Origin of the sequence: Sedimentibacter sp. (genome assembly GCF_032080165.1) — a bacterium.
Classification (GTDB): domain Bacteria; phylum Bacillota; class Clostridia; order Tissierellales; family Sedimentibacteraceae; genus Sedimentibacter.
In genome coordinates, this window is the sequence record NZ_DAMASY010000008.1 from 57,672 (window position 1) to 164,900 (window position 107,229).

Here is a 107,229-nt window from a genome sequence, read left to right on the forward strand (position 1 = left end):
AATTAATTATTCGGTCTAAATCCAATTTTGCATCCATTGCTGCTTTTAGACCATTCTCATAGCTGCCTATATTATCTTTTATATGAGAATCGCTGTTTATAACGAATTTAACGTTATATTTAGAAGCGATTTTTATTTCTTCCGCATTCAAATGACCGTGACTGTTATTTATTTCTAAAATTGTCTCGGTTTCCTCTGCTGCCTTAGCAACAATATCTATATTGCAGGGTATTTTATCTCCCGGATGCGTCAAAATATTTATATTGTATTTCTTCATCGCATTTGCTAAAGCTTTAGAATTTTCATCAGCCATATTTGTACTGAATTTATTTTTTACGGTAAATTTCAGAGCATCCTTAACGGAAGAAAACAATGCACCTATATGATAACCGCACAAAATTATATCACAGTGCTTTATTACATTTGCTGAAATGTCCGTTGTTCCGTCATAGCTTAGTATGTTGGCTTCTACACCGTACAGTATCTTGATTTGCGGAAATTTCTTGCGCATTTGTAATACCTTTTCTTTTGCTTCGGGAATTCTTTCTTCTTCTATCCCATACAAATAATGCTTAGGTCCGTGATCTGTTATGGCAATTTCCTTAAGGTTAAGCTCTACCGCTCTTTCCACAATTTCTTCAATTGTTGATTTTCCGTGATTCCGTCTTGAATATGTTGAATGTATATGATAGTCTGCTATTGTTTTCATAATTTCGTTCCTACTATTTTAACTTCCGGCTCAAGCTTTATGCCGAATTTATCATTTACGGTGCTTACAACAATTCGCATCAGTTCCAGCACATCTTCACAACTTGCATTGTCTATATTAACTATAAAGCCGCAGTGTTTATCTGAAACCATAGCCCCTTTATGAATTAAGCCTTTTAAACCGGCATCTTCAATAAGCTTTGATGCATATCCGTTTTCAGGTCTTTTAAATGTGCTTCCCGCACTTGGCAGATGAAGCGGTTGTTTAGAAATTCTTCTTTCGTTCAAATCTTTAATAACAGCAGCAATTTCATCCTTATTTCCGGGTGTCAGCCCTAATTCGGCTTCAATAACAATATATTCCGAATCACTAATCTTACTATGTCTGTAAGCGAAGTCCATTTCCTCATTTGAAAAATTATGTATATTGCCGTCTAAATCCATGCATTTAACGCTTTTCACAACCTGTTTCATTTCTCCGCCATAGGCACCTGCATTCATATATACGGCACCTCCTAAATATCCGGGAATGCCGCTGGCAAATTCAAACCCTGCAAGCCCTTCTCTTGCTAAATATTTAGCAAGTATTGAAAGCAAAACTCCCGCTCCTGCTGTAACTACATTATTTTCTCTGTGAAAATAATTAAACTTTTCTCCTATTTTTACTACAATGCCATTATAACCGCAGTCTGAAACAAGCAAATTAGTACCATTACCCATAATAAAGCAGTTTACTTCATGCTTTTTTATTAAGCTTAATACTGTTTTTAAGTCTTCTGTATCTTCAGGCTCTGCAAATATTGCCGCAGGACCGCCTATTTTAAAATATGTGTGATTTTTTAAAGGTTCATCTTTAAGAATATTTCCACGTGTACAGGAAGTTAAATTTTTATATAGTCCATTCATTTTTAATTGGTATTCCATTATTTCACCCTTTCCGAATCATCTGAATATATTTTAACATTTCTTATATATTTTTGAAAGATTTATTTTGCAAATTAATAAACACTTAAGATGATTGACAATGCTTATTGCCAATGTTAGTATAAAAAAAAGTAAATTAGAGGAGGACATATGAAAGAAAAGGTATTAAATTTAATTAATCAACTTACTCCTGAGCTTAATGAATTGAGCTTAGAAATTTACAAAAATCCTGAATTAGGATACGAAGAATTTATTGCATGTAAGCTTCATACAAATCTTTTGTTAAAATACGGGTTTAACGTTGAAAAGAATTTTTCAGGTGTTGAAACAGGATTCAAAGCGGTTTATAAAGGTGAAAAGCCCGGACCTGTCATCTCATACATGGCAGAATATGATGCACTGCCGGGAATCGGTCACGGATGCGGCCATAATCTGTTAGGAACAGTAAGTACAGGTGCGGGAATAATACTGAAACAAATAATAGATGAAATCGGCGGAACTGTTATAATTTTCGGTACTCCGGCCGAAGAAACAAGCGGAGCAAAGGTTACATATGTAGAAAACCACGAATTCGATGATGTTGATATAGCAATGGTGGCTCACCCGTTTAATGAATATATAAAAAGCGGAACATCACTTGCATTAGAGCCGGTACAATTTGAATTTTTCGGCAAAGCAGCTCATGCGGCATCGGCACCCCAAAAAGGAATTAACGCTTTAGACGCTGCTATACAAACATTTAACAGTATCAACGCTTTACGAGAACATATTAATAGCGATTCAAGAGTTCACGGTGTTATTTTAGACGGCGGAAAGGCAGCTAATGTAGTACCTGATTACACAAAATCACAATTTTATGTTCGTTCAACATCAAAAATATATAATTTAGAATTGTTGGAAAAGATTAAAAACTGCGCAAGAGGTGCAGCCCTTGCAACCGGATGCGAATTAAAAATAACTAAGTATGAATTCAATTATGATAATTTAGTAACCAATCAGACACTGTCCAGAGTATTCAGTGATAAAATTTTTGAATTAACAGGTATAGTAATGAGTCCGCCGAATAAAGGTGCCGGCTCCTTGGATGCAGGACAGGTAAGTCAGGTATGTCCAACCATTCATCCTTATTTTGATATAACAAAAGATACTAATATTGCAGCACACACAAGAGAAATGGCAGACAGTACAATTACCGATTATGCCAAGGAGCAAATGAAAAACACTATTGCTGCTTTAGTATTGACAGCTATTGATATAATTGAAAATCCAAAATTATTGGAAGAAATAAAATACGAATTTAACAACACTGTAAAATAGCAAGCGCCGGAGGCCGGGCAACCGCAGCGTACTTAAACATACGTGAGGATTGACCGGCCGAAGGGCAACGAAGCAGACGGCGTTTTAATATTGAAAATTTTCAAGCCAAATTTTTCCTTTATTTATTTGTCTCTGTACCTCTGTTGGTGCAGTTCCTCCATAGGAAGACCTTCCGTTTACGCAACCCTCCATGCTTAAATCCGGCAGCATCGCTTTATTTAATCTTTTATCGATTTTTTGCAAATCCTCATCTGTCAGCTCTTCAAGCTGCTTATGATTATTTTCGGAGTATTTAACCATTTTCCCCACTAATTCGTGAGCTTCTCTGAAAGGAATATTTATTTTTACGAAATTTTCCGCTATATCCGTAGCATTCAAAAATCCGCTGTTTAAATGCTTTTGTATATTTTCAATGATAAATTCAGTTTTTTCAAGCATTTTAGCCAAAATTAAAATACTGCTTTTTAATGTGTCAAGCGTATCAAACAAGCCCTCCTTGTCTTCCTGAAAATCTTTATTGTAAGCAAGAGGCGTAGCTTTCATGACTGTCAGCAGCTGTATTAAGTTAGCATATATCCTGCCGACCTTACCTCTTAACAGCTCCGCCATATCGGGATTTTTCTTTTGAGGCATAATGCTGCTGCCCGTGCAAAATCCGTCATCAATGGATATATAACTAAATTCTTGCGAATTCCAATATACAAACTCCTCTGCCATTCTGCTTATATGCATCATACAAATTGATCCGGCACTCATAAACTCTAATATATAGTCTCTGTCACTCACCGAATCCATTGCATTTTCGGTTACATTCTTAAATCCTAACAGTTCGGCTGTTCTGTGCCTGTCTATAGGAATTGTGGTTCCCGCAAGGGCACACGAGCCGAGAGGATTGTAATCTGTTCTATCGAGACATTGAACGAACCTTTCCATATCCCTTTTAAACATCTGGAAATATGCCATTAAATGAAATCCGACAGTTACAGGCTGCGCATGCTGCATGTGTGTAAAACCAACCATTATTTTATCATAGTATTTTTCTGATTTTTCCAAAAGAACATTTTCTAAATAATTTAACATATCTAATATGTTTTTTATTTCCTTTTTTACATATAGCCTCGTATCAACTGCAACCTGATCGTTTCTGCTTCTTGCTGTATGAAGCTTTTTCCCTGTATCTCCAAGGCGTTTAATTAATATTCCTTCAATGGCCATGTGTATATCCTCATCATGAACGCTGAATTCTATTTCGCCTCTTTTTATTTTCTCTTTTATGTTGTTTAATTCGGCGATTATTTTATTTTTTTCATCTACCGTAACAATTCCTTGTTCACAAAGCATTGTTATGTGAGCTATACTTCCTTCTATATCACATTCGTACAGCCTATTATCAAAAAAAATTGAAGCGTTGAACTCTTCAACAATTTTATCCATACCTTTTTCAAATCTTCCACTCCATAAATTAGCCATATATCTACCTCTTTAATTAAATATGCAATAATTTGTTTATTTATTATAGCACACTTAAGCAATATTGCAAGCAAAAATACGAAACGTCAGATTGTTGCTTATTATAAAGGCATAAATCCAAAATAATCTAATATACCTCTATAAATACCGTATGCTATATTCCATTGCTGGTCTCTTATAATCGCCGCATCACGAGGATTCGTCAAGTATCCCATTTCAACAAGCACTGCAGGCATATTAGTTCTGCGAAGAACATAAAGGGATGGATTTGTTCTTATACCATTGTCTGTAAGATCAGTAAAATTCAATAACCCGTTCATTATATGCTGAGCAAGCCAGTTAGCTTGAGTATTATAGCTGTAAATGTACATTTCAGCACCGCTAATATTTGGATTTACGTTAGCATTGGCATGTATACTTATAAAATAATTTGCCGGCCACTCATTTGCTAAGCGAACTCTCTCAGCTAAGCTTGTTGCATTGTTAGTGCCTAATACTGTTGTAGGGGTTGGCCGTGACAACCTAACTTCAAATCTTGGATCATTACTAAGCATACTTGCTAAATATTGTCCTACCTGATACGTAATATCCTCCTCTATCAAACCATGTCCTCTTGCACCTGTATTGTGAAATCCCGTGGGATTATGTCCCTGATCAATAAATATTTTTATTGCCATAATATCACTTCCTCTATATCAATAATAATTATATTATTCTACGTATAGGGATTTGTTACTTACTGTAACTGCACAAAAACAATAAAGGCAGAATTTAATGAATTCTGCCTTATAAAATAATAATTTTATCGTCAAATCAGAAAGTTACTGAAAAAGTTCGCCCTGCAAGGAAAGCGTATTAATATGCTTTTGTATACAGTTCAAAATGCGCTTGCGGATGATCACATACAGGACATACCTTTGGAGCTTCACTGCCACGATGTACGTGACCGCAGTTATCACAAATCCAAACTGTATCATTTTCTCTTTTAAATACTTTTCCTGTTTTTAAGTTATCAAGCAATGCCAAATACCTTTCTTCATGGCCTTTTTCTATTTTTCCTACTGCTTCAAATAAATGCGCTATTTTATTAAACCCTTCTTCTTTAGCATCTTTTGCGAAGTTAGCATACATATCAGTCCACTCATAATTTTCGCCTGCAGCTGCATCTGCTAAATTGAATTCGGTATCTTGAATTCCGTCATGCAACAGCTTGAACCAGATTTTTGCGTGCTCTCTTTCATTTCTTGCAGTTTCTTCAAAATATTTGCTGATTTGCACATAACCGTCTTTTTTTGCTTTGTTCTGATAATATGTGTACTTTACGTGTGCCTGTGATTCACCTGCAAAAGCAGTCAATAGATTTTGTTCTGTCTTTGTTCCTTTTAAATTCATCTTTCCACCTCATAAATAATATTTTAATGGCATTGCCATTTACTGACTTATTTCATCTCGACGATTTATATATACCCAAAAATATTATCTTTAATCATTTATTATGCTATACATTTCTTTATATGCGTCCTTGACAACATGCTCTAAAACCTGTTCCACTTTTATTTTCATGGGTTTTGTTCCAAAAATGATTTCTATTTCATCTCCGGTGTCCACTTCAGTCCCTGGTTTTGCCGTCTTGCCGTTAACTAATACTCTTCCCTGTTCACAAGCTTCTTTAGCAACAGTTCTTCTTTTAATTATACGGGCATTCTTTAAATATTTATCTATTCTCATGTCTACTCCGAAACTTTATTTAATTTTTCCGCCTGATCGGAGGTTAACAAAGCTTCAATCATTTCCGCTATATCTCCGTCTATAAATGAGTCTAACTTGTAAAGAGTAAGTCCGATTCTATGGTCTGTTACTCTTCCCTGAGGGAAATTATATGTCCTGATTCTTTCGCTTCTGTCTCCTGAGCCGACCTGACTTTTTCTTTCCTGAGCAAGCTCATCATTCTGCTCCTGCATGTATTTGTCATACAACCTTGCTTTAAGAACCTTAAATGCTTTATCTTTGTTTTTAAGCTGGGATTTCTCATCCTGACACGAAATTACTATACCTGTAGGTATGTGTGTAAGACGAACCGCAGAGTCTGTAGTATTAACGCACTGACCACCGTTACCTGACGAACGGAAAACATCCACTCTTACATCATTCGGATTGATTTCAATATCAATGTCGTCTGCTTCAGGAAGCACTGCAACAGTTGCTGATGATGTGTGTATACGTCCGCTTGATTCTGTATCAGGAACACGCTGCACTCTATGAACACCGCTTTCATATTTTAGTTTTGAATATGCTCCCTTACCTTTTATAGAAAATATTACTTCCTTATATCCGCCTATACCTTGGTCGTTAACAGATATAAATTCCGTTTTCCAGCCTTTTCTTTCAGCATATCTTAAATACATTCTTAAAAGGTCTCCGGCAAATAAACCTGCTTCGTCTCCTCCAACGCCTGCTCTTATTTCGACAATTACGTCCTTGTCATCATTAGGGTCTTTCGGTAAAAGCAATATTTTAATTTCCTGCATCAATTCTTCTTCATTTGCAGTAAGCTCCTTAATTTCTTCCTTTACCATTTCTTTAAAATCTTCGTCTAACTTTTCCTTAAGCATTTCTTTAGAATCATTTAACTGTGTAAATACTTCCATATACTCGTTGTATTTAGTTACTATCGGCTCAAGCTGAGCTTGTTCCTTCATAAATTTTTGTAATTTTTGTGAATCGCTCAATATTTCAGGATCTGAAATTTTTTCGCTTAATTCTATATATTTATTTTTTAAATCCTCTAATTTTTCTAACATTTTATACCTCTCTCTATCGTACATAACCGGTGATTACGCGGTCGTTGCCGCCGTAATCCTTATCGCATTCTATTCTATTAAATATTTTTGCATTATTAAATATTTCAGTCACAGCTTCTCTTTGATTATATCCTATTTCTACCGCAAGAACTGAATCTTCTTTGCAGATATCCTTAAACACTTTTACCATCTGCCTGTAATAATTTAATCCGTCATCTCCTCCGTCAAGAGCAAGCTTCGGCTCATATGTTGACACCTCTATGGGAAGCTCTTTTATTACATCCTTTTCAATATAAGGCGGATTTGAAACTACTATATCATATTTTTCATTATTAAAGTTATAATTAAAAATATCGGTTTTTATTGGCCATACATTGGTTAAGCTGTGTTTGACGATATTTGCTTCTGTCGTTTTCAATGCGATATCGCTTATATCCATCGCTGTAACTACCGAATTTTTTAAATAGTATCCAAGCGAAACAGCTATGGCTCCGCTGCCGGTGCCGATATCCAAAATGTTAATTTTTCTCTCATATTTACCTGCTATTTTTATAATTTTTCCAACTAAAATTTCCGTATCAGGTCTCGGTACAAGCACGCCTTCCTGAACATAAAAATTCAAACCCATAAACTCCTGAGAATTAGTCATATATTGCAGAGGGTATCCCTCATTTCTTTTTCTCGCCATTTCATAGAATTTCGCTGCAATATCATTATCAACTTCATTCTTTCTATGAATATGTAAATACATCTTATCCTTTAAAAGCAAATGGGATAAGATTAATTGCACATCAAGATGAGGATTGTTGTAATCCCTTTTTTTTATAATGTCAATACCATCCTTTAACAATTTTTCAATTGTTACCATGTATCATCTACTCCATCTCGTGGAATAACTCTTTCCATTGCCTTAATAGCTACCTCAATCATAGCATCGTCCGGCTCAGCTGTAGTTATCTTTTGTATTTGAAAACCCGGATAGGTGATTATTTTCGTAATAATATTTTCTTCGTTGCATTTTCCTACATATTTGTTTAGCTCATATGATAAGCCCGCAATAACAGGCAGCATAGCCAACCTTATAGCTAACCTCATTAACGGATTAGGCCATCCGAAAAATGAAAAAACGAGTATGCTTATAATCATTACATTAATCATGAAGCTGGTTCCGCACCTCGGGTGAAGTGTGGTATATTTTCTTACATTTTCAACCGTAAGCTCTTCATTATTCTCGTAGCAGTATATGGTTTTATGCTCTGCTCCGTGATACATAAACACTCTTTTTATATCGTTTAATTTTGCTATAAAATATACATATAAAACAAATACGCAAACTCTTATTATTCCTTCAACTAAATTTAAAATCAAGTTGTTATCAACTAAGTTTTTTAATACATTTGTCAAAAGAGTAGGTCCTAATATGAATATACCTATTGAAAATAACAGTGCGATTATTACGGAAACGTAGACAATCGCTGTGTCTGCTTTATCCTTAAAAACCTTTTTAAGAAATTTATCTAAAGCGTCTTCTTCGTAATCGTCTCCGTAAAATTCAGCCGAATACATCAGCTCTTTTACACCTGTAACCAAGGAATCTATAAGAACGAAGCTTCCTCTTATGATTGGCAGTTTAAAAAATTTATGCTTAAATATTTGATTGATTTCACTTTCTTTAACAACTATTTCTCCATCCGGCTTTCTGACTGCTGTTGCAATTTTTTCAGGTCCTTTCATCATAATTCCTTCGATGAGTGCCTGACCGCCTATAGTGGTTTTTTTAACTTCTTTTTTTTCTATATTACTCATTTCGTCCCCTTTACAATTGTCATTTTACTGATATTCCTGTAAAATGAGCACACTCAAAGTTATTATACAATTATTACATAAAATCTTCAAGCATTAAAAAATATTAAGCTTTGCAATTATTTTAAATCACAAAGCTTAATCAAATCTTTGGCTAATTAACTTTAAGGATTTCATATTTAACAACACCGCCCGGCGAATTAACGCTTACGGTAACACCCTTTTTCTTTCCTAAAAGTGCCGATCCAAGTGGTGACACATTTGAGATTTTTCCCGTAACAGGATCTGCTTCTGTAGCACCAACAATAGAAAATTCAAGAATTTCATCAAATTCCAAATCCTTGATTTCCACCTGACTTCCTATCTGAATTGTGTCTTTCTTCTTTTCATTATGCTTAACTATTTTTGTATATTTTAAAGTATGTTCAAGAACAATTATCCTTGATTCATTTTTATTTTGTTCTTCCTTAGATTCATGATATTCGGCGTTTTCACTTAAATCGCCTTCCTTCATTGCATTTTTTATTCTTTCGGAAATTTCTTTTCTTAATTTTGTTTTTCTGTATTCTAATTCATCGACAAGTTCCTTATAACCTGCTTCGGTTACTAAAATTTCTTTGTTATTGTCCATAATTCCACCTACTGTTTGATTATTTATATATTATAACCCAATAATCTCAAAATTCAAACATTTTATTCAAAAATCTTGGTCCGGTCCTTGCATCACGCATTGTTGACTGTATATATGCAATGGATTCCTCCATCTTCCTTGTTTCCCATTCATTTAATTCCACAGGAAGCTTCTTCAATACACCCTCACGCCCGATAATACATGGCATGCTCAAAGCCACATCGCCGTCATGCCCGTACTGTCCTCTCAAGGTTATACATGCGGGGTAAACACTTTTTTCGTCCAGCAGCACCGCTCTTGCCATAGTAACAGCCGCCTGGGCAACACCCGCGTTTGTCCAGCCCTTGTTGTTGAGTACATTGTATGCCGAGTTCACAACAAGTGCCTTAACATTTTCGGGCTCGCTGATTTCTTCCGTATTTTCAAAATACTGCCCCAGTCGTCCATATGGTATGCCCGCAACATTCAGGTTGCTTAAAACGGGAAATGCCGTAACACCGTGCTCTCCCATCATATATCCCGTAACAGATTTCGGATCTACTCCGCATGCATCCGCTATTATTTTACGAAGACGCGCAGAATCAAGCATTGTTCCCGTTCCGAAAATACGTCCTGCCGGATACCCAAATTCATTTTCCGCAATATAAACCATCGTATCCAACGGATTCGTAATAAGAATTATTATTGCCTCCGTGGTATAGCTTGTAATCCCCACCATCACCTCACGGATTACTTTGCAATTTGTCCTTGTAAGCAATGTGCGGTCCGGCTTTGCATTGGGGTTATTCGTATCCGGTATAACACTTGGTCCTGCAGCCACGATTATAACGTCCGCATCGGCACACTGCTCATATCCTCCGCTTTTTACATCCACATTGTTCATATATGTCAATGACGTAGCCTGAGTCTGATCGAGGGCCTCTCCAAACGAAACATTTTTCAAAATATCAATCAAGCCTATTTCAGCAAACAGTCCCGTCTTCATCGCATCTGCCAGAACATACGAGCCTACGTGCCCCACTCCCACAACAACTAATTTATTTTTGTGCATAATTACCTCCGGATAATTAGGCATTCCTCTGAATATGCCTGTCGTTTTTAAAATTGAAACCATAATATCATATCTTTAATTCTATATCAATATTTAATTAACGCTTACGTCAACTTATAATAAAAGCAGCATATGGAATACTGTCCATACACCGCTTTTATTTATAACAACACCATTCCCCTTGACATTAGGAAATTTATTGTTTTATTACTATTTTACCTTATAAACCCATCCTTCCGGAGCGTCAACGTCTCCCATTTGGATGCCGTATAATGTTTCATATAATTTTTTAGTTACAGGACCGACTTCTTCTTCACTGTAGAATACATGGAAATTACCTTTATGTTCAATTCCCCCGATTGGAGTAATAACGGCTGCTGTTCCGCAAGCGCCTGCTTCAGCGAACATATCTAATTTATCGATATAAACTTCAGTTTCAATTGCTTCCATTCTTAAATAATCTTTAGCTACCTGCATTAAAGAAATTCTTGTTATACTTGGAAGAATTGAAGATGAATGAGGGGTTATAAATTTATTGTCCTTAGTTATACCAAAGAAGTTTGCAGCACCAACTTCATCTATTTTTGTATGAGTTAACGGATCAAGATATATACAATCTGCGAATCCTCTTTCTACTGCCTCGTGATGCGATTGTAAGCTTGCAGCATAGTTACCGCCAACCTTAGCTTTACCTGTTCCATGTGGTGCAGCTCTGTCTGCATCAGTTGTTGTAAAGTTAACAGGATTCATGCCGCCTTTAAAGTAAGGTCCTACAGGCATTCCGAATACTCCAAATATATATTCAGGAGCCGGTCTAACTCCAATATTATCTCCAACACCTATAACAAACGGTCTCAGATAGAATGTTGCACCTGAGCCATATGGTGGTACCCACGCTTCGTTTGCTTTTACTACCTGCATACAAGCATCTATAAATTTTTCTACAGGAACTGCAGGCATCAATACTCTTGCACAGCTTTTTTGCATACGCTTAGCATTTTCATCAGGTCTGAATAACTGGATTCCTCCGTCTTTAGTACTGTAAGCTTTTAAACCTTCAAAGCATTCTTGTCCGTAATGTAAACAAGTTGAACCCTCATTAACCGGAATCATATTATCTTCTACAAGCTGTCCGTCGTCCCATTTACCGTCTTTCCAGCGTGATATGTATCTTTTGTCGGTTTTAATGTAACTAAATCCTAATTCAGACCATTTTATGTCTTTCTTTTGCATTTGATCCTCCTAAATAATATATTTTTCACAACAATAGTATAACCTTTTTATATTTTTTTTGCAAGTTATACTGTATTTTAAAAATTTCTTATCTTTTTCTACAAAATATTACCCGGGCAATTAAAGACCTAAGTCCTCTTTTGCTTCTTTGAATGATTTAATTGCAAAATCCAAATCCTCCTTTGAATGAGCCGCGGATATTTGAGTTCTTATTCTTGCTTTTCCCTTTGGAACTACCGGGAAATAGAACCCGATTACGTAGACGCCTTTTTCCAAAAGCTTTTCTGCCATTTTCTGTGATAATACCGCATCACCAAGCATAATAGGCACTATAGGATGCTCACTCTCTATAATGGTAAGTCCTATTTTCTTGATTTCTTCTCTGAAATATTTTGTATTTTCTTCTAATTTATCTCTGTATTTTGTACTTCCCTCAAGCATTTCAAGAACCTTAAGTGAAGCGCCCGCTATAGCCGGAGCCAATGTATTTGAGAATAGATAAGGTCTTGAGCGCTGTCTTAACAAATCTATTATTTCTTTTCTTCCGCTTGTGTAACCACCGCTGGCACCACCTAACGCCTTGCCTAATGTGCCTGTAATTATATCTACTCTGTCCATTACATTTCTGTATTCGTGCGTTCCTCTGCCTGTCTTTCCGACAAATCCAACGGCATGGCTGTCATCAACCATAACAAGTGCATTATATTTATCAGCTAAATTACAGATACCCTCTAAATCCGCAATTATACCATCCATTGAAAATACACCGTCTGTTGCGATTATTTTGATTCTTGCACCTTCCTTATCAGCTGAAATTAACTGTTCTTCCAGTGCGGCCATATCATTGTTTTTATATCTGTATTTTTTTGCCTTGGCTAATCTTACACCGTCGATGATGCTTGCATGATTTAATTCATCACTTATAATTGCATCATTTTCAGTCGTAATAGTTTCAAATAACCCGCCGTTGGCATCAAATGCCGATGAATATAAAATAGTATCCTCTGTATGTAAAAATTTACTAAGCTTTTGTTCAAGCTGCTTATGAATTTCTTGTGTTCCGCAGATGAATCTAACGGATGAAAGACCATATCCCCACGTATCATAAGCTTTTTTAGCTGCTTCAATAACCTCACCATTATCTGACAAACCTAAGTAGTTATTAGCACACATATTTAGTACACCGTTAACCATGGTCGTATTAATCCTGCTTCTTTGGGGAGTAGTAATTATTCTTTCATTTTTCCAAAGACCGCTTTCCTTGATTTCCTTTAATATATCTTCATAAATATGTTTAGAATTTTCGTACATTTTAACCCTCCTATTTCTTGGTAGTCCAATCCAATATTACTTTCCCGGATTTTCCGCTCATCATTACCTCAAATCCTTTTTCAAATTCGGTATAGTGATATCTGTGGGTTATAACCGGGGTGATATCGAGACCCGCCTTTATCATTGCCTGCATTTTATACCAGGTTTCAAACATTTCCCTTCCGTATATTCCTTTAATAAACAGACCGTTAAATACCACCTTGTTCCAGTCAATACGGGTGTCTGCATCCTGTATACCTAACATTGCGATTTTGCCGCCGTGAGACATATGATTAATCATGTCGTTAAAAGCAATGCCGTTGCCGGACATTTCCATGCCTACGTCAAAGCCTTCTTTCATTCCTAATTCGTTCATTACTTCTTTTAAGGATTCTCGTTTTGTGTTTACCGTTCTAAAATTACCCATCTTTTTTGCAAGCTCTAATCTGTAATCATTAATATCGGTAATAACTACATACCTTGCTCCTGAAAATTTAGCAATTGCCGCTGCCATAATACCTATTGGGCCTGCTCCTGTTATAAGAACATCTTCTCCCAAAACTTCAAAAGATAGTGCTGTGTGAGCTGCATTTCCGTATGGATCAAAAATACTGTATAATTCTTCCGGCAATGATTTGTCGCAAAGCCAGATGTTTGAAACAGGAAGCGCCACATATTCGGAAAATATACCTGTTCTATTTACACCGACACCTTTAGTGTCTTTACACAGATGTCTTCTTCCGGCAAGACAGTTTCTGCATTTTCCGCATACTATGTGTCCTTCACCCGATACTAAATCTCCAACCTTCAAATCCTTAACGCCTTTTCCTAATTCCACAATCTCGCCCACAAATTCGTGTCCGATGGTCATAGGAACAGGAATGGTTTCTTGAGCCCACTTATTCCAATCGTAAATATGTACATCAGTACCACATATGGAAGTTTTACGAATTTTGATTAAAACTTCTCCTTCTTGAGGAACAGGTACATCCACTTGTTCAAGCCACAATCCGGACTCTTTGTATTTCTTTACTAATGTATCCATTTTAGCCAATAATATCACCATCCTTAATATATAAAACTAATTCGAATAAAATATGTTCCCTTGAAGTGAATTAGTTAATACTGTTTTCCTCTGTCACGGACAAATATTTGTCCGTTTAAATAAGCAGACGACCCAAATTTTATATTTGGTGTCGGTCGCTTATGCTGTAAGTGAAATAAAAACAGTATCAAACGTTTCCCATAAAAATATGATACTTTATTACTGTTTCTGTGTCAAGAGCCAATTACGCATAGTGTTCACATTTCATATACAGACTCTTTACATTATTCTCTTCAGTTTAAAATCCATATAATCGCTTGAAACACAATGAAATTGTATTTGTTCAATCAAGCCTTCCTTAACATTTTTATGCCCGTCTTCTCCGTGAAGGTGTCCGTAAATACAAATATCCGTTTTAAACTCCTTCAATATTTGAAAAAATTCATTAGGCAGTCCAACTGAGTTAAAAGGAGGGTAATGGAGCATCACTATTATTTTATTGCCGTTTCTTTCCGCACATTCAATAGAAATTCTTAACCTGTTCAATTCTCTTAAGTAAATTTTTTCATTTGATTTTACATCCGTATGCTCCTCCATGGTATCCCATCCCCTTGTTCCGCATACAGATACACCGTTAAACTCATAGCTGTTATTTTTCAAAAATTTGATAGTCCTCAAATTAAGTTTATCCAATTTGTTGGATGTTGACCACCAGTAGTCATGATTTCCCTTTCCTATAATTTTAATACCGGGAAGTTTATCTATTTTCAACAAATCTTCAATTACCTCATTTAGCTTAACAGCCCATGAAATATCTCCGGGAACTAAAACCAAATCGTCTTCGCTCACGACTCTTTTCCAATTTTCTATTATTTTTTCCTCATGGTTTATCCAATTGTCGCCGAATACATTCATAGGCTTTTCTTTTTGACTGTCGAAATGCAAATCGGCTATAGCAAATATTTTCATAGGTCTTCCTTCTGGCAGGCTGTTGAAAAAGTTCATCCTGCAAGGCGCCGGAAGCCGGGCAACCGCAGCGTATTATACATACGTGAGGATTGACCGGCTGAACGGCAACGACGCAGGGGGGTTTTTTCAGCAGCCTACAGTTTAATATAATTAAATTTAATGTTTAAGCTTTTGGCAAACTCTGCTTCCCTTTCCTGACAGGTAAATAATATAACTTGCCTTCTTTCACTTTCCTTTGCCAGCATTTCCAATGAATTTCTTAATCTTTTACCATCGTACTGTACAAAGCTGTCATCAAAAATTAAAGGAATATTTTGATTTCCGCTTAGTATACTGCTGAGTCCTATCCTTAAAGACAAATAAAGCTGGTCTAATGTACCTCCGCTTAAGCTTTCCAATTCAATGTTTCTTTGCTTATTCACTTCTTCGGCAACCGTAATATTCATATCCTCGTCTATTATAACATCGCTGTACCTTCTGCTTGTCAGATATGAAAAATTGTCGCTTATTGATTTTTTTAGAAGGGGCATAAAATCTCCCTTTATGGAATCAGATATTTTTCGGATTTTCTCTGATGTAATTTCAGCAATCTTTATTTTATTTTTGAATGCAAAAGTTTTATTTTCATAAAAATCTATTTCTTCTTCTATTTCAGCCAATGTCCTGTTGCTGTTTTCTATTTCTTGAATTTCTTTTAAAATATTATTGATATCTTCCGATAACCTTGTTTTTTCTTCGTTCAGCTTATATATTTTTAAGCTGTATTCCTGCTTATCTACCGGCTTTACCTCACTGAGTTCAAAATTGCTTAATTTTTGAGCCAATTCATCAAAATTATATTCACCTAAAATATTTTGAAGCATATTTTCTTTGTAATTTCTGTCATTAATAAGCTCAGCGTACTCTTTATTTATTTCAACCGATTTTTTAAAGCTGTCCAGATCCTCAAAATCATTGCTTTTTAAAATCATGTTTAATCTTTTTTCTTCGAAGCTTATTTCTTTGTCTAATTTAGATATTTCATTCTTTAACTGCTCAATGTCCTTGCTTAATTTATCAATTTGATCCTTAACTGCATCTTTTCTTATGTATGCTTCATTTGCCGTATTTATATTTTCATCGCTAATTCTGTCCAAATTTAACGATAACATGCTTTTCTTCAAATTATTTATTATTTCATTGTTTTCATTAGTTAAAGCATCCAAAGAATCTTCATCATAATGAATCAGCTTCATTTTTTCTTCATACAGCTTCTTTTCTGTTACCATCCTGCCGAACATTTCCGTCATTTCATCGAAGCTTTCACAACCGGATTTTTTTATTATTTCATCCTTGGAATTATTTAAATTTCTTAAATTGATTGTGTGATCAGCAAACTCGCATTCCATACTTTCAATTTCATTTTTTGCACTTTTAGCTTTTGTTAAAAATGGCTTTATTATTATTAAAATCATAATACCGATAACGGCAGTTATAGAACCGGCTATTATATTTTCTGTCCAAGGTACTTGATAATATGTATTTATATAACCGGTAATTAATAATTTATACCACCACGTTCCAAAGGCTGCTCCGGCACCTGTTATCACCCATAAAAAACCACTTAAAATCTGAGCTCTTCTGAAGCTCTTCATTTTATTATAGTTTTTATCATCTAAGAAAATATTTACTGTTTCCGTCTTTCTGTTTATATCTTCTACATCATTATAGCTGTCAATAAGTTTATCTATTTCATCTGCGTTTGTATTCTTTATATTTTCTTGCCCTGCTGCTATTTTCTCTTTCAGTTCATTAATCTTTGCATTGTTTTCTTTATAAACGTTGTAATCAGCATTTATTCTATCAATGTCAAATTCGTTGCCTATTTTGTTGCTTATATCATTTATTGAGTTGAAAAGTTCATCCTCTTTCTCTTCTGTTGCATCAGAAAGTGTTCTGACCTGTTTGTACATTGATTTTAATGTATTTTCAATGGCTACGGCTTCTTTATAATCGCCCTCCGAATACTTAATAATATCTTCTTCTTTAAAGCTTAAAAGTTTTTTGTTAAGCTCCTCTATTTCCTTTTTAATTGGTTCTGCTTTTAATAATATTTCTTTTTCTTTAGAATATTCATAATCAGACAGTTCTTTTTTCAGTTCATCTATTCTTATGTTTATTTCCTGTATTTTATTTTTAATTTTTTTCTTTTCCATTGCTAAAAACATTACCTGTCTTTTGGCATTGATAGAATTTTCCCTTGCCTCATTCAGCTCTTTAAGGCGCAATGAATACTGCCCTAAAAGGGTTTTATCATCGTTTTCGTTTCCGGCTTCTTCCTTAATGCTGTTTAGTCTTTGAAAAATTCTGTCTATTGAAATTGATTCATCCCGTGTCTTACTCAGGTTTATGATTTTATTTTTAAGTTCCGCTGCAAGCTCTTTTTCGGTTTTATTTCCAAGCTGCCTAACACTTACCGTATTGCTGAAGGAAATTTTATTCATATTAAAAAAATGCTCGCCCGGATTTAATATTTCCTCTTCCTTTACTTCCTGATCATCAGATACATTGAAGAAAACCTGTGATGTGCCCAGCAAAAAATCCTTTGATATCAGGTATTTTTCGTCATTTGTATCTTTTAAACCGAGAGTACCCTTGTATAAGTTGCTGTTCCAGGGCTTATATTTATTAAATCTCTGTTCACCCTCTTCAGTGTCATCAAATCCATAAAGCATCGCTTCCATAAAATTATGCACGGTACTTTTTCCGGCTTCGTTTTCTCCGTATACTATATTAAATTTATTTTCAAAGTATATTTTTTTATGTATGAATTTACCAAAGCTTCTCAAATGTAATTTGCTGATATACATATTATTTTACCACCTTTTCTTTACGGAGAACTTCAAGACCCAATTTAAATGCCTGTTGTTCAAATTTGTCCTGATTGTTTTCAAATTGAAGCTTGTAGCTTTCAATTATGTTAAAATCATTATGGTCGTAAACTTTATCCTTTGAATTCATATATGAATAGTTTTCTTCAAATTCGATATAGTAAAAAAATTGCTTTGCTTCATTTTCAACTTCTTCCATGGACACATCCGTATTGACTGTACCATTTAAATTGATTCTTACATAATCTTTAATATTGGAGAAAGTATCTCCCGAAAATTTAATAAGATCAAGAATTTTATTGAAGCTGTAGCTTATTTCCAAATCTATATTGCGGGTTATAAATTTTCTTTTTGCCAGATGCAAAAATGTATATTCTACATATTTTTTATCCAATGTTCCGGTAATAATACCATGTTCATTGTCTTCTTCAAAATTAAGCGGCTCAGGAGTACCTGAATATACGATATGTCTTTGTACCTTTTCAAGATTATGCCTGCCGCCTAAGGCACAATAATCAAATTTATTTTTTATTAAATCAATATTAACAGGAAGCTTGTCTGATTCCGAATTAATATCGCAGTATAAAAGCAATACATTTATTTTACTGTCATCAACAGAAATATCATAAATTGCTTGTGTTTTATTATTGCTGAATCCGTTGTCCCAGCTCATTGAATGAACGCACAGGTTGTCATCCGTAAAATTCAGTTTTTCAACATAATCCGTATTTTTAACAATATACACATTACGCGGCCATTCTATATATTCATATAGATTATTGATATTGTAAGGGTCGCTTTTTCCGCACGCAATTACTACCTTGGTATCCGTAATAGTTTTAAATTTTTGAGCCGCTTTAACCAATGTATTAAAATTAATATATTCAATATCAGCTAAATCGCCGGCAATAAAAAGATATCGGATTTCTTCTTTCTTTGCCGTCTTAATTATTTCGTCAAAGGTATCCCATATTTCCTGTCTTCTTTTTTCACGCTCTTTTAAACTGAAATTTTTTATATCAAATTTCTTATCCAAATGTATATCTGATGTATGTATAAATTTTATACTCATAAACGCTCCCCTAAGCCAAAAAACAATAATTTTTATTATTTTATTGTATCATATAATGCATTTGCCTTCAATATTAATCAGCCAATTCTTTTAGCCTTTCGATATTTTTTATTTTTATTGTGGAACGATATACATCTATAATCCCTTCCTGCTGCATGTTTGACAATTCTCTTGAAAGAGAAGGTCTTTTAACGTTTAAAAATTCGGCCAGTTCCTGTCTTTTCATGGGCATATCAAAAATAAACGAATTTGTTTTTTTATGAAGAGATAATAAATACACCGAGATTCTGCCCTTTAAGGTTTCAGCGTTCAAAATATTCATTTTATTGTTAAGCATTACAATTTTATCAGATAGTATCGCAAGCATATTGCTTATAAGCGTTTTATGAAAATCACACATTTCTCTGCACATTGTAAAAAATATGCTGTAGGGAATAATTAACGCCTTACTGTTTCCTGAGCTCACCAAATCATAAGGTGATTCCTGAAGAGTAGAAAAAGCCAATGCTTCACCGAATAAATCGTTTTTCTCCAAGGTTGTTACTATAACCCTTGTACCGTTATATTTTTGAGAAACCAAATTAAACTGACCTTCTATAACAATCCCCATTTTTTTAATTTTATCATCCTTTTCAAAAATTACCTGATTGTCATGAAAATCCGAAACTACTGCCTTACAGCAATTCAAAACTTTTTTAATTTCATCTTCAGTCATATTTGCAAACAATTTATTATCTTTTATTAAATCTATTATATTTTCCATTGAATCCTCCATATTACCAGTTTGCAATTCGTAACATTTGTTACATACAATTCGTTTTAATTTTATTATAATTTTTTTCAAAAGTAAAGTTATATTTTGAAAGGGGAAAAAATGAAAAGAAAAATCGTTAAGATACATGAAGATAGATGTAACGGATGCGGGCTGTGCGTTAATGCCTGTCATGAGGGTGCCTTAGAAATTATAAACGGAAAAGCGGTTCTTCTTTCTGATGTATATTGTGACGGACTTGGAGATTGCCTTCCAAATTGCCCTGTTGATGCAATAGAAATTATCGAAAGAGAAGCTGAAGGGTTTGACAAGGAATTAGTGGAAAAAAGAATGGAAGAAAGAAAGCAAAAGAAAGAACAGCCATGTGGCTGCCCGGGACAACGTGCAAAAGAAATTAAGGATAAGAAAATTGAAACAAAAGAAGAAATTGTATTGAACAGCGAATTGAGACAATGGCCGGTACAGCTGAAATTAGTTTCACCTATGGCTCCATATTTTAATGAGTCACACGTACTTGTTGCTGCTGATTGTACCGCTTACGCTTATGCAAATATTCATAATGATTTCATGAAGGGTAAAATAACTTTAATCGGATGTCCTAAATTAGATGATGCGGACTATTCTGAAAAATTGACTGAAATATTAAAATACAACGATGTTAAAAGCATAACTGTATTAAGGATGGAAGTTCCTTGCTGTTCAGGCATAGTGAACTCCGTAAAAAAAGCAATTATTAATTCAGGCAAGTTAATACCATGGGGATATAAGGTTATAGCAACCGACGGTACCTTAATAGAGTCATAACAGAATAATATTTTCCATATAAAAGAGAGAATCCTTCAAACATACGGGATTCTCTCCTTTTAATTTTCCAGAAAATACAGCATCAGAGTTACAGCCAATAAATCAGCACATCCTCCGGGGCTTAAGTTTTTTTCGATAAACTGATTGTCTAAATCCATTATTTCAGCAATGCTTATATTTTCAATTCCTTTTTTGTTAATTAAATTATTTATCTGAAATTGTACTTCCTTTAGTGTTTCAATACTTGATCTTGCAATTATATTGGTATCCTTTACGTTTGCAATTAAATTCAGTAAGGTCAGAGCACCTGCTTGATTTAAAGAATAACCTTTTTTGATTAAAATCTTCAACACAGGGAGACCATAATTTTTAACCGAAGCAAATCCGCTTGCCGCCTCGCCTCTGATTCCTGCTATACCGTAGGCTGCATATAGCTTTTCTCCGAAGGTTTTAGCACTTTTTTCTGTTATTCCGTTAAAGTCATCATTTATTCCCGATGTCATTTCTCTTGAAATTTTAAGGATATTATAGGTATTAACAGCTTCTTCGTTTTTATATAAATATCCTGATGAGGCACATATGATTCCTAATGAAAAAATTAGACCTTTATGAGTATTAATATTGTTTGTTGCAGCAAACATACAGTCCTCTGCAAGCATTCCAAGATATCTGATTCTTTCAAATACTTCTTTAGGTTTTTCACTATAAAATTTAATACCTGATAATACAATATCTCTGAAATATGGAATCAATTCAGAAGTACTGTCAATAAAGGTATAAATATCCATGTCCTTGTGAGAACCGTTATTATTTCTGTCCACCAGACCCGGTTTAGGGGTGATGCACACCTCGTATAAAAGAGCACGTCCGGCACACGCAGCACAATTATCGGCAAATTGATTAAAGAAATAATTCTCCATTATTTCTTTAGCCTTTTTTTGAAGATCCTCTATAGGATGTTTTCTGCTTCTTGAACACGCATGTCCGATATCATTACATATCAAACAGCTTCTTTCAGCAATATTCAAATCACTTCTTGAAATTTTATTGCCTTCATCGCCTAATACATCAATATCAAAAATTCTTCCTAATTCACATGAGTTTTCTATGTCTGTCATTAATCTTTTAATTATTATCGGCTGCTCTTTTACAACGAAAAAACTTTCATATCCCGTTTTTACTTTATTTTCAGTTTGATAAATTATGGGTATACCGTACCTGCGCAAGCTGTTTGTAATTAACTTAACGGCTTCATTATGAGCCTTTATGCATAACGGAAATATCTTTAAATTTCCCGGAATATTGAGCATGAATGATATGAGGGTTCCCTTATATCTCTCAATTATTTCCCTTTGCATTTTGACTCTGTTTTCTCTTGCATCAAGCATATCACCTAAAGTAACTTCCCTATTTAAATCATTTAGCAAATCATTGACTCCTTAGTTTTTCTCTAATCTTATTTCCTTCATCTGATATTAAAAAATCATAGGTTGTCTTTGGAACCATGTTTTTAATTTTTTCATAATCGCCTTCAGCCAACAATTTTCTTACTAATGATGCACTGATTGCTGCATTGTTCGTTTCAAGCCGTTGAATTTCAACAACCTCTATATTATATTCATATAAAACTCTTTTCATCTCTATATTATATTCGGCGGTCACCTTGTCAAAGGGTTCTGTACCGACAAAACGCTTCTTAATATTTAAAATACCGGCAAAATATTCGCAAAATATTTTTAAATCCAATAAACAATTTATATTACCTGCCTTAAACTTATCCTTTATAAAATATGTTGGAAATGTGGCTGAAGAAATTAAATAATCTGAAGTAGTATGCACAACTACGTTATTTAAGTGCTTGACTCCATTTTTGACCAAATCATATCTCACCTCAGATGGAAATATACTCTTATCCTCGGAAACTACAAACAGGTGCAAAAATTCGCATTGTTTTGATGCTGTTTCAATCAAATAAAGGTGTCCGTTGGTAAAGGGATTGCAATTTAAAACTATCGCCCCTGTATCTGCATATGTAATTCGGGGTTTCAGAGAATTAACATACTCTGAAATCCCGTTCTTTATGTTTTCCATTAAGGCAGCATCTTTAGTTTTCGCAATAAGGTAAAAGCCTAAATCATTGAAAATATTTATGTTATCCGGCTTTGTAAATAAAAACAAATGGCTATATCCCTTTGATAAAGCTTGGGAAATTAATATTGTTACTATTTTTGCAGCTAATCCTTCCCCTTGAAAGGAATCCGATACAGCTATGCATTTCAATATTTTTCCCTCCAATGAACCGGTTGCGGCAATTTTTCCCTTTGAATCAACAAGATTGACGGTAAATTCTATGCCTTCGTCATATGTCAGCTGTTCCCCACTAAGAAAACTTATTAATTTTTGCAGCTTGTTACCCATCATCGGGTAGCCGAATTCTTCATAGAAAACTTCATAGCTCATTTTAAAGGTATCCTTTCTAATCGGGGACATTCCTCTGAGCTTACTCCATAGACTTTCCCTTCTCAGAGGTGTGTCCCCATTCCTATTCCACCGATTTTATCCTGTCTATTATAGTACCGTCACGATATATAACATTACCCACTACCTTGTCGCCTAATTCGATATCTTTTGGTATTCCTGTTATTTTTTCAGCTATATTTTTTAATTCGTTTATATCTATTATAGGAAGTTTGGCTTCCTTTAATTTTGTAACTAAATCGTCACGCAATGGATTAACTGCAATACCTCTTTGCGTAACCAGTACGTCCACTGTTTTTCCCGGAGTAGAAATACAAAGAACTCTGTCTGCTATCAGTGACAATCTTGCCCGGGTAAGAGGTGCAACAATCATCGTAAGCTTAGCTCCCGCCGCTGTATCGCTATGCCCTCCTGAACCGCCCATAATGTATCCGTTAGAATCCGTATGAACATTTACATTGAAATTTGTATCTATTTGGGTAGCACCTAAAATAACGACGTCTAAATTATTAACTATGGCACTTTTTGCTGTCGGACTTGCATAATGAGATGCCGTAACCTCTCTGTGTCTTTTGTTTTCTCTTATGGATTCCACAGCTTTCAGATCAAAGCACTGAACATCCATAAGTGTTTCAAAGCAGCCTGCTTCAAGCATATCCACTAAGTAACCTGTGATGCCTCCCATTCCAAAGCTTCCCTTAATGTTTTCCTTAAGCATTAATTCTTTTAAATACTTGGCAACTGCTAATGAAGCACCTCCTGCACCGGTCTGAAATGAAAAACCGTTTTGCAATAAACCGGAATACTGTATAACTTTTGTAGCATAAGATGCCATCATCAAGCCAACGGGATCTCTCGTAATTTTTGTAGTTCCTGAAACAATTCCTGTGGGATCTCCTATCTTATCTACAGATACTACATAATCCACATACGTTTCAGATATTGAAAAATCATATAGAGGGTAATCAACTAAGTTGTCGGTTATTACAACCACCTTTTTAGCATGCATAGCATCAGCAAATGCATAACCTAATGAACCGCATGCTGATGTTCCGTACTTTCCTGAGCAATTACCCATATTGTCTGAGGCAGGAGCAGCTATGAAGGCAATATCTATCGGAGTTTTTCCTGATTCTATGTCGCTGGGCCTTCCTCCGTGACTTCTGAAATCAACAGGCTTATTCAATATTCCTTTTGAAATTTCTCTTCCTACAACAGCACCCATATAATTAACCTCAAGGGCTGTAACTACATTGTTTTTGATATGATTTATGATAGGAGCATGTATGTCAAAGACCGAGCTTGCGTTAACAGTAATATCCTTATAACCCATACCAGCAATTTCATCTAAAACCATATTGATTACATGGTCTCCATTTCTTAAATGATGATGAAAGGATATCCTCATCCCTTCCTTTAAACCGCAAAGCTTGATTACTTCCTTTAAGGTATTTACAACCTTACTCATTAAACACACCTCCTAATTGCTCAGCCATTTCCAATGTCTGTCTTGCTCTTGTAACAATCGGTGCATCAATCATTTTTCCATGAAGAGAAATTGCACCCTTGCCTTGTTCTTCAGCAACTTTGATTATATCCATAACTTCTCTTGCATATTCTATTTCTTCGATTGTAGGACTGAATACCTCATTTATAGTTATAAGATGTCTTGGTGATATGGCTGCCTTACCTGTAAAACCGAGAGATTTAGCAAATAAAGCATCCTCTCTTAAGCCCTCTTCATCCTCTACATCTGTAAATGGTGTGTCATAAACATCTATGTTTGCAGCTCTTGCAGCTGTTACTAACCTTCCTCTGCTGTAGAAAATTTCATCTCCCTTTTTTGTTCTCTTGCATCTTAAATCTGCCGTTAAATCTTCTGCACCTAAGAAAATTGCTTTCACTCTGTCAGAGGATTTTGCTATCTCAAATGCATTTTCAACTCCAAGAGCTGTTTCAATCAGGGGGATAATATATGTTGAATTATCAATGTTATGTTTTTCTTCTATCTCTTTTATGTAATCAGCAACAATTTGAACATCCTTGGCAGAGTTAATCTTTGGAGGCATAATCATGTGAGGCCTCAATGGAATAATTTCCTGCAGGTCGCTCTTCCAGAACTCTGTATCGATTGAATTGATTCTGATAATTATTTCACAATTGCTGTAATTAAGATATTTTAGCGCATTTCTTACTAATATTCGGGCCGAATCCTTTTCCGCCGGTGAAACAGCGTCCTCCAAATCCAAAATTATACTATCGGCTCCCAGTGCATCAGCATTTAATAGCATTCCTGCCGAATTGCCGGGCATAAAAAGCATACTTCTTCTCATTAACTATTTACACCTCCCGCTCTTTTTAAGGCAGTTTCGACTCTTGCGCGTATTGCGCATTCAACGGCCCCTCTGTCCTTCAGTTGAATTTTTATATTTTCAACGCTAAAATCATTTAATACATCTCTTACGGTTTTTTCAATTTCTTCGCTGAATTGATTATAAACGATTGATTCAAGATGTAACTCGATACCCCTTTCGTTGGGTTCCACCACCACATAAATATCGCTGGATTCTATCGTTCCTGCCGCAGCTTTATTCTTAATTTCCATTTATCACCGCTCCTTTTCTATTCTTTCATTCTTTCTCTAAATAATGGTTTTATACCACCTGCTTCAAGAATACTCATTGCGTATTCACCTATTTTATCTGCCTGCAATATTTCCCCTGTTTTTAGAATTTTTACGGTTCCTTCAACGATATCAACCTCTATTTCGTCACCGTCAGCCAAAACCTTACTTATTCCCTTGCATACCAATAAAGGTAATCCCAAGTTAATAGAATTGCGGAAAAAGATACGGGCAAATGAATCTGCAAGCACCAAGCCTGCGCCCATATTAAGAAGTGCAATCGGTGCGTGCTCTCTGCTTGAACCACATCCGAAATTTGTTCCTGCTACAACTATGTCGCCCTTTCTGAAATTCTTTGCTATATTTTCATCTACGCCGTATAAACAATAAGTTCCTATTTCCTGCGGGTTAACAATCTCTAAAAATCTGCCGGGATAAATTTGGTCCGTATCAATATTGTTGTCTAATACTATAACTTTTCCTTTTATAATTGTTTCCATATACATCTCCTTCAATAAGGGCCTTTGCCCGTCGTTCAACTATCATAAATCACATGGATTTGTCAGATACCCTGTCAGTGCTGAAGCTGCCACTGTGGCAGGCGATGCCAAATATATCTTCGATTTGTTGCTTCCCATACGTCCCGGAAAATTACGATTCGAAGCTGTTACACACACCTCGCCCGGTGCCAAGACCCCTTCATGAGCACTTAAGCACGGTCCGCATCCGGGAGTTGAAATTGTTGCACCTGCATCAATGAAATCCTGTATATAGCCCTTAACGATTGCTTCCTGCATAACCTCTGCCGATGCAGGTATGATTATTAATCTTACATCCTTATTTATTTTCTTTCCTCTTATAATATCCGCACCTGCTTTTAAATCATCTAACCTTCCGCCTGTACAGGTTCCGATAAAACCTTGGTCTATTTTTACCCTCTTAATATCATTTAAAGGAAATACATTATCAACGCTGTGAGGAACCGCAACCTGCACCGCCAGATTTGATACATCGAAATAATAGCTTTCGCTGTATTGGAAATCCTCATCAGTATATTGTACTTCAAATGGTCTCACAGCTCTTTCTTCAACATATTGCAAAACTTTTTCGTTTGGCTGCATGTATGCCGTCTTGGCTCCCATTTCAACAGCCATGTTGCACAATACCATTCTTTCTGAAACATCCAAATTATCAATGTAGCTTCCCGTAAAATCAATAGCTTTATATACCGCACCGTCTGCCCTCATCTGTCCCATTATATATAGAATTACATCCTTTGGCATAATCCCCCGATGAGGAGTACCGTCTATACGTATTTCAATTATTTCAGGAACCCTGAACCATAACTCTCCGGATATCAATATTGTTGCCATATCGGTGGCACCAACACCTGTTCCCATTGCTCCAAGAGCTCCGTGGGTTGTTGTATGAGAGTCGGTGGCAACTATAATTGCTCCCGGGTAAATTAAGCCGGCTTCCGTTAAAACCTGATGACACACTCCGGCATTTACATCAAAGTGATACGTTAATTCATTTTGTCCGGCAAACTCCCTCATTTCTTTATGAATTTGTGCTGAGTTAATTGTAGGAGCAGGTGCATAATGGTCAAAAACGAATGCCACCCTATCCTTATCCCAAACATTTTTGCCGTTCATTTCTCTGAACGAATATATCGTCTGAAGGTACAAATCATTGACCTGTGCAAAATCAACCTTTGCCGTTACTATTTCACCGGTTCTTACAGATTTTCTACCACTGTTTTTAGCGAGTATTTTTTCAATAGCATGCATAATATTTCTCCTTTATTATGACAAGGCTCACCTTTTAGGGTGAGCCCAGATTATTGACAAAGTCATCAGGATGACAGATTTATTTTTCACTTACAGCATAAGCGACTGACAGCTGTTAACCGAAAAATATAGGTACGATAACCGAAGCAAGGAAAATAATAAATGCTCCGCCCAACCTTGAAGAAATTTGAGCAAACGGCATTAATTCCATTCTGTTTGCTGCGGTTAATACCGCAACATCACCGGTACCACCCATATTAGCCATACAAAGACCTGCAGTTATAGCTGCTTCTATAGGATAGAATCCAACTAATTTTCCTACTACTGCAGTTCCTATTACTGCTCCTAATACAACCAAGAAGCAAAGTATCAAATATACAGGTGTAAAAGCTGAAATTACCTGACCTAAGTCAGTGTAAGCAATACCTATACCCATCAACAACGCAGGTGTCCAGTTTGATGCAACAAATTGATACCATTTGGCACATGATTTTTCATATTTAGCCGGTAAAATATTTAAAGCTTTGGCAACAGCAACGGATAAAATCATCCAGGCATATGAATGAATATCTATACCAACAAAATTTTTCATTGCATATGCTACAATATTACCAAATGCAAAGAATGTTGTTGCAATGGCTATACCTATACCAAAATCACTCAATGCAAAAGGTTCATTTTCTTCTTTTGCTTTAAGCTCATCTTGCCCGATTTCCATCAACTTTCCGTCTCCGCTTAGTTTAGGGTATTTTTTCCCTACTCTGTCTAAAATACCACCGAACACAATTGCAACAGCGTTTCCTAAAGCAACTGCAGGAACTAATCTTGATAGAATTTGTTCTGTTGGAATTCCTAACCCTTTAGAAAATACATCAGCTATTGGAACAGCACCTGCTCCCATTCCGCCTCCCATTATAGGAATACCTATATATGCAATCGCTTCTGCCGGTGTATGACCAAAAAGTAAGCCCCCTATAGAAACAAACGCCATAGCTACCGCAAGACCACCTAATATACATGGAAAATATCTTATGGCTGCTTTAATGAGAAGCTTCTTATTCATACCGAGTATTGAGCCTGTTATAAGAGCAGCTATATAGAAGTCAAGAAACCCGCCGCCCTTCATAAATGTATCTACATTATTTGTAACTGCTTCAGGCAATATTTTAAAATATACAAGTGCTGCTGAACCAAATATAATAACTATCGGTCCGCCACCAAAGAAAGTTTTTACAATTGGCGTATTATTACCTATTACATCAAGTAATGCACCAACTATCATCATAAAAGCAAAGGCACCAATCATGCCTCCGGGCAAAACATTTAAAAAGATTGCAACAATTATTACTGCCAGTAATGCGAAATAAACCGGTAAGGTTAATCCCATTATTTTTAATTCTTTCATTTTCTATCCTCCAAGTTATTTATAATTATATTATTTGATAAAAATTAATATTATAACCTTGCTACACCTGATTTTTTTGCTGCTTCCTCTATCGCTTCAGCAACCGCACTTGCTACGCCCTTATCCAAAGCACTCGGGATTATGTTGTTTTCATTTAATTCATTGGCATCAATATAATTTGCTATGGCATAAGCTGCTGCTATCTTCATATTCAGATTGATTTCTTTAGCTCTTACATTCAGCGCACCTCTGAATACACCCGGGAAAACCAATACATTATTTATTTGATTTGGAAAATCCGAACGTCCTGTTCCTATAACTCTTGCTCCCGCAGCTATTGCAATATCAGGCATAATTTCAGGAGTGGGATTAGCCATTGCTAAAATAACAGCATCGCCAGCCATCGACTCAACCATTTCTGCCTTAACAACATCGGCAGCAGATACTCCGATAAATACATCTGCATTTTTTATAACATCAGCTAAAGAACCTTTTTCGCTATTAGGATTTGTTACCTTAGCCAATTCACTTTTTGCATCATTCATATTTGGCATACCTGCATACAAAGCGCCTGATTTGTCACAAGCTATTATATTTTTGGCTCCTGCAGCAGTTAATAAATTAGCAATTGCCGTTCCTGCAGCACCGGCTCCGTTAATAATTATCTTTATGTCTTCTATTTTTTTATTTACTATTTTCAATGCATTTATTAATCCGGCCAATACTACAATGGCAGTTCCATGCTGATCATCATGAAAAACCGGAATATCAAGCTCTTTTTTCAGCCTCTCTTCTATCTCAAAGCATCTCGGAGCTCCTATGTCCTCTAAGTTTATTCCTCCAAGTCCCGGAGCAATCAGCTTCACGGTCTTAACTATGTCATCAACATTTTTTGAATCTATACATATCGGAAATGCATCAACATCAGCAAATTCCTTGAAAAGAATAGATTTTCCCTCCATTACCGGCAACGCAGCCTTTGGCCCAATATCCCCCAGGCCGAGAACTGCCGTTCCGTCTGTTACTACAGCAACAATATTGCCTTTTGATGTATACTTATATACTTCATCTTCATTCTGATGAATTTTTCTGCATGGCTCAGCAACTCCGGGAGTATAAGCCAAACTTAAATCATCCCTTGTTTCTACCTTAATTTTAGAAATTATTTCAATTTTACCTTTGCTCTTTTCATGCAATTTTAAACTTTCTTCAAAATAATTCAAAGCGTTTTCCTTCCTTCTATAATATTTTCGTGTAAATGCATATTAACATTACATATGGTTAATGTAAATATTGTGTAAATTTAAAATACTTTTGGTTATTAAGAATATTTTGTCATTTTTTTATCAAAAATATGCATAAAAAAAGCCTAAACTATGTTAGACTTTTTTATGTTTCAGCTGCCTGCTCTTTTGTATTTGTGCTGAGGTCTCCCTATCTTCCCATATTCAATTATCTTGTCAACCTTACCTTCTTTCAGCATAAATTCAAGATATTTGCGTACGGTAACTCTGGCTACTCCCGATTTTTCAGAAATTTCTTCTGCAGTTTTATATTCATCAACTAATTTTTCAACTTCCCTCCAAATTACCTTATACGTATACTTATTGATTCCTTTTTCCAAATCATTATCCAAATTTTCGTATTCATTATTCAAAGCATTTTTTATTATATATTTGTCTAAATCACTTTGTTCAATTGTGTCAAGCTTCTTTATACCGTAATATCTTTCTTTATAATTATCCAATGCCTCTTTAAATCTATTAAAAGTAAACGGTTTTATAAGATAATCAACTGCTCCGTAACGAAAAGCTTCCTGTATCATGTTACTTGTTTTATCAGCAGTAATTAAAATAACATCTGTTTCAAATTCTTCTTTTCTTAACCACTTTAAGAAATCTATTCCGTTTTCCTTGGGCAGGTATATATCTAATAATATTAAATCCACCCTTTTTTGAAACAATAATTCCTGTGCTTCTTTTATGCTTGAAACCGGCTTAATCAGCTTAAAATTCGGCAGTTTTCCTAAAAATCTTGAATTAATTTCTCTAACCATCGGATCATCTTCTAAAATCATAACATGTATCATATATTATCACCGCTTTTCATAGGAATTTCTATATGCCATGCCGTTCCATTGTCTAAAGACAAGGTAATTTTCCCGTTGGCATTTTCTATTATATTCTTTACGATATACATACCGTATCCGTGATGTTCTGTTTTAGTACTGAAATTTCGTTCAAATATTTTAGCTTTGATATCATCCGTAATTCCGGGTCCGTTGTCTTTCACCTCAATAATCAAGACATTTTCAGTCTGAGATATTTTAAAATATACTTTTCCTGTACCGTCAACATTAACTGCCTCTAAAGCATTTTCAATTAAATTCCCGATAACGGAACCTAAATCATCACCGCTTATCAAATCAGGAAGTGTGGCTAAACCGGAATTCTTGTCTATTTCAAATTTAATTCTTAACTCTTCCGCCTTATAATACTTTGCCAAAAGCAAAGCCGCAATATTCAAATTCTTAATTTTGCCCGTTATTATACCCGTTATATCATTTCCGCTGTTTGCTGTTTTAGAAATATATTTTATTGCTTCATCATATTCTTCTAACTGTATCAAACCGGATATTGTGTGCAATTTGTTCATAAATTCATGATTTTGAGCCCTCAATGACCATGCCATTTTTTGTATTCCTGTTAATTCTTCGGACATCTTTTTAACTTCAGATAAATCTCTGAAATTTATTACGTGTCCTATTATTTGTTTTTTATCATTTTTCAAAATATTATATTTGCATAAAATAGTTACACCGGGTCTGACATTGACCTCAAAATCATTGTTTGTCTCAAGGTTTTTTAAATCCGGTATTATTTTATTTATTTTAGCTAATTCATCAATGTTAATGTTAATATCATTACCGGTTAATCCTAAAATTCTTGATGCCTCTCTGTTATACTGTATAAGCTCTCCGTTTTCGTTTAAGGTTATTATTCCTTCCTTAACATTATCAAGTATGGTTTCTTTTTCCTTTAAGAGCAAGGTGATTTCCCTTGGCTCCAACCCTAATATTTCATCCTTTATGGTTGCTGCCAGTACAACAGCACAGTAACTGCCCAAAAACAAACCTATAAATATAAATGGTATAAATTGTTGAGCTTTTATTAATATTTCCTTGCTTATTTCTACTACCGTGCTTCCTACACAGACTGCACCTAACTGTCTGCCTTCGTAAATAATCGGTACGAAGGCTCTTAATGATATACCTAAAGTTCCCCGTGCCTGAGATATATACTTCTCAGCTTCTTTGAGGACCCTTATTTCATCTCCGCCTTCAAATTTCCGACCGATGTTTTCTTTCACGGGATGAGTGAGACGAACGCTGTCCATATTAAATACAACTATAAAATCTACATTTGTTTCTGCTCTGATTTTTTCTATATGCACATTTAATTCAGGTATTTTACTGCTATCCTTAAATGCCTCCTTTACCTTATAATCCTCGGAAGCATATGTCGCAATATTCATTAGCTTATCTTTTAACTGAGCGGTAAGAATGTCTCTCATCTGATAGTAAGAAAGTAACGTCATACTTCCCAATGAAAACACCAAAATCAAAATAATATAAATATTAATTCTTGTACTGAGCTTCATAAAAAAATTCCTTTTCACATGCTAATATTCAACATCTTTTAAAAAAAGTGCTTTCGGCGGCACCATAGGACCGGCTTCAGCTCTTTTTTTCGCAGCTAAAATATTTTCTATATCTGTTATATCAAGCTTACCTGTACCTGCTTCAATTAATGTACCTATTATAATCCTGACCATGTTCCATAAAAATCCGTTTCCGTTTACCTCAACTTCTATTATATTATCCTTCTCTTCAATATTAATATAATTAATAGTCCTTACAGTTGATTTAGTTTTGGATTTTAATGTTGTAAAGCTTTGAAAATCGTGTGTCCCAACCAACGACTGCGAGCATTGCCTCATTTTATTCAGATTCAGACGTTCATTTACTCTATGTACATATTTTCTGTCAAACACATTCTTTGTCTGGCTGTTACTGATTCTAAATAAATAGGTCTTTGATAATATATTATACCTTGCATGAAATCTTTCGCTTGCATTTTTTAATGACAATAAAGCAATATCTTCAGGAAGATTATCATTTATATATTTTGACATATCATCAACATTCATCTTTGAATTTGTATGAAAATTGGCGGTATAATTTAATGCATGAACACCTGCATCAGTTCTGCCGCAGCCAACAAGTGTTACTTCCTCACCTGTCATGTTACTTAAAATATTTTCTAACCTTCCTTGTACGGTGTTAACATTTTCATTCTGCTTCTGCCAGCCCTTGTACCGTGTACCGTCATATTGAATTATCATTTTTATATTCCTCATGATACTATTGATTAGCAATTGACCTGCGATTGAACAGCAATTGACTGGCAATTGATTATAATTAATCAGCAATCGAAGTAAATGCTTCCTCCTTAATTAAATTTATAAAACAATTATATATATGGTCATTAAAAAAAACAAGGAAAGATTATCCTTCCTTATTTCTCCATTGTTAATCTATTGCTGATCCATCGCCTATCCATTGCCTTTCAATGGTTAAACCGCTTCAGCAAATGAACTGTAATTACGTGAATTATATATATCCATCAGGTCCTTCTCGGTTATTTGACCATTTCTTACATCTAACACTATACTTCCCCTGTCAAGCATTATAATTCTATCCGAAAATTTTATAGCGTCCTTAACATTGTGAGATATCATCATGGTTGTTATTGATTGGGTTTTTATAAGCTCTCTCGTTTTTTCCATTATCAGTCTTGATGTCTTTGGGTCAAGAGCTGCCGTATGCTCGTCTAAAAGTAATAATTCCGGTTTATTGATTGTCGCCATTAATAATGACAGCGACTGTCTTTGCCCTCCCGATAAAAATTTGACCTCGGTGTCTAATTTATTCTCTAATCCTAAATCAAGTGTTTGTAATATTTCTTTATAGAATTCTATCTTATTTTTATTTATTAACTTTCTTAGAGAGAATTTCTTACACTTCTTATCTGACAATGATATATTTTCTAAAATAGTAAGTGATGGGGACACTCCCTTTGAAGGGTCCTGATGTACTCTTCCTATAAACTGTGCTCTTTCATTTTCTTTTAGATTGTTCATCTTTTTACCGTTTAATAGTATTTCTCCGCTTTCCGTTGTTATAACTCCGCTTATTATATTAAATAATGTGCTTTTCCCACAGCCGTTTGCTCCTAATACGGCTGTGCATTCACTCTTTTTTATGTGAAGATTGAAATTTTTAAATATATTTACTTCGTTTTCTGTTCCTATATTAAAGCTTTTAGATAAATTATTAATTGTCAGCATATACTCCCGCTCCTTTTTTTATGCTTGCCTTTTTTAATTCCGGTCCGAATGTATTGTAACTTAAAAAGCAAATTACTATTATTGCATTTATTGCCTTTAAATCTGTTGGCGTAAGTCCTAAATCTATTGCAAGGTTACCGATAAACTTATATATTAACGCCCCTGCCACTGCTCTTGTTGTATTTTTTATTTTTTTATTGTTATTAATTATTGTATCCCCGATTATTATTGAGGCAATTGCAACAACTATAATTCCGGTTCCCATTGTTATTTCCGCAAATCCCTGATACTGTGCCATCAATGCCCCACTTAACGAAACAAGTCCGTTTGAAAGCATTAAACCTATTAATTTGTATTTATTTGAATTCTCCCCCAAGGATTTTACTAATGTCTCATTGTCTCCTGTTGCTATAAGTAAATATCCTATTTCTGTTTTTAAAAATAAGTCCATTAATATTTTTATTGCCGCTACTATTGCCACTAAGACTACTATTGTTGAAAAGCCTTGAAATATGGAATCATAGCTAAAAAGTCCTATGTTCGATTTTCCGTTTAATCTTAAATTCACCGAGTATAAAATTGTCATGGTAAGTATTCCGGATAAAAGCGCTCTGATTTTTAACTTTATATTGAGTGTATAAGTTAACAGCCCTGCAAATGTTCCGAATACAAATGCCAATAAAGTACTTGTTACAGGACTTAATCCCGAGGTTATAAATCTTGCAAATATGAATGCCCCCATGGGAAATGTTCCTTCTACGGACAAATCTGCAAAGTCAAGTATTTTATATGTTATTGTAACCCCTATAGCAAGGACTGCAAATATCAGTCCCTGCTCTGTTGATGTCATTATTAATGAGTTCATAAATATCCTCCAATTATCAATTGATTAGCAATTAATCAATAAATTCTGCTCCTTCGAAGGCTTTATTGTCTTTTGTAAGCCCTAATGCTTCCATAGCCTTGACATTAACCTTCTTATCTAAATTATCTAATGTTCGGACAGGAATTTCTGATATATCCTTTTTATCAACCAATATCTGCTTAGCCATAATTGCTGATTCTCTGCCTAATTCATAGTAGCTGATCCCCCTTGAAAGCAATATACCTTCCTTAACTTGAGAGGCGTCTGCCGCAACGGTCAATAGATCCTTTTCCTGAGAAAGCGTAGCTACAAGCGAAATGGATGAAGCAACCATATTATCCGTAACTATATATAATCCTTCGGCCTTTTTAGAAATAGTATCTATTGCCTGCGGAATATCATTGACAGATGCAATACCTAATGCTTCTATTTGTAATCCAATACCTTCAGCTATTTCCTTTGATTTATTAACCTGAATTTCAGAATTCGATTCACCTATGTTGTAAATTATACCGATAGTTTTAATATCCTCTTTTAACTCTTTAAACAATTCTAAATTTTCTTTTATAGGTGCGGCATTTGAAGTACCGGTAATATTGTTGTCTGTAACGTTAAAGTCAGTCACTAACTGAGAAAATACAGGTTCGGCTACTGCCGTAAAAACCAACGGTATATCTGTTCCGTTAATTGCCTGCTTTGCTGCCTGTGCAGTTGCAGTTGCAATTGCAAAAATTAAATCTACATCATCCCTAACAAATTTCTGTGCAATCATAAGTGCATTGTTTGTGTCTCCCTGTGCATTCTGATCAAGAAATTCCACATTTATAGCTTGATTTTTAAGTTCATCTATAAAGCCCTGCTTTGAGTCATCCAGAGCAGGATGATCGGCTAACTGTGAAATCCCTATAACAAATTTTTCTGTATCTGATGTATCGGCCGCACCTTGTGCGCATCCGGATAAAATCATTGGTATTAATATTAATGTTACTATTAATTTTTTTAATTTCATAATAAGCTCCTTTGAATTTAGAAATTTTTAATTTAACATTTAATTTATATTTAACTTGGCCAAGTTAATATCGTTACTTATTGAAACGTTTAAGGGTTCGCAGGGGAATGCATCAAAATCGGATCAAGTCATAGCAGGCTTTATCACCAATATATTTGCTCCCGTTGGTCGCATACATTGGGATATGCTGCATCTGACCTTCCGCTGTTTTTTCTGCGCTGTCACTTGAAAAAACAGGGATAGGTCATGAAAAAAGTCCCAATAAACACAAATGTGTTTATTGGGACGAAAGATTCCGCGGTACCACCCATATTATGATATATAAATATCATCGCTCATCAAGGTCTAACAACCTCTAACCCTGTAACGTGGGTTAACGTGTTTGCCTACTGAAATTCAACAAACCTGCTCGGCAGTGTATATTATATTCCTCAGTCATTGGCTCTCAGCACCACCAATTCTCTGTAAACCTCTGAAATACTTTTCTCTGCTTCAACGCATTAAATATTAATACACATATTAATCTATAAATATAAACTTGTCAACAACTTTTTTATAAAATTTTAAAATAAACTTTCTATGCTATTGATTCTTCTTTTATTTTAGAAAGATTAGATTTTAATTCATTTAATTCCTTATATAATTCAGCAGGAACTCTGCTGCCTATTTTATTATAGAATTCTTCTATGCTTCTTACATCTTCCATCCATGAAAAACTGTCAATCGTTAATAAGTCCTTTAATACATCTTCTGTTATGTCAAGTCCTTGTGTGTTAATATCCTCTACGCATGGAATATATCCGATTGCAGCTTCTTCAGCTCCCACTTTGTTTTCACATCTGTTAATTATCCATTCTAATACTCTGAAATTATCTCCAAAGCCGGGCCATATAAATTCTCCTGAAGCATTAGTTCTAAACCAGTTTACATGAAATATCTCGGGCGGATTACTTGCTTTTCTGCCCATTTCAAGCCAGTGTCCGAAATAATCTCCTGCATTATATCCAATAAAAGGAAGCATTGCCATAGGATCTCTTCTTACTACTCCAACCTTTCCCACAGCTGCTGCAGTTGTTTCCGATGCAAGCGTAGAACCAACGAATACCCCGTGCTGCCAGTTTCTTGATTGATATACTAACGGTGCTGTCTTTGCTCTTCTTCCGCCAAAAATTATTGCTGATATGGGAACTCCATCAGGTGATTCCCATTCCTTAGAAATACAAGGACAATTTTTAGCAGGCGCTGTGAATCTTGAATTTGGATGAGCACCCTTTTCCTTTAATTTCTTTCCGTTCCATGGATTGCCTTGCCAATCAAGTGCATTTTCGGGCGGATTGTTATCAAATCTTTCCCACCATACCGTATCATCATCTAAATTGTAAACAACATTTGTAAAAATAGCATTTTTCTTTGTTGACATCAATGCATTGGGATTTGATTTATCATTAGTTCCCGGTGCTACTCCGAAGAATCCGGCCTCAGGATTGATTGCCCATAACTTACCGTCTTCTTTAATTCTCAGCCACGCAATATCATCACCGACAGTCCAAACCTTATATCCCTTTTTCTTGTATAATTCCGGTGGTATAAGCATTGCCAGATTTGTTTTTCCGCATGCCGACGGGAATGCTGCCGCTATATATTTAACTTCTCCATTTGGATTTTCAATACCAAGTATGAGCATATGCTCTGCCATCCATCCCTCTTTTAAACCTTGGTATGAGGCAATTCTAAGCGCAAAACATTTTTTTCCCAACAATGCATTTCCGCCATATGCTGAATTGCACGACCAAATAGTATTATCCTCAGGAAAATGGAATATGTATCTTTTATCAATATCTAAATTGCATTTTCCATGTAATCCTTTTACAAAATCATTTGAATCGCCAAGGACATCCAATGCTTTTTTACCTATTCTCGCCATTATGTTCATGCTTACAACTACATATATGGAATCAGTTATTTCAAAGCCGATTTTTGAAAATGGCGAACCGATTGGTCCCATAGAATATGGAATAATGTACATTGTTCTTCCTTGCATTGAGCCGTTAAAAATTTCTCTTCCTAATTTATAGGCATCCTCAGGACTCTTCCAGTTGTTTGTAGGACCTGCATCATCTTTGTTACTTGTACAAATATATGTTTTATCTTCCATTCTTGCCACATCATCTTTTTGAGAACGATGATAATAGCACCCAGAATATTTTTCTTGATTTAACTTAATTAACTCTCCTGTACTGCAAGCTTCCTCACGAAGCATATTTAGCTGTTCTTCGCTTCCGTCAATCCACATTACCTTAGAAGGTTTTGTAAGTGCAATAACCTCGTCTGTCCACTTTAAAACATTTAAGTTTGAAGTTAAACTTTGCATGTGCCACCCCTGAATTATTTATATTATATGTGTTATATTATATCACGCAACTTAAAATATGTGTTATAATATATGTCGACCTTATTTATTATATATTGCCCTTTTATTACTTTCAATATCGAAAATTTATTTCGTCTTTACAAATCTTTAAAAGGATTTTACTTAACATAATTAGGTATTATATGCAAAAACTTAACTTCACAAATCGTTGTTATAATTATAAATATTGTGTCATAATAATACTTATTGTATAACAAAATATATGTATTCTATTAATATACTTTTGTTGTTTCTTCTCCCATAAGAAACCTGTAAGCACTTTCAGCTAATGATTGCATTTCATCTTCACCAGGCATATCTACAATTCTTGCTATCCACCGTACCCTATCTTTAATAAAATCTGTAAGTAATTTTGAATATGCCATATTTCCTGTAAATATTATTGCATCTGCTTTTCCTTTTAAAACGGTTGCCGCTGAGCCAATCTCCTTTGAAACTTGGTACGCCATTGCCTCATAAACTTCAAGGGCGTACTCATCGCCATTTTTTATCATCTCCTCAGCCTGAAGTCCGCTGCTTGTACCTAAATACGACATTAAACCGCCATTCCCGGTTACTTTTTTAAGCATTTCCTGCATTGTGTATTTTCCGCTGTAACACATTTTTATTAAATCTCCAACCGGAACACTGCCTGCTCTTTCGGCTGAAAACGGACCATCACCGTCCAAGGCATTATTGCCATCAATCATACGTCCCTTGCAATGGACTACTACTGATATTCCGCCTCCCATATGTACAATAATTAAATTTAAATCTTCATATTTAATACCGATTAATTCACTGTATTTACGGGATATTGCCTTATGATTTGTAGCGTGGAACGAACTTATTCTCTCTATTTCTTTAATTCCTGAGTACTTTGCCAAATTTATAAACTCATCGTTAATTGGCGGGTCAGCAATAATAGCCGGTATATTATACATTTGTCCTAATTCATAAGCAATTTTGCATCCAATCCCTGCAGGATGAACTCCTGTTCTTTCGCTTTTAATATCATCCAGCATTTCCTCACATATTTTATAGATACCGCTTGATAATGGCTTACAGTTACCGCCTCGTGCAATTATACAATCGAATTTATCGATACTAATTCCTTTTTTCTCTAAAAAATCAAGAAGAACATTAGTCCTTAACTCTAATTGATCCATCGTATGTTTAAATTGTTTTATTGTTTCAACTTCATGCAATATAGATTCTTTAATAATCGGTATTGTATTTTCAAAAATAGCAATTTTAGTTGATGTTGAACCTAAATTTAATACAAGTATTCTTTTAGACAAAATTTTCACCCTTTCCTTTTAAATAATTATGTAATACAATATTAATATAAAAACAGCAACTTATTATAATACTATAAATTGCTGCTTTATTTTTATTATACTGTTACAACTGTGGAAGAAATAAAGTCCCTAACAGGTTCATCCCCTCGAAGTCCTTCAAATGCGCCCCTCGCCAATGACTCCATTTCATTTTCACCCGGATATACCACAATAGGAGCAATGAATTCACATCTATCTTTGATTTTTTGTACTATGCTTTTTGAATGTGCTATACCGCCGGTTACTAATATTGCATCTATTTTACCACATAAGACGGTTGCACATGAACCGATATTTTTGCATACCTGATAAACCATTCCGTCTAAATACAACGCAGCTTTTTCGTCATGTTTTGCATTGCTTTCAATTGTTTTTACATCACTTTCTCCAAGATATGCCATTAGTCCGCCATTTCCGTTAATCATTTTCTTAACTTCTTTATATGTATATTTACCGGAGAAACACAATTTAACTAAGTCTCCTACAGGCAGAGCTCCTGTACGATTTGTTGAATAAGCTCCATCGCCTTCTAATCCGTTATCTCCGTCAATCATTCTTCCTTTACGATGCGGTGCAACAGATACTCCTCCACCTAAGTGAACAACAATTAAGTTTAATTCATCATATTTTAACCCATTTTCTCTTGCATATCTTTTTGCGGTGGCTTTGTGGCTCAAAGCATGGAAGCTGCTCCTTCTTTCAATTATAGGATGTCCCGATAATCTTGCCAACGGTTCAAACTCATCTGTTACAGGAGGGTCAACTATGAGAGGTACGGCCTTGATAGTTTCACACATTTCATACGCAATTTTACTCCCTAAATCGCATGGATGCTGTCCATACAATCCGCTTGCCTGCTGTTCAAGCATTTCTTCACATACTCTGTAAACTCCGCCTTCCAATGGTTTTGTATGTCCGCCCCTGCTTACTATAACATCTAATTCATTTATATCAACATTGTTTTCCGACATAAATTTTTTAATATAATTTTCACGATATTTGTTTTGTTCCATAAAATGATTAAATTGTTTAATCTCTTCTGCAGGATGCTCTATATTTGTTTTTACTATGCATGCTTCATCTTCATAATAAGCAATTTTAGTAGATGTTGACCCCAAATTTAAAACTAATATCTTATACATAAGTCACCTCTTTTAAAGTATAATTACGAAGAATATGCTGCCAATGCAATTGAAAGAAGCTTTCCTTCAGTTGATTCGGTTCTTGATGTAAATACTATGGGAATTGCCGCACCAACTGTAGCAGCTATAACAGTTTTCTTAGCTATATAAGTTATTGACTTAGTTAAAGTATTGCCAACCGTCAAATTAGGAACAACTATAATATCCGCATTTCCTGCAACAGGACCTGATATACATTTTTGTTTAGCAGCCTCTGAGGATACAGCGTTGTCAAATGCAAATGGTCCGTCCACCATGCAGCCCTTAATTTGTCCTCTGTCAGCCATTTTGCTTAATACTGCTGCATCTATAGTATCCTGCATATCAGGATTTACTACTTCAAGAGATGCCAATACAGCAACCTTAGGCATTTCGTTACCAAGCTTATGAGCTAAATCAACAGCATTTTCGAGGACTTCTTTTTTACCTAATAAGTCAGGATTAACTGTTATGGCACAATCTGTAATAAACAACAAGCCATCTTTATTCTCCTTTTCCAAAACGGAAATTTGAGTAATATGCCTGCCTGTATTTAATCCTTTTTCTTTATTTAATATTGCTTTTAAGAATACGGAAGAATGAAGCATTCCTTTCATTAAAGAACCGGCTTTTCCTTGTACTATAAAGTCTACCGCCAAATCAGCAGCTTTTTTATGGTCCTTTTCATCTTCTAAATCCGATTTTATGTTTAATCCATTTTCTTCTATAATTTTTTTCATTTTATTTATATCACCGATTAATATAAATTCTGCCAAATTTAAATCTTCAGCTTTTGCAATAACTTCTAATACTTCTAAATCATCTGCGGCAACTACGGCTATTTTTCTTGATTTTTTTTGTTTTGCCAATTCTATTAAATGTTCAAAATTCTTAATCAATTTAATACCTCCTTAATGTTAATTTATCTCTTTTAACGTTATGTAAATATTATCTTACATCATCCCGAATGTAATGAAGGACCTCATGTACTTATTAATGAGATCCTTCGGCTTCGCTTCAGGACGACAAAGGTAAAGCTCTTTATCATCAATACGGGAACTTTAGTTCTCTGGTATTATTTTACACCAAGAATAAAATTACTTGCGGTAAAAAAGTTATGATCATCAATGCTATTACCATTGCTAACAAGAACCACCATACCTTGCCGGAGACGGCCTGTACACTTAATTTAGATACGTTGGCAGTAGTAAATAAACATACTCCAAACGGTGGTGTAACTAATCCTATGGCTGTATTAACAGTCATAATGATGCCAAAGTGAACCAAATCAACGTTTAAGAATTGCATTATCGGAAGTAACAATGGAGTAGCTATAAGTATGATTGATCCGGTTTCCATAAAACAGCCTGCTACTAACAAAATAAAGTTAATAATCAACAGCAACACAAATTTGCTGTCAGATAAAGCAAGCATAGATTCCATTATAATTTGCGGAATTCTTTCATATGCCATTACCCATGAAAATAATGTTGCATTTGCTATAATAAACATTATCCTTGCTGCTCCTAATGCCGAACTCATAAATATTCCCGGTAAATCTTTAAAAGTTAATTCTTTAAATACAAATAACCCAACTAAAAGTGCATAAATAACTGCTACAACGGCTGATTCCGTAGGAGTGAAAATTCCGCCAAAAACTCCGCCAACTATTATAAACGGAGTACCTAAAGCCCATAACACTTCTATAACATCCTTTGATGAATAGTTATTGTCTGCCGCTACGGCTGCTTCGGTTTTAACATGAGTGTTTTCTAATCTGTCAGCTCCCTTATATCCGTATTTTTTGCTTATTAAATAAGCAGTTAACATAAGAGCACCGCCTAAAATAAAGCCGGCAGGAAAACCTGCTTTATACAAATCCGCTATTGATGTTCCGGTCAAAACACCATATTGAACGAATGATATGCTTGGCGGTATAATAACACCTATTGGTGCTGCACTGGCTATAACCGCAGCAGAAAAAGCTTTATCGTACTTTGCCGCTACCATTCCCGGAATCATAATTCCGCCTATTGCTGCTGCTGTTGCAACTCCGCTCCCGGAAATAGCGGCAAAAAACATGCTTACTATAATTGCAACGATGGCAAGTCCGCCGGTTCTGTTGCCAACAGCTCTATTAGCCAGTCTTACGAGCCGGTAACCGATTCCACCCTTACCCATTAAATCTCCGGCTAATATAAAGAAAGGAATTGCAAGCAATGCAGTAACATCAACCCCTGCAAATAACCTTTGCACGACTATTTGTACCTTAATACCTTCTGCCAATATATATATAATTGAAGACAGTCCCACAGTAATTGCAATAGGTACACCTACAATTAGCAAAACACCTGTCAAAGCAAAAAACATACCTGTAGACATTACATACCTCCTTAATTACTCGTGAACTTCTTTAGCGATTATATAGTTTTGCAAAAATATAGTCACTAAATGAATCAACATTATTATCATTGCTATTGGTATAACACTGTAAACTATATTCATTGGAATCATCATGTTTGGTGATTTTTGAAGCTTTGCAAATTCTAAAGCACCAAAACCGATCCAACTTAATAAAACACAATAAGTTGACGCTAATATACTCTGAATAATACCTAATAATTTTTTTGGAAGCCCGTTTAAAATTTCATCTAAGGCAGTAACTGATACCTGGCTTCCATCCTTTGCGGCACATGTAGCACCAAGAAATATAATCCATACGCACATATATCTAACTAATTCTTCACTCCACGATAAACCGGTTCCCATTACATGCCTTGCTATTACCTGACTGAATAATACAACTGTCATTATCATTAATAAAACTGAAATAATTTTTTTTATAATAGTATCTAAAAGATTGCTAACAGACAGAATAATTTTCATGTTTCCTCCTTGTTCCCGTTTATTTGTTAAGCTAAGATGATTACTAAAATCATCTTAGCTTAAGTTAGAATAATTTTAACTATCTTAATTCTTCTATTGCTTTAAAATACTTATCAGTATTTGTTTGAGCAAATTTATCATAAACAGATTTAACCATATCTCTCATAGGAGCTCTGTCAATTTCATATACGTTCATTCCTGCTGCTTCCAGCCTTCCTAAGAAATCTTCTTCAGCTTTCTCTTGCTCTTTAGAAATTTGAATAGTTATTTCTTTTGCTGTTTCTTTAAATAGTTTTTGATCTTCAGCACTTAATGTATCCCAGAACATTTTTGATGCATGTGCCGTAGTGAATGCAAAAATGTGTTCTGTTAAAGAAACATTATCTTGTACTTCATAAACACGTTCGTTATTGATTGTTGCTATTGAGTTTTCATGTCCGTCTATAGTACCTTGTTGTAAAGCAGTAAATACTTCACCCCACGACATAGCTTGAGGAGCAGCTCCTAAAGCTGTAAATGTATCAACGAATATAGGACTTTCTATAACTCTTATTTTCATACCTTTCAGCCCTTCAACCGATTCGATGGCTTTTCCGGAATTAGTTACACTTCTCGGTCCTCTTGCAATAAGTCCGAATGTTACAATTCCTGCACCTTCAGTTTCTTTATACAATTCTTCCGCTGCATCTGATTCTAAAAATCTATATACATGTTCCCAACTATCAAATAAGAAGGGTAAATCTAATGTTTGGAATGCAGGTACGAAATTACCCATTGGAGAAGATGTAATTACTGCTAAATCCACTGTTCCATATTGCAATCCCTCTGATAATTCTCTGTCTTTTCCTAATACACCTGCAGGGTAAAGTTCAACTTCAAATCTTCCGTTTGTTTTTGATTCTATAGCTTCTTTATATCTTAAAGCGAACATATGATATGCATCATCCGGTAATTCAGGTGACATATGAGCAAGTTTTATTACAGTTGCTTTACCGCTTGGTTGATTATTAGATGCTTGATTATTGTTATTTGCAGGTTGAGAAGTATTTCCTCCACCGCCGCATGCTGTTCCTAAAACCATTAGTATTACAAGAATTATTGATAAAGTTGCAGTTTTAAATTTCATAATATCCTCCGTATTATATAATTAAATTTTCATAATTTTTTTGAATCATGCTTACAAGTTTATAAAGAACGTTCGTTACCGGTACATCAATGCCTAATTTTTCTGCTTCTCGTACAACAGCACCGTTGATAAACTCAATTTCCGTCATTCTGTTTCCAAGAACATCCTGCATCATTGAAGGCATATGCTCTGCATGTTCAACAAAATCTAATTCAATAAGCTTTATAACATTTTCTGCATTTGCATTTATATTTTTTGCATTAGCTACAGAAATAGCTTCTTTAGCTATTGAACGGGCAAGTTTCTTGCCCTCGTCTGTTTTGCCCACGTCGCCAAGTTTTAACCTTGAAGCTGCTGTCAAAGCATTGCATGCTGCATTAAAGGCAACCTTCTCCCAAATTGAAACAAATACATCCTCTGTAATGATACAATTAAAGCCTGCCTCGTTTAACATCATTTCGATCTGTTTTAATTTTTCTGTAACTTCTCCGTTACAGCTCATAATTTTTGTAGTTCCTTTTCCTAAGGATCTGACATTTCCGGGTTTGAGTAAATCGCTCGGAAAATTTGTTGTTCCGATAATTATTCTGTCTGTTGGCACAAATTCTTTGATTACCTCATCATTTCCTAAACCGTTTTGTAATGATAGAACCATTGTTTCAGGTCCTATTATTTCTTTTAAAGATGACAAAGCTGACTTAGAGTGAATTGTTTTAGTAAATAAAATTATCAAATCAGGCTGCTCAGTAACATCATGTGCAAATTTAGCTTTAATTGTTATATTCCTTTTTCCTTCGGCTGTTTCTAAAGCTAATCCGTTTTTATTAATTTCATCCACCTGTGACCTTGATACATCAACTAAGATTACATCATTGCCCTTCTCTTTTAAGAGACCTCCATATAAGCATCCCATTGCACCTGCCCCTAAAACTAACGTTTTCAATGTTCACTCTCCTCCCTTGCAGAAAATTTCTTAACATTAAGCAGTTGCATGCGCATCGGTTTCAATATTCATATTTTCAAGCTTCTTTATATATCTGTGATAATATCTCACCGTATAGTCCTGAAGTTCAACTTTTTGTTCTTCAGTCAAATGCTTAAATCTACCTTGCATTTCTATATACTCCGTAATAGGTTTTAGTTCCTTAAGCTTACTGTTTATAGTTACGCGGCCATCTTCATATTCAAAAAGAATCCAGCTTCCTGTTTGAACTGCTAATCTTGCCAATTCTACCGATTTAGCAGGATCATATCTCCAACCTGTAGGACATGGAGTTTGAATGTGAATCAATGATGGTCCGTCTGTTTCCATAGCTTTTTTAAGCTTTTTCTTAAAATCATTTAAATTATGTATGGAAGCTGTTGCTGCGTAAGGAATGTCATGAGCTATAGCAATTTCCATTAAATTTTTTCTGCTTGTGAGTTTTCCCGAAGGTGTAGTTGTAGTGCTTGCAAAATAAGGAGTAGAACTGCTTCCTTGTATTCCTGTATTCATATAAGCTTCATTATCATAGCATATATACATTATTTTATCTCTTCTTTCTAAAACACCTGATAATGCTTGTAAGCCAATATCGACAGTTCCGCCATCACCTGCAAATGCTAATACTGTGGTATGATAATTTCCCTGTGCATTCAAGGCTGCTCTCACACCTGCTGCACATGCTGCTGTATTTTCCAGATTACCTTGAAATCCTGCTATTTTCAGCCCTGACTCATTTCCATATCCGGAAAATAATGCCGAACATCCAGGTGGTATCAATACTACTGTATCCTCACCCAATACCGACATAACATTTCTCATTATCAACTCCATACCGCAACCGGCACATGCACTAACTCCATGAGATACTAACCCCTTAGATTTGTGTTGTATATCAAACATTTTTAGTCACCTGCCTTAATCCCATTGGATTTTCTTTAAGGTCAATCCATTCTGTATGTGTTTTTCTTTTACCTTCTTTAATTTCTAAAAGCTCATTATATATTTTTTCAATATTATCGATTGTTACGTCTCTTCCGCCAAGACCGCCAACATAATGCCTAATGTCACAATTTTCATTCATCATTAAAGCAGAAGTTTCACTCCACACAGGACCGCCTTGTCCACCTAATCCCGCACTTCTGTCAAATACTCCGATTACTTTTTTTCCTTTTAGAACTTCTTTCAGCTGTTTTATCGGGAACGGTCTGAATACTGTAACTTTTGCTAATCCGACTTTTTTGCCCTCTTGTCTCATTTTATCTACTACATATTTTGCAGTACCGCACATTGAGCCAAGTGCAACTAATACAACATCTGCATCCTCGGTTTTATATCCTTCTACAATATGCAGCTTCCTTCCGAACTTTTCTTCGAATTCCTTTTCTATTTCTTCGATAACATCAATAGAATTATCCATTGCATATTTTTGCTGGTATCTCATTTCTGTAAACTCATCAGAGCCGGTTAAATCACAGCAAAACATTGGATCTTCAGGATCAATATATGTATTTTTTCTTATATATGGCCCAATAAAATCATCAACTAACTTTTGTTCAGGAACTTTTGCCTTTTGCATAGAATGAGATAAAAAGAAACCATCTAAACAAACCATTACAGGTGTTAATACTCTCTCATCTTCTGCAACTCTATATGCAAGCAATGTAATATCTAATACCTCTTGAACGTCCTGACAATAAAATTGAAGCCAGCCCATATCTCTTTGCGCCATAGCATCTCCGTGCTCACACCATAACGTCCAGGGAGCAGCCACACCCCTGTTAACAACCGGCATTACAATCGGCACTCTGTTTCCGGAAGTCATACTTAAAATTTCATGCATTAAAGCCAGTCCGTTAGAAGCGGTGGCCGTTGCCGCTCTCACTCCGGTTAATCCTGCCGTCGTTGCAACAGATAACGCAGTGTGTTCAGATTCAACACGTACGTATTCAGCTTTTAATTCCCCTTCAGCAACCAAATCAGACAATTTTTCCGAAATAGAACTTTGCGGAGTTATTGGATATGCAGAAATTACTTGAACTCTGGCAAGCTTCATGGCCTCTACCGCAGCTTCATTTCCGTCAAGCATTTTAAAAACCATTATTCTTCACCTCTTTCCGGTATCATTTTCATACATTTAGCAGGACATTCATTCACGCAGATCCCGCAGCCTTTACAATAATCAAAATTCACTACTACACATTCTGCTCTGTCTTTATAAACATCTATAACGTTAGTCGGACAAAATCTTTCGCATGTACCGCATTTTATACATTTTTCGTAATCAATAACAGGTCTTTCTAACCTCCAGCTTCCTGTGTTTGAGCCTGCAAAAATTGTAGCAACAGGTCCAAGAACTCTACATTTTTTTAATTCTTTCGTATGCTTCTCTTGCTGCTTTTGCATTTTTTTCACCCGCCTTTTCTCCAAATGATTCTCTAATTGTTTTTTCAATTGATTCTATGGTTAAAAGGCCAGTCCCAGCCATAGCTCCCAACATAGATCCGTTTGGTATACCTCTACCGATATTTTTTAAAGCAATTTGTGTACCATCTACGTAATAAATTTCTTTAAAGTTATATTTTTTATATGTATTAAGTACATTTACATCTTCAGTATTTAAAATTAAAATACTATTCTCATGTATACCTTGGGAAATATCTATACCCTTGTCTATAATAGTACTATCCATTACTAATACAATATCAGGATGGTAAACAAAAGAATTTATAAGCACAGGCTTTTCATCAACAATGATACTTGTATTTACAGGTGCCCCACGTCTCTCATGACCATAGGCAGGTACCGTAATGGCATATTTATCTTCATACAACGATATTGCTTCAGAAAATAATTTGCCTGCTGTTACAACTCCTTGTCCCCCTAACCCATAAAATTTAATACTAATCATATTTGCTTGTCCCTTCTTTCCCATTTTTTATTAATACAACCACAAAATTTAGTTAATAATATAAAAACGTTTTTATAATTAGTATTATAAATTCAGCGAATACGTTTGTCAAGAAATTTTTCTATATAGTATACGTCGTTTCTTTTATAGAAACAATACGCATAATTTAACATGTTTTGGACATAAAAAAATGCAGTAAACATTAACTGCATCTCTTAGATATTATTAATATTAATTCTCCTTATAACCTAAAGAAACTGATACCTCATGTGCTGTTTCCTTCATTGATTTGATAAGCTCTTCCTTATTGTTATTCATTCTCATATAGGTTCCCGATATACTGATTGCTGCTATGGTCTGTCCGGTCAAATCTTTTATGGGTGCGGCAAAACAAACTAATCCGTATTCACTTTCCTCATCATCTTCGCTGTATCCCTGCTCTTCAACTTTTTTTAACATTTCTATAAGTTTTTCGTAGTTTGTAATTGTATGCTCAGTGAATTGTTTACAATCATAAGTTTTTAATCTCTCTTCTAATTCTTCGTTTAGCTTGCTGGCTACTAAAACTTTGCCCATGGCTGTTGCATAAAACGGTAATTTATAACCTACTCTTGATGCCATTTGTATTGTGTTGTTGCTTGCTTCCTTTGCCATGAAAATAACATTTAGATCGTTATCCAATATACCTAAGTGAGTTGTTTCATTATGTTTGTCCCTAAGTTTTTGCAAAAATGGTCTTATCAGCGTAAAAATATTTTGTTTTTCTAAAACAATAGCACCATAATGGGCAAATTTGATACCCAGCTTATACTTTGAATCAGATGTTTTATGAACAAAACCTTTTTTTTCAAGCGTATAAAGCATTCTAAATACACTTGCTTTTCCAAAATTTGTAGCTTTGCTGATTTCAGATACTCCCATTTCATCATGGAAGCTGAGCAAATCTAAAATTTCCAAAGTATTGTTAACAGAACTCATTAAATATTTATCATCATCGTTAATCATTTCAACCTCTATAGTTAAATAATAGTTATTTTCTGCGAATTGTATTTAATATATTAGTACAAAATTCATGGATTCCGAAACATTATAACACATAAAAATCTAATTTAACAGTTTTTTTATTAACTATTTTAACTAAACAAAGTAAAATTATATAAATCTATTTATATCAACGTTCATAAATTTAGATCTATTAAATTTTTCTTTTAAATTAAATGGTACGGTACAGTCAAAAATTGTTTTGCAGGACATTCCTTTATCCTTTAACAGAATATTATATTCAGGGCTTTGAGACGGATCTAACGGATGACATCTGACACCCGGTATAAATATTGTATCAACATCACCTTGATATCTTGTATTCATTGACCATAAAACATCATTTGTGTCAAAAGGGTCTACGTCTTCACTTACTATAATAATATGCTTTAATTCCGGAAATGCGGAGAAAGCCAATAAAGCAGCCTGTCTTTGCCGACCTTCGTCAGATTGCTTAAGTTTTTTAAACTGCAATATAGCCATATATTTTCCGCCTCCGGAAGAATGTGCGTATACATTTAACAATCTTCCGGGCATCGCCTTTTCTATCATTTGGATTACACTTGCTTCTGTTGGTATACCGGCTAAATTCACATGCTCTTCGCTTGGTCCTATAATAGTCTGCATAATAGGATTTTTTCTGTGGGTAACAGCTTTAACTCTGATAACCGGTGTTTTTTCTATTGCTTCACCGGTATATCCCGGAAATTCAGGCATTGCCTTCCCTGTATTTGTATTTTGATCTTCTCTTACGTATCTCCCCGGAATTAGTTCTCCTTCTATTACATATTCTGCGTTTGCAATAGCTTTTTCATTTATTGTTAAGCAATTTACCAATTCTACCGGTTTATTTCGTATTGCCCCTGCTATACTGAGCTCATTGAATCCTAAAGGAGTAGTGGGCGGCTCAAAACAAGCAGCTATTTCAACAGCCGGATCTGCACCTATACTGATAGAAATCGGCAGCGGCTTTCCCTCTTTTTCTGCTTTTTCCCGAAAAACATCCAAATGTCTTGCACCGGGAACAAAATACATAGAAATTTCATCTCTACTTTGTAAGCATAATCTATGTATTGTAATATCGGATTCTCCTGTTTCTATGTCAGATGCATAGCACATACCCATAGTTATATATGGACCTGCATCTTCCTCTGTATTTGTTGGCGCCGGAACTAATTTTCTTATATCAAATCCCGGCTCATCTGCATAATGAACCACTTCCTGGCACTTTGCAAGCTTATTGGAAATCACTATAGGATCTATAGGATTTTTAACTGATTCGTTTAACAGAAATCCTAATTTTTCCGGTTTTGTATCAAGCATAATACCTACTCTTTCTCTGCTTGCCAATAGTCCGATTATAACTCTTGCATCTTCATGTCCTTTTACATTGTTAAATATCATCGCAGGACCTATTTTCGTGGGGCGCATAACTGTTCCTCCTGCCCCTATATGACGGTATACACCTGACAATTCAGCCATAGGATTTACCGGTTCATTCGTCTCAATTAATTGACCCGGAATAGTTTTTAACAAATCTATTGCAGATCTTAAATCTGTTACTTTATTCATAGCTACCTCCTGAAAATCATTTAACATTATGTTAATGTGTATAGCAGCTATACTGTCAATATTAAAATTAATATTTTTCTACATGTATCTGTAATTGGCAAAAATCAACATCGGTACTGCTTTTGTAAAATGTACTGTCAAGTATGCATTCATCTATAATATCACCGATAATCGTATATTCATTATCTTCTATCCATTTTAAAAGAGAATTTAAATATTCTTTTTGATATGGCATTCCATATTTGTACATACACGCATATTTGCCTTCCGGAAGCGTAACGGCATCTTCCAATTTAGAGTCATCAGCATTGTTGTTTAAAATTATATAAACGCCGGCTCCTTCAAATATATTGCTTTTCTTAATACTGTTTTTCAGGATAATTGTGCCGAATCTGTTAGAAGACTGCATCTTGTTAATTTCAAGCATATTCCATGCCTTCATCATTGTAATATGAAGCTCTTCCTTGCATAATTCGTTCTCATAAGGAAGAAACACAACTCTTCTCTTGGGAAAATACTCTATTGTGGGTAAATATAATTCTTGATTGTTGTCTTCAGCTTTTTCATAAGCTTCAATTCGATTTTCTATTGAATCATATATTGTCAGCATTTTTTGTATTTCCTTACCTAAAAAATCTTTATGATATCTCAGCAAGGAAATTGATGAATCAAGATTCCTGTTTTCTATGTGCTTTTTTATATATTTTAGCTTTATTCCCACAGATTTAAGATAACAAATTTCTCTTAAAAAAGGAATTTGATTAAAGCTGTAATAACGATATCCATTTTCATCAACAACCATTGGTTTAAATAGACCAATCTTATCATAGTGAATAAGGGCCTGTCTGGAAATGCTGTGAATTTTAGCCATCTCACTAATTGATAATAAACCCTTCAAAAATACTCCTCTCCTTCCAGTCAACCATCGCCTTATTTAATTAGAACTGATATAATGATCCTTAATATTGGTTTTAACATATTCTTTAATATATTCTTCAAAAAATTTAACCGTGGGTATCTTATTTATATGTTTTTTTGTAACAAAGAAAACTTCCCATTTTGGCCCACCAGCTTCAAATGGTATTGCATCAATATCAACCATCGGCATATCTTCTACCGCGAAATCTACCGTAACTGCAATTCCGAAACCTTGCTGGCACAATTTATGGGCAAGGCTCAGTTCAGTTGTTTCAAATACGATGGTAGGGCTAAAGCCTGCCTTCCTGCAAGCATTTATAAAATTGTGATGAATTTTAAACTCACTGTTTTCTATTATAATTTTTTCATTACGTAAATCATTTAAACTGATTTTATTTTTATTAAACAACTTATGGTCTTTCGGAATTAAGACCATAGGATCATAAGATGCTATTAATACACTGTCAAATTGCTCACTGTTAATTGGACCTTTAATCAATCCGCAATCGGCATCACCGTTCCATATTGCATTTTCAGCTCTGAAATCTGAATATTCCCACCACTTTAAATTTATATTAGGTGCCTTTTGTCTAAAATCAAATAAAAACTTCGGTGAAAATGCTGCTATAACTCCGTATGCTGAGGCCAAATTTATTTGTCCTGTAATATTCTGAATATTATTGAAATAATTACTTATTTCTTCTAACTCTGATATTATATGTCTTGCTCTTTCCATTAACAATTCCCCATATTCAGTCAGAGTTAAACCGTTAGCAGTCCTGTAAAAAAGAGGAATATTTAATTCTTGTTCCAGATTTATAATAATTTTACTTAACCCTTGAGGTGTAATATATAATGCCTTAGCAGCTTTTGTAATGCTGCCGTCACGACATACCTGCAAGAAACTATTTAAATCTTTTGTATCCATATTAATCCCTCTCATTTTTTCGTTATTTCATATAATAGCAATAAGTACCTTCAGAAAATATTTTTTGCACATTTCCATCGTCCTCACTTTATGTCAACTTATTTAATACTATATCATAATATCATTTTATGCAATATAAAAAGCGGACCGACATGCTCAGCATTAGTTAATAATAGCACAAAACCGTTGATTTCTCAACGGTTTTTCTTAACATCTTCAATTATACGATCCAATAGTATATTTACATTATCAATCATTTCATGAAATTCATTCTGTTTGATATTATCTATATGGGCTCCTATACTGACTGTTACGGTACAATCAAGAGCCGTTGCCAGCTTTTTTGCAGTTTTATATGCTAATTCGTCTTCTCTGTGTCCCTGAACACAAATTACACTTGTTGATGCCGTTCTTTTTTCCCCGTCTTTATATTCAAACCTTGGCACAGCAACGGAAACGGCTCCAATATGATATTTTTCTCCGCCTCCTATTGTAACACTTAAATCATTTCCGCAATTTACAACGATTGCTTCAATAATGCACTTTCCTGTTCCTTCACTTAATTTAAAACTCCGAATCATCTTTTATTCCTTCCCAAGCTTTGAATTTCTCATGATCAAGACCAAACTGCATAAGTATTTTACCGATTATGTGGTTAATCTGTTCTTCTATCGTTTGAGGATTGTTATAAAAGGTTAGTAATGGCGGAATTATTACACAGCCCAAATCAGAAGCTTCTTTCATATTTCTTATATGTAATTTTCCAAAAGGCATTTCACGAGGAACTAATACAACTTTTCTGTTCTCTTTTAAACAAACATCTACCGCACGAATAAGCAGATTTTCTGCATACCCGGTTGCTATACCTGATAATGTCTTCATGCTGCATGGTATAACAATCATACCATCTGTTTTAAATGAGCCGCTTGAAATAGAAGCTGCAAGATTTTTATTGCTATATACAAAATCAGCTAATTTTCCCACATCTTCAATTTTTAAATCAGTTTCAAGCGCGAATGTGACTTTAGCACCTTCGGATATAACCAAATGAGTTTCACATTCAGGATAAACCTTTAATGCCTTTAACATATGGTATCCCAAAACAACTCCGCTGGCTCCGGAAATTCCAATTACTAATCTCATAACTTCTCCTTAACTATATGTTTTTCAATTATTTATTGCTGTGAATTCTATTTTTTCAAGGGCGGTATTGGCGGTATTACACCCATATTTGCAATTTTATTATCGTCTAATTTAAATTTCTCCATAACTACAGGGCTCTCAGTCGATCGCCATGAATAACAGCATTTTTCACATACATAAACTTCCCAAACATTACCTACAGGAGAGTTTGCCATTTTTCTAACCTTATCTGAGCCACATCTATAACATTTCATAATTTACCTCCGATTATATATATTGATTTTTTAATAATTCTTTCAGCTTTTCTTCCCATTCTTTCGTTCCATCCGGAGGATCTAACAATTGTGTTTCTCGAGGATTTGGTTCCGGCGGAACAGGAGTTGTAGCATCTATAATCATTTTTGTATGCATTCCCGGAGGATTTGTTGATGGATCAAGAGGCATACCAGGACAGTTTTCAATTAGAGAAACGTCTTTGCCGGGGTGAACTCTTGTTGTTAAAGCCCACATTACCTGTTCTAAGTTAAATGGGTCAACAAATTCATCAACTACTATAACTATCTTTGAATATGGCATCCCATGCGGTGTAGACAGCAGTCTGAAGGCAACACCCTTTGCATATCCCCCATAGCGAACCTTAGTTGATATTATAACACCGATTCCATGTGTGTACATAGCATTAACCGCAACAACTTCAGGCATTGTTTCCTTTAATTGCTTATATAGAGGTACACTTGTATTTAGTGCCATTAAATAATCTATTTCCGTCCATGGAATACCTAAATACAAATTCTCAAAAATCGGGTTTGTTCTATGAGTAATTCTATCTATTTGGACTTCACATTGCAAGCGTGCACCCGAATATGATCCCGGGAATTCACCGAAAGGTCCTTCAACTGTTCTGACTCTCGGAATAATATGACCTTCTAAAACAACCTCTGAGCCGGCAGGAACATATAAATGATCATACAAATCTGTCTTAACTATATCCGTTGGTACTCCATCCTGCAATGCTCCGACAAATTCATATTCGTTTTGATTATATCCAACCGGTGTACTTGCCATAAACGTTATCAAAGGATTATTTCCAATAGTAATTGCAATAGGTAATGGTTTGTTTTCAGCTTCCGCTTTTTCTAATTGTACTGCAATATCATGCATAGCAAGAGCTTGAATACCGACTCTATCCTTATCCTTTACCTGTATACGATAAGTACCTACATTCAATTTGTTAAAATCATCAGGATATTCCGGATCTGCTGTTACTACGGAAGCTTTAGATATATAAAATCCTCCATCCTGTTCATTTATTCTGTATAACGGTAGAATTTCGAATAAATTAATATCTTTATCTATAATGTTTTCCTTACATGGTGCATCTTCTCTTTTTACTACATTAGGAGGCACAGGGTACTTGTCCCATCTTCTGTTTAGTTCATAGAATTGGTCCTTGGTTGAAGTATTCTTATCAAGACCTAACATAAGAGCGTGATTTTGCCAGGAACCATGAACATTCGTTACTACAGAATACTTGTATCCCTTTATTTTTTCAAAAAATATCGCTGGTTGATTTTTACCTAAATTTGCAGCAGCACGACCGGCTGCGGCTATATCCGGCTCCGGGTTAACTTCTTCTTTAACACGAATAAGTTGTCCTTCTGCCTCAAGCACTTCCAAGAATTCTCTTAAATTCTTATATACTTTAGCCATAATATACCTCCACTTATAATATCTTAAGTTTAATTATATTAAAGCTTATAAAAAAAGGGTATCAACTATCTTTTTATAGTATCAACCTTATTTTTATACTATTTATTAAATTTTGATATATTAATTATCTGCTCTTTCTATATAAAAAATATGACATAGTCATACTTACCACAGGACAAATAAAGCACAGCACTGCAAATGGTGCATATTGTGCCGCAGTTATTCCCATAATGGGCTTAATTAAAAACGAGTTTATGTTCCAGGGCATTAATGGAGCCACAATTATTCCGGTATCGGAAATAGTTCGTGTCAGCACCGTTAGATCAAGATTTAATTCTTCATACTTATCTCTTAATATTTTACTTGGTAATATTATTCCGGCTGTTTGGTCACAGGAAGCAACAGTTAGCAGACTGCTCATTATTCCTGTACGCCTTACCAAAGTAATTTTATTGTTTATTCCGTTTACCAGCTTCTCCATTATCGGCAGAAGTATATTACCTTTTTCAAAAAGTTGAACAAGTACTATAGCGCCTATTACAATGAGTATTGCCTCAATCATTGATATCATCCCGCCGCTGACAAGAAGTTTATTTAACTCGGCAGAAGGAGTATTCCCCTTATACCCGAATAATATAGACATAATTATTGCTTTGATATTTGAGCCCTGAAAAAGTATGCTCAATATCGAACCCACACCTACTCCTATTGAAAAAGTTATTATTGAGTTCAAGCCTGCTATTGACAATCCTAAGACTATAACGGGCAATATCAATAAATAAGGCGATGTATTGAAGCCCTCAGATATTGCTTCTCTATACAATATTAGCTTGCTGTAATCACCTGTTGTATAATTTAATCCTATTACATAATACACCGCAGCAGTTATAATTATAGTTGGGATTAATGTAACTATCATTGTTTTAAATATATCCTTGTAGCTTTTACCGGTCGTAGTTATTAATAAATTAATCAGCCCTGACAATGGTGAAATTTTATCGGCTATGAATGCCCCCGATACAAGCATACCAACAACCAAATTCTGTGGAATTCCAAGTCCCATACCAATTCCGCTCAAGGAAATACCAACTGTGCTCATGGTTCCTATGGCAGTACCCATAAACAAGGATACTATCGCCATTATTAAAAAAGCGGCAAATAAAAAATTAACACCTTCCATATATGAAAAGCCATAATACATAATTGCGGGAACAACTCCCGAAGCCATCCAGATAGAAGTCGTAGCACCTATAAATAATATTACTATGATTAAATTTTTTACTTCATAAACAGATGTTAGAATAGTTTTAATTAAATCCTTTAATATATATCCGCTTTTTGTAAGAACAGCTACCGTTAATACAATCCCTGCCAGAAAACCGTAATACAAAGGTATGGACATAATTATAGAGCCGATTATAAAACCAAGACATATTATCATTAATGAAATATTGTTAAGTGCTAATTTTTTAGTTTCCAAGATTTACACCTCTGTTAAAAAATTAAATAGTACAATATGGGTAAGAATATTGCAGGCAGCATGTTGCCGACCTTGATACGCTTAATTTCAAGAAAATTAAGCCCTATTGCCATTATTAAAACGCCACCAACGGCCGTCATTTCTGTAACAACAACATCACTTAACAATGATTGCATAAACTGCGCCAAAAGTGTTATGGTCCCTTGATATATTAATATGCTTAAAGCCGATAATACAACACCTATTCCCATAGAAACAGCCATTGTAATAGACATAATGCCGTCAAGAAGTGCTTTAGAGAATAATATTTCATGGTTTCCCGTTAAACCGCTTTGTATGGCTCCCACTATTGCCATAGAACCAACACAATAGATAAGTGTGCATGTAACAAAACCAAGAGTAACGTTACTGTCTTTATTCTTCATCTTACTTTCAACGTACTCCCCAAGCTTATCCAATTTTCCTTCAATATTAATAAATTCTCCTATACCGGCTCCGATAATAACCGACATAATCAAAAGAGTAAGATTTTCTCCAACTAAGCTTAACTTGATGCCAACAGCTATAACGGCTAAACCTGACGCTTTTAACAGAGCTTCGTTAAGCTTTTCAGGAATAACATTTTTAAAAAAGATACCTATAAGTCCACCGACTATTACTGCCACTGCATTTACAATTGTCCCTAACATATGTCCCTCTTAATAGTTTTCAATAAATTTTTTTATTTCCAATGATGCTTTATATGCATCATTTTTTGACGCTGATTTTTCTTCCACAGCTTCATTAACAGCTTCTTTTAATGTGTAGTTCTTATTAATGAGTTTGTCAAATATAACACCGTGGATACTCACCTTCATGCCCGCCTCTTCTTTTTCAACGTAATCATTGTTATGTCCCACAACGACGTACTCGCCTTTTTCAACCTCATTGTTATTTTTAAGTATATCTAAAACCTCTTCTATATTACCGTAAAATGAACTTTCATGAAGTTTTGTAAGCTCCTTTAAAACACATATGGTTAAATTAGGCATCTGTTCCTTTAACATTTCAACTAAGTTGATTATTCTCTTAGGTGACTCATATATTACAAATGTTTTTATGGGATTATTAAATATATTACTTATTGCAGCTTCTAATTCACTTTTTTTTCGAGGCAAAAAACCAAAAAAAACAAACTGATAAGTATCTATCCCTGCAACAGATAGAGCAACAGTCAGTGCAGATGCCCCCGCCAATCCTATTACCTCAATACCTTCCTCCCTTGCTCTTTTAACAAGCTCAAAACCCGGATCAGATATGCATGGTGTTCCTGCATCGGTCACTAAAGAAACCGTCTTGTCTTCATTCAGGATTTCATTGATAATTTCTTCCGTTCTCTGCTTTTCATTGAATTTGTGGTATGATATCTGATTTGTCTTTATATCAAAATAATTTAACAGCTTTTGCGTATGCCTTGTATCCTCAGCTAAAATAAGGTCACTTTCTCTTAATGTTTCTACGGCTCTTTCCGTCATGTCCTTAAGGTTGCCTATCGGCGTGGGCACTATGTATAATTTGCTCATAGCAACTCCTGTATCTTAATACTAAACGATTCTTAAATAATATTTTCAGTAAATTATAGCATATAAAATGAGAAATAAAAAGCAAAATTAATTTATTGTCAAATATGAAAATCGGGTATATACTTAGTATTTGTTATTTTAATATTTATATCAGAAATAGGGGTAGTAAAGTGAACAAGGAAATAAATAACGACTTAGGAACCGCAGGTGTAGGTAAGCTTCTTTTTAGCTTATCGATACCTTCAATAACGGCACAGTTAGTCAATATGCTATACAATATTATCGATAGAATTTATATAGGACATATGGAGGAAATTGGCCCCTTAGCACTTACCGGTGTTGGTATAACCATGCCCATTATAATGATTATTTCTGCATTCAGCAGCTTAATCGGTATGGGTGGCGCACCAAGAGCTGCAATTAAAATGGGTGAAAACAATTATGATGAAGCAGAAAAAATATTAGGCAACTGTTTTTCTTCTCTATTAGCAATATCAGTTACATTGACTGTCCTTTTTTTAATTTTCGGCGAAAATCTTTTATGGATTTTTGGTGCCAGCGAAAAAACAATAGAATACGGTCTTAAATATTTAAATATTTATGTTTGTGGTACAATATTTGTACAATTAACGCTTGGATTAAACAGCTTTATTTCTACACAGGGATTCGCGAAATTCAGCATGATTACTGTTATTATCGGTGCAGCTGCTAATATAATTCTTGACCCGATATTTATGTTTGGGTTAAATATGGGGGTAAAGGGAGCTTCAGCTGCAACTGTTCTATCGCAAGCATTGTCAACATTTTGGGTGTTAAAATTTTTGACCGGAAAAAAATCAAAACTAAAAATTCGCAAAAATTACTTAAAATTTGATAAATCAACATTAATCCCGGTTTTATTGCTTGGAATATCCCCATTTATTATGCAAAGTACAGAAAGCTTATTAAACATAGCTTTCAATACTTCATTGCAAAAATACGGCGGAGATACAGCAGTCGGTTCAATGACAATTTTAACAAGCATTATGCAAATAGTACATTTACCAATTGTAGGCCTTACTCAGGGAGCACAGCCAATAATCAGTTATAATTATGGCGCAAAGAATAATGACAGAGTTAAAAAAACATTTAAATTACTATTTAAAAGCGCATTTATTTACTCAACATCTATTTGGATATTAATTATGGTTTTTCCCGGGGCGTTTATATTTCTCTTTACAAGCGATCCGGCTCTTAAGGAATTTACCATGTGGGCAGTACGAATATATTTAGCTACAGCTTTGGTTATTGCTGCACAAAACTCATGCCAGCAAACCTTCGTTTCATTAGGGCAAGCAAAAATATCTATGTTTTTAGCTTTATTAAGAAAGATTGTTTTACTGATCCCATTAATTTTTATTTTGCCGTATTTCTTTGAAAACAAGGTTTTTGCAGTATTCTTAGCAGAGCCAATTTCAGATTTTATTGCTGCTTCTGTTACAACAATGACCTTTATTCTAAGTATTAACAGGATTTTAGAAACTAATGAATCACTCAGATAAAAAAGTTCAATCTGCTTAAGTCGCAGATTGAACTTTTAAATTATGTTAAATGTAAATAACCATATTGCGAACATTAGGTTAGCAAAATTCCACCCATAATCAATAATATCTATTTTATCATTCTTTTTCTTAAGCAGAGTATTCATAATTCCTGCCACACCTAATATTACAATTAACCATCCGAATACCATAATCAAAGCCGAATACTTCAAAATGGAGTAATTTATTATTCCCCTATACAAGAAAATAAATAATGCGACTAAGGCAAGAAGCTGAGTTAAAGGACTATATATATTGAAAGCTTTCTTTAGCCGCATACCATTAATAAAATATATAACCGATAAAAGAACAAATAACAAAGGAATAAATAATTGTATTGTTTTGTTTTGCCAAAATGGAAGCTGTGAATATGTTACAGCCGATTCTGTAGCAATGAACAATTTATCGTTCTTTTCAATAAATTGTATCGTACCTATCAGTGAAGAATAGGTATTGTCACCTATCAACTTCATTTTTTCTCCGTTTAACAAAAAAACTCCTTTAGATTCACTGATTTTTATAATCTTACCTGGTATTATATAACTCAAAATTCTTTCTTGAGTTTTAAAACTTGACCAATTGTTTACATAAATCCCTCTTATGTCAAACTCATTCTTTATATTATTAGTCTTCTTATCTTCATATTTTCCGTACAATAAATCAGTTGCCTTTTTCATGACTGCATTTATTTCATTTTCAGGCACATAGGTATTAAAAGATAAGAAAACACCTGTGTCTGTTTCCGGATATAATGCAATTCGAGTATAGAAGTGTAATGTTTCTCCCTTTTTGTCATAATAGATTTTATTATTTCTTTCTTTCCTGTTCCATACGTATCCTCCGCCTTCCAATTTTTCAGACATGGAAAATTGTTTGATAAAAAGCTCCTTTTTATACTCTCCCGATAAAACTCTGTTATCTTGATTATTTAACAGCCACATCATATATTTTGCCATATCTTGAGCCGTAGATACGGCAGAGCCCTCAGGATACAAATTTATATACGGCTCTATGCCCTCATTTCCATTAGGCAGATATGCTTTAGATACGTAGGCAACATCATGCATATATTCATAAGTGGTGTCGTTCATATTCAACGGCATAAAAATTCTTTCCATACAAAACTTCGAAAAATCAACGTCTGTAATTGATTCTATTACATAAGCGGCAAGAGCTATTCCATAATTTGAATAAGAGGAAATCTCTCCCGGCTTATACACCTGCGCAGGCATGTATTTACGAACACTTTCAGATAGTGGCTCCGTGTCGCTGACATTAGCAACAGCTATACCTGTTACCAATTCTTCAAACCCTGCAGTATGAGTAAGAAGCTGATGCATGGTTACTGGGTAGGTAAGCTTCGGAAAATCGGGCTTTAGATAAGCTGAAATATCAGTATTCATATCTAATTTACCTTCTTGGTTGAGTATTTGAGCTGCCGCAGCCACAAAGGTTTTAGAAACTGAACCTATACGAAATGCGGTAGTTTCGCCGTCAGCAGCTATATTGTTGTATTCATCAGCAAAACCGAATCCATTGCAAAAAATAATTTTATCGGATTTAGTTACGGATAATACTGCACCCTTTACTTTACCGTCTTCAATTAATTCATTTACCATACTACTAATCTCATTAATTAATTCCTTTCCTGCCGCAAAAGCAGGCATCGTTGAGATATACAAAACAATTAACAGTATTATTAAATTTTTCATAACTTTAAGCACTTATTTTCCCTCCAAATATTGATGAGGTTATTATATAACTCCAACCTAAAGCCACTATGTTTTTTACCTTAAATTTACCTTAAATTACCTAATAAATGAAAAAGCGACTTAAAAGTCGTTTTAGTCTACTGAAAAAGTCCCCCTGCTTCGTTGCCGTTCAGCCGGTCAATCCTCACGTATGTCTGAATACGCTGCGGTTGCCCGTCTTCCGGCGCCTTGCAGGATGAACTTTTTCAACAGCCTACCATCTTGATGACTTTGTCATTAATCTGAAGCGACTTAAAAATCGTTTTTGATTTTTTGAACACTAAATTTTATTAAAATTATTACATTTATAACAAAAAAACTCTTAAATCAGCTATTAGCATCTTTAAGAGTTTCATTTTCATAATGCCGTAGAAGGGACTTGAACCCCCACGGTGTTGCCACCAACGGATTTTGAGTCCGTCACGTCTGCCATTCCATCACTACGGCTTAACCACTTTAAAATATTAGCATATCTAATAATAAAAATCAAGTGATTTTTTTATAATTTCTTTAATAATAAAAGTGGCAGTATTTACTTTCTTAACATATCTGATTTTATGATAAAGCCGTTTCTATTCTATCCTCTTCTTCATAATCACCCATGTCAACCTTAGAGATTTTATCAAATTTTTTCTCTATTTTATTTGAAGTTATATGAATTTTATCAACATCATCAGAAACCTTTTTTATATCCTTTGCAAGAGAATCCCATCTGTCCTTATATAGCTTAAATTCTTTGCCTAATTTATTCAGCTCATCATGAATTATGCCTGCATATTTTTCTCTTTCCATATTTCTTAATACTACCTGTACCGTTGAAAGCACGGATAACAATGTTGTCGGTGATGATATCCATACTCTTTTAGAGCTTGCATAATCTATTAAATCCTGATGGTATGCATTTATTTCCGCAAAGATAGCTTCCGCCGGTAAAAACATAATTGCCTGTTCAGATGTTTTTCCATATATTATATATTTTGATGAAATATCGTTTATATGTTTTTTTACATTCGATTTGAAATCCCGTTCGTATTGCTTTCTTTCTGCTTCAGATATATTCTTATCTATCATTCGCTGGTAATTTTCAAGAGGGAACTTGGAATCAACGCAAATCATTCCCACAGGTTCCGGTATGTACAAAACAGCGTCTGCTACAGTATCATTAGGCAGCCTTTTTTGAATTTCATATATTTTATTGTTATTTTCTCCAAATATAGAAGTCAAAATATGATTTAACTGAACCTCTCCAAATGTACCTCTGCTTTTTTTATCAGTCAGAACATCCTGTAATGACACTATATCGGTTGATAAACTTTCAATTTTCTTCTGTGCTTCATCAATTCTTGAAAGACGCTCCAATATATTTACAAATGTTTTATTCGTTTTTTCAAATCCTTCATTTAGTCTTTCTTCTACACGCATGTTAATTTTATCAAGATTTTTACTTATTCTATCATTTAATGAAATGAAGTTTTCATTTAGTGTCTTGGATGTTTCACCGCTGAAATTCATGAACGCTTCAGTCATCTTATTTGTGTTTTTTTCCATTCTTTCAACTGTTTCAAGCTTGTTTGTAAGTATTTCTCTAAGCTGCTTTTGTTCCGAATCAGAAATCTTTTTAGATACCTGATCTATTAAATATAAATTATTCTGGCTTAAGTTGATTTTTAATTCAGATAAAATGCGATCTTCAAGTCCCTTATTCGATGATTTAGATAAAATTACAATACATAAAACAACTAAAATCACAAGCAATACTATTATTATAATTTCCATATCCGTCTCCCTTCGATTCCCACTTAATATTATACCAAAGCCGAACATTTGTCCACCAAATTTTCTCCGAAATATTATTAAATATATTAATGCAATCTTAACGCGTGTAAATAAACCTTTACATGATTTTTATATGTAGTATGGTACAATAATCCAATAAAAAATCAGGAGGTTCAAATGAATTTTGTTATTATTGCGTCTATTATAGCAATATTTTTCATCAATTTCTATTTTATTGATGAAATTTTTAAGATTGCTGAACCACCTGCTGAAAACACAGATAATATTTGTCATAAATCATTTAACAACGCGAAAACAGCTCTTATAAGCGGAGATATTGACATTTGCTATGAATTATCAGAACTGCTGAAGCAGCATAATGTATCTTCAATAATATCAAATGACAGAGAACAGCTTTGTCATCCATATCCGTATGATTATTTAGTAGTTGTGTATAGTTCAGATTTAGACAATCTAACAATTTGCTCAATTGGGATGAAAATGTTTGGAATAAATAATGTAATTTCTATTTGTAATAAACAATACAATAAAAGAATTTACGAAGAAAATAATATTCCTTATTTGTTCGGAAACAATTTGACAGCCTCTGACATTGTATATAAATTGTTAAATATTCATTAAAACAGGAGTTAACATGTTAATAATAAAAAAAATTAAATTGAATTATACAGAAATAATTGTATTCAGCACTATGGGAATAATATTCTTAGGAGGGCTGCTATTAAGTTTGCCTTTGTCGTCTAAATCGGGAACAGCTACCCCATTTGTTGATTCCTTATTCACTTCGGCTTCTGCCTTCTGCGTTACAGGACTCATAGTTTATGATACATTTACTCATTGGTCATTGTTTGGACAATCAATTATTCTTTTGCTTATTCAAATAGGAGGCCTTGGCTTTATGACAGTGATAACCCTTTTTTCATTGTTTTTAAGAAGGAAGATTGGGTTGAAGGAAAGACGATTATTGATGGAATCGGCAAACACCTTAAAAATTGGAGGCATTGTCCTGCTTGTAAAAAAAATTATTATTGGCACAATTATATTTGAAAGTGTAGGAGCATTAATACTTACCTTAAGCTTCTATCCCGAAATGGGACTTAGGGAGGGGTTATTTTATGGAATATTTCATTCTGTATCTGCCTTTTGTAATGCCGGCTTTGATTTAATGGGTAAATATGGGCAATTTTCATCATTAACAAACTACTCAAGTAATATTGTTGTGAATATAACCATAATGACCCTTATAATATCAGGGGGTATAGGATTCGTTGTATGGGATGACATTGTAAAAACTCGGGTATGTTTTAGAAAATTTCAACTTCACACAAAAATAGTACTGATAACAACCGCTGCTTTGATTTTAATAAGTGCATTGCTGCTTTTCGTAATTGAAAGTAATCATGGCATGATTAATATGAGTATAAAAGAAAAAATATTAGCTTCCTTATTTCAATCTATTACACCACGAACTGCAGGATTCAATACAATCAACTTAAATGAATTCTCCGAGGGAGGCATCTTATTGACTATTATACTAATGATAATCGGCGGAAGCCCCGGCTCCACAGCAGGAGGCATAAAAACAACAACATTTATTACACTTCTGATAGCCGCTTGGGCATCTGCAGGGCAATGTACGGATATTTTAATTTTCAAGCGTAGACTTGAAACTGATACATTAAAAAAAGCAAGTGCTATTACAACTATTTATATGACAATAGCACTTATTTCTATAATAGTTATAAGTACTATACAAGAATTTCCTTTGAAAGAAATTATGTTTGAAGTTTTTTCTGCTCTCGGAACAGTCGGTTTAAGTTTAGGTATAACACCTTCACTTAATGTCTTATCAAAAATAATAATAACTTTACTCATGTATGGAGGTAAAGTAGGAGTATTATCAATTGCCGCCGTAATTGCTGAAAAAAAGGAATCTGCTCTGCTTAGCAGACCATTTGAAAAAATAATAATTGGATAGGAGAATATTAATATGAAATCATTTTTAATTATAGGAATGGGAGCTTTTGGGAGCCACTTAGCACTTAAAATGTCTAAACTTAACAATGATGTTATGATCGTAGATAAGGATGCATCTATTATTGATGAAATGTCTTCTATTATTACCGATGCTCAAATAGGGGATTGCACAAAGGAAGATGTATTAAGAGCATTGGGCGTTAGTAATTTTGATATATGCTTTGTTACAATTGGGGATACTTTTCAATCATCATTGGAAATTACCTCTCTATTAAAAGATTTAGGAGCCAAATATGTTATTTCAAAGGCAAGCAGGGATATACAGGCTAAATTTTTGCTAAGAAACGGTGCTGATGAAGTAATTTATCCTGATAAAGATATGGCTGAAAAATTAGCAGTACGCTGTAGTTCTAATAATGTACTAGACTTTTTTTCTATTAATAATGAATATTCTTTATATGAAATACCTATCAAGCAAAGTTGGGTTGGCAACAGCATAGAAGAAGTTAATGTAAGAAAAAAGTATCACATCAATATACTGCTAATAAAAAACGGCGACAGCATTATGACACTGCCGAAAGCAGATTATATATTTAAAGATGATGACCAGATTATTGTAATAGGAAAATCAGAAGATGTTATAAAAATTTCTGACAATATATAAAAGATGTTTCACGACATCTTTTATATATCTGAGAAGCGATAACCTACACCTATTTCTGTTAATATAAATCTTGGATTAGAACTGTCTTTTTCAATTTTTCTTCTTAAACTTGCCATAAAAACCCTGATACTTTTAGAATCGCCTGTCTCACCATACCCCCAGACTTCTTTGGAAATTTGACTGTGTGTTATAACTTTTCCTCTATTAGTAATTAATAACAGAAGTAATTTAAATTCAATTGGCGTTAGATGAACTTCATTCCCGTCAACATACACTCGGTGTTTTTCCCTGTCTACAGTCAAATAATCTGATTGATAAACACTTTCGGGTATATATCCAATTTCTCTTTCTATCAATCTCTCCATAACCCTGATCCGAGCAAGTAATTCTCCCATTGAAAATGGTTTTGTAACATAATCGTTTGCACCTGAATCTAAAGCTGCAATTTTATCATTATCCTGTTCTCTTGCTGAAACAATTATTATTGGAATATTCGATACATTTCGCATTTGTTTAATTATATCGACTCCATCCATATCCGGAAGACCTAAATCCAGGAGTATAATATCCGGATTTTCAGTACAAAAATATAATATTCCGTCATTTCCGTTTCTTGCTGAAACTATTGAATAGCCTTTAGACTTTAGTGCCATAGTCATAAAATTAGTAATCTTATTGTCATCTTCAATGATTAATATTTTACTCATTCTATTCAACCTCCAAAGGAAGGACCACAGTAAATTTTGCTCCCCCTTTATCTAAATTACTTGCTGTAATTGTGCCTTTATGGGCATTTACAATTTCCTTACAAATTGTAAGACCGATACCAACTCCCATACTCCCATCTACAATATCATTTTTATGATAGGATACAAATCCATCAAATATATTATCAAGTATTAATGGATTAATGCCCTTTCCATTGTCTGATACTTCAAAAATAACATAATTATCTTTAGCGTCTACATTTAAAAGCACTTTTGCTTCTTCTCCCGCATGCTTATAGGCATTATCCAAAAGGTTAACTAAGACTTGAACAATCAATCTGCCATCTACCGGAACAAGTATTATTTCATCAGGAACAGATACTTGAAGTCTTCCTTCGGTATTAATATGCTGCACAAGTGTCAATGCCTGATTAACTATATCGTCAACTGCTTCGTAACTCTTTGTAATTGTCAATCTGCCTTCACTAATACGTGTCATATCAAGGATATTCTGTACAGTTTTAATCAACCAAATAGATTCATCATAAATATCTGAAGTCAATTTCTTGATAGAACTTGTATCTAAATTTTCATAGCTGTCTAATATAAGTTCACTGGCACCTTTAATACTTGTGAGAGGTGTTCTTATGTCATGAGATATGCTTCTAAGCAACGTGCTTTTTAATCTCTCTCTCTCAACATCCATCTTAATTTTTTGCCTCTCATCATACATAAATTCTCTGTCTAAAACGATAGCCATCTGATAAACTATTGTTTTAACAATCATATAATTTTCATTTGATAAAGGAGAAATAACTTTAATTATTTGAACGGTACCCCTTTGTTTTCCTACGCCCTTAATCGGAATTGCGATTATATTTTCCTTACTATTTGCCTCATAATCAGGAATGCCTTCGGTTTTGTAAATTTTATCATCACTGTCTAAAATTACATAACAATCATACCCTAAATAATCCTTTATATATTTTATACCTTTCGTAATAGTATTTTCATTTCCTGTCACGTTAATAAAATCTTTTGTTATTTCATACAGAATTTTAGCTGTTTTTTCATTTCGTTTTGATATTTCAGTTTGAAACTGCAATTTTGTGGTCATGGTACTTGAAATTAAAGAAGCAGTTAAGAAAAAAATAATTAAAATTATGTCTTGCGTATTACTGATTTCAAAACTATGTATCGGCTCAGTAAACAGAAAATTAAACATGAGAACATTTATTATTGCAGCGGAGGCACTGTATATATATCCTCTTGTTATGATTGTAACAGTCAGCACACCAACTATAAACACCATGAGAGTGTTCTCTTTACTAATTCCTGCTTTATTCATGGCTATTGAAAGCAGTGTCGAAATAAAGCAAACAAAAATGACGCTAAAAAAATATTTCACACAAGCATTATTAATAAGTCTTTTCTTTTCTCCGCTTATCTTCATACTTCTCACCATTCTCAATATTTATATTACTATATTATATACAAATTTTTTTTATAAATAAAGAAAATTCTACGACAAGCATAAAAAAGACTGCCGCAATGGTCAGTCTTTTATTTTAATAAAAGTTCTGCTATCTGAACTGCATTTGTTGCTGCGCCTTTTCTTACTTGATCACCACAGCACCATAAAACCAATGAGTTTTCATTGCTGATATCCTTCCTGATTCTTCCTACATATATTAAATCTTGATCTGTTGTATCAAGAGGCATTGGATAATTTTTACTTACTAAATCATCCACTAATCTAACTCCCTCCGCCTTAGATAACAGTTCTTTTGCTTTTTCCGGCGTAATTTCAATTTCTGTTTCAATTGTTATTGATTCGGAATGACTTCTGTAAACAGGTACTCTTACACAAGTGCAGTTTACTTTTAAATCTGGATTGTGAAAAATTCTTCTGCCTTCATTTTGCATTTTCATTTCTTCTTGAGAATACCCTTCATCATCAAAATCACCTATCTGTGGTATTAAGTTGTATGCTATCTGATGCTGGAATGTTTTTACTTCTATTGGGTTGCCATGACTGATGTTTTCTATTTGCTGATTTAATTCATTAATTCCGTTAACGCCTGCGCCTGATACTGCTTGATATGTTGAAACAATCATTCTGTTAATTTTAGCATATTTATTCAATTCATTTAAGCAGGTCATAGCGATAATCGTTGAACAGTTAGGATTTGCTATTATACCCTTGTGATTTTTTACATCTTCACCATTTACTTCCGGAACTATCAGCGGTACGTCTTCATTTAGCCTGAACGCAGAACTGTTATCAATTACAACCGCGCCCGCTTTTACCGCAGCAGGTGAAAGAGCTTCACTTATATGATTCTCAGCCGCACAAAGCACTATATCTATATCTTTGAAGGAATCCCCAGCTGCCTCTTCAATAATATACTTTTTCCCTTGGAATTCAACTTCTTCTCCTGCGCTTTTTTTACTTGCCAACAATTTCAATTCGTTAAAAGGAAAATTTCTTTCTCCAATAACCTTGAGCATTTCTTGCCCAACCGCTCCGGTTACTCCTAAAATTGCAATATTTACTTTCTTCATATTCATTCCTTCTTCCAATTAAAATTAAGCAGATGACCCAAATCTCTGATTTGGTGTCAGTCGCTTATACTGTATGTGAAATAAAAATTCACTTTTACTTTTAAATATATAAAATTTATTATAGCAATAATCTCAGAGATGTCAAGTTTTTTGTTTGTAATTGTATTACATAGTTATTTCTTTTACGAACAAAAAAGGAAGATTTTTTATATCTTCCTTTTAGCAGTCGGTTAAGCACGCCGAAAACTATTTATTGAAATCCGGCTTCACCTTCCAAATACCATTTTCTCTTACAGCATTCCACTGAACATTGTTTTTTTCTATCACTTCTTTTGCTTCACCGTCTATTTCTATTTTGTAATATAAATTAACAATTGCAGCATCTTTGTTTGTTGCATTTATTTCATAACCGTTAACCTTGTAGCTTAATAATTTGATGTTTGAGCTTTCTGCTTTTTCAGCATATTTATCGAAATCTTTTTCTCTGTCTTTAACCGGTTCCATCAAATACATGTAGCTGTATCTTCCTGTCTGCATACCGGATAAATATTTATCGGCTCCGTCGGCAGGTGATTTTTCTCTGTAATCAAGCTCCCCTTTATCTAACGGGTATATTGTTTTTGTTTCTTCATCTGTTGCAATATATGCTCTTGGGTCATAAACGTTACTTGGATTCCAAATCATATATTCATAAATTCCAAGCTCTTTTGCCGCAACTATTTGTGTTCTGACCTTATCATAACCATATTCTATACCTGCCCAATCAAAATCTTGCAGCCATGGTCTGATTATTGGCGGATTGACCATGGAAGAATTTTTCTCAATGGCTTCTTCCATAGAACCTTTGACAACAAGATAAGGATGCGCATTGGGATTTTCTAAGTTATACCAACCCGTTGAATAGTGGCTTGGATAAACCATGGGTGCAATATTGTCTACATGCTCACCGATTAAAATCCATGTTTGACCTATATCTTCCGGATAATCATCCCATGTTCTCGTTGTTATACCAAAAACGTCAGCACCTAAATTCACGCTGTATGGTTTTAATTCTTCTCTTGCATATTGCAGGAATTCTGCTATTGCTTCATCTTTGTCTCTATCATTTCTGCCCGGAAACTCAGTTATAGGATTATACTTTTTTGCTCCGTCAGGGAATCTGACATAGTCAAATTGAATTTCATCAAAGCCCAAAAGAGCTGCTTCCTTGGCAATCGCTATATTGTAATCCCATACATATTTATCGAACGGGTTAATCCAAGGAATATTACCGCTGTTTGGATCTAACCATGTTCCGCCTGATTTTAACTGTATTGAATGTTCAGAACTCTTAACCGCAAAATTTTTATCCTTAAATGCAACTATTCTTCCTATAGTATATATATCATATTCTTTAAGAACTTTAAGCATATTGTTTACATCTTTTATAGGAATGGCCGTTGTTTCATTCATCTTTTGTACGATTTCTATATCGCTGTTATATGTTATAAGTCCGTTATCGTCTTTTACGTTTATTACTAAACCATTAATTTCCGTTCCTACAGCTATTCCTATAATTCTTTCAAATTTGTTGGCTTTATCTGCACTTGCAAAAAGCTCCTTTGCTTTTACAGTATCCTTATCAGCAAGTGCCTTCACATATGCACCGTAAGCATCGATATTTTCTTTGTTCAATTCATTGCCTGCTGTGTGTCCTGTAGCATACAATGCTTTTACTTCAACTTTTTTCTTTTCTCTTTCTTCACCTACGGGAATTAACGGAACATAGAATTCTTTTAGTTCTTCTTTTCTTTTCGCTTCAACTTCAATTCTTTCCTGAAGCATTTTTTCTAATTCCTGATTTTGTTTTTCTTCTTCGGACAACTCCGGTTCATTCGGTTCGGGAGGAACCACTACAACCGGTTCTTCGTTTTCTTCATTGGGTATGGGTGTATTTGCGCTGACCTGACCTGTACAGCCGGCCAACATAGATGAGATTAGTAACAATATTATTGCTTTTCTTGATTTTTTTAACATAAATCCTCCTTAAAATGTTATGTAGATACTGGATTAACCATACCCTTACTATTATGTTATTAAATCATAATCATAATTTATGATTAATTCTATCATATTTAAATTTTATAGGCAATAAACATTACAGTTTTTTTCTATTTTCGACAATGTAATTTTTAACAAAAAATTTATGTTTTACCTTGACAGATTTTTTTTGAAATAATATAATTATTTATCAAAAAATGGGAGGTTATATATGTTAACTGCAATTGTAGGAATAAACTGGGGTGACGAAGGAAAGGGCAGAATGGTTGACTTGCTGTCTGCTGATTACGATATAGTATGCCGCTACCAAGGTGGAAATAATGCAGGTCATACTGTCGTAAATGAATCGGGGAAATTTATACTCAATCTTCTTCCATCCGGCATACTGAGACCTGACGTGGTAAATATTATGGGAAATGGAATGGTGATTGACATCGAACACCTCCATAAGGAAATAAACAATTTAAGGAAATCAGGCATAAAAATTACTCCGAATAATTTAAAAATCAGCGACAGAGCCATTATATGTCTGCCATATCACGTTAAGCAGGATATATTGGAAGAAGAACGTCTTAAGGATTTAAAATTTGGCTCCACTAAACGAGGAATAGCTCCCGTATACGGTGACAAATATCTGAAAAATGGAATCAGAATGGGAGATCTGTTTAATGAGGAAGCATTAAAAAAACATTTAAATCAAGTTGTTGAGTGGAAAAACTTAATGATTGCAGGAGGATATAAATCCATAGAATTTAAATCCGAGGACATGTATAATTGGCTTATGAATTATTCAAAAGATCTCAAGGAATACATATGCGATGTTGGCTTATACCTGAACGATGCAATAAGCAAGGGAAAGAAAATAATGTTTGAAGCACAGTTAGGTGCTTTAAGAGACATAGATTTCGGCATATATCCATATACCTCTTCATCCTCTACGATTGCCGCATATGCACCTATCGGATCGGGAATCCCGGGACAAAAGCTTAGCAATACTATTGGTATAATGAAAGCTTATTCATCCTGTGTAGGCGAAGGTCCTTTTACTGCAGAAATGTTCGGAGAAGAAGCAAAAGCTTTAAGAGAAGCCGGAGGCGAATACGGAGCTGCTACAGGACGTCCAAGAAGGGTTGGACCTTTTGATGTTGTCGCTTCAAGATACGGTGTTCAAGTTCAAGGGGCTGATATGTTGGCCTTAACAAAGCTTGATATATTGTCATATTTAGATAAAATACCTGTAGTTACCGGCTATGAAATTAACGGAAAAATAACAGAAGATTTTCCCATGGGTATGGATTTAGAGATAGCAAAGCCTGTTATAGAATATTTAAAAGGATGGAACTGCGACATAGGCAGCTGCCGTAAAGAATCTGATTTACCTAAGGAATGTCATGAATATATAAAATATATAGAAGAAAAAGCAGGAAGTAAAATTAAGTATGTTTCGGTTGGAGCAGAAAGAGAAAGCTACCTGACAATGGAATAACAATGGATAAGCAATAGGTGAGCGATAGATAAGCAATGGAAATGATGAGATTGGAGAATCTCATCCCAGTCTCGTTCACCAATGTATTTACTCCCTTTGGTCGCATACATTGGGAATTCGTTGCGAAAGACCTACCGCTATTTTTCAGAAAACCTAATCGGGGACATTTCTCTAAAGCTATCTACAAAGACTCTCTTTACTTTAGAGGTGTGTCCCCATACATCCTACAAATAGGGTTAGGGCTTCTTTTTTATTTTTGGTTTGATTGTGCTTATGTAGTAGTTTATAAAAATCGAAAATGCATAATCGTAAATTATGAATAATATTTGTCCTGCAAGAATCATCCACCAGGTTAGCTCAATCGTAATAAACAGCCTGATTGCTAAGTACATTATAATTAAGGCAAGATTAAAGAATATTATCTTTGTCAAAAATAATGTATTTTTGTTTTTTACCTTAAGCTCTAACAAATGCTTAACATAGCTGTACAATCCGAAAAACACTACGTATGTTACAAACTCAAATTTATTGAAGGATAAGAAAAATCCTAACAAACAGGATGCAATATAAAATACTAAACCGTTTTTTCCGCCAAATTCAACTATTACCACTCCCACCAGCAAAGCAGCGGCGGCAAATAATATAATTGTATTTGTTTCTATAATTGATGAAAGTATTATAAAAAGCTGATTTAACCCCAACAGAACTCCCAAATATGCTATTTTGCTCTTTAACAGCATGAAATAAGATCCCCTCCCAAACATTCACACAAACAATCCGCGCAAATAAGCTGTGTACAACAGTCTACACTTGAAGAACCCCTACGATAATTGTATGCCCTGCTTTGATATGTTTGCTGCATGTTTAAAATCTGATTTAAAAAATTCTTATATTCGAAATTATCCGGCTCCATTCTTACTGCATTTTGAACGAATTGCATACCTTGTCCGATTGAACCCATATTGACATAGCAAACGCCCATAAGATAATTCCATTCTGCATTTCTTAACTTTATACTGTTTAGTGCTCTGACAGCTTCATTAAACCTTCCTGTTTGAATAAACTGTCTAACGCTGAATAAACTGTTTGAGCTGTCTTGACCTGAGTTATCGTTGTAGCTGTAAGAATTTGAGTAAGAGCTTGAGCTGCCGTTTATTATTTCATCATAAGCCCATTGTATTTCTTTAAATTTTTCTTCCGCAAGATCCTGTAACGGATTATTTTCGTTCATATCGGGATGATATTTTTTAGCTAATTTTCTATAGGCGCTTTTTACTTCTTCTTTAGATGCACCTCTTGACAGGCCAAGCACTTCATATGGGTCTTTCATATTTTTTGCTCCTTTTTATCTAATTTGGTTAATATTCCGGAATAAATAATATTATCAATAATGCCTTTATCTTGTATTAATGGAAGTTTTTCTATTTCCTCACTTAAAAACGATAAATTAAGCATTAATAAATCTTTGGCATATTGCTCTTTATTGTCTGTCTTCATAAGGTTAAAAGGATTGTATGAATTATTTTGCCTGTCCTTTTCCATATCTTCGTAAGCATCGAGCAAATATATAAATTTACCTAAGTAAAAACCTATTTTTCTTAAATTTTTTTCCCAGTTGTCTTTCCTGTATAAAAATATTTCTTCCATCAAATAACCAAACTCATTAGATACTTTGTCAATATCATCTGTGTTGTTTTTTTCAAGTTCAGAAATATTATGAAGCTTTTCTCTGATAATTTTTGTTTTCTCAGAAAGCTTCTTTTCTGCTCTATTATACTCTTTCGATAATGACTTTAAAATCAATAATGATTTATAATCCTTATCGTCCTGCCAATTATCAAGTAAATTGTAATAGGATAAAATTATATTTAAAGATGCGGCGTATTCGGATATTTCGTTTTGTATAATCAACTGCTTCTTACCGGGATGGACCATACATCTTTCGTTATATATTTTATTTTCCGGCTCATAAAGAGAACTTAAAAGCAATATAAGAAATGTCATATCATAATTCAATGTCATCCTTGATTTATTGCTGTATTTTGATTTAAGTGTCTTGCACAAGCCACAATAGTAACCCTTGTAGCTGTAGTACTCTTTAAATTTTAATTCCGACTTGTTTATTGTAACATATCCAAACAAATATTTCACTCATTTCTGTTTTTTATCTTAAAATATTTAAAATATTTTCAACCTGTATTTTAACCCCTATTTGGAGACATGTCTCGTCAAGCACAAATTTACTTGAATGTAAAGGGTATACCTCTTTTGTATCTGTATTTCTGCACCCTAAATTAAAAAAACATCCTTTTGAATGCAGACAAAAATATGAAAAATCCTCTGTTCCCATGTCCGGAAATTCAAGTATCTTAACATTATCATTTCCTAACACATTAACGGCAGTTTCCTTTAACAAGTCAACTGCTTGATCGTTATTAATCAATGGACCGTAGCTTTCTCTGAAGCTTACTGTTCCTTCTGCTCCACACGCTTCAGATACATTTTCAACAACCTCTGAAACTCTTTTTTTTATAAAATTTCGCGTTTCAGGGTCTAATGTTCTCATTATGCCGTTTAAATAGACATCATCAGGTATAATGTTGCTCTGTGTTCCCCCGTGAATGCTTCCTATGGTTATTACTGCAGAATTTAACGGTGATACGTTTCTGCTTATTACAGATTGAAGCGATAATACAATGCTGCTTGAAGCAACAATCGGGTCTTCTCCGTTATGAGGTTGTGCACCATGACATGATTTTCCTTTAATATTAATGTTTATTTCATCAGAAGCAGCCATCATTTTGCCGTATTTAATACCTATTGTCCCCGTTTTAAGCGAAGTATCTACATGGAGACCAAATACAAATTCTACATCGGGGTTCTTTAAACAGCCATGCTTTATCATTCTTTCGGCACCGCCTGTTGTTTCTTCCGCAGGCTGGAAAAAAAATTTAACATCACCGTTTATTTTATCTTCCAATGATTTCGTAATTTTAGCAGTCATTAAAGCAATTGCTGTATGAGCATCATGACCACAGGCATGCATTATACCGTCATTAAGAGATTTATAATCAAATTCTGCTTCTTCTTTAATCGGAAGGGCGTCTATATCCGCTCTTACGGCTATACATTTTGAATCCGGTTTTTTATTCTTTCCCCGTATAATGGCTATTACACCTGTTTCAGCGACACCTTTTTCATATTCTATGTTCCAGGAATCCAAGTACCGGCATATTCTTTCCATTGTTTTATGTTCATTACCGCCAAGTTCAGGATTTTGATGGAATTCACGCCTTATATTTATAAGTTCGGCATTATCGATTATATACATAATATATTAACCTTCTCTCTACTATTAACTGCTATTTTATCAAGTCAAGCTAAACTAAAGCTTAAACAAGTCTCTGTCTTGGTGTCAGTCGCTTATACTGTAAGTGAAAGCAAACATGGCAGCATTAACTACATTAATGCTACCAAAATTCTCATTAGTTATCAAGTTTTATTGTGGAAATTTTATTGTTATTTCAGCTCCTTCATTCTCAATACTTTCAACTTCAATCTGACCTTCATACAGCTCCGCTATATGTTTAACTATAGACAATCCAAGCCCTGTTCCGCCTGTTTGCTTTGATCTGCTTTTGTCGACCCTGTAAAACCTTTCAAATATTCTTTGCTGATGTTCCTTTGCTATTCCAACTCCCGTATCCTTTACGGAAATTATAATAAAACCATCTTTCTTATATACTTTAACAATTACGCTTCCATTTTCTTTATTATATTTTATTGCATTATCAATAAGGTTATAAAAAAGCTCGCTAATATAGTTATGATTTGCCTTCATATATATATCAGTTGCTTCAAATGATAAATTTATATTTAAATCCTCAGCTTTTCCTTGTAACAAAGAAACTACTTTATTTAATACATCCTTTAAATTTATTGTTGTGTTTTCATTTTCATCCGGATTCTCTTCTATCTTTGATAATCTCATAATATCTTCAATTAATGAAATCAATCTTAAGCCCTCATTATTTATCATACTGCTGTACTTTCTTATGCTGTCCATATCTGTTATAAACCCTTCTTTAATCAGTTCAGCAAATCCGATTATAGTTGTCAGCGGTGTTTTTAATTCGTGTGATACATTTGCCGAAAATTCGCTTCTGATAATTTCCGCATTTTTAGTAATTGTAATGTTTTCTATAAGTATCAGCATTCCTGTCACGTTTAAGCTGTCCTGATCTATGACAGGGCTTAAATAATATCTGAAATGACTGTCTTCATTTTCTAAATCATAAACAATGTGCTTATTTTCCTTAAAGGATAAATCTATTTTTGATAATATATTATTATTTCTCGTTAGTTCAATGATGTTTCTGTCATTGTACAAATCAAATTTTTCATTGCCTATCATTTTTTTACCGCTTTTATTTATGGACAAGATATTTTTATCCCTATTTAACAGAATAAATCCTTCCTTCATATTGTCGGTTATTGTATTTATTGTATCTCTTTCATACTTTAATTCATTAATATAATGATTTATTTTTAATTTTTGATCTCTGAATCTGCGATAAATCGGTTCAAGCTCTTCATATATATATACGTCTTCATGCTCGTTATTATCAGTAATTTCATTAATGGAGCCTGCTAATAAATTAATAGGCTTCAATATTTTTTTAATAAATATATTCGCACATATATAAACAACAACAAAAAGAGCGATAAAAAGAAATATTATCAAAGGCAATATATTTATAAACACCTTATTTATACTGCTTATTTCTCTCGACAACCTCAGAACTTCATTTTCATTTATTTTTTCGGCATAGTAATACATATCCGTTGATATGGTATCTGAATACCTGATATATTCACCGCTGCCATGTTGAAAAGCTGATTTAATTTCGGGTCTGTCTTTATGATTTTCCAATGCTTCATTTTTAGCACGGCTATCATAAACTACATTCCCGTCAATATCAACAATGGTAAAACGAATACTGTAATTTACAGTGCCTAATATTTCATTGACAGATAAATTTATAGCTTGATTATCTTCCCAATTGCTTTCTTCTTTTGTCAGCTTTAATATTGTCTGTATTTGGTTTTTAGCATCAGCTGCATATAAATCATAATAAACTTTAGATGTTATAATACTGACTACTGATGATGATAGAAAAGATATGAGCAAAATAATCAAAAACAATCGCCTTTTCATTATTCTCCCTGTTCCTCTAACTTATAGCCGGCACTCCTTACCGTAACAACATAGTTGGGACAGCCTGCAGCATCTAATTTTTGCCTTATGGTTTTAATGTGCATATCAACCGTCCTCGTTTCCCCTTCATAATCGTAGCCCCAAATTTCCTGAAGAATCTTATCTCTTGACAATACTATTCCCTTATTAAGCATTAAGTAATGCAGGAGTTCAAATTCCTTGTAGGTAAGCACCACGGTTGTATCCTTATATAACAAAGTACGTTTATTGTAATCCAATGTCAGGTCATTATATTCTATAATGTCCTCAAGAATTTCTTTTTTGCCCGCACGCCTTAAAACCGCTTTTACTCTTGCCATTAATTCCAATACACCAAATGGCTTTGTAATAAAGTCATCCGCTCCCGATTCAAGGCCCTTAACCTTGTCTAATTCCATAGATTTTGCGGTTAAAATTATTACGGGAATTTCAGAATACAGAGAATCATTTTTTATTGATTTCAGTATTGACATCCCATCAATTTTAGGAAGCATTAAATCAAGGAGTATTAAATCAGGTATTCTCTTTTTCAGTGCATTATAAAAACTTCCTGCTTCTTCAAATCCCATAACCTCAAAATCGGCTGTTGATAAAGCTAAAGTTATTAATTCTCTTATACTTACATCATCTTCTACACAATATATGAGCTTCATATTTTTTCTCCTATCTTATTTTATGTTCTCCTGTAATAGAAAATATAACCCATTCCGCAATATTTTCTGCATGATCACCTATTCTTTCAAGATACTTCGCAATCATAAGCAAGTCAATTGCCTGTTCTCCATTTTCAGTGTTTTCCTGAATTTTTTCTATTAATTCTGTTTTTATTATAGTAAACAAATTATCAACTATATCATCATCCCTGCAAACCTGCAGAGCTAATTCCTTGTCTTTGTTTACGAATGCATCAACGCTTCTTTTTACCATGCCGATGGTTGCTTCTATCATTTGTGGTATGTGTACAAGATCCTTGATAAACTTCTGGTTTGCCAAAAATCTTGATATTTCTGCAATATCCTCTGCGTTATCTCCTATTCTTTCCATATCGGTAATCATTTTTAATGCGGTGCTGATAATTCGCAAATCAGAAGCGACCGGCTGTTGCTGCAAAAGCAGCTTCAAGCAATGACTTTCTATTGTTTTTTCCATTTCATCTATTTCAACTTCTAATTCGTTTACTTTTTTAATCATTTCCAAATCCTGATTAATTAACGCTTTTCCGCTTGTTTCAATGGATTCCTCTATAAGTCCTCCCATTTTGATTAATTCAAGATTTAAATTTTCTAACTCCTTATCAAATCTATTCCTCATTATACCCTCCATTTTAGCCGAATCTTCCGGTTATATAATCTTCTGTTTTTTTGTTTTTAGGCATCGAAAACAACCTTTCAGTATCATCAAATTCGATTACTTCCCCATGAAGGAAAAAGCCGGTTTTATCAGAAATTCTTGTTGCCTGCTGCATGTTGTGTGTAACAATTACAATTGTATAATCTTTTTTAATTTCAACAAGCAAATCTTCTATTTTCATGGTTGATATAGGGTCTAATGCAGAAGTCGGCTCATCTAACAATATTACCTCAGGATTTACTGAAAAAGCCCTGGCAATGCACAATCTTTGCTGTTGACCGCCTGATAAACCTAATGCACTTTTTTTGAGTCTATCCTTTACCTCATCCCACATAGCCGCGGCACGCAAGCTTTGTTCTACTATATCGTCAAGTTTTGATTTTTGTTTTATACCGTGTGTCTTTGGACCATATGCTACATTTTCATATATGCTCATGGGAAAAGGATTAGGTTTTTGGAATACCATTCCAACTCTTTTTCTTAAAACAGGCGGCTCCATATCCTTGTAAATATCCACATCATCCAACAGCATTCTTCCCGTTATTTTAACTCCCTCTATTAAATCATTCATCCTGTTCAGGGACTTTAATAAAGTTGATTTCCCGCATCCCGACGGACCGATAAAGGCAGTTATTTCATTTTCTTTTATATCCATATTTATATCTTTAAGAGCTTGGAACTCTCCATAATATAAACTAACATCTTCTATTTTAATTTTACTCATCACTTAACCTCCCAATTCGTCCTGCAAGCTTCGTTGTGGTATAGTTTACTAAAAAAACTATTAATATTAATATTGAACCGGTTGCAAATGCCATTTCCTTTGAATGCGGCAAACCCTCGCTTGCCAGCATGTACATATGAATAGCAAGTGTTCTTTGAGAAGCCATTAAGTCTAATGTAGGACTTTTTAATACATTTGTTCCGCTTGTAAATATTAAAGCAGCTGTTTCACCAACAATACGACCTATTGCCAATATTACGCCGGATAAAATACCGGGCATTGCTGTTGGCAGCACTATTTTAAAAACCGTTCTTAATCTTCCTGCGCCAAGACCTAAGCTTCCTTCTCTGTACATATCGGGCACTGATTTTATTGCTTCCTCTGATGAACTGATAATAACAGGAAGTATCATTATTGACAATGTGCATATACCTGAAAGAACCGATGCTCTGAATCCTAACATTTTAACAAATAAAATCATTCCAAATAATCCGAATACAATTGAAGGTATACCGGCTAAAGTGTCTACAGCCAAACGAATTGCTTTTACCGTTTTATTTCCCCTTTTTGCATATTCCGTAAGATAAATTGCACAGAACACGCCTATGGGAACAGAAATGAATAAAGATATTACAATCATTTCAATCGTTGTTACGATCGAAGAAAATGCCGATAGGGTATCTGAATTGTATTTTCCAAACAGAAATTCCATGTTTATTTTAGGAACTCCTCGGAGTAGTATAAATAATAGTATATATATTAATATTCCGACCGTCAATACCCCGCAAAACCATACGGATATTTTTAAAATTAAAGATATCGCTTTTCTTTTTCTTAAGATACCCATAACTCCTCCTAATTCTTTGCAGTCCTTGTTTTAATCAAGCTTAATGAGGTGTTGAGAATTATTATGAATACAAAAAGTACAACCCCGGTTGCTATTAACGATTCTTCATGCAATCCGGAAGCATAACTCATTTCAGTCACTATGTTTGTAGTCAAGGTTCTGATTGGCTTCAGCAATTTAATTTTATCTAACGGCATTACCGCATTACCTGCTACCATTACAACTGCCATTGTTTCTCCCACAGCTCTTCCAATACCCAAAATAATTGATGTTAAAACACCTGATTTAGCCGCCGGTAAAACTACTTTAAAAATCGTTTCTTCTTTTGTAGCACCAAGACCTAACGAACCTTCTTCATAGCTTAACGGAACTGCTCTTATTGAGCTTTCACTTATTGATATAATTGTAGGCAAAATCATTATCCCTAATATTATTGAGGATGACAAAATACTGAATCCATTGCCTCCAAAGTTTTCTCTCACAAATGGAACTATAACCTCCATTCCAAAAAAACCATAGATAATTGACGGAATACCTGCTAACAAATTAACTGCCGGCTTTACAATTTTATATACTGTATCGGGGCAAAATTTAGCCAAGAAAACAGCGCACATCAAACCAATGGGCACACCGATTATTATAGCTCCAGCAGTAACATAAGTACTTCCCACAATCATTGATAGAATTCCAAAGGAAGCAGGAGAATCTGTCGGTTTCCATTTCTCATTAAATATAAACTCCATAAAACCTATTTTACTTATAGCTGGTATACCCCTTATCAACAGAAAGAGGCAGATGGCAATTACCGCTATAATTGAAATAAGTGCAGACAGATAAAACACTGCCTGCATTATTTTTTCGCTATAATTTGTTTTAATATTTTGCATTATTCAACTTCGGACCAAACTGTTTTTTCACCGATGTATATAGCTGTGATATCTTCAGATGTTAAATTGTCTATCGGATTTTCATTGTTTACGATAACTGCAATACCATCAATTGCAAGAACGTGTCTGTTTAATTCTGCAGCTTCTTCAGACTTTAATTCTCTTGAGCTCATTCCTATATCATATGATCCGTCTAAGGCAGCTTGGATACCTTGAGATGAGCCGTTTGCCTGCATTTCAAAATTAACATCAGGATTTAATTTGCTATATTCTTCTTGTAACTTTTCCATTAAAGGTGCTACAGATGTTGATCCGGCCATCTTAATTGTTCCTGACATACCTGAACTTGTATATTCTTCAGGACCGTCAACTGCGCTTATAAAACTCCTGTCGTTAACAATTTTTTGTCCTTCTACCGATTCAGTAAAGCTTAAGAAATCCTTAACCAAATCACTTTCAGTTCCCTTAGTAACCAATAGGAAAGGTCTTGCTACTGAGTATACTCCGCTTTTTACATTTTCAATAGTTGGTTCTGCACCACTTACTGATATGGCTTTAATTCTTTCACTTACAGAACCTAATGATATATATCCGATACCATATTTATCTTGTTCAACTGCAGTGATAACTTTATCGGTTCCATCAAATTCAAGTGCTCCCACTACAAGCTTATCAACTGTTGTATCGCCTTCTTTTCGAATTATTTCCATAATTTCATGGAATGCTCCTCTTGTACCTGATGCTGCATCTCTCGCTACTACAGTTATATCTTTATCTGCATTAAAATCATTTGCCGGTTGTTGCGGTTGCTCTACTGGTTGCTGAGGTTGTGGTTGTGGTTGTTCTGCAGGTTGCTCTTTAGTACATCCTGCAAACACCAGAGTTAACATTAATACTGCTGCAATAATAGATAACAATTTTCTATTTTTCATAGTTTTACATTTTCTCCTTAATTTTTAATATCTTGTACTTAATATAGACACTGATAGTAAAAATCAAAGCTTAATAATGTAAAAAATATGTAAAGTTTTTAATAACCTTACATATTTTTTAGATTTTTGGATTTTAATTGCATATAACTAAATTCCTGTTGCTTCCCTTGGCAAAATACAAGCATTTATCTGCCTTTTTCAATACATCTAAGAAAGACTTGTCCACTTCCTTAAATTCATGCACTCCTATGCTCAAGGTTACTGAAACCAAAATTCCATCGCCCAAATCAAAAATTTTATTTTCTATGGTTTTTCTGATTCTCTCTGCCACGTCTATGGCCTCCGGCTCTCCTAAGCCGGGACATATAAGAAGAAACTCATCCCCTCCGTACCTGCCTATATAATCAGTATTTCTAATGCAGCTTGAAATTGTATCGGCCACCATAGTCAATGCCTTATCACCATAAATATGACCAAATGAATCGTTTACATTCTTAAAATTGTCCAAATCTATCATTGCAACAGAAAATTTTAATTTATTTACCTTGTGCTTTTCATAAATAATTTCACCTAATCTTATTATTTCAAATTTGGATAAAAAACTGGTTAAATTATCGTAAGTCGCTTTATCTTCAACTCTCTTGTAGTTTATGGCATTTTCAATTGCTATGGCTGAATAGTTCGCTAATATTTTTAATGTATTTAAATCATTCAGATCATATGCATTTTCTTCACTGCTTTGTACCGACATTAAACCCACTGCCTTATCGTTAATAATTAGTGGTGTATAAATCACAGATTTCATCTCTGATTTTCCTTCTGTTCCCTTAAAGTCAGTAGGAAATCTATCAATATATTTTTTATATTCTTTTTGTGCGTTACTGATTATAATATCTTTTTTGTTCCTAATACAATAGGAACCAAATGATGTTTCATTTTCACCGTCAAAATGTATTACATCCTTAATTTTTGTGTTTTCGCCTACAAAATAATAGGTTGCCTGATCTAAATCGCTGTCATATACTGCAATCCCAAAATAATCAGTATTTATCAGCTTATTAATCTCCTCGTCTATTATTTTAACAATTGAACTGATGCTTAAATTAGATAATATTTTTTGACCGATGTTAGACAAAAGCTCTGTCCTGTCATAAAGCAATTTATATTGATCCGCTTCCCTTTTAGTATGTTTGAAATTCATTTTAGCCATCAACTGATTTTGCTCATAATCGTACATTTCATCATCAATCTGCATGTATTCTTCCAAACATTTCAGAGCTTCATAGGGCTTGTTAAAATCCTTGTAAATTGTATACAATATATGATATGCTTCTCTTAGCAGCACCTTAATTCTTTTACTTTTACAGATCTCTATAACTTCAAGCAGTTCCTTGATGGCCTTTTGTTTTCTTCCTAAAATAATGGATAGCTTTGTCCACTCTATTGCCACGGAGCATTTTTCATATAGCAATTCATTTTTATTTGCAAAATCATATGCCTGTTCAAATTCTTGTTCAGCAATATCATATAAATTCAATTTTACATATGCCATGCCTTTTAGCTTGTATATTTCGCATACCTCTGAGGTTACTTTAAATTCCTTTTCATTTCTTGATACCAAATCAATGTAAGTCAATGCCAAATATGGATCTCCAATATTTATTTCTATTTCTGCGAAAGACAAATTTAATGAAACCAATTGTTTTTTTGTCAATTCTTGCTCTGTTATCTTAATGCTGTTAAGTATTTCTTTGCCCTTCTTGTAATTTTTCATTTGAATATAGTTAATACCGGTATTTACTAAGAGAATAACAAGAGCTTTTTTATTATCGGTTTCTTCGCATAAAGAGATACCTTTAAGTCCCCATTCGGTTGATAGATTAAATTGGCCTATTTGACAATAAACATTAGTAAGTCCGTTACATGCATATATAAGTCCATGTTTATAGTTAAGCAAATTAAATATGTCATTTGAAATCAGAAAGCTTTCCGCAGCCTTTTCATAATGATATCTGTCAAAATGATACCAGCCCAGATAATAATATATCCATGCTTTAACCTTGTTTAAATTGTTTTCCTTAGAAAACTTCATAAGCCCTTCTATTACTTCCTTCATTTCGTTCAAATCATGTCGTCTGTCCATTGTAAAACGAAAGACTTCTATATAATCTTCATTTTCTTTAAGCTTCTTCAGCTCATCTGCATATTTTTGCTGAAAATTCATTAAATTCACCTCTGACATGGTAACGTCTTCAAATAACATATATATTTTATAATGAATTCATTATAAAGTCAAATCATATAAAAAAAAATAACCTTACAGTTTCCTATAAGGTTATTCGGACGCTTTTAAGCTGTTAATATTTAAGCATTAGCATGTTTATTTTTATAGTTAGCAATATATTCTTCCAATTCTTTTGGAGATTTTTTAAGCTTCATAGGTCTTACATATTGTTCTGAAGCAGGGTCTTCCTCCAAAGTCATAATAGAAATTCCCATGTATGCGTATATAACTGAAACGATTGGGCTCAACAGGTTGAAGAATGCGTACGGAAAATACGCGAATGTAGGTACTCCAAGGAATCCTGACATTGTAGCACCGCATGTATTCCATGGAATAAGTGCCGAAGTAACCGTACCGGAATCCTCAAGGATACGTGACAAGTTTCTTGGTGCCAATCCTCTTTCTGCATATGTGTCTTTGTACATTTTACCAGGTAATGCAATAGCCAAGTATTGGTCTCCGCAAAGTGTGTTTACGAAAAGGCAAGTAACTGCTGTTACAAGGATTAATGAGCCGGTATTTTTAGCAAAAACTAATAATCTGTTTGCTATGGTTGCCATCATACCTGTTTTTTCAAGTACTCCACCAAATGTTAATGCACTCATAATTAATGAAATTGTCCACATCATACTTTGCAGACCACCGTTTGTTAATAGCTCATCCACAACAGCATGACCAGTTTCTGCAACAGTACCATTGTTAGCAATATCAATTATAGAACCAAAATCCTGTCCCTGGAATACTGAACAAATTGCTCCAAGTATACAACCTACAATTAATCCAGGAATTGCAGGAATCTTCATTGCAACCATAACTATTACTATAACTGGAACTAATAAGAATATTGGACTAATTGTATATATACTCTCGATAGTTTCTAAGATACCAGATATTTCACTTGCATCAAGAACGTTTCCTCTATATTGTAGTCCTAATATTACAAATATAATTAATGTTATACCATATGATACACTTGTTGTATAAAGCATGTGCTTAATATGATCAAATAATGTTGCTCCTGCCATTCCAGGTGCCAAATTAGTTGTATCAGATAAAGGTGATATTTTGTCGCCAAAATAAGCTCCTGATATTATTGCACCTGCTGCCAATGGTATTGAAACCCCGATACCCTGAGCAATACCTATCAATGCTAAACCAACTGTTCCTGCAGTTGTCCATGAACTACCTGTTGCCAAAGCAACTATGCTGCAAAGTATTAAGGATGCTGCTAAGAAAAATGTTGGTGACATAATTTGTAAACCATAATAAATCAAAGTAGGAACAATACCACCTGCAATCCACGTACCAATTAAAATACCGATTACTGCGAGTATTAGAATCGCCTGCATAGTACTGCCGATTGAATCAACAATACCTTGTTCGATTTCTTTCCAAGTAAAACCTAAACCAAAAATTGCTATTGCTGCTCCAACAACTGCACCCATTAAAATAGGAATATGAACTTCTCCGTCATAGCCAATTATAACAATTCCTATTAATGCAACTGTAACAGCAACCGGGATAATAGAAATTAATAATGTTGGTTGTTTTTTTTGTTTTGGAACTTTACCCATAATTCTCCTCCAATTAATTTAGTGTATTGAGTATAATGGTAAAGGATAAATAAAATAAACCCTACTATAATGCCCAATATAACTCATTAATGAAAACCCTGTGCCATAATACAATACACATATTTTTCAAACGCATTATATGAATACGTTTTACATGTATTTTAGCATAATTAAAATATTTTGTAAATACCTATTTATTGACAATAGAATAAATAATCATAATATTGATAATATTACATAAGATAGCATAAAAAAATGTCATACCGTGAAGCCGATTTCCCCTATTGAGGTTATCGGCTTGCAACGAATGACATATGTATCACATATTCATAATTTATAATTTAAAAAATATTGTTTTTATACTCAATATACAATCTTCTGATTTCAGACATTTTTTCGTTCATTTGCTTTTGCAAATCAGAAGCTACTTCATAATGACCTTCATTTATTGCTGTCTTTATCTTAGTAAAAACGCACTTTTTAGTCATACTATCCTTCATAAGCTTAGTTTTTAAATAAACTATCCTTTCCCAGTTCACCACATCTAAATCCGTTGCATGATCGTGTTCGTTATGAAGCTTTACAAAAGTCTTTAAAAGCATTATATTGTCATGAATTATTCTGCCTGTAAGCTCATTTTTCCACTTTTGGAGCGTTGATTCTTTAAATGAATTTATAAGCTCATCAGTAAAAACATCTCCTGACTTCAATATCTGTTGTTTTAGTTTGTTGGAGCCAAGATTTGATAAATTTTCCCAAACAGTTGCAGGAGCAGTACCATACAGTTTACTTCTTTCTTCTTCCGTAAATCGTTCAAAAACATCCTCTTCGCTTCTGTATTCTCTGTATTTTTCCAAATAAACTGCATCGTCCCCGTATGATTTCGTGATTTCCTTCTCTAATTTCTCGCATGATAAACCTGAGTTGATGACATTAACTATTCCGTCAAGCATTGCTTGATACGATGCCGCAATAACCAGATAAGTATTAGAATATGGATTGGGAGACCTTAGTTCAAATCTGATAACATTAGGATTTTCAACATCCCTTATTACCCCTACCAATACGGAACGGTTCCTTGATGGAGCGTCCTTGGTACCTCCCAATGAAGTAACTATGCACACAGGTGCTTCAAATCCGGGTTTTAATCTGTTGAATGCATCATTAGTCGCTGTAACGATTGGGTTTATTACCTCATAATTTTTAAGTAATCCCATCAATGCGCCGTATCCAATTTCACTTAAATAATCCTTATGTATATTATCAGGGGTAAACAGGTTGATTCTTTTTCCGTCTTTTAATTTTAATGCAGCTCCAAGATGGGTATGCTCTCCATTTCCTGCAACACCCTCAATAGGCTTTGCTTTAAACAGCACTTCTAAACCGTGATGTCTAAACTGATCCTCTATTATTTCCCTTACAAGAATTTCATTGTCTGATGCTTGTATAGCACTTGAAAATCTCCAATCTATTTCAAGCTGCTCCATAACGTGAGTTATTCTGCCCTTAGCATCAATTTTATTAGCTATGCCGCCAACCTCTTTATGTGCCATCTCCGGCTTCAAGTCATAAAGTTCAAGCATATCCATTATTTTTTCAATAACCGTTCTTACAGTACCCATTGTTCTTTTCCAATATTGTTCCTTTAGAACCTGTGAGGTATATAATTCTTCAAAATCTGCGCTTTGTTCAGGAGTTTTTACCCACATTTCAAGCTCTGTGGCACAGGTAAGCTGAACTTCTTCAACATCTTCATATTTAAAGCCATAATACTCTGATACTCTTGGATTCTTCTCAATTAAATTCATTAATTCAGATTTGAAGTTGATTATTGCTCTTTTAAGTATGGATCTTGAGCAAACCTGCTTGCCGTCATGTACGATAAAGGAAGGAATTTTTAATGTGCCTACAGGTAAACCGTTTATAGCATTGTTATATTCATAATTATAATCTACAAACCAGTTGCAGTTAATATCAGGTAATATATCCACCCTCGCATTATTCAAATCCGCGATACCTTGCAATTCAACGCTGGAGCCGTCTGTCTGAATTCCAAATTTCAGCATTTCGGCCATATCTTTAATAAAAAGCTTTATTGGAATTTTTTCATCGGTACCATTGCCTCCAATATCAACGCCCATGAATGATACAAATTGAATTTCCGGGTGCTCTTGAAGTATTTGCTTTAAATCTTGTATGCCATGATGTTCTGGTTTTATTGTATAAATCATGTTGTTCATATTGCCTCCTAATTACTTACATATATCGATTAATTCTGATGGTTCAAAGATTATATATTCGGGTTTATGTTTTTTTAAGCTTTCTACGGTATTATAGCCCCATCCCACCGAAACAATATCTATCCCCGTATTCCTGGCTGCATGTATATCTCTGATTTCATCGCCAACATAAAGAACTTCACTAAGATTCAATTTCTCCTTTTTAATAATTCTTCTCATTTTAGATTCTTTTCCAAACATGGAAGCACTTAAAATAAAATCGAAAAATTCAGCATTTTTTGCTTTAAGAAACGTTAATACGTTATCTTTGGAATTCGTCGTAATTATAGCTGTTTTTATTCCCATTTCACGCAATGCTTTAACAGTTTCCAAAATATCTCCCTTGCATAATCTTATATTTTTTATATCTTGATTTAAAAGTTTTTTACCTCTTTTTAAGATAAATGGCAGATATCTTTTTTTCAATTCTATATATTCAATTAATTCTTTTGCGCTCATTTTTTTTATATGTCCAAGCTCATCTATGGTAATATTTCTTAAATTATATTTTTCAGCTAATTTTTGATATATGACAAAATTTGCCTCTTCCGTATCGGCAATTGTTCCGTCAAAATCAAACAAAACATACTTATATCTCACCATAATCCATCCTTTGCTATTATCTATAAATAATAGCACAATTTATTCATATGTTTCAACTATATTATATTTTATTTTTACAGTCAATTTTTATTTAAAAAATTCGTCCTGCAAGGTGCAGAAGGACGGGCAAACAAAAAACTCCTAAAATAGGAGTTTTAAAGTGACTTAATTATTTTGCTGCATCCATTTTTTATAAAATTCATATATTCATGTTCATCAATCAATCTTGGGTATTCTACATCAGGTATTAAATCTTTAAAAAATTCCATTATTTTTTCTTTGGATTTTTTTATGCTTATACCTTCTATTTCGGTTAAATTTAAATCTAAATCAAATGAATTTATTTCATTTTTATAATTTTCAAAGAAGTTATTAATTGCCTTGTTGTCATAAAATCTAAGTATTGATTTAACTGCTTTGCCAAGCTCTTCATCTGTTAAATCCACATTATTACGGATTTTAAGTTTGCTTGCATTAAATTTATAGTATTCATCAAACCATACATGACAATAATATCCCAATATAAAGGATTTCTGCCTTAAACTGAGTTCCTTAAAATTAAACTGCTCATAAAATTCTCTTACATCAATATTGCCGTCCTCATCAAGGGTGTGCAGGTCCTCAAAGTCGTCTTCGCTTATAGTTTCAGGAGAAGCAATGCCAATGACAAAGCTTGGAATATCAATTTTCATTTTCGAATTTTCTATGAATAATTTACCAAAATGCATATTGGTACTTATTGTGGGCATTTGTTTTTTTAACTCCTTTTTAAATAATTCTCGTTTATTATATCAAATTAAATATTATTTGTACAGTACTATTTAATTTGCTATGACAATACTATTTCAGGCGGTTCAGTAGTTTCGCCTGTTTTTGGATTTACAAAAGCTAACCAATAACCATAATCCGCTTCATCTTCTTTGTTGCTGTAAGACCAATTCTTAAAACCTGTGATACCCTTGTATGGCTGTTCTTCTTTTGTAAATTTTCCCGGTACACCGTAAACAAACTTGACAATTTCCTCTTTTTCCTTGAAAATACCAAAAATGTAATGCCCATATTTTTTCATAAGACCGCTGCATGTGGTTACACGATTAGAAACCGGATACGGATAATACGAGCTGATTATTTGGTTGTAGTAAGGTAAAAATCCATTTTTTATACCGGTTTCGTCATATGGTATGTACCACCAGTTAAAGTCATTTATTTTAACTGATAAGGGTTCAATTTTTTTATACTCCTTTAAAGCAAAATATAAACTTTCTTCAAATTTATTTTTATACTTTCGCACCTGAGCTTCAATATCCGGCTCAGCATCCAAATTAACTGCAGACGAAACTGATTCCTTTCTGGTTCTATTATCATTAATGTTCTTAGTCACCTGCTGCTCTATCGGCTTTTCTTCAATCAATTCTGTTTTTTCCACTTTTTCTTTTTTTACCTCTTCTGTTTGTGCATCTTCTTCCGTCTCTTTTTTTTCTGCAACTAACTCTTCGTTATCGGATTTCGTCTCAGTTTTCTCAATCTGTTCCCGTACATTTTTATCTGCTGTTTCAGCTTCAATCGTAGTTACATCGTCTTCGTCAGAATACTCCAATTTTTTTATTTGCTCCAAGGTAGCAGCATTAAATAAATTGGTATAAAGAACTATTTTCTTATCCTGTACAACTGCACAGGTATTGTAATCCTCAACAGAACTGTTGTTGCCAAAGGTTAAGCTTTTTTTAATCATGCCCTTTTTATTGTTGATATCTCCTAATTTTAATTTATTTGTTCTATCCTTATACAAATAAACTTCACTTGAAGATTTAGCATCTCCTAAGCCCTCTGCCGAAACAATTATATTACCTCTCATGCCCCTTATATCAAGACGAACGTAACCCCTTGCTTTATTAGGTTTATTTACCTGTTCAAAAAATTTCATCACTCTATAATTTTTATTGTTCATGTATTACCTCCTACAAAATATACCCGTTATCTAAATATATGCTAATTATTTCGTATAATTACAATTTTGTGGCAAGCACTAAATTACAATACTTTAGCAATATCGTACAATGAACTGGTAACGAGCCAGTTTTGCGGGAAGTATCTCATTACATTCCAGTATCCTACTCCTTCAAAGCCATATTCAGAAAATAAATCTAATTTTGCCAATATACTTCTTGCATCCTCGAACCAAACCTCATGTTGTCTTCCTTGATTGTCAAAATAAATAAAATACGGCGATTGTGCTACCTCATCATATTGTATATTTGCACCTACATCCGCAGCAAGCTCAACTGCCTGAACGTTAGACAGAGAATTTGCTCTTGAAACTCCCTGAACATAAGGAAGAGTAAAATCGTAGCCATAGTTGGGAATACCCATGTAAATTTTTTCTCTTGGAATTTCTGTTACAGCATAATCTAATACTTCTTCAACTCTGTTTATAGGTGCAACAGCCATTGCAGGTCCGTAAGTGTAGCCCCATTCATAAGTCATTAATAAAACTCTGTTTGATGCATCTCCAAGAGCCGGATAATCATGTGCCTCATACAAAAGTCCGGGCTGATCTGCTGAAATCTTTGGAGCCAATGCAGTTAATACGGTATAACCCTCCTCATTTAACCTGTTTGTCATATTTCTTACGAAATTAACAAAATTTTCTCTGTCTTCAGGTAAAATATATTCAAAATCTATATCAAGTCCTTCATAACCTTTTTCTCTCATAGTATTAATAACATTATCAATTAATCTGTTTGAAGCTTCAGGATCATTTAAGATTTGATGCGCTAATTCATTGCTAAAGGTTCCTTCTTCTGTTAAAGTAGAAATAAGCATTAACGGTGCTACACCATAATCTCTCGCTATTCTTATTAATTCTTCGTCATCAATGTCTATAAGATCTCCCTCGGGAGTTATGCCGTAGGTGAACAATGTCAAATAGGTTAAATAAGGTAATGTCTTCATTAAAACCGTTCTGTCTATATGCGGATATGCATAGCCAACCGTATAAATTGATCCTCTTTTTTCTGAGCTTGGAGTTATAGTGATTTGGTCGCCGGGAAAAATTGCATCAGCATGAGTAATAGACGGATTATATTGCAGTAATTCTATTACGGTAGTGTTAAATTGCCTTGCAATACCTTCAAGAGTGTCTCCCGGACTAACGGTATAAACCTGCTCCGGAGTCAATATTACCAATGTTTGACCCGGAACCAAGACATTTGGATTTGCTAATTCATTATCTGAAATGATTTTTTGTGGCGAAATATTATACTGTGCGGCTATAGAAAAAATATTTTCGCCTGGTTGAACTACGTGAATAATCATATTTTTTCTCCTTTCTTTTCTTGTAACATTATATGCGTTACCAAATCAATTGTTGAATAGTCAAAAACGCAAACAGTCTTATTCACCAATTTATTTGCTCCTAACGTCGCATAAATTGGGAATTCGTTGTATTTGTCCTGCCATTTTTCAGAAAAAAGACTCTGAAAAATGGGGTTAGGGCATCGCAGGGGAATGCATCAAATTTGTTTACTCTCTGCCGTTCGCACAAATTTGGCATTCTGTGCGTTTGACCTACCAACCATTTTTCAGAAAAAAGACTCTGAAAAATGGGGTTAGGGCATAAAAAAGGTACGGTTCTATTAAAGAACCGTCCAGATTAATGACAAAGTATATTTCATATTTTAATATTGTATTTTACTTTCTCCCTTCCCTCTTTGCAATATATTGTCTTGGATTTTCTTTACTTGCTTTAATATATTGTTTGTATCTTCTATCAGCTTACCGTCAAATTTTAAAAATTTTCCTGCAACCATGGTGCATTTAATATTATGGGAATCCGAACTGTAAATAATCGATGTAAGGGGATCATAGACAGGAAAGGTATTTATTTTATTTAAATCCCATATCAGCAAATCAGAAGCATATCCCTCCTGAATTTTTCCTGTGTTAAATGGTAAAGCATTATGACCGTTCATTAAAGCTTTCCATATATCTATGGTTTTAAAATCAATTGCATTGTTATTTATAAATTTACCATTGAGGGCAAACAATCTTGCCTGCTCCAACGGACTTAATGTATTTGAGCTTGCGGCACCATCCGTACCAAAGGAATAGTTTATATCATCCTTTAAACTGTATATATTTCCTTCACCCATACTTAACTTCATATAAGTTTTCGGGCTGAAAGCAAAGAATGATTTATTATTAATGAATTTTAAATCTTCTTTTTTTGTCCATAAGCCGTGAGCAATTATAACATCAACATCAAAACCACCGCTTTCATAAAGAATCTCTATAGGTGTCTTGCCCGTATTTTTAATGCTGTCATCAACCTGCTCCTCAGTTTCCGACACATGTATGTGTATCCCTACCTTCAGCTTTTTAGCCGCATTTATTATTTCTGTAAGCTTATCACCAGGACATGTGTAAGGAGCGTGCGGTCCCAGACGCAAGCTTATTCTGCTGTTCTTGCCTTGATATTTTTCTACAAAATCAATTGCCTCATTTAACTGATTGCGGTAATCTGCAGCCAATCCAAATATAGTTGGAGCTATATCTGCCCTTATACCCATATCCTCCACCGCCTTATATACCTCTTCCTGTGCAAAATAATGGTCTGCGAAAGCCGTAACACCGTTATTAAGCATTTCGGCAGAAGCAATCACAGCTCCCCAATAAATATCTTCATTTGTCAGCTTGCTTTCATAGGGAAATATTTTTTCATTGAACCAGTTATCAATTGATATATCTTCTGCAATACCTTTCATTATGTTCATAGGAGAGTGCGTATGTAAATTGACAAAACCCGGAGTAATGTAATTACCGGTACAATCTACCTCATCATACCCATTTGTAATTTCCCTCGTAACCTTATCAATTTTACCGTCTGAAACATACACATTTATATTTTCCGTTACTTTTCCGTTTTCATCTATAATATTTCCGTTTTTTAATACAATTTTCTCATTCATTGTTTCCTCCATAAAAATCATACATAAGATTTTATTTTCTGATATAATGATTATACCATATTTGAATTTACGGAACAAATAAATAGATTTTACGTCTAATAATATTGCATGAAAGGGGATTTGGGAAATATGAAAAAGCTGTTATTGTTCGCAGCAATTATATTATTATTAACTTCATGCTCGAAGCAGACAAACACAGTTGAACCGGAGGCGGAAGAACCTATGCCGGAGCCGATAGAAGAGCCGGCAGAGGAAGAAAATGATGAACCGAAAGACATCAGATACACAGGAGAAATTATTACCGGCGGGTTTTACGGAAACTCAGGCATAATTTATTTCATTCCTGATAAAGAGACAATGGAGCTTCTTAAGAATGAATATCCTTTCTCTATAAATGCAGGAGAAAGCATTCCTTTGTACTATGATGATATCAATATAGTTAAGGATTTGCCTCAGGAGCTTGGTGTCTACAAGGTTGAAATAGAAGCAGATTACAATACCGGCAATATACTTTCAAATCTGAAATCCATCAGCAGTACAGAGGAAATCGGAACTGTTGAATATAAAGGAAAGGAATACCCCACAAATGATTTAGATGAAACTGTCACCGCAAAGGACATAGTATGCGGACTTATAGTGAGCAATGTAAGGAAATTTGATGATGGCGGTGTAATGATTAATTTTGAGGGAGAAATAGAAAGCGAAGGTTTTTATAACGTCTATCCGGGGGGAGAATATTTCAATTATAAAAGAATCGGCAGAATTGTACCGGACGGAAAATCGGTGAAAAACTTTCCATCCTATAAGGGTGTGGGGGTCGAAAATACTTTTTCTGTATACTTTGCGGAGAGCAACGAATTATACCAAAAGCTTGCTGAGCATTCGGCTATAGGACGCGGGAGATTCAAATCAACAGGTTACGATATAGTTTACAATATTGGCGGAGGTGTCCACCCTAATGAAAAGCTTACAGAAATAATATCCTTAGATGAAAGCTATAAAGGACTGTTCCCTTATGATGATAATTCCATAACAAGACCATTAGCAAACGAAGAAATTAAGCATAACGCCGGCTTTATGGATAAATATGCAATTGTCTTCAACGTAGATGACTTTGAAAATGAAAGCTCACCCATAAACTACTACTTTTTCGGCTATGATGAACTGTCAAAAATAAAAATACTGACAACGGATGAATTTTATTATGGATTGAAAGAAAATAACGGCGCTAATCCAAACGAGTTCGAATTAATAACTGATTCAAGCTCCAAAAAATCTCACAGTATAGGTTTCAGCTATTTTGATAAAAACAGCAGCGCCATTGGTGAGGATACTTTATGGGTAACTTATAATTACGGATATTTCAGAAAAGATAGTGAGATTGTAAGAATTTTTAAAGGTGACAGTATTTCAGATATGACGGCAGAGGATATTAATATTGTATACATCTACACACAGAATTCTTCCGACGAATTAGTAAGAGTTATATGTAAATTTACAGGTGAAACCACGTTAACCGGAAAATTAGAATTATATTTTGATGATGGCTGCGGTTACAATAAATTGCGTTTTGTCGCAGACGAAGAAGGTATTAAAAAGCTTCCAATCCATAATGACGATTTAGTGGAGCAAGGCTGGATAACCTTTGATTATGAAAATGTTAAAGAATTGGTAGGAACAGAACCGTTTGAAAAAAACTGCGAAATAACAATAAACAATTATAATATCAGCAAATCATCACATACATCATCCGTTGATACCGCTAATCTGATATCGGTAAATTTTCTTGAGTAATATAACAGGAGGTAATTAGTTAATTTAATTGCCTCCTGTTTTACTCTATACAGCATCCCATACGCATATTTATATCTTTTCTCTTTACATACCTTTGTCTATCAACTTGCAAATCTGATGTAATTTTTAGTTCTTTCATATATCAAATATTAATCTGGTTTTATTTATAATATAGATAAGCATGTAATTCCTTATCAACATTATATTTTTTAACATTCGAAGATCCTGTTCTCCTGTCATACCACTTTGAGTGATCGTCTTTGTGTATGTGCTTGATGGAGTACCTGAATCAAATACATTTATGTAGCTTGTAGAATTTGTTGAGGATAATACTGGATTTGTATTAGAAATTGTGGTTAATGCAGTATTTTTAAACACAGCGCCTGTGAAACTTGCACCAGTTGGAACATTGATATTACCGCTTGAATCTGGATTAATGGCTATTACCATTTCTCTTACATATTGTCCACCGTTTTGTGTTAATTGAGTATAAGCATTATTTGTTAACAAGACTGGTAAAGAAGTTGAAAGAGTGCCATAAGTAATGTTGATAAATAAGTACTTCATACTGTTAATACTTATTTCAAATGTGATCTCTCTTCCAACTGCTGCAATATTGCTTGGAATAAGTTTCTCTTCCCATATACCATCAACTGAAGTTGTCGTACCATTCAATGGGTAAAAGAATAAGTAAAAGGATCCACCCTTGTACAAGATACCGGCATCAAACCCATAAGACCCTCTGAATAATCCCTGTATAAATTCTGGGAATGCCCCATTTTTATAGCTGGAATCATTTGGTCTATAAGTGCAACTTATTGGCAACTTGATAGTTGAAATTGCTCCTTTGTAGATAGAACTATTTGTTTTTCTTTGAACTACATGAACTCCTCCCATAAATAAAAACCTCCTTATAAAATAATTGTTTTATAGTTACATATATAAAAGAGGTTATTTAACGTGAAAAGTAAACCTTTATTTTAAAAAATTTAATATTTTTTCATTTGAATCATTTACAATAAATGATTCTTTTAAGTGGAAATATTTTTCCAAAAATTTTATTTTACTTTCATTTGTTATTTCAAATCCAGTTTCTTCGGGATTTTCAACTATAAAATGCGTTGTTGAATTGATGTCAACTTTCTCTTTTTTGCCATCGGACAAAATAACTTCATTGATTATCAGCTCGGTCATATAAGATGGTTCCATCATCCAATATCCTTCTTCTCTATTGACTCCACTTAATTTACTAAATGAATTCTCATCTTTAATAGGTAAATAGACTAATCTGCCATCTTTAAACATCACAATAACATCTCCATCCGTACTTTCAAATACAGTATTTATACTAGAAATACTATTTAATAACATGTTCAGTTCCTTTCCTACTGGAGGGATATTAATGTTGTAATCAAAATAAAATCCATAATGCGTTTCATTGTCCTCTATATTTCTGTTTGTAACAATAGAAAACAAAAAAATTATTACTAAAAAAACTATTATTGATATCCATACTTTTATATTCTTCATATCTTCCTTGTATGATGTATTTATAAATAAATACATCAATACTCTCCTTATATAATATATTTAGGTTGATAAAGGTAACCTATAATCCTTTGTTAACTGTATCTTTATACAGGATAATACTGTATAATAGCTGTATTAGATAGAGTGTCATCGATTTCTCCTTGAGACATATAAGATGACCTCGTATTATATGTTTTATTTAGATATTGTATATAAACAGCATTAGCTATAATTTCCTTTTTGCTTATTAGACGTTATATCCATGTAAAAAGTTTCAGTAGCGGGTCTTGGAGTTTGACTTAATAAAACCTTTTTCGTTTGTAAAATTTCTTAATTGCATATACATAAATAAGGAGGTTTTCTACACAATTAGAAACATATAAAAAAGCATTCCCTATTGCTAATAATTGTGTGGACACAAGAAGTATAAAACTGTAAAATATATCAAATGATACTTTTGGTGCTAATATAATTATGGAGATAAAAAATGATTACTTTAACCAACCGGCAGGCAAGAAATTTTATACTTCTTAAACACGGACTGCTTGACAAACACAAATTCTTCGGCAAACAGGGTGCTCTTGATTTTATACATCAGACGGGGTGTATTCAATATGACCCTGTTGATTCATGCGGCAAAAATGCAGAGCTCACGTTGCAGTCCCGTGTAAAAAACTTTACGAAACAAATGCTTTATGAACTGTTATACAAGGAGCGAAGCCTCATAGATTACCCTGATAAAAATCTTTCTATCATTCCGCTTGATGACTGGCCGTATTTTGAGCGTTATCGCAAAAAAGCACAAGAAAACGGACTGCGTTTTGAGAACCTTGCAGGGCTGGAAATACATGCAAAGAAACACATACAGAAAAATGGAGCCGTAAGCTCTGATGAGCTTCCCATAGTCGGTGATATACACTGGCATTCTTCGATTCATTGGAGCGGAAGCTGGGACGGAAAAACAAACGCAGCAAGAGCCGTGTTGGAGCAGCTGTATTCCACCGGTGAGCTTATTATTCATCATAAAAAAGGAACCCGAAAGTATTATGACCTGGCTGAAAAATATATATCCGAAGAACTACTTTACAGCCCCGACCCTTTCCCTGATGAATTCGAACATCAAAAGTGGCGTGTGCTGCGCCGAATAGGGGCGGTAGGTCTTCTGTGGAACCGACCGTCTGATGCATGGCTGAATATCTGGGAGCTTAAGTCTACGCAAAGAACCGAGATTTTTAAGGAGCTTCTCAACGAGGGAAAGCTCCTTGAAATCAAAGTCGGGGATTTGAAGTACATTTTGTTCTGCAGGGCTGAGGATTTACCGCTTATTGAATTGATACTGCGGGAGGATACATTCAAACCACGCTGTGAGCTGATTGCACCTCTTGACTGCATGATGTGGGACAGAAATCTGATTCGTACACTGTTCGGCTTTGACTATACTTGGGAAATTTATACCCCTGCTCACAAACGAAAATACGGATTTTACGTTCTGCCTATGCTTTACGGCAACAGATTCATTGGACGTGTAGAAGCGGTTTCAAATATAAAAACGCATACGCTGACAGTTAAGAACATATGGTATGAGGATGGAATAAAACAGACAAAAAAGCTTCAGGAATCAGTCAACAGCTGTCTAAAAAGGTTTGCTAAATTTAATGAATGCGATAAAATAGATTTTTTGATTTAACGAACACGGACCTCTGCTGATTTCAGCAGAGGTATATTATCTTAGCAGGTATTTCCAACAGCAAAATAAAGACGGCGAACCGTCTTTATTGTTTCACTTACAGTATAAGCGACTGACACCAAATTAAAAATTGGGGTCATCTGCTTATTTATTACCGAAAACTAATTCCCTGCCATCTGCACTGATTTTTATTGTGTCGGATTTTTTGATTGTACCTTTTAATAATTCTTCAGACAACCTGTCTTCGATTCTTCTTCTTATTTCTCTTTGCAGAGGTCTTGCTCCAAACATCGGGTCAAAGCCTTCTTCTGCCAATAATTCTTTGGCCTTGTCGTCTAATTCTATTTTTACATTCAATTGTTCAAGACGTTTTGACAAGTTGTTAATCATCAATGATACAATTTCCTTTATGTGTTCCTTATTCAACGAGTGGAATACAATTATTTCATCTATACGGTTTAAAAACTCCGGACGGAATGATCTTTTCAATTCACCCAGTACATTTTCCTTCATTTTTTCGTATTCATCCTTTTCTTCATTTGATGAATTTGCGGCAAAGCCCAGAGTTTTTTGTTTTTTAATCGTGCTTGCTCCAACATTTGAAGTCATGATTATAACCGTATTCTTAAAGTCAACCGTTCTTCCTTTTGCATCTGTCAATCTGCCGTCATCCAACAGCTGAAGCAGTATGTTGAATACATCCGGATGTGCTTTTTCTATTTCATCAAACAATATAACCGAATATGGCTTCCTTCTGATTTTTTCAGTTAATTGTCCTCCTTCATCAAATCCAACGTATCCGGGAGGTGAACCGATAAGCTTAGAAACCGAATGTTTTTCCATAAATTCAGACATATCTACCCTTATCATTGCATTTTCATCGCCGAACATTGACTCCGCTAATGCTTTAGATAACTCTGTCTTGCCCACTCCCGTCGGTCCTAAGAATATAAATGAACCGATAGGTTTTTTAGGATCCTTCAATCCGACTCTCGATCTTCTGATGGCTTTTGACAGCGCTTCAACCGCCTGTTCCTGACCTATAACTCTTTTGTGGAGTATTTCTTCCATGTTTAACAATTTTTCTGATTCATCACCTTGAAGCTTCTTAACAGGCACACCTGTCCATTGAGAAACAACGTCTGCTATTTCCTCATATCCAATTTTTGAATCCTTGGAATTCTTTGCTGCCCATAATTTCTTTTGTTTATCAAGCTCATCAGTCAATCTTTTTTCTTCATCCCTGAAGGATGCTGCCCTCTCGAAATCCTGATTATTGATTGCTGCTTGCTTTTCGTTAATCAATTCAGTTATTTTATCTTCGATTTCCTTGAATTCCTTTGGTTGAGTCGATGATTTTAATCTTGTTCTTGATGCAGCTTCATCAATTAAGTCTATTGCTTTATCCGGTAAAAATCTGTCGGATATATACCTGTGTGATAGTTTGGTTGCTGCTTCAATTGCCTCATCAGTTATGGCAACCTTGTGGTGTGCTTCATATTTATCTCGTAAGCCCTTCAATATTTTGATTGTATCTTCAACTGTCGGCTCATCGACGGTAATTGGCTGGAATCTTCTTTCAAGAGCAGCATCCTTTTCTATATGTTTTTTGTATTCATCCAAGGTTGTAGCACCGACTATCTGTAATTCTCCTCTTGCCAATGTCGGCTTTAATATATTAGAAGCGTCAATTGCTCCTTCTGCAGCACCAGCTCCTATTATAGTGTGAAGCTCATCAATGAATAAAATAATGTTTCCGGCCGCCTTAATTTCTTCTACCGCACTTTTTAATCTTTCTTCAAATTCACCCCTGTACTTAGCGCCTGCAACCATTCCCGCCATATCAAGAGTAACAACTCTTTTATCCTTTAAAGTTTCAGGCACATTGCCATTTACAATTTCTTGGGCCAAGCCTTCAGCTATAGCAGTCTTACCAACTCCCGGCTCCCCTATTAAACAAGGATTATTTTTAGTTCTTCTTGACAATATCTGTATAACCCTGTCTATAACATTTTCTCTTCCTATAACAGGGTCAAGCTTTCCTTCTCTGGCACGTTGATTTAGATCAGTACCGTATTTATCGATTGTCTTTGTGGCACTATTTTGTGCCTGCTCTGTATTTCCGCTGAAGTTAGCGTTGCCGCCTGCAGCTCCTCCGCTGTTTTGCTTGATTGCTTCAATTACCTCATTTTTTAAATCTCTTAAGCTAACAGCTGATTTAACTATCTGAGCAGCAATTCCTTCTCCTTCATCTATTAACCCGAGCAGTATATGTTCTGTTCCTACATAAGAAACTCCCATTTGTGTTGAATATTGGCGGGCAAGCTCAATAATATACTTGCTTCTGGGGCTGATTTGGATGTATTCAGGCTCTTCTTCACCGACACCGATTGAATTTTTGATTATTTCTCTAATTTTATTTACATCTAATTTATTTCTGAGGATTTTTCCCGCAATTCCTTCTTGTTCAAGCATTAATCCAATAAGTATATGTTCAGTTCCAAGTACGTTCTGCTTAAAATTTGTTACTTCTCTTTGGGCTGATTCCAAAGCGCTCTTTGCAGACTTATTTAATCCATTCATCATATATTTCACTCCTTAATTTTTAATATTATATGTTGTTTATAGTAATAATTCATATCTCAATATTTCTGCTCTTTTTTTATCTCTTTCTTTCGGTGTTGAATTATTCTCTGTTTTCAAAGCAATATTGCTGTGTTGAATCATTGTCATAAGACTATAAATATCCATATCCCTGGATAATTTAATAATACCCATTTCCTTTCCAAGCTTCAATATGGATAACAGTTTCATTGATTCTTCCGCTGTCATTCTTTTTGCATTTGTCAAAAGACCATAAGCTCTGTAAACCTCGTCCTCTATTTCGTCAAAGTTATTCTTTTTAAGATGCTCCCTGACCCTGACTTCCTTTTCGATTATTTGATTAACTATTTGAGTTATTTTTTCAATCAATGCTTCCTCCCCAGCTCCCAAGGACCCTTGATTGGAAATTTGATAAAGATGCCCAATCGATTTAGTTCCTTCTCCGTATACTCCTCTTACTGCCACACCTAATTGAGACACGCCGTACAATAGCTTTTCAATCTGATTCGTAATAGAAAGTGCTGGAAGATGAACCATAACGGAAGCACGCATTCCTGTTCCTATATTTGTAGGACATGAGGTTACATAACCTAATTCATTATCAAATGCATAATCTACTGATTCTTCTATTACATCATCAATCTTATTACTTAAATCCCAGCACTCCTTTAATGATAAACCGGGATTCAAGGTCTGAATTCTGATATGATCTTCTTCATTTAACATAATTGAAACTTTTTTGTCCTGACTCAATAAAAACGCCGCTCTTTCTTTTTCAGCCAATGCGGGACTTATCAGATGATTTTCAACTAATGCACTTTTTTCAAGATTATTTAAGTCCTTCATATATGTTAATTCATAATTTAAATTTATTCTGTTAATTGCATTACTTACTTCAGAAATCATCTTTTCAGTTTCCTCAGCTGTAATTTTTACAGGGAATTTATAATTCTTTAAATTTCTGGCTAATCTTATGCGGCTTGTTACAACTATATCTTTATTATCCATATTATCACCTCTTAAATATTGCCTTCCATCTCACGAATTTTATCTCTTATTTTTGCTGCATTTTCATATTCTTCTTTCTCGATTGCAGATTTCAGTTCATGTTTTAGTTTTTCTATATCCTTTTGTATTCTGTAGCTTCCACCGGCTCTTTTAGGAATTTTGCCTGTATGTGCTTCATAACCCTGTATATTTTTTACAACAGGCATTATTCTGTGTTTAAATGTATCAATGCAGTCGTTACATCCGAATTTGCCTGTATTTCTGAATTCTTCATATGTCATACCGCACTTAGAACAAGCCATTGCAGGAATATACGCAGAAGTGTTATATGCATTGTTGAGCATTGCCGAAAACAAGTTTTCCATCGAAAAATTAGAATTTAATATGGATTGATTTTTCTTTGCACATTCTTCACACAAATGACTTTCAGTTTTATTGCCGTTTATAATTTGAGTCACATGGACTCTTGCTTCATTTTTTCCGCATTCATTACATAACATTTTTTACCCTCCTAAAAATAATGCACTTATTAATCGTCGTCTACCGATATCAATATCATTTCCTTCAGCAAAGAAGCCCTTATTGCGTTTCTGTCATCATAAGGTACATTGTTTAAAGCCCTGTCACTTAGTATACTCTGCATGATTTTAAGTTCTCTGTTGCTTATTACATCTCTTTCCTTCAATGCCTTTAATACATCAAGTGCTTTGTTGAGAGTTATATTGTCCCCTATGCTTTCATTAAGTATTTCTTTCAGTTCATCAATTGATGACTGAACCCTGAGTATTCTTATATATCCACCGCCGCCTCTTCTGCTTTCAACTATATATCCTCTGTCATTATTGAATCTTGTAGAAAGCACATAATTAATCTGCGAAGGCGAACAATCAAATTGCTGAGCTAAAAAATTACGCTGAATGTCTACAGCTCTGAAATTATTTGCTTCTATTAATTCTTTAATAAAACCTTCTATTATATCACTTAAATTTGACATTTATTCACTTCCTATCATTTGACTTTAACTTTGACTTTCTTTGACCTTGATTTTATTATATCACTCTTTTTTTAGATTTCAATAGTTATTTTTAAAAAATTTTTATTTTATATGCAATAATATCTAAAAATTCATATAAACAGATGACCCAAATTTTTAATTTGGTGTCAGTCGCTTATGCTGTAAGTGCAAAAAAAGAGGGTTACCCCTCATGCTGCTGAAATAATCTCCTTCTTCATTTCCGTTCAATCGGTTAATATAATTCTTTAAATCGCTGTTTCACACTTAATTTCATCAACCTTTTTTAATTTAAATACTATTGTGCTCAATGTAAATTTAAATACTTGATCCAAGCCCATACACAGCCATATAAATATTACATCTAATTTAAGCACATAAGCAGACAACAATGATAACGGCACTCTAACCACCCATATTCCAATAAATGATATAATCATAGGTATATTTTTATATCCTGCAGAACGTATGGTTCCGTTCAATACCTTGGATAAGTTTTGAGGTGTTTGAATAAAGCCCATCACTATTAAGTAAACAACACCTATTGATTGAATTTCAGGATTGTTTGTAAAGAAACTCATAAAAAATCTTGGAAATGCAATTATCAGCATTGATGTAAATAAGCTTATTGCAGTTGATGTGGTAATTAATTGTTTAGTATAAATTTTTAATAATTCTCCGTCTTTTTTACCTATTGCATTTGCTGTCAGGGAAGTAGCGGCTATTCCAACACCGACAGCAGGCATTTCAGACATTAGTTCTGCCTGCAATCCTAATTGATATGCAGCGAATGTAACTTCTCCGTATGACAATATCGCTTTACTCATTATAATAGCCGAAAACTGCCAAAACATGCTTTCAAAAGCAGCAGGCATACCTACAGAATAAACATTTTTTACAATGTCAGAATCTAATTTTAAATTTATTTTTGTTATAACTATGCTGAATAGTCCGTGTCTTTTGTTATACAAAAGGTAGATTCCTAAAAGCGCTCCGCATGCCTGCGAAATTAATAATGCGATAGCCGCTCCTTTTAAGGATAGTTCAGGTAATCCGAATTTACCGTATATTAAAATATATCCCAATATTACATTGATAATATTTACTACTATTGCAATGTACATAGGTGTCTTTGTATTGCCGCAAGCTTGAAATGCAGCAGTAACAGCAGACATAACAAGCAAAAATGGGGCCGTAAAAATTACTATCTTTAGATATACATTAGCATTATACAAAGTTGTGCTGCTATCAGTGAAAAATGATAATATGCTCTCAGAATTTAATAAAACGGTGAATATTATTACAGCAGATAACATTAGTCCGGTAATACAGGTTTGCTCAAATGTCCTCTTGCATTTTTCCATATCGTTTTCGCCTCTGATCTTCGCTATAACAACAGTAGCACCGACCCCTATCCCCTTAAATAAGCACCAAAGCACTCCAGTGATACGTGAGCAGATACCTTGTGCAGATATAAGCGAAGGAGTCAATCTTCCTATCATTGCCGAAGATATGAGGCCTGCTGATACTTGAAATATATTTTCCAACATAACCGGTACTATCAGAAAAAATATTTCTTTTCTAATTAATTTCTTGTCGTAAATCTTATTTTGCATTTAAAAAAATTTACCTCATATTTCTATAAAATATAAAATGCTAATCCTTTATTAAATTGCCAATTCATTTTACATCACAATGTGCAGACATTCAAGTGAATAATATATGTTATAATAATCTCTTTAATCATGACCACCGGCTGAGCCGGTGGTTTGCTCTTGCCCTATAAGGGCATGG

97 protein-coding genes, 1 tRNA gene and 1 other annotated feature (1 of these 99 cut by a window edge) are annotated in these 107,229 nt (G+C 34.3%); of the genes, 9 read left to right on the plus strand and 89 right to left on the minus strand.

Translation table 11 applies throughout. The annotated features are described in order from the left end of the window. Positions 1-709, minus strand: partial view of a PHP domain-containing protein gene (locus tag RT412_RS11775; RefSeq protein ID WP_313344440.1) — the 5' portion only. It extends 8 nt beyond the left edge of the window; the window shows 709 of its 717 coding nt (coding positions 1-709); it begins with the start codon at positions 707-709; its stop codon lies beyond the left edge, outside the window. Beyond that, positions 706-1,632, minus strand: coding sequence for a UDP-N-acetylmuramate dehydrogenase (gene murB / locus RT412_RS11780; protein ID WP_313344437.1), 927 nt, complete (start codon positions 1,630-1,632; stop codon positions 706-708). Before murB ends, RT412_RS11775 begins: the two co-directional genes overlap by 4 nt. Positions 1,633-1,782: 150 nt before the next feature. On the opposite strand from murB, the gene RT412_RS11785 reads away from it, so the two are divergent. Then, the gene (locus RT412_RS11785) at positions 1,783-2,949 is read left to right on the plus strand and encodes a M20 family metallopeptidase (protein WP_313344434.1); all 1,167 of its coding nucleotides are present in this window, start codon (positions 1,783-1,785) and stop codon (positions 2,947-2,949) included. Positions 2,950-3,033: 84 nt separating this feature from the next. Here the strand turns inward: RT412_RS11785 and argH are convergent, their stop codons facing one another. The 16 genes from argH to RT412_RS11865 all read right to left on the minus strand — a co-directional run bounded on the left by argH (position 3,034) and on the right by RT412_RS11865 (position 19,968). Further along, positions 3,034-4,419: an argininosuccinate lyase gene (gene argH, locus RT412_RS11790; RefSeq protein ID WP_313344431.1), complete on the minus strand. Its 1,386-nt coding sequence runs from the start codon at positions 4,417-4,419 to the stop codon at positions 3,034-3,036. A gap of 101 nt (positions 4,420-4,520) precedes the next feature. Next, positions 4,521-5,096 (minus strand): N-acetylmuramoyl-L-alanine amidase, encoded by a 576-nt coding sequence (locus RT412_RS11795; protein ID WP_313344429.1) that lies wholly within the window; start codon positions 5,094-5,096, stop codon positions 4,521-4,523. Between the two features lie 178 nt (positions 5,097-5,274). Further along, a complete protein-coding gene (rbr, locus tag RT412_RS11800) occupies positions 5,275-5,811 on the minus strand; it encodes a rubrerythrin (protein ID WP_313344426.1) in 537 nt (178 codons plus the stop codon). Between the two features lie 90 nt (positions 5,812-5,901). Next, on the minus strand, positions 5,902-6,147 hold the full coding sequence (locus RT412_RS11805) for an RNA-binding S4 domain-containing protein (RefSeq protein ID WP_313344424.1): 246 nt from the start codon (positions 6,145-6,147) through the stop codon (positions 5,902-5,904). 2 nt (positions 6,148-6,149) lie between these two features. Continuing rightward, entirely contained in the window at positions 6,150-7,220 is a 1,071-nt protein-coding gene (gene prfA, locus RT412_RS11810; protein ID WP_313344421.1) for a peptide chain release factor 1, read from the minus strand. Positions 7,221-7,233: 13 nt separating this feature from the next. Then, the gene (prmC, locus tag RT412_RS11815) at positions 7,234-8,088 is read right to left on the minus strand and encodes a peptide chain release factor N(5)-glutamine methyltransferase (RefSeq protein ID WP_313344418.1); all 855 of its coding nucleotides are present in this window, start codon (positions 8,086-8,088) and stop codon (positions 7,234-7,236) included. After that, on the minus strand, positions 8,082-9,026 hold the full coding sequence (locus RT412_RS11820; protein ID WP_313344415.1) for a DUF1385 domain-containing protein: 945 nt from the start codon (positions 9,024-9,026) through the stop codon (positions 8,082-8,084). The genes prmC and RT412_RS11820 overlap by 7 nt, the downstream gene beginning before the upstream one ends. 151 nt (positions 9,027-9,177) lie before the next feature. After that, positions 9,178-9,654: a transcription elongation factor GreA gene (gene greA, locus RT412_RS11825; protein WP_313344413.1), complete on the minus strand. Its 477-nt coding sequence runs from the start codon at positions 9,652-9,654 to the stop codon at positions 9,178-9,180. A gap of 46 nt (positions 9,655-9,700) precedes the next feature. Next, on the minus strand, positions 9,701-10,705 hold the full coding sequence (locus tag RT412_RS11830) for a lactate/malate family dehydrogenase (protein ID WP_313344411.1): 1,005 nt from the start codon (positions 10,703-10,705) through the stop codon (positions 9,701-9,703). 210 nt (positions 10,706-10,915) lie between these two features. Then, complete coding sequence (locus tag RT412_RS11835) at positions 10,916-11,938, minus strand: branched-chain amino acid aminotransferase (RefSeq protein ID WP_313344408.1); 1,023 nt, start codon at positions 11,936-11,938, stop codon at positions 10,916-10,918. A 120-nt stretch (positions 11,939-12,058) separates the two neighbouring features. After that, the gene (locus tag RT412_RS11840) at positions 12,059-13,249 is read right to left on the minus strand and encodes a glycine C-acetyltransferase (protein WP_313344405.1); all 1,191 of its coding nucleotides are present in this window, start codon (positions 13,247-13,249) and stop codon (positions 12,059-12,061) included. Positions 13,250-13,259: 10 nt separating this feature from the next. After that, complete coding sequence (gene tdh / locus RT412_RS11845) at positions 13,260-14,294, minus strand: L-threonine 3-dehydrogenase (protein ID WP_313344403.1); 1,035 nt, start codon at positions 14,292-14,294, stop codon at positions 13,260-13,262. A gap of 279 nt (positions 14,295-14,573) precedes the next feature. Further along, positions 14,574-15,263: a metallophosphoesterase gene (locus tag RT412_RS11850; RefSeq protein WP_313344400.1), complete on the minus strand. Its 690-nt coding sequence runs from the start codon at positions 15,261-15,263 to the stop codon at positions 14,574-14,576. Between the two features lie 134 nt (positions 15,264-15,397). Then, positions 15,398-18,112, minus strand: coding sequence for an AAA family ATPase (locus RT412_RS11855; protein WP_313344398.1), 2,715 nt, complete (start codon positions 18,110-18,112; stop codon positions 15,398-15,400). Between the two features lies 1 nt (position 18,113). Beyond that, positions 18,114-19,205 (minus strand): metallophosphoesterase, encoded by a 1,092-nt coding sequence (locus RT412_RS11860; RefSeq protein WP_313344396.1) that lies wholly within the window; start codon positions 19,203-19,205, stop codon positions 18,114-18,116. Between the two features lie 73 nt (positions 19,206-19,278). Continuing rightward, positions 19,279-19,968, minus strand: coding sequence for a Crp/Fnr family transcriptional regulator (locus tag RT412_RS11865; protein ID WP_313344394.1), 690 nt, complete (start codon positions 19,966-19,968; stop codon positions 19,279-19,281). Between the two features lie 111 nt (positions 19,969-20,079). Here RT412_RS11865 and RT412_RS11870 point away from each other — a divergent pair, with 111 nt between their 5' ends. Next, positions 20,080-20,781: a 4Fe-4S dicluster domain-containing protein gene (locus RT412_RS11870; protein ID WP_313344391.1), complete on the plus strand. Its 702-nt coding sequence runs from the start codon at positions 20,080-20,082 to the stop codon at positions 20,779-20,781. Positions 20,782-20,840: 59 nt separating this feature from the next. Here the strand turns inward: RT412_RS11870 and citG are convergent, their stop codons facing one another. The 38 genes from citG to rsmI all read right to left on the minus strand — a co-directional run bounded on the left by citG (position 20,841) and on the right by rsmI (position 59,529). Then, entirely contained in the window at positions 20,841-22,208 is a 1,368-nt protein-coding gene (gene citG / locus RT412_RS11875; protein WP_313344389.1) for a triphosphoribosyl-dephospho-CoA synthase CitG, read from the minus strand. A 1-nt stretch (position 22,209) separates the two neighbouring features. After that, positions 22,210-23,271 carry a [citrate (pro-3S)-lyase] ligase gene (gene citC / locus RT412_RS11880; RefSeq protein WP_313344387.1) on the minus strand — a complete coding sequence of 354 codons (1,062 nt, stop codon included), beginning with the start codon at positions 23,269-23,271 and terminating at the stop codon, positions 22,210-22,212. 52 nt (positions 23,272-23,323) lie between these two features. Beyond that, on the minus strand, positions 23,324-24,727 hold the full coding sequence (gene citF / locus RT412_RS11885) for a citrate lyase subunit alpha (RefSeq protein ID WP_313344384.1): 1,404 nt from the start codon (positions 24,725-24,727) through the stop codon (positions 23,324-23,326). Next, complete coding sequence (locus RT412_RS11890) at positions 24,720-25,592, minus strand: CoA ester lyase (protein ID WP_313344381.1); 873 nt, start codon at positions 25,590-25,592, stop codon at positions 24,720-24,722. The genes citF and RT412_RS11890 overlap by 8 nt, the downstream gene beginning before the upstream one ends. Continuing rightward, positions 25,592-25,864: a citrate lyase acyl carrier protein gene (gene citD, locus RT412_RS11895; protein ID WP_313344379.1), complete on the minus strand. Its 273-nt coding sequence runs from the start codon at positions 25,862-25,864 to the stop codon at positions 25,592-25,594. The genes RT412_RS11890 and citD overlap by 1 nt, the downstream gene beginning before the upstream one ends. Before the next feature lie 17 nt (positions 25,865-25,881). Next, positions 25,882-26,382, minus strand: a complete 501-nt coding sequence (locus tag RT412_RS11900) for a 3-isopropylmalate dehydratase small subunit (protein ID WP_313344377.1) — start codon at positions 26,380-26,382, stop codon at positions 25,882-25,884. A gap of 42 nt (positions 26,383-26,424) precedes the next feature. Beyond that, positions 26,425-27,672 carry a 3-isopropylmalate dehydratase large subunit gene (locus RT412_RS11905; RefSeq protein ID WP_313344375.1) on the minus strand — a complete coding sequence of 416 codons (1,248 nt, stop codon included), beginning with the start codon at positions 27,670-27,672 and terminating at the stop codon, positions 26,425-26,427. A 115-nt stretch (positions 27,673-27,787) separates the two neighbouring features. Continuing rightward, entirely contained in the window at positions 27,788-29,077 is a 1,290-nt protein-coding gene (locus RT412_RS11910; protein ID WP_313344373.1) for a 2-hydroxycarboxylate transporter family protein, read from the minus strand. A 50-nt stretch (positions 29,078-29,127) separates the two neighbouring features. Beyond that, a complete protein-coding gene (locus RT412_RS11915) occupies positions 29,128-30,300 on the minus strand; it encodes an NADP-dependent malic enzyme (RefSeq protein WP_313344371.1) in 1,173 nt (390 codons plus the stop codon). A 173-nt stretch (positions 30,301-30,473) separates the two neighbouring features. Beyond that, positions 30,474-31,166, minus strand: a complete 693-nt coding sequence (locus tag RT412_RS11920) for a response regulator (RefSeq protein WP_313344368.1) — start codon at positions 31,164-31,166, stop codon at positions 30,474-30,476. Next, positions 31,163-32,737 (minus strand): sensor histidine kinase, encoded by a 1,575-nt coding sequence (locus RT412_RS11925; protein WP_313344366.1) that lies wholly within the window; start codon positions 32,735-32,737, stop codon positions 31,163-31,165. The genes RT412_RS11920 and RT412_RS11925 overlap by 4 nt, the downstream gene beginning before the upstream one ends. A gap of 21 nt (positions 32,738-32,758) precedes the next feature. Next, positions 32,759-33,496, minus strand: coding sequence for a tRNA pseudouridine(38-40) synthase TruA (gene truA, locus RT412_RS11930; RefSeq protein ID WP_313344364.1), 738 nt, complete (start codon positions 33,494-33,496; stop codon positions 32,759-32,761). Between the two features lie 216 nt (positions 33,497-33,712). Beyond that, complete coding sequence (locus RT412_RS11935) at positions 33,713-34,486, minus strand: ATP-binding cassette domain-containing protein (RefSeq protein WP_313344361.1); 774 nt, start codon at positions 34,484-34,486, stop codon at positions 33,713-33,715. Next, the gene (locus RT412_RS11940) at positions 34,473-35,351 is read right to left on the minus strand and encodes an ABC transporter permease subunit (protein ID WP_313344359.1); all 879 of its coding nucleotides are present in this window, start codon (positions 35,349-35,351) and stop codon (positions 34,473-34,475) included. Before RT412_RS11940 ends, RT412_RS11935 begins: the two co-directional genes overlap by 14 nt. A 31-nt stretch (positions 35,352-35,382) precedes the next feature. Continuing rightward, positions 35,383-36,360, minus strand: coding sequence for an ABC transporter substrate-binding protein (locus RT412_RS11945; RefSeq protein ID WP_313344356.1), 978 nt, complete (start codon positions 36,358-36,360; stop codon positions 35,383-35,385). A gap of 278 nt (positions 36,361-36,638) precedes the next feature. Beyond that, positions 36,639-36,865 (minus strand) — a binding site (T-box leader). Positions 36,866-36,937: 72 nt separating this feature from the next. After that, positions 36,938-38,731 carry a phosphoenolpyruvate carboxykinase (GTP) gene (locus RT412_RS11950; RefSeq protein ID WP_313344354.1) on the minus strand — a complete coding sequence of 598 codons (1,794 nt, stop codon included), beginning with the start codon at positions 38,729-38,731 and terminating at the stop codon, positions 36,938-36,940. Positions 38,732-39,003: 272 nt separating this feature from the next. Next, complete coding sequence (gene buk / locus RT412_RS11955; RefSeq protein ID WP_313344542.1) at positions 39,004-40,074, minus strand: butyrate kinase; 1,071 nt, start codon at positions 40,072-40,074, stop codon at positions 39,004-39,006. Positions 40,075-40,166: 92 nt separating this feature from the next. Further along, on the minus strand, positions 40,167-41,252 hold the full coding sequence (buk, locus tag RT412_RS11960; RefSeq protein WP_313344352.1) for a butyrate kinase: 1,086 nt from the start codon (positions 41,250-41,252) through the stop codon (positions 40,167-40,169). A 23-nt stretch (positions 41,253-41,275) separates the two neighbouring features. Beyond that, a complete protein-coding gene (locus RT412_RS11965) occupies positions 41,276-42,169 on the minus strand; it encodes a bifunctional enoyl-CoA hydratase/phosphate acetyltransferase (RefSeq protein ID WP_313344349.1) in 894 nt (297 codons plus the stop codon). A 181-nt stretch (positions 42,170-42,350) separates the two neighbouring features. Continuing rightward, complete coding sequence (locus tag RT412_RS11970) at positions 42,351-43,652, minus strand: TRAP transporter large permease (protein ID WP_313344347.1); 1,302 nt, start codon at positions 43,650-43,652, stop codon at positions 42,351-42,353. Positions 43,653-43,667: 15 nt separating this feature from the next. Further along, the gene (locus RT412_RS11975) at positions 43,668-44,156 is read right to left on the minus strand and encodes a TRAP transporter small permease (protein ID WP_313344344.1); all 489 of its coding nucleotides are present in this window, start codon (positions 44,154-44,156) and stop codon (positions 43,668-43,670) included. A 79-nt stretch (positions 44,157-44,235) separates the two neighbouring features. Continuing rightward, positions 44,236-45,282 carry a TRAP transporter substrate-binding protein gene (locus RT412_RS11980; RefSeq protein ID WP_313344342.1) on the minus strand — a complete coding sequence of 349 codons (1,047 nt, stop codon included), beginning with the start codon at positions 45,280-45,282 and terminating at the stop codon, positions 44,236-44,238. Between the two features lie 13 nt (positions 45,283-45,295). Beyond that, positions 45,296-46,225 carry a 2-dehydropantoate 2-reductase gene (locus RT412_RS11985; protein WP_313344339.1) on the minus strand — a complete coding sequence of 310 codons (930 nt, stop codon included), beginning with the start codon at positions 46,223-46,225 and terminating at the stop codon, positions 45,296-45,298. Between the two features lie 36 nt (positions 46,226-46,261). Continuing rightward, a complete protein-coding gene (locus tag RT412_RS11990; RefSeq protein ID WP_313344336.1) occupies positions 46,262-47,167 on the minus strand; it encodes a thiamine pyrophosphate-dependent enzyme in 906 nt (301 codons plus the stop codon). Next, the gene (porA, locus tag RT412_RS11995) at positions 47,160-48,365 is read right to left on the minus strand and encodes a pyruvate ferredoxin oxidoreductase (protein WP_313344334.1); all 1,206 of its coding nucleotides are present in this window, start codon (positions 48,363-48,365) and stop codon (positions 47,160-47,162) included. Before porA ends, RT412_RS11990 begins: the two co-directional genes overlap by 8 nt. Continuing rightward, positions 48,365-48,670: a 4Fe-4S binding protein gene (locus RT412_RS12000; RefSeq protein WP_313344332.1), complete on the minus strand. Its 306-nt coding sequence runs from the start codon at positions 48,668-48,670 to the stop codon at positions 48,365-48,367. Before RT412_RS12000 ends, porA begins: the two co-directional genes overlap by 1 nt. Beyond that, positions 48,624-49,175 (minus strand): 2-oxoacid:acceptor oxidoreductase family protein, encoded by a 552-nt coding sequence (locus tag RT412_RS12005; RefSeq protein WP_313344328.1) that lies wholly within the window; start codon positions 49,173-49,175, stop codon positions 48,624-48,626. Before RT412_RS12005 ends, RT412_RS12000 begins: the two co-directional genes overlap by 47 nt. A 231-nt stretch (positions 49,176-49,406) precedes the next feature. Then, positions 49,407-50,180 carry an IclR family transcriptional regulator gene (locus tag RT412_RS12010; RefSeq protein ID WP_313344325.1) on the minus strand — a complete coding sequence of 258 codons (774 nt, stop codon included), beginning with the start codon at positions 50,178-50,180 and terminating at the stop codon, positions 49,407-49,409. Between the two features lie 147 nt (positions 50,181-50,327). Then, entirely contained in the window at positions 50,328-51,788 is a 1,461-nt protein-coding gene (locus tag RT412_RS12015; RefSeq protein WP_313344323.1) for a UbiD family decarboxylase, read from the minus strand. A 67-nt stretch (positions 51,789-51,855) separates the two neighbouring features. Beyond that, positions 51,856-52,686 (minus strand): MerR family transcriptional regulator, encoded by an 831-nt coding sequence (locus tag RT412_RS12020; protein WP_313344320.1) that lies wholly within the window; start codon positions 52,684-52,686, stop codon positions 51,856-51,858. 36 nt (positions 52,687-52,722) lie between these two features. After that, entirely contained in the window at positions 52,723-53,634 is a 912-nt protein-coding gene (locus RT412_RS12025; RefSeq protein ID WP_313344317.1) for a LysR family transcriptional regulator, read from the minus strand. Positions 53,635-53,828: 194 nt separating this feature from the next. After that, positions 53,829-54,215, minus strand: a complete 387-nt coding sequence (locus tag RT412_RS12030; protein ID WP_313344314.1) for a hypothetical protein — start codon at positions 54,213-54,215, stop codon at positions 53,829-53,831. Next, entirely contained in the window at positions 54,199-54,777 is a 579-nt protein-coding gene (shdB, locus tag RT412_RS12035; protein ID WP_398439387.1) for a 4-hydroxybenzoate decarboxylase subunit B, read from the minus strand. Before shdB ends, RT412_RS12030 begins: the two co-directional genes overlap by 17 nt. 47 nt (positions 54,778-54,824) lie before the next feature. Beyond that, positions 54,825-55,031, minus strand: a complete 207-nt coding sequence (locus RT412_RS12040; protein ID WP_313344311.1) for a non-oxidative hydroxyarylic acid decarboxylases subunit D — start codon at positions 55,029-55,031, stop codon at positions 54,825-54,827. A gap of 13 nt (positions 55,032-55,044) precedes the next feature. Further along, on the minus strand, positions 55,045-56,487 hold the full coding sequence (gene shdC / locus RT412_RS12045; RefSeq protein ID WP_313344308.1) for a 4-hydroxybenzoate decarboxylase subunit C: 1,443 nt from the start codon (positions 56,485-56,487) through the stop codon (positions 55,045-55,047). A 124-nt stretch (positions 56,488-56,611) separates the two neighbouring features. Then, positions 56,612-57,967 (minus strand): Na+/H+ antiporter NhaC family protein, encoded by a 1,356-nt coding sequence (locus RT412_RS12050; RefSeq protein ID WP_313344306.1) that lies wholly within the window; start codon positions 57,965-57,967, stop codon positions 56,612-56,614. Positions 57,968-57,981: 14 nt separating this feature from the next. Then, positions 57,982-58,656: a DUF554 domain-containing protein gene (locus RT412_RS12055; protein ID WP_313344303.1), complete on the minus strand. Its 675-nt coding sequence runs from the start codon at positions 58,654-58,656 to the stop codon at positions 57,982-57,984. Between the two features lie 9 nt (positions 58,657-58,665). Further along, a complete protein-coding gene (rsmI, locus tag RT412_RS12060; RefSeq protein ID WP_313344300.1) occupies positions 58,666-59,529 on the minus strand; it encodes a 16S rRNA (cytidine(1402)-2'-O)-methyltransferase in 864 nt (287 codons plus the stop codon). A 170-nt stretch (positions 59,530-59,699) separates the two neighbouring features. Here rsmI and RT412_RS12065 point away from each other — a divergent pair, with 170 nt between their 5' ends. Further along, positions 59,700-61,070, plus strand: a complete 1,371-nt coding sequence (locus RT412_RS12065; protein WP_313344298.1) for an MATE family efflux transporter — start codon at positions 59,700-59,702, stop codon at positions 61,068-61,070. 35 nt (positions 61,071-61,105) lie between these two features. Here RT412_RS12065 and RT412_RS12070 read toward each other — a convergent pair whose 3' ends face one another. The 3 genes from RT412_RS12070 to RT412_RS12080 all read right to left on the minus strand — a co-directional run bounded on the left by RT412_RS12070 (position 61,106) and on the right by RT412_RS12080 (position 64,636). Further along, positions 61,106-62,833 carry a serine hydrolase domain-containing protein gene (locus RT412_RS12070; protein ID WP_313371055.1) on the minus strand — a complete coding sequence of 576 codons (1,728 nt, stop codon included), beginning with the start codon at positions 62,831-62,833 and terminating at the stop codon, positions 61,106-61,108. 391 nt (positions 62,834-63,224) lie between these two features. Next, a tRNA-Leu gene (locus RT412_RS12075) sits at positions 63,225-63,307 on the minus strand. Positions 63,308-63,415: 108 nt separating this feature from the next. After that, positions 63,416-64,636 (minus strand): DNA recombination protein RmuC, encoded by a 1,221-nt coding sequence (locus RT412_RS12080; RefSeq protein WP_313344292.1) that lies wholly within the window; start codon positions 64,634-64,636, stop codon positions 63,416-63,418. A gap of 177 nt (positions 64,637-64,813) precedes the next feature. Between RT412_RS12080 and RT412_RS12085 the strand changes: the two genes are divergently transcribed. The 3 genes from RT412_RS12085 to RT412_RS12095 are packed head-to-tail and all read left to right on the plus strand — an operon-like array spanning position 64,814 to position 67,298. After that, a complete protein-coding gene (locus RT412_RS12085) occupies positions 64,814-65,278 on the plus strand; it encodes a hypothetical protein (protein WP_313344290.1) in 465 nt (154 codons plus the stop codon). A 13-nt stretch (positions 65,279-65,291) separates the two neighbouring features. Next, the gene (locus RT412_RS12090; RefSeq protein ID WP_313344287.1) at positions 65,292-66,635 is read left to right on the plus strand and encodes a TrkH family potassium uptake protein; all 1,344 of its coding nucleotides are present in this window, start codon (positions 65,292-65,294) and stop codon (positions 66,633-66,635) included. Between the two features lie 12 nt (positions 66,636-66,647). Then, the gene (locus RT412_RS12095) at positions 66,648-67,298 is read left to right on the plus strand and encodes a TrkA family potassium uptake protein (RefSeq protein ID WP_313344284.1); all 651 of its coding nucleotides are present in this window, start codon (positions 66,648-66,650) and stop codon (positions 67,296-67,298) included. Positions 67,299-67,318: 20 nt separating this feature from the next. Here the strand turns inward: RT412_RS12095 and RT412_RS12100 are convergent, their stop codons facing one another. The 4 genes from RT412_RS12100 to RT412_RS12115 form a co-directional block, all read right to left on the minus strand. Then, a complete protein-coding gene (locus RT412_RS12100; RefSeq protein ID WP_313344282.1) occupies positions 67,319-68,005 on the minus strand; it encodes a response regulator transcription factor in 687 nt (228 codons plus the stop codon). Position 68,006: 1 nt separating this feature from the next. Continuing rightward, positions 68,007-69,458, minus strand: coding sequence for an ATP-binding protein (locus RT412_RS12105; RefSeq protein ID WP_313344279.1), 1,452 nt, complete (start codon positions 69,456-69,458; stop codon positions 68,007-68,009). Positions 69,459-69,568: 110 nt separating this feature from the next. Further along, entirely contained in the window at positions 69,569-70,570 is a 1,002-nt protein-coding gene (locus RT412_RS12110; RefSeq protein WP_313344276.1) for an aspartate-semialdehyde dehydrogenase, read from the minus strand. Between the two features lie 246 nt (positions 70,571-70,816). After that, complete coding sequence (locus RT412_RS12115; RefSeq protein ID WP_313344273.1) at positions 70,817-72,586, minus strand: putative glycoside hydrolase; 1,770 nt, start codon at positions 72,584-72,586, stop codon at positions 70,817-70,819. 235 nt (positions 72,587-72,821) lie between these two features. Between RT412_RS12115 and RT412_RS12120 the strand changes: the two genes are divergently transcribed. Continuing rightward, positions 72,822-74,096 carry an adenylosuccinate synthase gene (locus RT412_RS12120; protein ID WP_313344270.1) on the plus strand — a complete coding sequence of 425 codons (1,275 nt, stop codon included), beginning with the start codon at positions 72,822-72,824 and terminating at the stop codon, positions 74,094-74,096. Positions 74,097-74,332: 236 nt separating this feature from the next. On the opposite strand, the gene RT412_RS12125 is transcribed toward RT412_RS12120, so the two are convergent. From RT412_RS12125 to RT412_RS12215, 19 genes are all read right to left on the minus strand, one after another. Next, the gene (locus tag RT412_RS12125; RefSeq protein ID WP_313344267.1) at positions 74,333-74,836 is read right to left on the minus strand and encodes a hypothetical protein; all 504 of its coding nucleotides are present in this window, start codon (positions 74,834-74,836) and stop codon (positions 74,333-74,335) included. Continuing rightward, a complete protein-coding gene (locus tag RT412_RS12130) occupies positions 74,827-75,426 on the minus strand; it encodes a J domain-containing protein (protein WP_313344264.1) in 600 nt (199 codons plus the stop codon). The genes RT412_RS12125 and RT412_RS12130 overlap by 10 nt, the downstream gene beginning before the upstream one ends. Then, positions 75,423-76,238, minus strand: a complete 816-nt coding sequence (locus tag RT412_RS12135) for a DUF5685 family protein (RefSeq protein ID WP_313413287.1) — start codon at positions 76,236-76,238, stop codon at positions 75,423-75,425. The genes RT412_RS12130 and RT412_RS12135 overlap by 4 nt, the downstream gene beginning before the upstream one ends. A gap of 22 nt (positions 76,239-76,260) precedes the next feature. Then, on the minus strand, positions 76,261-77,427 hold the full coding sequence (locus tag RT412_RS12140; protein ID WP_313344258.1) for a M20 family metallopeptidase: 1,167 nt from the start codon (positions 77,425-77,427) through the stop codon (positions 76,261-76,263). Between the two features lie 168 nt (positions 77,428-77,595). Continuing rightward, on the minus strand, positions 77,596-79,314 hold the full coding sequence (locus RT412_RS12145) for an ATP-binding protein (protein WP_313344255.1): 1,719 nt from the start codon (positions 79,312-79,314) through the stop codon (positions 77,596-77,598). Then, positions 79,314-80,006 (minus strand): response regulator transcription factor, encoded by a 693-nt coding sequence (locus RT412_RS12150; protein WP_313344252.1) that lies wholly within the window; start codon positions 80,004-80,006, stop codon positions 79,314-79,316. The genes RT412_RS12145 and RT412_RS12150 overlap by 1 nt, the downstream gene beginning before the upstream one ends. Positions 80,007-80,016: 10 nt before the next feature. Beyond that, a complete protein-coding gene (gene phoU, locus RT412_RS12155; protein WP_313344249.1) occupies positions 80,017-80,664 on the minus strand; it encodes a phosphate signaling complex protein PhoU in 648 nt (215 codons plus the stop codon). Positions 80,665-80,677: 13 nt separating this feature from the next. Then, positions 80,678-81,427, minus strand: coding sequence for a phosphate ABC transporter ATP-binding protein PstB (gene pstB / locus RT412_RS12160; RefSeq protein WP_313344246.1), 750 nt, complete (start codon positions 81,425-81,427; stop codon positions 80,678-80,680). After that, entirely contained in the window at positions 81,420-82,274 is an 855-nt protein-coding gene (gene pstA / locus RT412_RS12165; protein WP_313344244.1) for a phosphate ABC transporter permease PstA, read from the minus strand. The genes pstB and pstA overlap by 8 nt, the downstream gene beginning before the upstream one ends. A gap of 8 nt (positions 82,275-82,282) precedes the next feature. Next, complete coding sequence (gene pstC, locus RT412_RS12170; RefSeq protein WP_313344242.1) at positions 82,283-83,161, minus strand: phosphate ABC transporter permease subunit PstC; 879 nt, start codon at positions 83,159-83,161, stop codon at positions 82,283-82,285. Next, positions 83,161-84,093 (minus strand): substrate-binding domain-containing protein, encoded by a 933-nt coding sequence (locus RT412_RS12175; protein ID WP_313344240.1) that lies wholly within the window; start codon positions 84,091-84,093, stop codon positions 83,161-83,163. Before RT412_RS12175 ends, pstC begins: the two co-directional genes overlap by 1 nt. A gap of 133 nt (positions 84,094-84,226) precedes the next feature. Beyond that, the gene (locus RT412_RS12180) at positions 84,227-86,317 is read right to left on the minus strand and encodes a sensor domain-containing diguanylate cyclase (RefSeq protein WP_313344238.1); all 2,091 of its coding nucleotides are present in this window, start codon (positions 86,315-86,317) and stop codon (positions 84,227-84,229) included. Positions 86,318-86,457: 140 nt separating this feature from the next. Next, positions 86,458-87,951: a Na+/H+ antiporter NhaC gene (gene nhaC / locus RT412_RS12185; RefSeq protein WP_313344235.1), complete on the minus strand. Its 1,494-nt coding sequence runs from the start codon at positions 87,949-87,951 to the stop codon at positions 86,458-86,460. A gap of 341 nt (positions 87,952-88,292) precedes the next feature. Further along, positions 88,293-90,191, minus strand: a complete 1,899-nt coding sequence (locus RT412_RS12190) for a glutamine synthetase (RefSeq protein WP_313344232.1) — start codon at positions 90,189-90,191, stop codon at positions 88,293-88,295. 12 nt (positions 90,192-90,203) lie between these two features. Next, the gene (locus RT412_RS12195; RefSeq protein ID WP_313344229.1) at positions 90,204-90,833 is read right to left on the minus strand and encodes an HAD-IA family hydrolase; all 630 of its coding nucleotides are present in this window, start codon (positions 90,831-90,833) and stop codon (positions 90,204-90,206) included. 155 nt (positions 90,834-90,988) lie between these two features. Beyond that, a complete protein-coding gene (locus RT412_RS12200; RefSeq protein ID WP_313344226.1) occupies positions 90,989-91,582 on the minus strand; it encodes a hypothetical protein in 594 nt (197 codons plus the stop codon). Between the two features lie 80 nt (positions 91,583-91,662). Further along, positions 91,663-92,781, minus strand: a complete 1,119-nt coding sequence (locus RT412_RS12205; protein ID WP_313344223.1) for a hypothetical protein — start codon at positions 92,779-92,781, stop codon at positions 91,663-91,665. Between the two features lie 83 nt (positions 92,782-92,864). Next, a complete protein-coding gene (locus tag RT412_RS12210; RefSeq protein ID WP_313344220.1) occupies positions 92,865-94,148 on the minus strand; it encodes a glycosyl hydrolase family 18 protein in 1,284 nt (427 codons plus the stop codon). 362 nt (positions 94,149-94,510) lie between these two features. Continuing rightward, a complete protein-coding gene (locus RT412_RS12215) occupies positions 94,511-95,800 on the minus strand; it encodes an amidohydrolase family protein (protein ID WP_313344217.1) in 1,290 nt (429 codons plus the stop codon). 129 nt (positions 95,801-95,929) lie between these two features. Here RT412_RS12215 and RT412_RS12220 point away from each other — a divergent pair, with 129 nt between their 5' ends. Further along, the gene (locus tag RT412_RS12220; RefSeq protein WP_313344214.1) at positions 95,930-97,594 is read left to right on the plus strand and encodes a hypothetical protein; all 1,665 of its coding nucleotides are present in this window, start codon (positions 95,930-95,932) and stop codon (positions 97,592-97,594) included. A gap of 135 nt (positions 97,595-97,729) precedes the next feature. On the opposite strand, the gene RT412_RS12225 is transcribed toward RT412_RS12220, so the two are convergent. After that, the gene (locus RT412_RS12225) at positions 97,730-98,491 is read right to left on the minus strand and encodes a hypothetical protein (RefSeq protein ID WP_313344212.1); all 762 of its coding nucleotides are present in this window, start codon (positions 98,489-98,491) and stop codon (positions 97,730-97,732) included. A 78-nt stretch (positions 98,492-98,569) separates the two neighbouring features. Then, positions 98,570-99,160, minus strand: coding sequence for a hypothetical protein (locus RT412_RS12230; protein WP_313344210.1), 591 nt, complete (start codon positions 99,158-99,160; stop codon positions 98,570-98,572). A gap of 451 nt (positions 99,161-99,611) precedes the next feature. Between RT412_RS12230 and RT412_RS12235 the strand changes: the two genes are divergently transcribed. Then, the gene (locus RT412_RS12235) at positions 99,612-100,811 is read left to right on the plus strand and encodes a DNA glycosylase AlkZ-like family protein (protein ID WP_313344207.1); all 1,200 of its coding nucleotides are present in this window, start codon (positions 99,612-99,614) and stop codon (positions 100,809-100,811) included. A 144-nt stretch (positions 100,812-100,955) separates the two neighbouring features. On the opposite strand, the gene RT412_RS12240 is transcribed toward RT412_RS12235, so the two are convergent. The 5 genes from RT412_RS12240 to RT412_RS12260 form a co-directional block, all read right to left on the minus strand. Next, complete coding sequence (locus RT412_RS12240) at positions 100,956-103,397, minus strand: ATP-dependent Clp protease ATP-binding subunit (RefSeq protein WP_313344204.1); 2,442 nt, start codon at positions 103,395-103,397, stop codon at positions 100,956-100,958. Positions 103,398-103,433: 36 nt separating this feature from the next. Beyond that, on the minus strand, positions 103,434-104,423 hold the full coding sequence (locus RT412_RS12245) for a protein arginine kinase (protein WP_313344201.1): 990 nt from the start codon (positions 104,421-104,423) through the stop codon (positions 103,434-103,436). Positions 104,424-104,434: 11 nt separating this feature from the next. Further along, entirely contained in the window at positions 104,435-104,923 is a 489-nt protein-coding gene (locus RT412_RS12250) for a UvrB/UvrC motif-containing protein (protein WP_313344198.1), read from the minus strand. 29 nt (positions 104,924-104,952) lie between these two features. Next, a complete protein-coding gene (locus RT412_RS12255; protein WP_313344195.1) occupies positions 104,953-105,417 on the minus strand; it encodes a CtsR family transcriptional regulator in 465 nt (154 codons plus the stop codon). Positions 105,418-105,683: 266 nt separating this feature from the next. Then, positions 105,684-107,051 carry an MATE family efflux transporter gene (locus tag RT412_RS12260; RefSeq protein WP_313344192.1) on the minus strand — a complete coding sequence of 456 codons (1,368 nt, stop codon included), beginning with the start codon at positions 107,049-107,051 and terminating at the stop codon, positions 105,684-105,686. Between the last annotated feature and the right edge of the window lie 178 nt (positions 107,052-107,229).

Excerpts from the sequence above, each read along its gene's own strand:
- murB (WP_313344437.1), bottom strand. The coding sequence starts at position 1,632 with ATGGAATACCAATTAAAAATGAATGGACTATATAAAAATTTAACTTCC.
- RT412_RS11785 (WP_313344434.1), top strand. The coding sequence starts at position 1,783 with ATGAAAGAAAAGGTATTAAATTTAATTAATCAACTTACTCCTGAGCTT.
- argH (WP_313344431.1), bottom strand. The coding sequence starts at position 4,419 with ATGGCTAATTTATGGAGTGGAAGATTTGAAAAAGGTATGGATAAAATT.
- RT412_RS11795 (WP_313344429.1), bottom strand. The coding sequence starts at position 5,096 with ATGGCAATAAAAATATTTATTGATCAGGGACATAATCCCACGGGATTT.
- rbr (WP_313344426.1), bottom strand. The coding sequence starts at position 5,811 with ATGAATTTAAAAGGAACAAAGACAGAACAAAATCTATTGACTGCTTTT.
- RT412_RS11805 (WP_313344424.1), bottom strand. The coding sequence starts at position 6,147 with ATGAGAATAGATAAATATTTAAAGAATGCCCGTATAATTAAAAGAAGA.
- prfA (WP_313344421.1), bottom strand. The coding sequence starts at position 7,220 with ATGTTAGAAAAATTAGAGGATTTAAAAAATAAATATATAGAATTAAGC.
- prmC (WP_313344418.1), bottom strand. The coding sequence starts at position 8,088 with ATGGTAACAATTGAAAAATTGTTAAAGGATGGTATTGACATTATAAAA.
- RT412_RS11820 (WP_313344415.1), bottom strand. The coding sequence starts at position 9,026 with ATGAGTAATATAGAAAAAAAAGAAGTTAAAAAAACCACTATAGGCGGT.
- greA (WP_313344413.1), bottom strand. The coding sequence starts at position 9,654 with ATGGACAATAACAAAGAAATTTTAGTAACCGAAGCAGGTTATAAGGAA.
- RT412_RS11830 (WP_313344411.1), bottom strand. The coding sequence starts at position 10,705 with ATGCACAAAAATAAATTAGTTGTTGTGGGAGTGGGGCACGTAGGCTCG.
- RT412_RS11835 (WP_313344408.1), bottom strand. The coding sequence starts at position 11,938 with ATGCAAAAGAAAGACATAAAATGGTCTGAATTAGGATTTAGTTACATT.
- RT412_RS11840 (WP_313344405.1), bottom strand. The coding sequence starts at position 13,249 with ATGTACGAAAATTCTAAACATATTTATGAAGATATATTAAAGGAAATC.
- tdh (WP_313344403.1), bottom strand. The coding sequence starts at position 14,294 with ATGGATACATTAGTAAAGAAATACAAAGAGTCCGGATTGTGGCTTGAA.
- RT412_RS11850 (WP_313344400.1), bottom strand. The coding sequence starts at position 15,263 with ATGAAAATATTTGCTATAGCCGATTTGCATTTCGACAGTCAAAAAGAA.
- RT412_RS11855 (WP_313344398.1), bottom strand. The coding sequence starts at position 18,112 with ATGTATATCAGCAAATTACATTTGAGAAGCTTTGGTAAATTCATACAT.
- RT412_RS11860 (WP_313344396.1), bottom strand. The coding sequence starts at position 19,205 with ATGAGTATAAAATTTATACATACATCAGATATACATTTGGATAAGAAA.
- RT412_RS11865 (WP_313344394.1), bottom strand. The coding sequence starts at position 19,968 with ATGGAAAATATAATAGATTTAATAAAAGATAATAAATTGTTTGCAAAT.
- RT412_RS11870 (WP_313344391.1), top strand. The coding sequence starts at position 20,080 with ATGAAAAGAAAAATCGTTAAGATACATGAAGATAGATGTAACGGATGC.
- citC (WP_313344387.1), bottom strand. The coding sequence starts at position 23,271 with ATGTCCCCGATTAGAAAGGATACCTTTAAAATGAGCTATGAAGTTTTC.
- citF (WP_313344384.1), bottom strand. The coding sequence starts at position 24,727 with ATGAGTAAGGTTGTAAATACCTTAAAGGAAGTAATCAAGCTTTGCGGT.
- RT412_RS11890 (WP_313344381.1), bottom strand. The coding sequence starts at position 25,592 with ATGAGAAGAAGTATGCTTTTTATGCCCGGCAATTCGGCAGGAATGCTA.
- citD (WP_313344379.1), bottom strand. The coding sequence starts at position 25,864 with ATGGAAATTAAGAATAAAGCTGCGGCAGGAACGATAGAATCCAGCGAT.
- RT412_RS11900 (WP_313344377.1), bottom strand. The coding sequence starts at position 26,382 with ATGGAAACAATTATAAAAGGAAAAGTTATAGTATTAGACAACAATATT.
- RT412_RS11905 (WP_313344375.1), bottom strand. The coding sequence starts at position 27,672 with ATGCATGCTATTGAAAAAATACTCGCTAAAAACAGTGGTAGAAAATCT.
- RT412_RS11910 (WP_313344373.1), bottom strand. The coding sequence starts at position 29,077 with ATGAAAGAATTAAAAATAATGGGATTAACCTTACCGGTTTATTTCGCA.
- RT412_RS11920 (WP_313344368.1), bottom strand. The coding sequence starts at position 31,166 with ATGATACATGTTATGATTTTAGAAGATGATCCGATGGTTAGAGAAATT.
- RT412_RS11925 (WP_313344366.1), bottom strand. The coding sequence starts at position 32,737 with ATGAAGCTCAGTACAAGAATTAATATTTATATTATTTTGATTTTGGTG.
- truA (WP_313344364.1), bottom strand. The coding sequence starts at position 33,496 with ATGAGGAATATAAAAATGATAATTCAATATGACGGTACACGGTACAAG.
- RT412_RS11935 (WP_313344361.1), bottom strand. The coding sequence starts at position 34,486 with ATGCTGACAATTAATAATTTATCTAAAAGCTTTAATATAGGAACAGAA.
- RT412_RS11940 (WP_313344359.1), bottom strand. The coding sequence starts at position 35,351 with ATGAACTCATTAATAATGACATCAACAGAGCAGGGACTGATATTTGCA.
- RT412_RS11945 (WP_313344356.1), bottom strand. The coding sequence starts at position 36,360 with ATGAAATTAAAAAAATTAATAGTAACATTAATATTAATACCAATGATT.
- RT412_RS11950 (WP_313344354.1), bottom strand. The coding sequence starts at position 38,731 with ATGCAAAGTTTAACTTCAAACTTAAATGTTTTAAAGTGGACAGACGAG.
- buk (WP_313344352.1), bottom strand. The coding sequence starts at position 41,252 with ATGTATAAGATATTAGTTTTAAATTTGGGGTCAACATCTACTAAAATT.
- RT412_RS11970 (WP_313344347.1), bottom strand. The coding sequence starts at position 43,652 with ATGTCTACAGGTATGTTTTTTGCTTTGACAGGTGTTTTGCTAATTGTA.
- RT412_RS11975 (WP_313344344.1), bottom strand. The coding sequence starts at position 44,156 with ATGAAAATTATTCTGTCTGTTAGCAATCTTTTAGATACTATTATAAAA.
- RT412_RS11980 (WP_313344342.1), bottom strand. The coding sequence starts at position 45,282 with ATGAAATTTAAAACTGCAACTTTATCAATAATTCTTGTAATACTAATG.
- RT412_RS11990 (WP_313344336.1), bottom strand. The coding sequence starts at position 47,167 with ATGTTTGATATACAACACAAATCTAAGGGGTTAGTATCTCATGGAGTT.
- porA (WP_313344334.1), bottom strand. The coding sequence starts at position 48,365 with ATGGTTTTTAAAATGCTTGACGGAAATGAAGCTGCGGTAGAGGCCATG.
- RT412_RS12000 (WP_313344332.1), bottom strand. The coding sequence starts at position 48,670 with ATGCAAAAGCAGCAAGAGAAGCATACGAAAGAATTAAAAAAATGTAGA.
- RT412_RS12005 (WP_313344328.1), bottom strand. The coding sequence starts at position 49,175 with ATGATTAGTATTAAATTTTATGGGTTAGGGGGACAAGGAGTTGTAACA.
- RT412_RS12010 (WP_313344325.1), bottom strand. The coding sequence starts at position 50,180 with ATGATTAACGATGATGATAAATATTTAATGAGTTCTGTTAACAATACT.
- RT412_RS12015 (WP_313344323.1), bottom strand. The coding sequence starts at position 51,788 with ATGAATAAAGTAACAGATTTAAGATCTGCAATAGATTTGTTAAAAACT.
- RT412_RS12025 (WP_313344317.1), bottom strand. The coding sequence starts at position 53,634 with ATGGATACAAAAGATTTAAATAGTTTCTTGCAGGTATGTCGTGACGGC.
- RT412_RS12030 (WP_313344314.1), bottom strand. The coding sequence starts at position 54,215 with ATGATTCGGAGTTTTAAATTAAGTGAAGGAACAGGAAAGTGCATTATT.
- shdB (WP_398439387.1), bottom strand. The coding sequence starts at position 54,777 with ATGAGATTAGTAATTGGAATTTCCGGAGCCAGCGGAGTTGTTTTGGGA.
- RT412_RS12040 (WP_313344311.1), bottom strand. The coding sequence starts at position 55,031 with ATGAAATGTTATAGATGTGGCTCAGATAAGGTTAGAAAAATGGCAAAC.
- shdC (WP_313344308.1), bottom strand. The coding sequence starts at position 56,487 with ATGGCTAAAGTATATAAGAATTTAAGAGAATTCTTGGAAGTGCTTGAG.
- RT412_RS12055 (WP_313344303.1), bottom strand. The coding sequence starts at position 58,656 with ATGTTAGGGACAATTGTAAATGCAGTGGCAGTAATAGTCGGTGGACTT.
- rsmI (WP_313344300.1), bottom strand. The coding sequence starts at position 59,529 with ATGAGCAAATTATACATAGTGCCCACGCCGATAGGCAACCTTAAGGAC.
- RT412_RS12080 (WP_313344292.1), bottom strand. The coding sequence starts at position 64,636 with ATGGAAATTATAATAATAGTATTGCTTGTGATTTTAGTTGTTTTATGT.
- RT412_RS12085 (WP_313344290.1), top strand. The coding sequence starts at position 64,814 with ATGAATTTTGTTATTATTGCGTCTATTATAGCAATATTTTTCATCAAT.
- RT412_RS12090 (WP_313344287.1), top strand. The coding sequence starts at position 65,292 with ATGTTAATAATAAAAAAAATTAAATTGAATTATACAGAAATAATTGTA.
- RT412_RS12095 (WP_313344284.1), top strand. The coding sequence starts at position 66,648 with ATGAAATCATTTTTAATTATAGGAATGGGAGCTTTTGGGAGCCACTTA.
- RT412_RS12100 (WP_313344282.1), bottom strand. The coding sequence starts at position 68,005 with ATGAGTAAAATATTAATCATTGAAGATGACAATAAGATTACTAATTTT.
- RT412_RS12105 (WP_313344279.1), bottom strand. The coding sequence starts at position 69,458 with ATGAAGATAAGCGGAGAAAAGAAAAGACTTATTAATAATGCTTGTGTG.
- RT412_RS12110 (WP_313344276.1), bottom strand. The coding sequence starts at position 70,570 with ATGAAGAAAGTAAATATTGCAATTTTAGGAGTAACCGGAGCGGTTGGG.
- RT412_RS12115 (WP_313344273.1), bottom strand. The coding sequence starts at position 72,586 with ATGTTAAAAAAATCAAGAAAAGCAATAATATTGTTACTAATCTCATCT.
- RT412_RS12120 (WP_313344270.1), top strand. The coding sequence starts at position 72,822 with ATGTTAACTGCAATTGTAGGAATAAACTGGGGTGACGAAGGAAAGGGC.
- RT412_RS12125 (WP_313344267.1), bottom strand. The coding sequence starts at position 74,836 with ATGCTGTTAAAGAGCAAAATAGCATATTTGGGAGTTCTGTTGGGGTTA.
- RT412_RS12130 (WP_313344264.1), bottom strand. The coding sequence starts at position 75,426 with ATGAAAGACCCATATGAAGTGCTTGGCCTGTCAAGAGGTGCATCTAAA.
- RT412_RS12140 (WP_313344258.1), bottom strand. The coding sequence starts at position 77,427 with ATGTATATAATCGATAATGCCGAACTTATAAATATAAGGCGTGAATTC.
- RT412_RS12145 (WP_313344255.1), bottom strand. The coding sequence starts at position 79,314 with ATGAAAAGGCGATTGTTTTTGATTATTTTGCTCATATCTTTTCTATCA.
- RT412_RS12150 (WP_313344252.1), bottom strand. The coding sequence starts at position 80,006 with ATGAAGCTCATATATTGTGTAGAAGATGATGTAAGTATAAGAGAATTA.
- phoU (WP_313344249.1), bottom strand. The coding sequence starts at position 80,664 with ATGAGGAATAGATTTGATAAGGAGTTAGAAAATTTAAATCTTGAATTA.
- pstB (WP_313344246.1), bottom strand. The coding sequence starts at position 81,427 with ATGAGTAAAATTAAAATAGAAGATGTTAGTTTATATTATGGAGAGTTC.
- pstA (WP_313344244.1), bottom strand. The coding sequence starts at position 82,274 with ATGGGTATCTTAAGAAAAAGAAAAGCGATATCTTTAATTTTAAAAATA.
- pstC (WP_313344242.1), bottom strand. The coding sequence starts at position 83,161 with ATGCAAAATATTAAAACAAATTATAGCGAAAAAATAATGCAGGCAGTG.
- RT412_RS12175 (WP_313344240.1), bottom strand. The coding sequence starts at position 84,093 with ATGAAAAATAGAAAATTGTTATCTATTATTGCAGCAGTATTAATGTTA.
- RT412_RS12180 (WP_313344238.1), bottom strand. The coding sequence starts at position 86,317 with ATGAATTTTCAGCAAAAATATGCAGATGAGCTGAAGAAGCTTAAAGAA.
- nhaC (WP_313344235.1), bottom strand. The coding sequence starts at position 87,951 with ATGGGTAAAGTTCCAAAACAAAAAAAACAACCAACATTATTAATTTCT.
- RT412_RS12190 (WP_313344232.1), bottom strand. The coding sequence starts at position 90,191 with ATGAACAACATGATTTATACAATAAAACCAGAACATCATGGCATACAA.
- RT412_RS12195 (WP_313344229.1), bottom strand. The coding sequence starts at position 90,833 with ATGGTGAGATATAAGTATGTTTTGTTTGATTTTGACGGAACAATTGCC.
- RT412_RS12200 (WP_313344226.1), bottom strand. The coding sequence starts at position 91,582 with ATGCCCACAATAAGTACCAATATGCATTTTGGTAAATTATTCATAGAA.
- RT412_RS12205 (WP_313344223.1), bottom strand. The coding sequence starts at position 92,781 with ATGAACAATAAAAATTATAGAGTGATGAAATTTTTTGAACAGGTAAAT.
- RT412_RS12210 (WP_313344220.1), bottom strand. The coding sequence starts at position 94,148 with ATGATTATTCACGTAGTTCAACCAGGCGAAAATATTTTTTCTATAGCC.
- RT412_RS12215 (WP_313344217.1), bottom strand. The coding sequence starts at position 95,800 with ATGAATGAGAAAATTGTATTAAAAAACGGAAATATTATAGATGAAAAC.
- RT412_RS12220 (WP_313344214.1), top strand. The coding sequence starts at position 95,930 with ATGAAAAAGCTGTTATTGTTCGCAGCAATTATATTATTATTAACTTCA.
- RT412_RS12225 (WP_313344212.1), bottom strand. The coding sequence starts at position 98,491 with ATGGGAGGAGTTCATGTAGTTCAAAGAAAAACAAATAGTTCTATCTAC.
- RT412_RS12230 (WP_313344210.1), bottom strand. The coding sequence starts at position 99,160 with ATGTATTTATTTATAAATACATCATACAAGGAAGATATGAAGAATATA.
- RT412_RS12235 (WP_313344207.1), top strand. The coding sequence starts at position 99,612 with ATGATTACTTTAACCAACCGGCAGGCAAGAAATTTTATACTTCTTAAA.
- RT412_RS12240 (WP_313344204.1), bottom strand. The coding sequence starts at position 103,397 with ATGATGAATGGATTAAATAAGTCTGCAAAGAGCGCTTTGGAATCAGCC.
- RT412_RS12245 (WP_313344201.1), bottom strand. The coding sequence starts at position 104,423 with ATGGATAATAAAGATATAGTTGTAACAAGCCGCATAAGATTAGCCAGA.
- RT412_RS12250 (WP_313344198.1), bottom strand. The coding sequence starts at position 104,923 with ATGTTATGTAATGAATGCGGAAAAAATGAAGCAAGAGTCCATGTGACT.
- RT412_RS12255 (WP_313344195.1), bottom strand. The coding sequence starts at position 105,417 with ATGTCAAATTTAAGTGATATAATAGAAGGTTTTATTAAAGAATTAATA.
- RT412_RS12260 (WP_313344192.1), bottom strand. The coding sequence starts at position 107,051 with ATGCAAAATAAGATTTACGACAAGAAATTAATTAGAAAAGAAATATTT.